Source organism: Cylindrospermum sp. FACHB-282 (genome assembly GCF_014697195.1).
Lineage (GTDB): Bacteria > Cyanobacteriota > Cyanobacteriia > Cyanobacteriales > Nostocaceae > Cylindrospermum.
Genome location: NZ_JACJRJ010000016.1, coordinates 1 through 115,343, shown reverse-complemented (window position 1 = coordinate 115,343; position 115,343 = coordinate 1). Strand labels below are relative to the sequence as shown.

The 115,343-nt window shown below is 42.2% G+C and carries 87 protein-coding genes and 3 pseudogenes (1 of these 90 running past the window's edge); 44 read left to right on the top strand and 46 right to left on the bottom strand.

The features are described from left to right. A protein-coding gene (locus H6G32_RS10885; protein WP_190457995.1) for an nSTAND1 domain-containing NTPase crosses the window boundary here: on the bottom strand, positions 1 to 2,603 show its 5' portion. The gene continues 1,606 nt to the left of window position 1, outside the view; only the first 2,603 of its 4,209 coding nucleotides appear in the window; its start codon is at positions 2,601 to 2,603; its stop codon lies off the left edge, out of view. After that, positions 2,587 to 2,925: a CU044_2847 family protein gene (locus H6G32_RS10880; protein WP_190457993.1), complete on the bottom strand. Its 339-nt coding sequence runs from the start codon at positions 2,923 to 2,925 to the stop codon at positions 2,587 to 2,589. Before H6G32_RS10880 ends, H6G32_RS10885 begins: the two co-directional genes overlap by 17 nt. 284 nt (positions 2,926 to 3,209) lie before the next feature. On the opposite strand from H6G32_RS10880, the gene dacB reads away from it, so the two are divergent. From dacB to H6G32_RS10865, 3 genes are all read left to right on the top strand, one after another. Beyond that, entirely contained in the window at positions 3,210 to 4,673 is a 1,464-nt protein-coding gene (gene dacB / locus H6G32_RS10875) for a D-alanyl-D-alanine carboxypeptidase/D-alanyl-D-alanine endopeptidase (protein ID WP_190457991.1), read from the top strand. Between the two features lie 98 nt (positions 4,674 to 4,771). Next, positions 4,772 to 5,146 (top strand): hypothetical protein, encoded by a 375-nt coding sequence (locus H6G32_RS10870; protein WP_242046555.1) that lies wholly within the window; start codon positions 4,772 to 4,774, stop codon positions 5,144 to 5,146. 2 nt (positions 5,147 to 5,148) lie between these two features. Further along, complete coding sequence (locus H6G32_RS10865) at positions 5,149 to 5,808, top strand: hypothetical protein (RefSeq protein WP_190457989.1); 660 nt, start codon at positions 5,149 to 5,151, stop codon at positions 5,806 to 5,808. Positions 5,809 to 5,818: 10 nt separating this feature from the next. Here the strand turns inward: H6G32_RS10865 and ftsH are convergent, their stop codons facing one another. Beyond that, positions 5,819 to 7,720 (bottom strand): ATP-dependent zinc metalloprotease FtsH, encoded by a 1,902-nt coding sequence (gene ftsH, locus H6G32_RS10860; protein ID WP_190457987.1) that lies wholly within the window; start codon positions 7,718 to 7,720, stop codon positions 5,819 to 5,821. A gap of 403 nt (positions 7,721 to 8,123) precedes the next feature. Between ftsH and H6G32_RS10855 the strand changes: the two genes are divergently transcribed. The 4 genes from H6G32_RS10855 to H6G32_RS10840 all read left to right on the top strand — a co-directional run bounded on the left by H6G32_RS10855 (position 8,124) and on the right by H6G32_RS10840 (position 18,044). Continuing rightward, positions 8,124 to 8,669, top strand: coding sequence for an NADPH-dependent FMN reductase (locus tag H6G32_RS10855; RefSeq protein WP_190457985.1), 546 nt, complete (start codon positions 8,124 to 8,126; stop codon positions 8,667 to 8,669). Between the two features lie 384 nt (positions 8,670 to 9,053). Beyond that, entirely contained in the window at positions 9,054 to 10,016 is a 963-nt protein-coding gene (locus H6G32_RS10850) for a sterol desaturase family protein (RefSeq protein WP_190457983.1), read from the top strand. Positions 10,017 to 10,068: 52 nt separating this feature from the next. Further along, complete coding sequence (locus tag H6G32_RS10845) at positions 10,069 to 16,503, top strand: non-ribosomal peptide synthetase (protein WP_199328069.1); 6,435 nt, start codon at positions 10,069 to 10,071, stop codon at positions 16,501 to 16,503. 119 nt (positions 16,504 to 16,622) lie between these two features. Beyond that, a complete protein-coding gene (locus tag H6G32_RS10840) occupies positions 16,623 to 18,044 on the top strand; it encodes an MFS transporter (RefSeq protein ID WP_190457981.1) in 1,422 nt (473 codons plus the stop codon). A 55-nt stretch (positions 18,045 to 18,099) separates the two neighbouring features. Here the strand turns inward: H6G32_RS10840 and H6G32_RS10835 are convergent, their stop codons facing one another. Next, positions 18,100 to 19,227: a ferrochelatase gene (locus H6G32_RS10835; protein WP_190457979.1), complete on the bottom strand. Its 1,128-nt coding sequence runs from the start codon at positions 19,225 to 19,227 to the stop codon at positions 18,100 to 18,102. A 365-nt stretch (positions 19,228 to 19,592) separates the two neighbouring features. Here H6G32_RS10835 and H6G32_RS10830 point away from each other — a divergent pair, with 365 nt between their 5' ends. Further along, positions 19,593 to 20,186 (top strand): hypothetical protein, encoded by a 594-nt coding sequence (locus H6G32_RS10830; protein WP_190457976.1) that lies wholly within the window; start codon positions 19,593 to 19,595, stop codon positions 20,184 to 20,186. 101 nt (positions 20,187 to 20,287) lie between these two features. Next, the gene (locus tag H6G32_RS10825; protein ID WP_190457974.1) at positions 20,288 to 21,544 is read left to right on the top strand and encodes an MFS transporter; all 1,257 of its coding nucleotides are present in this window, start codon (positions 20,288 to 20,290) and stop codon (positions 21,542 to 21,544) included. 83 nt (positions 21,545 to 21,627) lie between these two features. Here H6G32_RS10825 and H6G32_RS10820 read toward each other — a convergent pair whose 3' ends face one another. Further along, positions 21,628 to 21,945 (bottom strand): hypothetical protein, encoded by a 318-nt coding sequence (locus H6G32_RS10820; RefSeq protein WP_190458004.1) that lies wholly within the window; start codon positions 21,943 to 21,945, stop codon positions 21,628 to 21,630. A gap of 162 nt (positions 21,946 to 22,107) precedes the next feature. Between H6G32_RS10820 and ilvB the strand changes: the two genes are divergently transcribed. Continuing rightward, a complete protein-coding gene (gene ilvB, locus H6G32_RS10815) occupies positions 22,108 to 24,000 on the top strand; it encodes a biosynthetic-type acetolactate synthase large subunit (protein ID WP_190457972.1) in 1,893 nt (630 codons plus the stop codon). Positions 24,001 to 24,109: 109 nt separating this feature from the next. Here ilvB and H6G32_RS10810 read toward each other — a convergent pair whose 3' ends face one another. From H6G32_RS10810 to fldA, 3 genes are all read right to left on the bottom strand, one after another. Beyond that, the gene (locus H6G32_RS10810; RefSeq protein WP_190457970.1) at positions 24,110 to 24,358 is read right to left on the bottom strand and encodes a DUF7219 family protein; all 249 of its coding nucleotides are present in this window, start codon (positions 24,356 to 24,358) and stop codon (positions 24,110 to 24,112) included. A gap of 163 nt (positions 24,359 to 24,521) precedes the next feature. Beyond that, a complete protein-coding gene (locus tag H6G32_RS10805; protein WP_190457969.1) occupies positions 24,522 to 25,274 on the bottom strand; it encodes an alpha/beta fold hydrolase in 753 nt (250 codons plus the stop codon). Between the two features lie 161 nt (positions 25,275 to 25,435). Then, positions 25,436 to 25,945 carry a flavodoxin FldA gene (fldA, locus tag H6G32_RS10800; RefSeq protein ID WP_190457967.1) on the bottom strand — a complete coding sequence of 170 codons (510 nt, stop codon included), beginning with the start codon at positions 25,943 to 25,945 and terminating at the stop codon, positions 25,436 to 25,438. Between the two features lie 516 nt (positions 25,946 to 26,461). Here fldA and H6G32_RS10795 point away from each other — a divergent pair. Both H6G32_RS10795 and H6G32_RS10790 read left to right on the top strand, forming a co-directional pair. Next, on the top strand, positions 26,462 to 27,121 hold the full coding sequence (locus H6G32_RS10795; protein WP_190457965.1) for an HD domain-containing protein: 660 nt from the start codon (positions 26,462 to 26,464) through the stop codon (positions 27,119 to 27,121). A 360-nt stretch (positions 27,122 to 27,481) separates the two neighbouring features. After that, positions 27,482 to 31,438: a DUF4011 domain-containing protein gene (locus tag H6G32_RS10790; RefSeq protein WP_190457963.1), complete on the top strand. Its 3,957-nt coding sequence runs from the start codon at positions 27,482 to 27,484 to the stop codon at positions 31,436 to 31,438. A gap of 218 nt (positions 31,439 to 31,656) precedes the next feature. On the opposite strand, the gene H6G32_RS10785 is transcribed toward H6G32_RS10790, so the two are convergent. The 15 genes from H6G32_RS10785 to H6G32_RS10715 all read right to left on the bottom strand — a co-directional run bounded on the left by H6G32_RS10785 (position 31,657) and on the right by H6G32_RS10715 (position 44,493). Further along, positions 31,657 to 32,424: a phycobilisome rod-core linker polypeptide gene (locus H6G32_RS10785; protein ID WP_190457961.1), complete on the bottom strand. Its 768-nt coding sequence runs from the start codon at positions 32,422 to 32,424 to the stop codon at positions 31,657 to 31,659. A gap of 142 nt (positions 32,425 to 32,566) precedes the next feature. Continuing rightward, positions 32,567 to 33,310: a phycobilisome rod-core linker polypeptide gene (locus H6G32_RS10780; RefSeq protein WP_190457959.1), complete on the bottom strand. Its 744-nt coding sequence runs from the start codon at positions 33,308 to 33,310 to the stop codon at positions 32,567 to 32,569. 86 nt (positions 33,311 to 33,396) lie between these two features. Further along, a complete protein-coding gene (locus tag H6G32_RS10775; protein WP_190457957.1) occupies positions 33,397 to 34,236 on the bottom strand; it encodes a phycobilisome rod-core linker polypeptide in 840 nt (279 codons plus the stop codon). A 37-nt stretch (positions 34,237 to 34,273) separates the two neighbouring features. After that, positions 34,274 to 34,876 carry a HEAT repeat domain-containing protein gene (locus H6G32_RS10770; RefSeq protein ID WP_190457955.1) on the bottom strand — a complete coding sequence of 201 codons (603 nt, stop codon included), beginning with the start codon at positions 34,874 to 34,876 and terminating at the stop codon, positions 34,274 to 34,276. Between the two features lie 231 nt (positions 34,877 to 35,107). Beyond that, positions 35,108 to 35,962: a HEAT repeat domain-containing protein gene (locus H6G32_RS10765; protein ID WP_190457954.1), complete on the bottom strand. Its 855-nt coding sequence runs from the start codon at positions 35,960 to 35,962 to the stop codon at positions 35,108 to 35,110. Positions 35,963 to 35,972: 10 nt separating this feature from the next. Next, positions 35,973 to 36,218 carry a phycobilisome linker polypeptide gene (locus H6G32_RS10760; RefSeq protein WP_015206337.1) on the bottom strand — a complete coding sequence of 82 codons (246 nt, stop codon included), beginning with the start codon at positions 36,216 to 36,218 and terminating at the stop codon, positions 35,973 to 35,975. Between the two features lie 42 nt (positions 36,219 to 36,260). Then, on the bottom strand, positions 36,261 to 37,121 hold the full coding sequence (locus H6G32_RS10755; RefSeq protein ID WP_190457952.1) for a phycobilisome linker polypeptide: 861 nt from the start codon (positions 37,119 to 37,121) through the stop codon (positions 36,261 to 36,263). Positions 37,122 to 37,439: 318 nt separating this feature from the next. After that, positions 37,440 to 37,931, bottom strand: coding sequence for a phycocyanin subunit alpha (gene cpcA / locus H6G32_RS10750; protein WP_190457949.1), 492 nt, complete (start codon positions 37,929 to 37,931; stop codon positions 37,440 to 37,442). Between the two features lie 80 nt (positions 37,932 to 38,011). After that, a complete protein-coding gene (locus tag H6G32_RS10745) occupies positions 38,012 to 38,533 on the bottom strand; it encodes a phycocyanin subunit beta (protein ID WP_190457947.1) in 522 nt (173 codons plus the stop codon). A 585-nt stretch (positions 38,534 to 39,118) separates the two neighbouring features. Continuing rightward, a complete protein-coding gene (locus tag H6G32_RS10740; protein ID WP_190457945.1) occupies positions 39,119 to 39,784 on the bottom strand; it encodes a HEAT repeat domain-containing protein in 666 nt (221 codons plus the stop codon). Positions 39,785 to 39,895: 111 nt separating this feature from the next. Next, complete coding sequence (locus H6G32_RS10735; protein WP_190457943.1) at positions 39,896 to 40,669, bottom strand: HEAT repeat domain-containing protein; 774 nt, start codon at positions 40,667 to 40,669, stop codon at positions 39,896 to 39,898. Positions 40,670 to 40,764: 95 nt separating this feature from the next. Further along, positions 40,765 to 41,601 carry a phycobilisome rod-core linker polypeptide gene (locus H6G32_RS10730; protein WP_190457941.1) on the bottom strand — a complete coding sequence of 279 codons (837 nt, stop codon included), beginning with the start codon at positions 41,599 to 41,601 and terminating at the stop codon, positions 40,765 to 40,767. Positions 41,602 to 41,792: 191 nt separating this feature from the next. Next, a complete protein-coding gene (locus H6G32_RS10725; protein WP_190457939.1) occupies positions 41,793 to 42,281 on the bottom strand; it encodes a phycocyanin alpha subunit in 489 nt (162 codons plus the stop codon). A 75-nt stretch (positions 42,282 to 42,356) separates the two neighbouring features. Further along, positions 42,357 to 42,875, bottom strand: coding sequence for a phycocyanin subunit beta (locus H6G32_RS10720; protein ID WP_190457937.1), 519 nt, complete (start codon positions 42,873 to 42,875; stop codon positions 42,357 to 42,359). A gap of 685 nt (positions 42,876 to 43,560) precedes the next feature. Beyond that, positions 43,561 to 44,493: an RluA family pseudouridine synthase gene (locus H6G32_RS10715; RefSeq protein ID WP_190457934.1), complete on the bottom strand. Its 933-nt coding sequence runs from the start codon at positions 44,491 to 44,493 to the stop codon at positions 43,561 to 43,563. A 167-nt stretch (positions 44,494 to 44,660) separates the two neighbouring features. On the opposite strand from H6G32_RS10715, the gene H6G32_RS10710 reads away from it, so the two are divergent. The 4 genes from H6G32_RS10710 (at position 44,661) to H6G32_RS10695 (ending at position 49,719) form a co-directional block, all read left to right on the top strand. Further along, positions 44,661 to 46,013, top strand: coding sequence for a P-loop NTPase fold protein (locus H6G32_RS10710; protein ID WP_190457932.1), 1,353 nt, complete (start codon positions 44,661 to 44,663; stop codon positions 46,011 to 46,013). Further along, positions 45,964 to 47,796 carry a tetratricopeptide repeat protein gene (locus H6G32_RS10705; RefSeq protein ID WP_190457931.1) on the top strand — a complete coding sequence of 611 codons (1,833 nt, stop codon included), beginning with the start codon at positions 45,964 to 45,966 and terminating at the stop codon, positions 47,794 to 47,796. Before H6G32_RS10710 ends, H6G32_RS10705 begins: the two co-directional genes overlap by 50 nt. A 256-nt stretch (positions 47,797 to 48,052) precedes the next feature. Further along, positions 48,053 to 48,412: a VOC family protein gene (locus H6G32_RS10700; protein ID WP_190457929.1), complete on the top strand. Its 360-nt coding sequence runs from the start codon at positions 48,053 to 48,055 to the stop codon at positions 48,410 to 48,412. A gap of 14 nt (positions 48,413 to 48,426) precedes the next feature. Beyond that, positions 48,427 to 49,719, top strand: coding sequence for a recombinase family protein (locus H6G32_RS10695; protein WP_190457927.1), 1,293 nt, complete (start codon positions 48,427 to 48,429; stop codon positions 49,717 to 49,719). Positions 49,720 to 50,071: 352 nt separating this feature from the next. Here H6G32_RS10695 and H6G32_RS10690 read toward each other — a convergent pair whose 3' ends face one another. Together H6G32_RS10690 and H6G32_RS10685 are read right to left on the bottom strand one after the other, a co-directional pair. Beyond that, complete coding sequence (locus tag H6G32_RS10690; RefSeq protein ID WP_190457925.1) at positions 50,072 to 50,725, bottom strand: PEP-CTERM sorting domain-containing protein; 654 nt, start codon at positions 50,723 to 50,725, stop codon at positions 50,072 to 50,074. A gap of 574 nt (positions 50,726 to 51,299) precedes the next feature. Further along, positions 51,300 to 52,874, bottom strand: coding sequence for a hypothetical protein (locus H6G32_RS10685; RefSeq protein WP_190457923.1), 1,575 nt, complete (start codon positions 52,872 to 52,874; stop codon positions 51,300 to 51,302). Positions 52,875 to 53,139: 265 nt separating this feature from the next. On the opposite strand from H6G32_RS10685, the gene H6G32_RS10680 reads away from it, so the two are divergent. After that, entirely contained in the window at positions 53,140 to 54,762 is a 1,623-nt protein-coding gene (locus H6G32_RS10680) for an ArnT family glycosyltransferase (RefSeq protein WP_190457921.1), read from the top strand. Positions 54,763 to 54,915: 153 nt separating this feature from the next. On the opposite strand, the gene H6G32_RS10675 is transcribed toward H6G32_RS10680, so the two are convergent. Then, positions 54,916 to 55,302 (bottom strand): hypothetical protein, encoded by a 387-nt coding sequence (locus H6G32_RS10675; RefSeq protein WP_190457919.1) that lies wholly within the window; start codon positions 55,300 to 55,302, stop codon positions 54,916 to 54,918. Positions 55,303 to 55,786: 484 nt separating this feature from the next. Here H6G32_RS10675 and H6G32_RS10670 point away from each other — a divergent pair, with 484 nt between their 5' ends. Continuing rightward, positions 55,787 to 57,691, top strand: a complete 1,905-nt coding sequence (locus H6G32_RS10670) for a chloride channel protein (RefSeq protein ID WP_190457917.1) — start codon at positions 55,787 to 55,789, stop codon at positions 57,689 to 57,691. A 111-nt stretch (positions 57,692 to 57,802) separates the two neighbouring features. Here the strand turns inward: H6G32_RS10670 and H6G32_RS10665 are convergent, their stop codons facing one another. After that, entirely contained in the window at positions 57,803 to 58,216 is a 414-nt protein-coding gene (locus H6G32_RS10665) for an AbrB family transcriptional regulator (protein WP_190457915.1), read from the bottom strand. A gap of 399 nt (positions 58,217 to 58,615) precedes the next feature. On the opposite strand from H6G32_RS10665, the gene H6G32_RS10660 reads away from it, so the two are divergent. The 10 genes from H6G32_RS10660 to H6G32_RS10615 all read left to right on the top strand — a co-directional run bounded on the left by H6G32_RS10660 (position 58,616) and on the right by H6G32_RS10615 (position 69,057). Beyond that, positions 58,616 to 59,059, top strand: coding sequence for an Rrf2 family transcriptional regulator (locus H6G32_RS10660; protein WP_190457914.1), 444 nt, complete (start codon positions 58,616 to 58,618; stop codon positions 59,057 to 59,059). Positions 59,060 to 59,136: 77 nt separating this feature from the next. Beyond that, a complete protein-coding gene (gene cbiB, locus H6G32_RS10655) occupies positions 59,137 to 60,102 on the top strand; it encodes an adenosylcobinamide-phosphate synthase CbiB (protein ID WP_190457912.1) in 966 nt (321 codons plus the stop codon). A gap of 50 nt (positions 60,103 to 60,152) precedes the next feature. Further along, positions 60,153 to 60,689 (top strand): bifunctional pyr operon transcriptional regulator/uracil phosphoribosyltransferase PyrR, encoded by a 537-nt coding sequence (pyrR, locus tag H6G32_RS10650; protein ID WP_190457909.1) that lies wholly within the window; start codon positions 60,153 to 60,155, stop codon positions 60,687 to 60,689. Between the two features lie 44 nt (positions 60,690 to 60,733). Then, on the top strand, positions 60,734 to 60,907 hold the full coding sequence (locus H6G32_RS10645) for a hypothetical protein (RefSeq protein WP_190457907.1): 174 nt from the start codon (positions 60,734 to 60,736) through the stop codon (positions 60,905 to 60,907). A 538-nt stretch (positions 60,908 to 61,445) separates the two neighbouring features. Further along, positions 61,446 to 61,694 carry a Nif11-like leader peptide family natural product precursor gene (locus H6G32_RS10640; RefSeq protein ID WP_190457905.1) on the top strand — a complete coding sequence of 83 codons (249 nt, stop codon included), beginning with the start codon at positions 61,446 to 61,448 and terminating at the stop codon, positions 61,692 to 61,694. A 675-nt stretch (positions 61,695 to 62,369) separates the two neighbouring features. Beyond that, the gene (locus H6G32_RS10635) at positions 62,370 to 64,631 is read left to right on the top strand and encodes a TOMM precursor leader peptide-binding protein (RefSeq protein ID WP_190457903.1); all 2,262 of its coding nucleotides are present in this window, start codon (positions 62,370 to 62,372) and stop codon (positions 64,629 to 64,631) included. A 45-nt stretch (positions 64,632 to 64,676) separates the two neighbouring features. Further along, complete coding sequence (locus H6G32_RS10630; protein WP_190457901.1) at positions 64,677 to 65,669, top strand: sulfotransferase family protein; 993 nt, start codon at positions 64,677 to 64,679, stop codon at positions 65,667 to 65,669. 3 nt (positions 65,670 to 65,672) lie between these two features. Beyond that, a complete protein-coding gene (locus H6G32_RS10625) occupies positions 65,673 to 67,100 on the top strand; it encodes a SagB family peptide dehydrogenase (RefSeq protein WP_190457900.1) in 1,428 nt (475 codons plus the stop codon). A gap of 2 nt (positions 67,101 to 67,102) precedes the next feature. Then, positions 67,103 to 68,287: a cupin domain-containing protein gene (locus tag H6G32_RS10620; protein ID WP_190457897.1), complete on the top strand. Its 1,185-nt coding sequence runs from the start codon at positions 67,103 to 67,105 to the stop codon at positions 68,285 to 68,287. Between the two features lie 89 nt (positions 68,288 to 68,376). Beyond that, the gene (locus tag H6G32_RS10615; RefSeq protein WP_190457896.1) at positions 68,377 to 69,057 is read left to right on the top strand and encodes a hypothetical protein; all 681 of its coding nucleotides are present in this window, start codon (positions 68,377 to 68,379) and stop codon (positions 69,055 to 69,057) included. A gap of 10 nt (positions 69,058 to 69,067) precedes the next feature. On the opposite strand, the gene H6G32_RS10610 is transcribed toward H6G32_RS10615, so the two are convergent. Further along, positions 69,068 to 69,886 (bottom strand): phytanoyl-CoA dioxygenase family protein, encoded by an 819-nt coding sequence (locus H6G32_RS10610; RefSeq protein WP_190457894.1) that lies wholly within the window; start codon positions 69,884 to 69,886, stop codon positions 69,068 to 69,070. A 500-nt stretch (positions 69,887 to 70,386) separates the two neighbouring features. Between H6G32_RS10610 and H6G32_RS26530 the strand changes: the two genes are divergently transcribed. Continuing rightward, positions 70,387 to 70,539 (top strand): hypothetical protein, encoded by a 153-nt coding sequence (locus H6G32_RS26530; protein WP_206757962.1) that lies wholly within the window; start codon positions 70,387 to 70,389, stop codon positions 70,537 to 70,539. Positions 70,540 to 70,570: 31 nt separating this feature from the next. Here H6G32_RS26530 and H6G32_RS10605 read toward each other — a convergent pair whose 3' ends face one another. The 5 genes from H6G32_RS10605 to H6G32_RS10585 all read right to left on the bottom strand — a co-directional run bounded on the left by H6G32_RS10605 (position 70,571) and on the right by H6G32_RS10585 (position 76,907). Next, entirely contained in the window at positions 70,571 to 70,981 is a 411-nt protein-coding gene (locus H6G32_RS10605; protein WP_190457892.1) for a putative adhesin, read from the bottom strand. A gap of 230 nt (positions 70,982 to 71,211) precedes the next feature. Further along, entirely contained in the window at positions 71,212 to 71,922 is a 711-nt protein-coding gene (locus H6G32_RS10600) for a glycosyltransferase (protein WP_190457890.1), read from the bottom strand. Positions 71,923 to 71,980: 58 nt separating this feature from the next. Continuing rightward, entirely contained in the window at positions 71,981 to 74,224 is a 2,244-nt protein-coding gene (locus tag H6G32_RS10595) for an NHLP family bacteriocin export ABC transporter peptidase/permease/ATPase subunit (RefSeq protein WP_190457888.1), read from the bottom strand. Positions 74,225 to 74,244: 20 nt separating this feature from the next. Further along, entirely contained in the window at positions 74,245 to 75,687 is a 1,443-nt protein-coding gene (locus tag H6G32_RS10590) for an NHLP bacteriocin system secretion protein (protein ID WP_190457886.1), read from the bottom strand. Between the two features lie 179 nt (positions 75,688 to 75,866). Next, positions 75,867 to 76,907, bottom strand: a complete 1,041-nt coding sequence (locus H6G32_RS10585) for a cyclic nucleotide-binding domain-containing protein (RefSeq protein ID WP_190457884.1) — start codon at positions 76,905 to 76,907, stop codon at positions 75,867 to 75,869. A 354-nt stretch (positions 76,908 to 77,261) separates the two neighbouring features. Between H6G32_RS10585 and H6G32_RS10580 the strand changes: the two genes are divergently transcribed. From H6G32_RS10580 to H6G32_RS10560, 5 genes are all read left to right on the top strand, one after another. Continuing rightward, positions 77,262 to 78,038, top strand: coding sequence for a DUF928 domain-containing protein (locus H6G32_RS10580; RefSeq protein ID WP_190457882.1), 777 nt, complete (start codon positions 77,262 to 77,264; stop codon positions 78,036 to 78,038). A gap of 3 nt (positions 78,039 to 78,041) precedes the next feature. Continuing rightward, positions 78,042 to 80,279: a CHASE2 domain-containing protein gene (locus H6G32_RS10575; protein ID WP_190457881.1), complete on the top strand. Its 2,238-nt coding sequence runs from the start codon at positions 78,042 to 78,044 to the stop codon at positions 80,277 to 80,279. A 312-nt stretch (positions 80,280 to 80,591) separates the two neighbouring features. Continuing rightward, a complete protein-coding gene (locus tag H6G32_RS10570; protein ID WP_190457879.1) occupies positions 80,592 to 83,261 on the top strand; it encodes an NHLP bacteriocin export ABC transporter permease/ATPase subunit in 2,670 nt (889 codons plus the stop codon). A gap of 36 nt (positions 83,262 to 83,297) precedes the next feature. Then, complete coding sequence (locus tag H6G32_RS10565; RefSeq protein ID WP_190457876.1) at positions 83,298 to 85,136, top strand: ABC transporter ATP-binding protein; 1,839 nt, start codon at positions 83,298 to 83,300, stop codon at positions 85,134 to 85,136. A 118-nt stretch (positions 85,137 to 85,254) separates the two neighbouring features. After that, positions 85,255 to 88,419 carry a CHAT domain-containing protein gene (locus H6G32_RS10560; RefSeq protein ID WP_190457874.1) on the top strand — a complete coding sequence of 1,055 codons (3,165 nt, stop codon included), beginning with the start codon at positions 85,255 to 85,257 and terminating at the stop codon, positions 88,417 to 88,419. A 164-nt stretch (positions 88,420 to 88,583) separates the two neighbouring features. Here H6G32_RS10560 and H6G32_RS10555 read toward each other — a convergent pair whose 3' ends face one another. The 4 genes from H6G32_RS10555 to H6G32_RS10540 form a co-directional block, all read right to left on the bottom strand. Beyond that, positions 88,584 to 90,476, bottom strand: a complete 1,893-nt coding sequence (locus tag H6G32_RS10555) for a hybrid sensor histidine kinase/response regulator (RefSeq protein WP_190457873.1) — start codon at positions 90,474 to 90,476, stop codon at positions 88,584 to 88,586. Further along, positions 90,442 to 90,939: a response regulator gene (locus tag H6G32_RS10550; protein ID WP_190457870.1), complete on the bottom strand. Its 498-nt coding sequence runs from the start codon at positions 90,937 to 90,939 to the stop codon at positions 90,442 to 90,444. The genes H6G32_RS10555 and H6G32_RS10550 overlap by 35 nt, the downstream gene beginning before the upstream one ends. A 128-nt stretch (positions 90,940 to 91,067) precedes the next feature. Then, positions 91,068 to 93,128: a PAS domain-containing sensor histidine kinase gene (locus tag H6G32_RS10545; RefSeq protein WP_190457868.1), complete on the bottom strand. Its 2,061-nt coding sequence runs from the start codon at positions 93,126 to 93,128 to the stop codon at positions 91,068 to 91,070. 13 nt (positions 93,129 to 93,141) lie between these two features. Continuing rightward, positions 93,142 to 95,976, bottom strand: a complete 2,835-nt coding sequence (locus H6G32_RS10540; protein ID WP_190457866.1) for a hybrid sensor histidine kinase/response regulator — start codon at positions 95,974 to 95,976, stop codon at positions 93,142 to 93,144. A gap of 489 nt (positions 95,977 to 96,465) precedes the next feature. Between H6G32_RS10540 and H6G32_RS10535 the strand changes: the two genes are divergently transcribed. Both H6G32_RS10535 and H6G32_RS10530 read left to right on the top strand, forming a co-directional pair. Further along, complete coding sequence (locus H6G32_RS10535; protein ID WP_190457864.1) at positions 96,466 to 96,951, top strand: molybdenum cofactor biosynthesis protein MoaE; 486 nt, start codon at positions 96,466 to 96,468, stop codon at positions 96,949 to 96,951. A 269-nt stretch (positions 96,952 to 97,220) separates the two neighbouring features. Continuing rightward, entirely contained in the window at positions 97,221 to 97,541 is a 321-nt protein-coding gene (locus H6G32_RS10530) for a hypothetical protein (RefSeq protein ID WP_190457862.1), read from the top strand. 95 nt (positions 97,542 to 97,636) lie between these two features. Here the strand turns inward: H6G32_RS10530 and H6G32_RS10525 are convergent. From H6G32_RS10525 to H6G32_RS10505, 5 genes and pseudogenes are all read right to left on the bottom strand, one after another. Continuing rightward, positions 97,637 to 97,777 (bottom strand): annotated as a pseudogene (locus H6G32_RS10525) (IS200/IS605 family transposase); the annotation flags it as partial. Beyond that, positions 97,777 to 98,070, bottom strand: coding sequence for a DUF2103 domain-containing protein (locus H6G32_RS10520; protein WP_190457861.1), 294 nt, complete (start codon positions 98,068 to 98,070; stop codon positions 97,777 to 97,779). The pseudogene H6G32_RS10525 and the gene H6G32_RS10520, both read right to left, overlap by 1 nt. A 10-nt stretch (positions 98,071 to 98,080) precedes the next feature. Next, positions 98,081 to 98,407 (bottom strand): ATP-dependent Clp protease adapter ClpS, encoded by a 327-nt coding sequence (clpS, locus tag H6G32_RS10515; RefSeq protein WP_190457859.1) that lies wholly within the window; start codon positions 98,405 to 98,407, stop codon positions 98,081 to 98,083. 227 nt (positions 98,408 to 98,634) lie between these two features. Continuing rightward, positions 98,635 to 100,665, bottom strand: a complete 2,031-nt coding sequence (locus H6G32_RS10510; protein ID WP_190457857.1) for an FAD-dependent oxidoreductase — start codon at positions 100,663 to 100,665, stop codon at positions 98,635 to 98,637. 216 nt (positions 100,666 to 100,881) lie between these two features. Next, a pseudogene (locus H6G32_RS10505) lies at positions 100,882 to 101,214 on the bottom strand (transposase); the annotation flags it as partial. A gap of 169 nt (positions 101,215 to 101,383) precedes the next feature. Between H6G32_RS10505 and H6G32_RS10500 the strand changes: the two are divergent. After that, positions 101,384 to 103,618 (top strand): tetratricopeptide repeat protein, encoded by a 2,235-nt coding sequence (locus tag H6G32_RS10500; protein ID WP_190457854.1) that lies wholly within the window; start codon positions 101,384 to 101,386, stop codon positions 103,616 to 103,618. Positions 103,619 to 103,620: 2 nt separating this feature from the next. Here the strand turns inward: H6G32_RS10500 and H6G32_RS10495 are convergent, their stop codons facing one another. Continuing rightward, on the bottom strand, positions 103,621 to 104,376 hold the full coding sequence (locus tag H6G32_RS10495; protein WP_190457853.1) for a thioesterase II family protein: 756 nt from the start codon (positions 104,374 to 104,376) through the stop codon (positions 103,621 to 103,623). A 137-nt stretch (positions 104,377 to 104,513) separates the two neighbouring features. On the opposite strand from H6G32_RS10495, the gene H6G32_RS10490 reads away from it, so the two are divergent. Continuing rightward, entirely contained in the window at positions 104,514 to 105,956 is a 1,443-nt protein-coding gene (locus H6G32_RS10490; RefSeq protein WP_190457851.1) for a carotenoid oxygenase family protein, read from the top strand. A 118-nt stretch (positions 105,957 to 106,074) separates the two neighbouring features. On the opposite strand, the gene H6G32_RS10485 is transcribed toward H6G32_RS10490, so the two are convergent. Further along, a complete protein-coding gene (locus tag H6G32_RS10485; RefSeq protein ID WP_190457848.1) occupies positions 106,075 to 106,596 on the bottom strand; it encodes a hypothetical protein in 522 nt (173 codons plus the stop codon). A gap of 533 nt (positions 106,597 to 107,129) precedes the next feature. On the opposite strand from H6G32_RS10485, the gene miaB reads away from it, so the two are divergent. From miaB to H6G32_RS10465, 4 genes and pseudogenes are all read left to right on the top strand, one after another. Next, positions 107,130 to 108,494: a tRNA (N6-isopentenyl adenosine(37)-C2)-methylthiotransferase MiaB gene (gene miaB, locus H6G32_RS10480; protein ID WP_190457846.1), complete on the top strand. Its 1,365-nt coding sequence runs from the start codon at positions 107,130 to 107,132 to the stop codon at positions 108,492 to 108,494. A 488-nt stretch (positions 108,495 to 108,982) separates the two neighbouring features. Then, a complete protein-coding gene (locus H6G32_RS10475) occupies positions 108,983 to 109,165 on the top strand; it encodes a CsbD family protein (RefSeq protein WP_190457844.1) in 183 nt (60 codons plus the stop codon). A 256-nt stretch (positions 109,166 to 109,421) separates the two neighbouring features. Continuing rightward, positions 109,422 to 109,589, top strand: a pseudogene (locus tag H6G32_RS27385) (CsbD family protein); the annotation flags it as partial. A gap of 248 nt (positions 109,590 to 109,837) precedes the next feature. Then, positions 109,838 to 110,083 (top strand): GlsB/YeaQ/YmgE family stress response membrane protein, encoded by a 246-nt coding sequence (locus tag H6G32_RS10465; RefSeq protein ID WP_015206488.1) that lies wholly within the window; start codon positions 109,838 to 109,840, stop codon positions 110,081 to 110,083. 240 nt (positions 110,084 to 110,323) lie between these two features. Here the strand turns inward: H6G32_RS10465 and H6G32_RS10460 are convergent, their stop codons facing one another. Continuing rightward, positions 110,324 to 111,163 carry a lysophospholipid acyltransferase family protein gene (locus H6G32_RS10460; protein ID WP_190457840.1) on the bottom strand — a complete coding sequence of 280 codons (840 nt, stop codon included), beginning with the start codon at positions 111,161 to 111,163 and terminating at the stop codon, positions 110,324 to 110,326. A 146-nt stretch (positions 111,164 to 111,309) separates the two neighbouring features. On the opposite strand from H6G32_RS10460, the gene H6G32_RS10455 reads away from it, so the two are divergent. Both H6G32_RS10455 and H6G32_RS10450 read left to right on the top strand, forming a co-directional pair. After that, positions 111,310 to 111,489, top strand: a complete 180-nt coding sequence (locus H6G32_RS10455) for a hypothetical protein (RefSeq protein WP_190457838.1) — start codon at positions 111,310 to 111,312, stop codon at positions 111,487 to 111,489. A 58-nt stretch (positions 111,490 to 111,547) separates the two neighbouring features. Next, positions 111,548 to 111,769, top strand: a complete 222-nt coding sequence (locus H6G32_RS10450; RefSeq protein ID WP_190457836.1) for a hypothetical protein — start codon at positions 111,548 to 111,550, stop codon at positions 111,767 to 111,769. 41 nt (positions 111,770 to 111,810) lie between these two features. On the opposite strand, the gene hetF is transcribed toward H6G32_RS10450, so the two are convergent. Further along, positions 111,811 to 114,306 (bottom strand): cell division protein HetF, encoded by a 2,496-nt coding sequence (gene hetF, locus H6G32_RS10445; RefSeq protein ID WP_190457834.1) that lies wholly within the window; start codon positions 114,304 to 114,306, stop codon positions 111,811 to 111,813. Between the last annotated feature and the right edge of the window lie 1,037 nt (positions 114,307 to 115,343).

The following is a 115,343-nucleotide window of genomic DNA, read 5'->3' as shown; positions in this document are numbered from 1 at the left end:
CTACATTTATCATCCTCATTTGGTATCTGGTATTCTCCTAAGTGCTGACCATTGGCACACTGATGATGCATAGATTTTATAAAAACAGGTGGCTTCTGACTATTTGAGACATCCCACAGCTTTACCCAACCGTTACTTGCACCTGTAGCCAAGATTTTTTTATCTTGACTAAAATCGATACTTTTGATACTGTTATTGTGCAGTGCAATATATTTCAATCTTTTCAATTTTTTGTCCTGGAAATCCCACCAGGTAACCCTGCCATCCTCTCCACCGGCAACAATTAAGTCTTCCTCTTGGTTTTCCTTGGGAAGAAAACGGATACTGTTTATACCTTGTTGGTAAGTATTGATTTGATTTGTTTGATGAATATTATCCAGAATCTTCTGCAAAGCTAGCAGCGGACTTGTAGCCGGACAGTCTTGCAAACATTGGCTATTCCAAAAAGCCATTTTTTTAGCTTCTTGTCCTGCTTCCATTGCTGATACTAAAGCTTCTATCTCTCCAGCGCCAGACTCAAAGTTTTTTAAAGCGGTGACTCCAGCGCCTTCAACTTCAGCTGTCCATCGTAGCCAAAATGCAACTACAGCGAGGATTGAGACTAGTATTAAACCACCTGTCAGCCCAAATAGAGTTAGCTGGCGATCGCGTTCCTGCTGCTGGCGATCGCGTTCTCTGAGTGCCAAACTCCGCTGGATGAAACCTTGCTCTGCTTGGCTCAACTCATCTTGGCGCTGCTTGAGCCAATTTTCCGCCTCCCCTAGAGGGACACTTCGCAGCAATGAACCCTCATCTTGTCCGGCATTTTCCCATTGACGGATTCTCGATCGCAATAATTCTTGCCAAATGCGGAAAGAGCGATCGCTCTCCATCCATCCGTGCAGCCGTCCCCATTTCCGAATCAAGGTTTCATGGACAATCTCTACTGTTTCTTTACTAGCAGTCTTAGCAGTTTCATCACGTCCAGTCACCACCAGCCTTGCATCAGCTAGGCGCGTGACCAAATCCCAGTTATTTTCTCCCACCTCATTTCTGGTAGCCAGTCGCCGGGTGTCTTCTGTACCTTCCCCAGGACGCACCAGTTGGACAAATACTTGCTGTGCCCGTTGTTGTTCCTCTGGTTTGAGTTTGGCAAACTCAGTTTCTGCATGATTCGCCAAGGACTTTTCTACACCGCCAATCGCTTCATAAGCAGCATGAGTCATTTGTCCATTTTGCCGCTGTACCCACAGTTGGGTTAAAGCAAATTCCAGTAATGGCAAATTTCCTGGTGAATCTGCTACCGCTTGGAGAATCCGCTCTGCAAGACCTTCTTCTAAGCTTACCCCTTGCTTGTTTGCAGGTAGAGCGATCGCCCGCTGCAATTCTTCTCGGCTCATCGGAGCAAGTTTTAAATCAGCATTCTGCAAAGCATCGGCAAAGCGACGATCCTCAAGCGCATATCCCAGAAAATCAGCCCGCAGCGTCAGCACAAGGGTAAAATTCTGCACTAACTCTACAGCTTCCAGTAATTGATTTAAAAATAACTGACGCTCTTTAACATCTAAGCGAGACGTATACAGTTCCTCAAATTGATCGACAACAAGCAATAGGCGAGAATTCGCTGCTTGCGCCAAAATTCGGGATAAAACGGTATGTACTGCCATTTTACCCTCTCGTAACTCACCAACTAATTTTCCAGCATCAAAATCTTGTTGTACCTTCCTCTCCTTTGGTTCACGTAGACGCACAAGTATTGCTGCTAGTTCATCCAGAGGATGAGTCTTGGGACGGAAGGACTCAATCAGCCAATTATTTTGTTGGTACAGATGGGGAATCAAACCCGCAAACACTACACTAGACTTACCGCTACCAGAAGCCCCAATTATTGCTACCAGGGACTGTCTTTGGACAGCATCTACCAGGTTCCGGGTGAAAATCTCCCGCCCAAAAAAAAATCGCGCATCTTCTTGCTGGAAAGCAAATAGACCACGATAGGGACAAGAGGCAATAGCTGTCCATGCTGTAATTAGCACCTCCGTGGGAATCATAAAAGCTGCTTTGGTTTCTGGTCGTTTCATTTCAGCCGCCACAGCCATTCCTGCTACACCCTGAAGTTCTTCATCCCAGATGGGCGCACCGCTGAAACCAGGTTCTAATCTATAACCTGGTTGTTTGAAATCCTCTAGTTGCACCCAACCGTTAGCAAGTTTTCCCCGTAACTCTCCCACTGCAAAAACCCCATCGAGTTTTCCATCGGGAAAACCCAATACACGAAAAGAATGTCCCCAAAAATCATCAGATGTAACTAATAGTGCTTTTTGAGATGTTGGGGGAGAATTTTCTAACTCCAATCCAGCAATATCTTCTGCTTCTGCATCGGGATTAAGAGGTCGCCAAAAGACTACTTTGGCTTTTAGGTACTGTTTAGCCGCCACTAGCGGAAAGTCCAAGGTAATTTCTGCATCTGGCATTTCAGCAGTTTTTCTCGGAAGTCCCAAGGCATCAGCTACAACATGGGCGCAGGTGAGGATGTACTTTTGGGAAACTAAGAAGCCAGCACCAATTACTTTGCCACTATTGGAGTAAATTCTGACAATAGATGACTCAAAGGGTGCTGCCATTTTGTGAATCTTTTTTCCACTTCAAGGTGATTTCATAGTTGACTTCACTATTACCAGAAGCTACAACCGCCCCAAGTTGAGCGCTAATTTTGATGCCAAACTTGACTTCCACTTCATCTGCCGGCTGTTTGAGGCTGCCTATTTTGGTAATAATTGCATTCGCTATCGGTTTGACGGTTTCTAGGGCTGACTCAAAAGTCTGTGTAGCCTTATCAACTACTTGGTCTCGCAAACCGATGCGATCATCGGTTTGTGTTGTTTCGTCTACTTCAACAAGAATAAATTCGCCACTTTCAAGAGGAAATTCTACTATGCGTTTCACAATAAACTTACAAGATTGTGTATAAATACGAAAATTTCTAGTCTTACAGATTATAGTAGGTATTGAGCCGAGATATGTGTAATTTCCTGCAATATGGTCTGGAAATTCTAGTATTGTTTGGTTAGGCGATGTTTATACCCTACTATTTTTTTACATCACAAAATGAGCTTGTTATATCGTGGTGATGTGTCTTCCTGATGGCTGCACAATGCTCATAACTCTAACTTGGGTGAAACAGTACTAACCCAAGTTATCATCATCAAATAGTTTTAAGAATTATTCTGATGTCTAAAAAAATTACTATTGGCTTGATGCTGCTGCTTCTTGGTACGCAAATTGGTATAAACCAGCAAATAGCCAGAGCCCAAACTCCAGTAGTATCGGTAACTACCAGCAAATCAATTTGTCCTGCTCAACTGGGTACATCTGTGGATGCGGTGCTCAATCGTCCTCAATTTATGCGATCGCACTGGGGTATTATGGTACAACCCCTGTCATCTGAGCAAACTCTTTACAGTCGCGATGCTCAGAAATACTTTGTTCCTGCTTCTAACCTCAAGCTACTAACAACCGCTGCTGCATTACAGCAACTAGGCGAAAATTTTCGCTTTCGCACCTCCATTTATAGCAATAGCAATGGTGTTTTACGAGTTGTGGGTAGGGGAGACCCTAGTTTAAATGATCTTCAATTACAAGCATTAACACAGCAATTAAAACAGCAAGGCATTACCGAAATTAAGCAGTTAATTGCCGATGATAGTTATATTCAAGGGGACATTGTTAACCCTACTTGGCAATGGGAAGATGTGCAATCAGATTATGGTGCACCAGTCAACAGCTTGATTCTGAATCAAAATGCTTTTAGTTTCAAGCTTCTACCCCAAACTGTGGGTAAAATTTCACAAGTAGCGTGGAATGATACCAACGAAGCAAAACAGTGGGGCATAATTAATCAGTCCGTAACAGTTGCTCAAAATCAACCAACCTACATCAACGTTACCCGCGATTTATCAGGAACAGTCTTACGCATTACAGGACAATTGACAGCAAATGCTGAACCATATTTAGTAAATTTGCCTGTAATTGCTCCTAATCAATATTTCTTACGGCGCTTCCGCACAATTTTGGACTCAGAAAAAATTTCCTTGGGGCAAACATTGGTAGTAAATGGTGGTACTAATCAACAGGAAATAGCATCTGTAGAATCGCCTCCTTTATCTGAATTATTGATAGAGACAAATGTAAATAGTAATAATCTCTATGCTGAGGCATTACTCAGATCATTAGCTGTGAAAAAAACCAGAGGTTTAAATCAGAGTAGTGCTGATGTGGGTTTAGAAGTTGTCAAAGCAAGTTTAACTCAATTGGGTGTTGATTCAGCGAATTATGTTTTGGTGGATGGTTCTGGTTTATCACGTCGTAACTTAGTGACTCCATTTGCTTTAATCCAAACGTTACGGGGAATGGCAAAAACACCAGCAGCATCTGTGTATCGTGCATCTTTACCCGTAGCGGGGAAAAGCGGAACTCTCAAAAATCGCTTTCTTAACACATCAGCTGAGGGTATTGTGCAAGCAAAAACAGGCACAATGAGAGGTACAGTTTCTCTTTCTGGATATGTGAATTTGCCACAGTATGAGCCTTTGGCTTTCAGTATTATGGTGAATCAATCTGAACAGTCTGCTACTGTTATCAGGCAAGGAATTGATGAAATTGTGGTGTTATTAACGCAGTTGCGGCGTTGTTAAATATTGTAAAAATAAAGGGGATAAGTATTAGAAAATTTGTATGTTTTTATGCATCTACTTAAGAAGCAAACAAAATTAACTAAAAGTGAGTACCTCTTTTGTCTGTAACACCGGGAACAGATTTTTTTGGCATTTTAGCTGGTAAGGAGTATATTGTTGAGCCAGAAAAATTAGAGATTGTCAAAAAGCATATTGGTCGATTTCCTGAATATTTACCTAATATAAAGATGATTCAGCGGCTTCAGCAAGCTTTAGATTCAGGACAAACAATTTCTGGATCTGATGCTAGTTTCTACTTTCATGAACTGAAAGAGGCTAAACTAATGGAAGAAGGTGATAAATGGGCTGAAGCTCATCTTAAGGCTATAGCAGATTATGGTGTATCACCATTTAGCTTGTATCATCCTGATGTAATTAAAGCTTATCCAGAAGATTTCAATCGGAATTGGCGAAAACCTTGGGGGATTGAGTAAATATGAAACAACTTGATCTAGGCTTAACGGGAAAAGCTCGTATTTGGAAGGATGAAAATTTTAATTATCCTTGGAATTTCCGACCTATTTATCCTGCTGTAGATGAAAGGAGAGAAACTATAAATAATCATGCCAAAAGTGGTTCATTATCTAAAAAGCAAGTAATGCTTGAGAGATTAGTGCCTCTGGGTGCTAGATTTCTTTATGGCTGCTTAGGTGCTATTTTTGAACCCAATAATTCTGACAAATTGGTATTGAATGTTGTTATTTCAACTGAATTAGAACGCGAAGTCAATTTTTCTCTAGCAACATCATTAGATGTAGTTAGAGTTGGCATACCCGAAGAATATGCTAATAGTGTTTTTATTGGAGCAAAATCTAAGCTCCAAGAACCTGCAATTAGTGATATTTTTGGATCTGGTGAAGTTTATTTTAAGTGGGGAACCTTTGGAGAAATCGGGTCTTCTAGAGCATTCTTCCATGACCTTGCTTGTGCAGTTATTGAAGTCATGGTGAGAGAAAAAGTAAGAGCTAATTATCCCATCACACCACCATTTAAAGAGTTTCCGTTCTATCGTTCTCTTTATGCTACACCATTAAAATTAAGAGAATATGGTGCGTTGCGCTATCGCCAACGCACCATTTCTAAGGCTACCAGGTGATAGCTGTCCCCTAATGAGGTACTGCCAACTTCTGATCAATTACCTGATCAACTACTTCAACGTTGTCAGCTACAATTTGGCGGAATACTTCGCCCTCAATGGTCTCTTGCTCTGTTAACAAATCAACTAATCGCTCCAAAACTATGCGGTGTTCTTCCAATAGTTCCTTTGCTTTGATGTAACAAGTGTTGATAATTTCGCGGACTTGACTATCAATTTTAGCGGCAATTTCTTCAGAATAATCTGATTTATTCATCCAGTCGCGCCCTAAAAATACCTCGCTACTCGGATTTTCTAGGGAGACTGGCCCTAATTCAGACATCCCGAATTTTGTTACCATCTGCCGTGCCATATTTGTCACGTGTTGCAGGTCATTTCCTGCCCCTGTGGTTACTTCTGGTTTACCAAAAACAATTTCCTCAGCGGCGCGACCACCTAAAGTGGCGGTAATCCTAGCTTTGATTTGGGAACGAGAAATTAAACCTTGCTCCTCATTGGGGGTAAACCAAGTCAATCCTAGGGCTTGTCCCCGTGGGATGAGGGTGACTTTTTGCACTGGGTCATGGTCTTTAAGGAATGTACCCACCAAGGCGTGTCCGACTTCATGGTAGGCAATTAAGCGCTTGTTTTTGCTGTCTACTAAGGGGGTACCTTCCATCCCAGCGACTACCCGATCAATAGCAGCGTCAATTTCGAGGATAGTGACAGCCTCTTTGCGTCTTCTGGCGGTGAGAATTGCCGCTTCGTTGAGTAAGTTGGCTAAGTCTGCACCGGTGAACCCTGGGGTGCGGCGTGCGATCGCATCTAAAGATACACTAGGATCAATTTTCTTATTCCGGGCATGAACTTTTAAAATTTCCAGTCGTCCTTTGAGGTCTGGTGCATCCACCATCACTTGTCTGTCAAAGCGTCCGGGACGCAACAATGCTGAATCTAGTACGTCGGGGCGGTTGGTGGCAGCAATAATAATAATGCCTGTATTACCTTCAAAACCATCCATCTCCGTCAGCAGTTGATTGAGGGTTTGTTCCCGCTCATCGTTACCGCCACCAATACCAGCACCCCGCTGCCGCCCCACAGCGTCAATTTCATCGATAAATATTAAACAGGGGGCATTGTCTTTGGCTTTCTTGAACAAGTCGCGGACGCGGGAAGCACCCACACCAACAAACATTTCCACAAATTCTGAACCAGAAATACTGAAGAAAGGTACACCAGCTTCCCCAGCGATCGCTTTTGCTAGTAAAGTTTTACCAGTACCGGGAGGCCCAATTAACAGCACTCCTTTGGGAATGCGTGCGCCAACAGCCGTAAATCTTTCTGGCTGTTTAAGAAAAGTAACGACTTCTTGCAGTTCTTCCTTCGCTTCTTCCACCCCAGCCACATCTTCAAATTTCACACCTGTTTTAGCCTCCATCTGGAAGCGAGCGCGAGATTTGCCAAAATTCATCGCTTGGCTAGAAGCATTGGTAGAGCGACGCAGGAACAACAGCATTAAAGCCACCAGCGGCAAAATCCACATCAGGTTGATCAACAACCCTACAGCCGCTCTACTGTTAGCTGAGGAAACCTCACCAAAGTCAACGTTTTTTTCTTTGAGTTTGTTAATTAACTCCGAGTTTTGCTCTAAAAGTCGCACCTGTATGGGTGGTGTATCTGGCTTTTGCCCCGCTAAATAAACCCTGGCTGTCTGTTCAGTTTCATCCAGTTCTACTTTTTTGATTTCCCCTTTCTCCGTTTTCTGAAGCAACTCCCCATAAGTTAAGGACTCGCGCTCTGTTTTTTGCGCCAAGACGGGAGCACCCCCAAAAATGCTTGGCAGCATGATCAAGCTAGCTACTATGGCCCCAGTCCAAGCAGACCGCTTTGCCAATCCCTGTTTCATCAATGCTTTTTTCCCAAAATTTGTCATATTAATTACCCTTTGTCTGTTGGCATAAGCTGAGAACTGGTTTTATGCCTATTCTTCTAGCAGAAATTGCAATAACTGGAAATTACAGTTGTCTCATCTAGTCTAACTTCCAGACAAAACCATTCCCAAATCTCCACTAGTTACACTATGTAGCTTATTAGTCTGGGTAATCTGGCTCCTAGGAGGAATGGCAAGGCAAACAGCCCAGCATCCAACTCTCGATTAGGCATTCCTTGAGTAATTTTTTTGACGAAATTTTATTTGCTCTCTCCTCCTAACCCAAAACCGCTCAATGGGAATTTGACATCGTACAATATAAATCGCTAAGATAAGCATAATCATAATGACTACGCTTTTCTAGAATTTTGATGATAGTGGTTAAATATTATTTTATGGGTGAATTATGGTAAAAATTGTGGGCATTGGTGGTAGTTTAAGACCCGGCTCCTACACTCAGCTAGGTTTGCAAATAGCAGTGCAACGAGTAGCAGCCCTAGGGGCAGAGGTAGAAATTCTGGATTTGCGACAATTGCAATTACCATTTTGTACTGGTGCCAAGGAGTATCCAGAGTATCCAGACGTGCAACGGTTGCGCGATACCGTTCGCAACGCCGATGGGTTAATTTTGGCAACACCAGAATATCATGGCGGTGTGAGTGGTGTCCTGAAAAATTCCCTAGATTTGATGAGCTTTGACGAACTGTCTGGTAAAGTGACGGGACTGATTAGCATTTTGGGGGGTCAGTCTAATAGTAACGCCCTTAATGAGCTACGGTTAATCGTCCGCTGGGTACATGGTTGGGTGATTCCAGAACAAATTGCGATCGGACAAGCTTACGGTGCTTTCAATCCTGAAGGTAAGCTGCTGGATGAAAAGCTTTCCCAACGCTTTGATCAATTTGCTCAAAGTTTAGTTGATAACACTCGTAAACTGCGCGGAGTTAGTTAGAAATAAAGGATAAGGGGAGGACATTTCTGTGCATAGTTTCTCCCTCTTATCCTCTGTCGCTTCATTTGTAGAATAGCAAAGGCGAAGGTATTGAATTTATCAAGGGGATGTGTAATACTAATTTTTTAAGTAAAAATACTGAATTATTAACCAAGTTATTACCTCTACTGTGGTTACTTGATAAGGGAAATTCCTGTCTTGGCGGTCACCGTCCCAAAAGGGCTGCGATTCGTTTAGCTGGAAAGCTGACCCGAAAGGGCTAAAGCGTAACCTGCAAAGGATGCCAGAACGAGGGAAAACCCACCTCAAATAATAGCCGGCATTTCATAAGTACATACGAGTAGATAAATTGTCTCTAAGCTAAATTTTGGCAATACAGCAAAAATGATGGAAATATTGAACAGTATTTTGTATCCATTTAAAATACCATTTTTGGCATCATCTCAAATTTATTGGTTATATCTGCTTTCAACTATTTTACTGGCGACAATACTATATATAATTGGTCTAGCAAATCGGGACAAAGAGAAAAGTTTACTAGAATACCTTTTACCTAAAGAAGTTTATTTACATCCTTCATCTATTGCTCTATACAAATATTTCTTTTTAATTTCCTTGTTCCAGATATTTTTCGTAGTGCCAACAACACTATCTTTAGCAAAAGTTACCGATATAACTGTCCAAGGTTTGATACAAATTACAGGCATTACCACACCTTTTATAGTCACGAGTCCCCAATTATGGCAGCAGGTTGTATTCAGCATTTTTGTAGCATTATTAGGTGACTTTGCTAATTTTCTATACCATTGTCTGGCTCATAAAATTCCTATTTTGTGGGAATTTCATAAAGTACATCATTCAGCCGAAGTCATCACACCATTGACCGTATATCGCATTCATCCATTTGAGATGTTTTTAGGCACAATAACGATTGTTACAATCACTAATTTTGGAGCAGGCATTTGGATTTACTTGTTTGGAAACGGGATGAAAGAGTTATTAATTTATGGAGTCAGCTTTGAGATTTTTATCTTTTATTTAGCAGGATATAACTTGCGTCATTCTCATATCTGGTTAGCTTATCCTCAGTGGATCAGCCATATATTTATCAGTCCAGCACAACACCAAATTCATCATAGTGTAGACCCCAAACATTATGATAAAAACTTCGGTTATATTTTCGCATTTTGGGACTGGATGTTTGGCTCTTTATACGTGCCAAGCAACTATGAAAAACTGAGCTTTGGTTTATCAGATGGAGAATCAAATTTGTTTAATAGTGTCACCAATATGTTTTTACAGCCTTTGAGAGCAATTGGGCAGAGAATCAGCAAAAACTCAGTCTGATTAATCCTAAATTTGCGCCATAATACCACTTTATTTTAATAAACATTTAGACATGACAGAAGAAATTGAATATTCTCAAAACAACTGCATTCATCAGGTGTTTGCAGAGCAGGTAGAAAAAACATCTGACGCAGTAGCAGTAGTATTTGAAAACCAGCAATTGACCTACAGAGAATTGAATGCAAAAGCTAATCAACTGGCACATCACTTGCAAGGGATGGGGGTAGGCCCAGAGGTATTGGTGGGTCTATGCGTAGAGCGCTCTATTGAAGTAATTATAGGAATTCTTGGTATCCTCAAAGCGGGTGGAGCTTATGTTGCCTTAGACCCTGCTTATCCCCAAGAACGTCTGGCATTTATGTTAGAGGATACTCACTTAAAAGTGCTTTTAACTAAAACAGAGTGGATAGAGATACTACCTGTTACTACCGCTTCAGTGATTTTTCTTGATGCAGACTGGGAGAAAATTGAGCAACAAAGCCAACAAAATCCAGTGTGTGATGTGACACCGGAAAACCTCGCTTACTTAATATATACTTCTGGCTCTACTGGCAAGCCAAAAGGAGTACAGATGCCTCATGCCAGTGTTTGTAGTTATATTGAGGCGATCGCTAAAATAATCCCAGTCAATAGCAACGATATTTATCTCCACACAGCATCTTTCTCATTTACTGCCTCAGTCAGACAATTATTCTTACCTTTATCCCAAGGTGCTACAAGTATCATTGCTACCCGCGAACAAACTAGAACTCCCCTCAGTCTATTTGAATTAATCCAAACACAGGGGGTCACTATCTCTGATGGTGTACCTTCCGTGTGGCGTTATGGACTCATGGCTTTAGAAAGTTTAGATGTGAAATATACTAAAGCACTGAGCAAATCAAAATTAAGATTAATAGTATTTGGTGGCGAATTACTACCTTATCAATTAATTAAAAAGTTACGCAACCTTTTTAAAACACCACCCCGATTTTTTAATATCTTAGGTCAAACAGAAAGTATTGGCAATGGTTTTTATCCCATTCCAGATGACTGCAACCTTGAAGAGGGATATGTGCCAGTTGGTAATCCTCTGGGAAAGATTCAGCAAGTTTATGTACTCAACTCTCAACTTGAGCCAGTAAAAATTGGTGAGTCGGGGGAACTACATATTGCAGGTTCTACCTTAGCTCGTGGCTATCTAAACCGGACTCAAGCGAATGCTGAAAAATTTATTGATAATCCTTTTGAGCCACAAAAACGACTTTTCAAAACTGGCGATGTCGCTCGCTACTCCAGCAACGGTACTTTAGAAATTCTTGGTCGGATCGACTTTCAGGTAAATATCCGAGGGATGCGAGTTGAACTGGAAGAAATCGAATCTGTATTGAAGCTTCATCCCCATGTCCGGGAAGGTATAGTCACCGTTAGAGAAGATATCCCAGGAGACCAGCGCCTAATAGCCTATATTGTAGTTAACAATCAAGCCTTTAATTGGGGAGAAATCCGCAGTTTTTTAGAGCATAAACTACCAGATTATATGGTTCCTAATGCCTTTGTGCTGATGGAGAAACTGCCAGTATTACCCAACGGCAAATTAGACCGCAACAGTTTACCTGCACCAAATATATCTGCTGATATTCGTAACTTTGTTGCACCCCGTACTCCAAAAGAACAAATTATAGCTAACATTTGGGCGGAAGTTTTAGGATTAGAAAAAGTAGGCATTTATGACAACTTTTTAGAATTGGGAGGGCATTCGCTGCTGGCCAGTTTAGTTATATCTAGATTGCGCGAAGCCTTATCTGTGGAATTATCGGTCAGCGTTTTATTTGAATCGCTTACCGTAGCCAGTTTAAGCGAAAAGATTGCAACTTTCCAGCATCAAAATCAGCAAACTAACTCCCTGCCAGCTTTACAGCCAGTTTCCCGGTTTCTGGAATTACCCTTATCTTTGACTCAGCAGCGATTTTGGTTTCTCGACCAAATGGAAGGGGCAAATGCTGCCTACAATATTGCCAGAGCATTGCGTTTAGTTGGTCGGCTGAATTTAACAGTATTCCAACAAGCTATAGATTCAATTATTCAACGTCACGAAACCCTGCGTACTTCCTTTGGCATGGTAGATGAAAAACCAGTGCAATTTATTGCTGCAACTGTACCATTTACTTTACCGTTAGTGGACTTACAAGAATTACCAGAAGTTGAGCGACTGACGGAATTACAAAGATTAATTACCGCAGAATATACACAACGTTTTGATTTAAGCACAGCACCTTTATTAAGAGTCAAACTCATTCGCCTAGAGTCAGATTCCCACGTTCTGCTAGTGACAATGCACCATATTATTTCTGATGCTTGGTCAGTGGGAATCTTTCTCAAAGAATTGTCTAGTTTCTATGCCGCTTCTCCCTTACCAGATTTGCCGATTCAGTATGCAGATTACGCTCACTGGCAACGTCAGTGGCAGCAAAATGATATTATCACTACCCAGCTAAACTACTGGAAACAACAATTAGCAGATGCTCCACCTGTAATAGAATTACCAACAGATCACCCACGTTCTGCTATGCAGAAATTTCGAGGTAGTATCGAGAGGTTTAAGTTGGGTCATGACCTGACTAACAAACTAAAAATCCTCAGTCAGAAGTCAGGTACTTCCCTATTTATGACTCTCCAAGCGGCTTTTGCGACGTTGCTTTATCGCTACACTGGTCAGGAAGATATTGTCATCGGCTCTCCCATTACTAACCGCAACCGTCCAGCCCTTGAGTCATTAATTGGTTTTTTTGTCAACACTCTGGTTTTACGTACCCGCTTAGAGAACAACCCCACATTTAGAGAACTACTAGCTCAGGTAAGACAGGTTGCGCTTGATGCTTACGCTCACCAAGATGTACCTTTTGATCAACTAGTTGAAGTTCTCCAACCACAACGTCACCTCAGCCATAGTCCGCTATTCCAGGTGATGTTTGTATTGCAAAATTCCCCAGTGGAAAAACCAAAACTGCCAGGTTTGAATATAACGCAGATCGAATTAGACAGACCAACCGCAGGTGCGACTTTTGATTTAACCCTGTCAATGCAAGAAATAGACTCAGAACTCAGGGGGGCATTTGAATATAATGCCAACTTGTTTGATGGTGAGACTATTGCCAGGATGGTAGAGCATTTTCAAACGTTGGTAGGGGCTATTGTTACTAATCCAGATGAGCGAGTCGGACAATTACCTTTACTAACAGCAGCAGAACAACATCAGTTACTGGTGGAATGGAATAATACACAAACTGATTACCCACAAAATAAATGTGTTCATGAATTAGTAACAGAACAAGCAGAAAAAACACCTGATGCAGTGGCATTAGTGTTTGAAAATCAGCAATTAACCTACCGACACTTAAATCTACAAGCTAACCAACTAGCCCATTATTTGCAGTCTCTAGGCGTAGAAAAAGAAACTTTAGTGGGTGTTTATTTAGAACGTTCTTTTGAAATGATAGTGGGATTTTTGGGCATTTTGAAAGCTGGTGGTGCTTATGTTCCCCTAGATCCCAATTATCCGCCAGAACGCCTCAATTATATGGTGGCAGATTCGCAAATATCGGTTATCTTGACTCATTCTTCATTACTGCCACATTTATCAGCAACGCTAGAGCAAGGGCAAACCAAAATCATTTGTTGGGATAAAGATTTAGAAATTATTGCGAGTCAGAGTTTAGATAATCCTATTAATAGTGTACAACCTGGAAATTTAGCTTATGTAATCTATACTTCTGGTTCAACAGGGCGACCGAAAGGTGTGCTGATTCAACATTCAGCACTGTTAAATTTACTGTTTTGGCACTTAAATAATTTTGAAGTTAAATCATCAGATCGAACGACACAGTTAGCAGGAACAGCGTTTGATGCTGCTGTCTGGGAATTATGGCCTTATTTAGTAGTCGGGGCAAGTATATATTTAATTAAATCAGAGTTTCTGCTTTCACCAAAAATCCTCCAAGAGCAGTTGATATCACAAAATATTACTATTAGTTTTATTCCTACACCCTTAGCAGAAAAATTATGTCTTTTAGCATGGTCAGAAAATACAGCTTTGCGAATTATATTAACTGGTGGAGATAGACTTAATCATTATCCATCAGATACATTACCATTTAAGTTTTTTAATAACTACGGCCCTACAGAAAATACTGTAGTTACAACTTCTGGGCAAATTTCACCTGGAAAATTAGCAAGTAAATTTCCGCCTATTGGTCGTCCCATTGCCAACACCCAAGTTTACATTCTTGATCGCTATTTTCAACCTGTTCCCATTGGTGTTTCTGGGGAACTATACCTTGGTGGTGCAGGTTTAGCTAGGGGGTATTTGAATCGTCCAGACATAACATCTGAGCGATTTCTTGCTAATCCTTTTGTGGAAGATGAGCGACTTTATAAAACTGGAGATTTGGGGCGCTTTTTACCAGATGGAAATATTGAATTCCTGGGACGCATCGATCACCAAGTTAAAATTCGCGGTTTTCGCATTGAACTAGGCGAAATTGAAACGGTACTGAACCAATATGCCCAAGTTCAACAAGCGGTGGTAATTGTTCGAGAAGACAACCCAGGAAATAAATATTTAACAGCTTATATTGTGAGCGAAACAGAAACATTGACCAGTAGTAAATTGCGTCAGTTTCTGAAAGAACATCTGCCTGAATATATGATACCAGCGGCTTTTGTGATGCTCAAAACCTTGCCTCTAACTCCTAATGGTAAAGTTGATCGTCGGGTTTTGCCAAAGCCAGAGACAACAAATTCAGAACTAGAAGCCGCTTTTGTTGCACCCCGTACTTGGCTAGAAGAACAACTAGCCGAAATCTGGTGTACAGTATTACATCGGGAGCAGGTAGGCATTCATGATAACTTCTTTGAATTGGGGGGACACTCTCTCCTGGTAACATCTGTAATATCTCGCATTCGAGAAAGTTTGGCCATTACTCTTCCTCTCCGTTCTCTATTTACCGCACCGACTATAGCTGAACTTAGTCAAGTAATAACTGCGCTTCAGATGGAGGTACAGAAACAGAGCGCAAGTGGTATGAAATTTGACACCTTACCACCTCTTGTCCCTCAAGTACGAGACAGATATATCCCACTATCTTTTGCACAAGAGTCTATCTGGTGTTTACAGCAATTAACTCCTGAAAGTTCTGCCTACAATAGCTTTTTTGCTTTACGTTTCTCTGGCGCTCTTTCTGTAAGTGTGTTGGAGTCCAGCTTCAATGAAATTATTCGCCGTCATGAAATATTACGTACTACCTTTACTGTAGTAGAAGGTCAACCCGTACAAATCATTACCCCATCCCTGACCATACCGTTGGAGATCATAGACTTACAAAACCTACCTAAGAGAGAGCGAATATCTGAAGCACAAAGACTTGCTGCTCTAGAATATCAGCACCATTTTGATCTAGCTTCAGGCCCTCTGATCAAAACAACTTTGCTGCGATTAGCTCAACAGGAGCATTGGTTGATAATAAATATACACCATCTTATTACGGATGGGTGGTCATTTGGCCTGTTGTTGGAGGAGTTACGAATACTCTATGCAGCTTTTACCAATGGTTTACCTTCACCACTACCCGAATTACCTGTTCAGTATGCAGATTTTACTCTCTGGCAGCGTCAATACTTTAATGAAAAAGTTATAGAAAAGCAGTTGTCTTATTGGCTGCAAAAACTGACTAGTACTACACCAGGATCTGATCTAGTGTCCAGCCATCAGCCGCAGGTGAGTAATAGCATCAGCGCATCTGTTTATTATGTGGTTTTGCCAGCGAGTCTTGTTAGCTCAATCGAAGCCCTCAGCCGTTCTCAAAGAGTTAGTCTGTTTACCATTATCCTTACTGCTCTGAAAATACTTTTGTTCAAGTACACTGGTAAAAACGAAATTTTAGTAATGGTAACAGTTGGTAATCGTAGTCCAGTGGAAACCGAAAAAATGCTCGGTTGCTTCATCAACGACGTAATTTTGCGATCTGCGCTTGGCAGCAGCGCTGAGTGCAAAGCACACGCTCCGCGAACGCTATCGCATCTCTCATCTGAGCAAACAGGGCTTACTCTTTTAGAAGAGATCAAAGAAACCCTCACAGAAGCAATCAACAATAAAGAGATTGCTGTGCAAACAGTCATTGATACTATTACCAGCAAACAACCGCTTAACATCTCGGCATCCCTGACTATGGTACCTACACAAGATTTGCAGCACTGGAGCTTAGATGTAGACTTTGTATCAATTAAGCGCGATCGCAGCTTGTGGTATCAGGAAATGCCTTTAGAAATTTTTGTTTCTTCACCTTCTGTAAATAAGCCAACTATGGAAATTAAAGTCTTGTACAGCACAGAGTTATTTACAAATGAAACCATCGAGTTTCTGTTTAGCTATTATCAGGAAATTCTCCAGAAGCTCGTCCAACATCCAACTAGCCAGATTTGTGAATTTGACAAGGATCTAAGTCTTTAAGGTTGTCCTAATTACCCTGGTAACTGCCATACTTACTGCCGTGTAGCAGGGAAATGAGAAATAAATGCTACATTTAACGATGAAGGTTTGCCACAAATTAACCAATAATCACTGTTGCTATGTTAGAAAACGGCCCACCAGAGTTGGAACAACAGCCCAGATTTGGATCATCTTTATTTAAGTGGACTGAGTATTTCTCCAGTCAGGAAGGAGAGATAACTCAAAGCATGAGTACTTTTATCTTGATCTGGTTTGGTCAAGTTTTATCTCTAGTTGGCTCACGCACAACCAGTTTTGCTCTAAGTATTTGGGTTTACCAACATACTAACTCAACTACTCAATTCACTCTCCTGATTCTATCAACAACCTTACCGGGGATTATTATCTCTCCCATTGCTGGAGTGTTTGTCGATCGCTGGAGTCGTCGCTGGATTATGATTATTAGTGACTTCTGCGCTGGTCTGTGTACCCTAACTATTGCCTGGTTATTTGTTAGTGGTAATTTAGAAGTCTGGAATCTGTGCCTAATTAGTGCTCTTAGTTCTGGTTTCAGTGCTTTTCAAGGGCTTGCCTATTCATCAGCGACTACATTACTCGTACCTAAAGAACAACTTGGTCGCGCTAGTTCGATGACGCAGATTAGGTTGTCTATTGCGGAAATCCTCTCACCTGCGCTGGCAGCTGCACTGCTGGTAACTGTCGAAATTCCGGGAGTTGTTGTCATTGATTTGACAACTTTGTGCTTTGCTCTGGTGTGTTTGCTAGTGGTTAAATTCCCTGAAGTTCAGACCACAGAAGCTAATCGAGAGGAGGTTAGGTTCTTCTCTTCATTCTGGCAAGAGGTGACCTTTGGATGGCATTATTTTATCGAGCGCCCTGGACTCATTGGCTTAGTGGCTTTTGTGGCGATCAGCAATTTTCTCATTGGTAGTGCTGAAGCTCTAACCACACCTCTAGTACTTTCCTTCACCTCAATGCAATCCTTGGGGACAATCTATTCTATTGCTAGTTCTGGAATGTTAGTTGGCAGTTTGATTATGAGCATTTGGGGGGGAATAGAGCGCCTAATCAATATCATATTTACCTCGATGTTTTTTTTCGGTTTATTTTATGTATTAGCAGGCTTGCGCCCGGCGCCGATTCTGTTTACGATCTCTGAGTTCTTTATATTTTTTATAATCCCAATCGTTAATGGTGCAATCCAAGTAATTCACCAAAAGAAAGTTCCTCCAGAAGTACAAGGAAAGGTCTTTGCATTCCGCACTGCGGTTAGTCAGGGTTTTCTGCCGCTTTCTTATCTGATTGCAGGGCCACTAGCTGACCAAGTTTTTGAACCGTTGATGGCTGCTGATGGGTTGGGAGCAGCCAGTATTGGACAAATTATTGGTGTTGGGCATGGTCGCGGTATTGGTTTGATGTTTATCATCATGGGCATATTTAGCATCGTTTTCACCTTCATTGCCTACTTGTATCCCCGTCTGCGTCTGCTGGAAGATGAGTTACCGGATACAATTCCTTTGTTGGATCAACATTCCCATTAACGAGAGGAAAGGAGAGAAGAGAAAATAATTGCCTCATCTCCCTTTCTTTGTCTACCTAATGGTGGTGATGATGGTGATGATGTTCAGCTAACTGGGGATTAATTGCCTTTGCTTGTTCTTGCATCAATTCAGCAATATGAGCATTGGCCCATTCAGCGGCCATCGATAGAAATTGTGGATTGTCGTTAACACAAGGCATTTGCACATAGTCCACACCAGAATACTGTTTCTCTAAAGCATGGATGATGTGGTGGACATCTAACAGGGTTTCGTGGTTTTCTGTTGCAAAGCCAATGGGCATAAAGAGGATGATCTTTGCACCCAATTGAATCAGGTTTTTAGCCGCTTGGGTGGCATCTGGCTGTGTCCATTCAATTAGGGGGGTGTCATGGTTAAGCCAACCCACCGAGATTAAGGGATAACGGTTAATTAACTCTTCCCGCACTAAATCATACAGTGTCTGACTTTCCACAATTCCAGAGGTGAATCCTTTGGCTTTGTGAGGACAACCGTGATTCATTAACACGATGCCGATTTGGGAAGGTAGATAAGCTGCTGCTACGTCAGCGTTGATTTTTTCTTCAACTAAACGAGCCATCAATTTGATGTATTCCGGTTCGTTGTAGAAAGAAGGAATATAGCGTATTCCTTTTACCCAACTTTCATCACCATCAGCTAATTCAGCGAAGGCGTTATTAACTTGCTCGATAGCGATCCCACTGGTAAAGATGGAATCCACAACCAGCAGTGGATAAATTAAGATTTTATCAAAACCTTGATTTTTGATTTCTGCCAGAACTTGATTTGGTAGGAAGGGAGCGCAGAAGTTGAAGGCTTTAAAAACTTGGACACCACCGCCCCACTTGTGTTGTAATTCGTGTTCAATACCAGCCCGTTGCTGTTCAAAAATGGCATTGTGTGGGGAGATAAAATCGTGGTGTGTGTGTCCCCACTCATGGCGATCAAATAACGCCAACAGCTTTGCCAGGGGGGGATAAATCCAGGTTGGCACTGGTGCGAATTTTGCAGTGAGTAGATTTAAAGCTTGTTCGTTATAGTTAGCGAAATCTTCGTAGCTTTCGACTTCGCCGTAGCCCATGAGCAATACGGCGACACGGTCTTGACCTGATAGATGCTCGTGGGTGTGTTGCAGTTGGTCTTTAGTTTGGGGCGTGGCAACCACAATGAATTCCTCAATATGACCTGAATGGAGAGAGAGCGAGGGAATAAATTAATTGTTTCCCGTACTTGTACGATATTATCCCATCCGGGGGGATAGGATAGGGACAAGAGTTAAAACAATCTTTCAAAAGACATACTACGGTTATTACTCGATACTGAAGGCTAAGTATTTAAGCCTCCGTACCTGCTGTGTGCCGCTGCCAAAGGTTAATAGACACCAGTGGCGGGTTTGAGTTATTTATAAAGGATTCAGATTATTTTTTGGGGAACAAATTTTCCTGAAGGTTCTGTAAAAGGTATGTTATATCTAAGACAATTAAGATTCCTAAATAAGAGCTTTGTGAAAGCTGCTAACAAGAAAGCGGAATGAAGATCATTATTTGCCCTGGAATCCATCAACCACAACTAACGGAAAGCTTGCTCAAAGAGTGGTTAAATCCGGTTGCTGATAGGGCAATCAGTCAAGATGCCAAGAATATACTGGTTGTTCCGGGACAGGGTCTTTTGACTTTATCAGCATTTCATATTTTGCACTTTTTAGGCGATCGCTTGGGGAATGAGCTAAAATCGCCAGTTATATTTGTTAGCTTTAGTGCTGGTGTGGTGGGAGCGATCGCCGCTGCTGTGAAGTGGCAACTCTTAGGCGGTCATGTGAAAGCATTTATTGCTATAGATGGATGGGGGATGCCACTATGGGGTAATTTTCCGATTCATCGACTGAGTCATGATTATTTCACCCATTGGAGTTCAGCCTTGCTGGGTGGCGGGCAAAATAATTTTTATGCCGAGCCAGCAGTTGATCATTTATCGATGTGGCGATCGCCCCAAATTGTCAAAGGCTGCTGGGTAGATCAATCTATGGATTTTTCCGCCCCCAAAAGTCCCCTGAGTGCCGCTGAATTTTTGCATCTGCTGGTAAAACACTATGAAGAAAAAGAGTCCGGACAACAGAGTTGGTAATTGTGTTATGGCTAATTGGTAAAAACTATTACCTATTATTCATTACCTATTACTCATGACAAATTACCCATGACCTAGTCAATAAATTCCCAAGTATCTGAATGTTTCCCACTGAACCTGCTGCTGTTAATAACGGCTTTGGCGCACTGCTAAAAAACCGTGGTTTTATGCTTCTGTGGATTGGGCAATTAGTTTCCCAATTAGCAGATAAGGTATTCTTCGTGTTGATGATTGCCTTACTGAAGCTCTACCTACCTGCTAATGAAGTGGGCGACAACGGGCGCTTCTATTTGTATATGGCATTTACCGTGCCAGCAATCTTGTTTGGCTCCGCGGGCGGCGTGATTGTGGATCGCGTGCCGAAAAAACTGATCATGGTTGGCTCCGATGCAGTGCGCGGGGTATTGATGCTGTTGATTCCCTTTTTACCACGGGAATTTCTCATCCTGCTGATCTTCACTTTTGCCATCTCCACCGTGACACAGTTTTTTGCACCAGCAGAACAAGCTGCTATCCCCCTTTTGGTAAAGCGAGAGGGTTTAATGGCTGCCAATGCCTTATTTAGCAGCACGATGATGGGAGCCTTAATTGTTGGTAATGCGGTGGCTAATCCCATGTTGGATTGGTTTGAAAGCTTGAACAAAGGTTTTGGTAAAGAGATGGTGGTAGGTGGCTTATACCTGGTGTCTGCTTTGATCATGATGCCGATTCATTTTAAAGAACACAGACAGGTTGACCCAGAGGCAGGTGCAGCTAATCCCTGGACTGAATTCTTACAGGGCTTGCGCTATCTCAAAAAAAATCGGCTGGTGTGGAATGCCATGTTGCAAATTGTCACTTTATACTGCGTGTTTGCAGCGCTGATAGAATTAGCCATTGGAATGGCGGCGAAGTTACACTTGGCACCGGAGCAGTTTAGCTTTTTCGTGGCCTCTGCTGGGGTTGGTATGGTTATAGGTGCGGCAATACTTGGGCACTTTGGTCATAAATTACATCACTTGCCCTTGCCTTTAATTGGGTTTTTGATCATGGCGCTGGCCTTAGGGTTGTTCATTTTTGTTCAGAACCTATCCCTAGCCCTTGGACTCTGTATCTTTTTGGGCGTGGGTGCTGCCCTAGTTAACGTGCCAATGCAAACTTTAATTCAGCAACAAACACTACCAGAAATGCACGGTAAGGTATTTGGTTTTCAAAATCACGCCATCAATATTGCCCTCACCGCACCCCTGCTGATTACTACCAAGCTAGTTAACGCCTTCGGTTTATCAATTGTGCTTTTGGGAATGAGTGTTGTAGTTGCCGCTGTTGGTGTCTGGGCTTGGCAAAATACCCGGCGGGTCTTGCAAGATGTTATGTAAAAAAGCTACAATCATAGCTTATTCTTATGCTTAAAACCAGAATTCTGTAAGTATTTAATGGATTTTTCCACTAAAATTAAATTTTAGCTAAATCCAAAATTCATCCCCGACCAATAACGACTATCACTATCACTCATTGAGTCCGGGGGGTGGGCGACGAATCGCCAATTTCTGTGTTTTCTGATAGAATTGCAGTGGTTAACTTCACCCCTATTGGTGTCTGATAAGCCTCTGTCCAGCAGCATTGCGACTATTGGTAAGCGACTCCGTTGCACAGCATAGAAGTAAGTAGGCACATCTTGATCAATACGAATCACCTTCGGGTTTGCCCCATAGCGCGAATAAGCCAGCATCTCATCCAGGGCAGTAAAATTCGTAGGGTACAAGGTAAGAAATTGCATAGTCTGCGGAGGGGCATCTCGTGGACTTAAAACAAAGCTCAGTTAATGTCCGACGGGATACCGGGAGTCGCTGAGAAGCCCACACTGTACGCTTGCGTCAGTGTGGGAGTATGTCACACACAGAATCTAAGCATTAACTTTAGCTATAGTCTGAGGTTCATCGTGCGTTCTCTCTCCCCCATCAGTCCCGCGCAATCTGAGAATCAAACCCAGTCCCCTATCTCTAACTCCCAAGTCGTCACGCCCAAACGTGCATCTGGTGGGTTTGCCCTACTGGATAGCCTGGTGCGCCATGGCGTTGAATATATTTTTGGTTATCCCGGTGGAGCGATTCTGCCGATTTATGACGACCTTTATAAAGTAGAAGCTACAGGTGCTATTAAGCACATTTTAGTTAGGCACGAACAAGGCGCATCCCATGCGGCCGATGGCTACGCCCGCGCTACAGGTAAAGTAGGAGTGTGCTTTGGCACTTCAGGACCAGGGGCAACCAACTTGGTAACAGGCATCGCCACTGCCTACATGGACTCAATTCCAATGATTGTGGTGACAGGACAAGTGCCACGGGCCTCAATTGGTACGGATGCGTTTCAGGAAACGGATATTTACGGGATTACCCTACCAATTGTCAAACACTCCTATGTAGTGCGTGACCCCAAAGACATGGCGCGAATTGTCGCCGAAGCATTCCACATCGCCAGCACAGGGCGTCCGGGGCCAGTTTTGATTGATGTTCCCAAAGATGTGGCTTTAGAAGAATTTGACTATCTGCCTGTGGTACCGGGTTCAGTGAAGTTACCTGGGTATCGTCCCACTGTGAAAGGGAATCCACGGCAAATTAATGCAGCGATCCAGTTAATTCGGGAAAGTCGCCGACCGCTATTGTATGTGGGTGGAGGTGCGATCGCCGCCAATGCCCACGAAGAAGTAAAAAAACTGGCGGAGTTATTTAATATCCCCGTCACCACAACCCTAATGGGTATAGGTGCTTTTGACGAACATCATCCCCTGTCTTTGGGAATGTTGGGGATGCACGGCACCGCCTACGCCAACTTTGCTGTTACAGACTGTGATTTACTGATCTGTGTCGGGGCCAGATTTGACGATCGCGTCACAGGTAAGTTAGATGAATTCGCCTCCCACGCCAAAGTCATTCACATCGACATCGATCCGGCAGAAGTTGGTAAAAACCGCGTTCCCGAAGTGCCTATAGTCGGTGATGTCAAAAACGTCTTGACTGACTTGTTACGTCGTTGTCAAAGCGCCAACGCCAAGGCTACACCTAACCAAAACCAAGAGTGGTTGAATTTAATTAACCGTTGGCGGGAAGAATATCCCCTAGTGGTGCCCCACTATCCCGACAGTATGTCACCCCAAGAGGTGATTGTGGAAATCGGTCGCCAAGCGCCCCATGCTTTCTACACCACCGATGTAGGTCAACATCAAATGTGGGCGGCACAATTTCTCAAAAATGGCCCCAGACGCTGGATTTCCAGTGCTGGATTGGGAACAATGGGTTTTGGTGTGCCTGCGGCTATGGGTGCAAAAGTGGCGTTTCCAGATGAAGAAGTCATCTGTATCAGCGGCGACGCCAGTTTCCAAATGTGTTTACAGGAACTGGGAACACTAGCACAGTATGGCATAAATGTCAAGACAGTCATTATGAACAATGGCTGGCAGGGGATGGTGCGCCAATGGCAGCAAGCCTTCTACGGTGAGCGTTACTCATGCTCAAACATGGAAGTAGGGATGCCAGACATTGAATTTTTGGCTAAAGCCTATGGGATTAAGGGCATGGTGATTAGCAATCGGGATGAGTTGCCAGATGCGATCGCCACCATGCTGGCACACAATGGCCCTGTGATTGTCGATGCCCGAATCACCAGAGACGAAAACTGTTATCCAATGGTAGCCCCAGGCAAGAATAACGCGCAGATGATCGGGTTGCCTAAGCAAACGCCAAAAGCCGCAGTCGAACCAGTTTATTGTAGTAACTGCGGCTCGAAAAACCCCCCCAACCACAATTTCTGTGCTGAGTGCGGGACGAAACTGTAAGAATTTGCAACTATTTTTTGACGCAGAGGTGTTTATCCTCTGCATTTTTTTTGTTTGTCAAAAGCTGGATTTTATAATATTCCAGTGGATAGGAAGTCAAATTTGAGAATCAGTTAGCTATTTCTAGGGCTTTTTTGGTACGTTTTAACTGTTTCCAAAGGAGGTGAATTTGTTTGTAAGCTTCTTCTGGGGAGATTTTACCACCAGTTTGCAGGCTACAAATGTAGTTTATTCGTTGAGAAAACTCTTGAAGATGTGCATTAAACGTCGCATATTCTGCCTCGAATTGCCCATGATATGGATGACGAGGATATAGAAAATCACATAATTCACCTAGAAAATCAAAGTTGGTATTCATAGGAATTCAGTAAGGAACAGGTTTTTTTGAAAAACTAACAATTTGATAATTGAGCGGGAGTAAATATCAAAATTAACTTTGATGAATTTTAATCCTACTTTAAGGTTCTCTATAGTTAGATGAAAAATTAATAAAGGTGTATATACACCCTTATTAATACTTGCTAATTTATCAAATTATGGGAAATTACTTGAGATGCAACCATTGGTTGTAGATGATGAAGTTGCCAAAAGCTCAACATTTGTTCGGCGACTTGTTGAGGATAAAAGTAATGAAAAAAATGATGTCCTTTGGAACATTCCCAGAGATTATCTTCAGGCTTAAACCATTTTAACCAGTCCTGTAATGCAGGTGGTTCAGCAATGAGATCGTTCTGGCTCCCACATACCAACATTGGCATAGAAACTCCACCTTTGGGTAAATGAACTAACTTGAAAAGAGAGTGTAGCAAGGGGGTTTGCTCTAAATCTTTTTCTAAAGCTGCTACTAACTTTTTAGTGGTGTGAGGGGGTTGTTGACCAAAAAGATGACGAACACTATTTGCTAAAACCTGCTCACGGCTGATAGTCAATAGTTGTCTTTGAAGATAATAGTGGACGTGCCACGTATTTGCAGGTTTAGAAGGTACAGCCAGTAGGGTGAGCGATCGCACTTTTTGAGGATAGCGACGCGCAAAAGTTAAAGCGATCGCACCACCTGCACCATGACCCGCTAAATGTATTGGATGAGGATACTTTGCTAAAAATTCATCCAGCAAATCTACCGCTTGATCTATAGAACTACCTTCATCTTGGCTTTGGTGGTATTCCCACTGCGCTACACGCACATATTTAGATATGTATTGTAGTAATGGTTTATCAAAACGCTGCAATACAGGACTAGAACTTAACCAAACAACATCGAAAGCATCAGACATAAATACTGTACATCCTTATAATTTAAGAATCATCAATAGGCTACTTAGATAGAACCACAAATACATACAGATAATTTATTTGTGTGCATCTGTGGTTTTTTGGCATCAGATATATACTTAACGAAGAGCCAACGAGTTGTCGAACTACAACACAAAACTCTCTACAAACCAAATTCTGTCTTCAACTGAGCCACCCAAGCCTTAATGCGTTCTTCGGTTAAGTCAGATTGATTATCTTCATCAATGGCAAGTCCTACAAACTTGCCATTTCTTAACGCCTTAGAATCATTAAAATCGTAGCCCTCATTTAGCCAATAACCTACAGTTTTCCCACCGCGGTGGGAAATTTTTTCTTCCAAAATTCCCATTGCATCCTGAAAATTGTCGCCATAGCCAAGCTGGTCACCAGTACCAAAATAGGCAACTACTTTGCCGATAAAATCCATCTCATCGAGTTCAGGGAAAAAGCCTTCCCAATCACTTTGGAGTTCGCCAATATTCCAAGTAGGACAGCCGATAATCAGATATTGATAGTCATCAAAATCAGCGGCTTCGGCTTGGGAAATATCGTGTAATGTCACGTTATCTCCAAACTCATCTCGAATGATTTCAGCCACAAATTCAGTTTTGCCAGTTTGAGTACCGTAGAATAAACCAATCTTTTTCGACATATTGAAACCTAATATTTAGAAATACAAACTGCTATTGGTTAAGAGCAAGAAAGCAAACAAAGCCCCCCATCGCTCTGAAGGGTTAGTTAACTGCCCATTCCCTGACCACCAAGGAATCGGCGTTTACACAGCCATGCTGTGAATTGTTTGAAAAAGTTGTGATATGTAACTACTTTATTGAGGATCTATCTCAATAAGCTCCGAGAATATCCTATCAGATTTATTGAGATGATTTATCATTAATTAATTATAAATTTTTGTAAAAGCTAGGATAAAATAACGCAAATCCACCTAATTAGGGGTTTTCAACCATATTCTTTCTGAAAAATTTTCCAGACTTATCCAGCGACAACGTAATTATGTCATTCTGAGGGCAAAATCTCAAAGCCCTGTATTTTCCTAAGATTTGCCTAAATCCTGATTTTATTTTGCTATCTAGATTGCTGCCACCAAATTTGCAATTCTTTAGCAATAAGTTTATGCTAGGTTAAAAGGTATTTCTCAAGTTGTGCCACTGTGCATCCAAGAACAGATGTCTTATTTTCTCACTGGCAGCAGACACTCCAACCCTTCGGCGTTGACCAAGTAGCAGCAAAGCAAGTGTTTATTCGCCTGGTTGAAGCTTATTCTCAGGGCGAACGGCTACGCCGCGCCAAGGGCGAACGCTACTATCACACAGTAAAACATATTGCTCACGTCCTCAGCACAATTGACGCCTTACAAACCTACGCCCAAAACTTACCTGCTGTACAACTTGCTGCCTGGTTTCACGATGTAGTATATAACACTCACGCTCAAGATAATGAAGAAAGGAGTGCTGAATATGCTAGTGATGCGCTGAGAAGCTTGGGAATTCCATCTAGCAATATTACCACCATCACTCGTCTAATTCTGCACACGAAGCACCAAGCAGCTGCCGATGACCTTGACAGCCAAGTGTTACTCGATGCAGATTTAGCGATTTTGGCTGCCAACCCAGTTCAGTATCAAGAATACGCTAATGCCATTCGCCAGGAATATAGCTGGGTGTCAGAAGCGGACTATATCGCAGGTAGACGGCAGGTTTTAGAACGATTTTTGCAGCGTCCGCGTATCTACTTTACGCCTTTAATGTTTGAGATATCTGAACAATCTGCCAGATCAAATCTTCAAGCAGAAATTCAAATCCTCATATAAACAGGCGATTAAGCCGATGCTGGGAATGTCCAGTGGTTTCAATTAGTCATTCGCGATTACGGAAAATTGTATATTATCCGAAATAAAATCTAGAAAAATTCTTGCAATCTACCCAGAACAGAGTAAATATACGCACAAAAATATGTATAATAGATGGATAAGATTTATATAAAAAATTCTGTTTATTAGAGAAGCAACCACCCACAACCCTGAGTTAGTCTCACTTGGTAAGGTGCATATCCATAAAAATCCCGTCCAATAAGTACTTAGATCGCAATATCTCCAGTAGTAGAAAAAGTAATTCTCCCAAAAAACAATCGCAGGGGAAAAAGCCGAAAATGTTGGAGGATCAGTCTATTTATGGGAAAGAATAATATGCGGCAGCCAGCTTCAGACTCTCAACACAACCTTGCTCAAAAAATTGCCAAGTGGAAAGCTGGACTTGCTGACTTGGGACGAAAAAATCCTCTCATCAAGTTCCGGCAAGATAGTCCTCGAACTTTGGAAATTCTGACAGAAGAAACAGATATTCTCTTCAAAAATCTGACAGAAGGGAAGAAATCGCTTAATTTGAAAATGGTTGATGATAGCGAACATCAAGATATTATTGAATTCAAAAAGACCAAAGCATTACCAGCAAAAGCAAATCCTCTTGAATTAATAACTCGTCAGATAGGCAACGAGCAACTAAAGCGGCTTAAAAAATTGCGTACTGAGGCACGACGATCATTTGAGGAACGAGGGGTCAATAGCCTGTTTTTGGCACTAGGAACCCTTACTTGGTATGACAAAGATAAGCCAGAAGATGCTTTAATTTCACCCCTAATTTTGGTTCCTGTGGAATTAGTTAAAGAACCTAAACGGGATGCATATAAAATATCTGTTTTGGAGGAAGATATTGTACTCAATCCAACATTGGCACAAAAGTTAAAGCAAACGTTTGGGATTGAGCTTCCAGAGGGAGAAGCTATACAAAGTTTAACTTATAGCGAATTAATTGCCCAGATTCACCAACTGTTAGCAGAACAAAAGACATGGCAAATTAAAAATAATGTATTTCTCTCACTGTTCTCTTATGCCAAAGCTGCAATGGTTCGGGACATTATCGAAAATGAAGCTCGAATTTTTGACCACCCAATTTTGCAAGCAATTAGTGGGAATTTAACTACTTATCAGTCTAATTATAGAGAACCCATACCGGCATCTGCACTAGATTCACAAGTTAAACCTGAGCGAATATTTCAAATTCTTGATGCTGATTCTAGCCAGCAAGTCGTGATTGAAGCAGCAAAAGCTGGTTCTAGCTTTGTGGTTCAAGGGCCACCAGGAACCGGCAAAAGTCAAACTATTGTAAATATGATTGCTGAACTGATTGGCGCTGGTAAATCAGTTTTATTAGTTGCAGAAAAAGAGACAGCGCTGAGTGTGGTTTATAAACGCATGGCTGAATCTGGTTTAGATCATGTGTGCCTTAATCTTCACCATAGTGGAACAACAGATAAACGAGCACTTGTAAATAATTTATCGAAAACTATTGAATATGTTAAACAAATTTATGGGGCAGAAGATAATCACCTTTTCTTTGAGCGGCTTGTTTCTAGTCGTCAATCGCTAAATTCCTATCTCACGAGTTTACACGCTAAAGAAAAACCTCTAGATAAATCACCGTTTGAGATATTTGGTGAGCTTTTGAAAAAAGAACGCGAAGCAATTCCCAGCCTCAATGTCATATTTTCCAACTTTAGCCAATGGAATCCTAGTAGATTAGAAGAAGCAAAAGATTTATTAAACAAACTAGCGCAATTCCTACCTTTTTTTAAAGGAGAAAAAACAACTATTTGGGCAAAAAGTTCTCTAGATTCTTATTCCTTTGAGATGGAATTGCAAATTAAAGAACAAATAGAGGAATTTCAGCAAGCAATTTTTTCAGCCCAAAAGATTAATCAAGAATTACAGGGGATTCTCCAAGTTCAACCTTTATTGAATTTAGATTCTCTAGATAAGTGTTATCCAGCCCTGCTGCATATATTAAAAGCTCCATTGAATTTACCAGAAAAATGGGTAAAAGTAGATATAGCAATTGCTCAAGATGCTTTTACTAATCTGAAAAAAGATGTTCGAGAAATTGAAAAAAATAAGCGATCGCAAGAAAGCCAAGACTTACTGAGCCAGCTTTTAAAGCTATTTAACATTTTTGGTGGCAGTAAACCTAATTCTATTGAGTCTTTGCAAAACAAGCTGCGTCAAATCGACTACCCCGCTCGTCAGATTTTTGGTTTTCTATTTAATCCAGATTTTTCTAGTGAAGCAGAGTTAAAAGAAATTGAACAAGCTTTAAATTGGTTGATTGGCTTACAAAAGTATTCGCTTTCTGCTGATTCCGTCCAGAGCGTGATAAATTTTCCTTCTAAACGGCGCGAACTGACTGAATTAGTCAAGAAATATGAGTCAGTCTATAACGATATTAGGAAAGGATTAGATTTTCTATTATCGCACTTTGATGAAAATGACATCACAGATTCTTATCTACCTCGTAATCAAATTACTTTTGTCGAACTAAAAAGCTTCTTAAACTTGGCTCAATCTGAACTGCCTTATTTTCAAGAATGGCTGACCTATAAAGAAACTTACCAGAAACTTGAAAGTCTGGCAAATAATAAGTTTTTGGATGCTTTACGTGATAATAAAATTAAACCAGAGCAATGGTTTCCAGTTTTAGAAAACCGAATTTATCAAATATGCCTTGATGCTATTCTCGCAAGAAAGCCTGAGTTGAAAAACTTTAACGTTGAAGTACATGAACGGCAAATAAAGGAGTTTTCTAAACTCGACTATAACCAACTAGATGCTGCTAAAGAACGTCTAAAACAGGTTCATGTACAACGCTGGCAAAACTGGGAAAAGACATCAGTAGCTCTAGCTGAGTTGCCAAGGCTAAAAAGGGAAGCGACTAAAAAAAGACAACATTTGCCTGTCCGTAAACTTCTCAACGATACACAAAAGGGGATACCAAATTTAGTTAAAGCCTTAAAGCCTTGCTGGATGATGAGTCCGCTTTCGGTGAGCCAATATATCAATCCAGATGTAGTTCATTTTGATGTTCTCATCTTTGATGAAGCATCTCAGCTTCGCACGGAGGATGTTGTTCCTTCGATTATCCGTTCTAATCAAGTTATTGTGATTGGAGACAATAAGCAGCTTCCCCCCACATCATTCTTTTCAACCGGAGATAGTGAAGAAGATGTTGATGATGAGGATGATGCAAGCTATGAGAGTGTTTTGGATGAATGTTCAAATTTTATGTTTGGACGCACGCTGAAATGGCACTACCGCAGTCAAGATGAGCGTTTGATAGCTTTCTCCAACCGTCACTTTTATAACTCTGAACTAGTTACATTTCCAAACCCAGTTCAAAATCCAGATTTGGGAGTATGGTTTAAGCACGTTTCTGACGGTGTTTACGATCGCGGTAGACGCAGAGATAATCGACGCGAGGCAGAAGTAGTTGCTGAGTTGGCCTTGGAGCATTTTCAACGGTTTCCCGAAAAATCCCTTGGTATTATTGCCTTTAGCGAAGCCCAAGCAGATGCCATTCAGGAGCAAATTGAGATTTTGGGAAAAGAATATCCTAATCTGGAGACGTTTTGCAGCGATAACTCACCTCAGTTTTTTCTCAAAGCGCTGGAAAACGTTCAGGGTGATGAACGAGATGTGATTTTACTCAGTGTTGGCTATGCTCGTGATGATCAAGGCAAGCTTTCTCTCAACTTTGGCCCCCTGAATCGGCAAGGTGGAGAACGACGGCTCAACGTAGCTGTGACGCGGGCAAAAAGTAAGATTACACTGGTTTCTTCTATACAAGCTGGAGACATCGACACAACACGCGCCAAAAGCAAAGGCGTAGAAGCACTGCGTGATTACTTAGAGTATGCAGCGAGTGGTGGAGAACGACTACAAGGCAACTCGTACACAGATAAGCTTCACTTTGATTCGCCATTTGAAGAAGATGTTTACCGTAGCTTAATCCAGCAAGGATACACTATCCGCACCCAAGTTGGATGCTCAGGATACCGGATTGACCTAGCTGTAGTTAATAATAATCGCCCTGGTGAGTTTTTGCTGGGAATTGAGTGTGATGGTGCATCTTACCATAGCTCACCTACTGCAAGAGATCGCGATCGCCTCAGACAACAGGTGCTTGAAAGGCTAGGTTGGAAAATTCACCGAATTTGGTCAACAGACTGGTTTCGTAACAAACCTGCTCAAGTTCGTCTCTTGATAGAAAGGATCAAACAATTACAACAAATCAATGGCTAACTCTATAGCAGTCTTAAATCATGGGTGAAAGCGAATAAAGCCTGTCAGCCTTACAAAATAAACTCTTACAAATTTAAATAGGATTGCTATGTAAAAAACAACTAGGTCTAGTCTCCACTTAATATAACGCCCAGCTAACAGAAAACCTGCAAACCTGTCGTCATATCAACGCAAAAACCAGACCCAGTATAAAATTATCGGTAATCAGATTTTAAATCTTAGCGTCTGCTACCACCACGGTAAGGCACTGCACTGAGATAATCGATATCAAATGCAGATAGCTTTTGTGCGTAGTTACCCTTGCCAGAGAGTTCGGCTGCTAGATCCGCATACTTGCCAGGATCGCCTTCTGCCAGTCGCTTTTCCTTAGCTTTACGGCTGTAGAATTTATCCAAGGTGAAGCGCCAATCGGTCTTGACGGTACCTTCTTTTTCTTGGAAGTCTTCGCCATAGCGGGGAGTTACCAAGTTGAAGGGACGACCTTCTAAGCGTTTGCGCTGGTAGGGTACAGTATTGTCACCAAAGCTTTGGGTGTACTCTTCGCTGTCTATGATGGCATCAACAAAGCCGCTAAAACCCTTAGTACCAATCACAATTGACCAGGTAATTTCTTCGTCTTTGTTGTAAGACGAACGACCCAACAAGCGCTTGAGAGTAATGTCTACTAAGCGGTAGTTGTTGTTAACCGAGACAACTAAACGATAGAACGCTTCAGATTTAGCCAAACCTCTGATGAAGTCCCGCACCGACAAAGAGCCATTTTTTAGTTGAGATTCTAGAGTACCTTGGCGGTTGAATTTGAGAATCTCATGTTCGCTGAAAATTTGGCGATAACCAGCCCAAATTATGCTTTGAATGTCAGTGTAAGAACTAACATCTTCTATACGGTAGATATACGGAGTATTTTCATTTTGGTCAGCAACGCCGAAGCTTTTGACCCGGTGATTCTGACTGCTTGGTTTGTATTCAAGTAATGGCAGTGCCATGCTGCGTTGTTCCTCTTATTAACAAATTAAACAAAGAGCTAGCTAGTGAAAACTGAACGAGGCTTGATTCCTCAAACTGCTCATTCATATTGTCCCGCATTAGGTTAGTCGCCAGAACTAGTTTCTAACGAATTCCTCCTATTTAGCGCACAGGGAAATTAGCACTGGTATTGATGGAAACAGGAATACCTTTTGGCTTCGTCTCCCTCGTGGTGTCAGGAATTGTAATGTTTGCAGTGTTAACTGTTGTATAGACAAGTGTCTTGATCTCGATGGAACTAGCTAATTCCAAGAAGTTCTTGATATCTCCTGTCTTATAGCGCTCACTTTCTAGCTTGTCGCGCCAGTAGTTGCCATAGCGGGGTGTCACCAGATTAAAAGGCCGATCTTTATACCGCCGCCGTTGGTAGGGAACTATATTCTCGCCAAAGTTGGTTTGATACTCCTCAGAATCTAGCAAAGCATCAATAAAACCACCCCAACCAAGGGTAGCAATTTTGATTGACCAAGAAATTTCTTCGTCTTTGTTGTAAGGCGCACGACCTAAAAACCGCTTCAGGGCAAGTTCCACAAGGCGGTAGTTGGAGTTTGTCTTAATCACCAAACTTTGGAACGCCTCAGACTTGGCCAAACCCCGAATGAAGTCGCGCACAGTAATGGCTTTATTCTTCAACTGGGATTCTAAGTTTCCCTGGCGGTAGAATTTCAGGATGACGTGTTCGCTAAAAACTTGCCTATAGGCAGCCCAAATTAATTCTTGGACTTCCCCACCAAAAGCATAGTCTTCTATGCGGTAAGGTCTGGGGGTGTCTTCGTTAGGTACTTCGTAACCAGGGACGCGCTGGTTTTGGGAACTGGGTTTGTAATCTAGTAAAGGGATTGACATAGTTCAGGGGTGTTGTGAGTTGTGATTGGTCATTTGTTACTTGTCATTGGTGTTATTGCTAATGACTAATGACTAATGACTATTCCCTAAGTTGTCCGGTTTCCAGGAAGGTAACGATAAGGCAAGGCAACTGGCGTGGGTTTCACTGTTGGTTGCTGGGTGGTAACTTCGCGGGAGGTATCGGGAATCTCTAGAGTTTTGATTTGGGAGGTAACTGAGGCGATGGTTCGCTGGTAGTTACGTTCGCCGGTGATGATATTTCCTGCCATTGCCATGAAATTGGCTGGAATTGCCCGCCGAATATCTTCTGTAGTCAGATCCCCTGAGGTGCGGGCGTTATAGAAGGAACGTCCTCCCAGGTATTGGAGAGTTAGGAGATCGCGCCAGTATGCTGCATAACGGGGGTTAGCTAAGTTAAAGGGGCGGTCTCCAAAGCGGCGGCGTTGAAAAGGTACGATATCATCACCAAAGTTTTCCAGGTACTCGTCAGAGTCTAACAAGGCGTCGATGAAACCGTGTAACCCTTTTGTGCCAATCACAATTGACCAGGTAATTTCCTCGTCTTTGTTGTAGGCAGCGCGTCCCAAAAACCGCTTTAAGGTGATATCAACTAAGCGGTAGTTGGAGTTGGTTTCTGCCACCTGGGTGCGGTAAACTTCTGACTTACCCAATCCCCGGATAAAGTCCCGGACGTTAATCGCCCGATTTCGCAGTTGAGATTCCAGACCGAGTTGGCGATTGCTCTTGATAATCAAGTGTTCGCTGAAAATTTGCCGATATCCTGCCCAGATAATGGCATCAATGTCTGCATCTGAGGTAGCGGCGGACGAGCGATAGATAGTTGGCGTATCTTCGTTAGGGACTTCGTAGCCTTCCACACGCTGATTCTGTGTGGTGGGTGAATATTGTAGCAGTGGTATTGACATCTTTACTTTTACCTTGTTTTATTGTGTATAAAACAATCTATTGGCTTTGAGCCAAATGGACGCGGGCACGGACTGCCTTTTCGGCATCAGTTGCCAGCATTTCTTTGAGTCTATCCCGGATGGGTTGTTGCAAATCGCCTATCTTGGCCAAGCTTTGCAAACCGACAACGGCGGCGTAACGAATCGACCAATCTGAGTCTTGAGAAATGAATAGCAGTGTTTCCAAAGCTTGCTGAGACGCTGTTTGTCTTTCAGCAAAACCCAACTTATGCCAGTGTAACTTTCCTAGTCCTTTAGCCGCGGCGCGGCGGACAGTGGGGGCAAAGTCTGTAGCTGCGGCTGTGATTAAGACATCTATTGCACGGGGGTCAGCGATCGCCGCTAAGGTACGAATCGAATAAGCCCGTGCGCCATAGTTATAATCATCTATTTGGGCGATGAGTTGTGGTACTGCTTTTTCTCCCAACTCGGTTAGTGCCGCTACTGCCACCGCCGCCGCTGCTGGGTTGTTATAACCAAACACGGCTATTAAGGTGGGAATTGCCGCTGTATCTTTGGCTGCTGCCAAGTTTTGCACCGCTGTCACCATTCGCGCTGGTGTATCTGCAAGGGCGACAACACTAATCAGTTCGTCAGTCATTAGTCAACAGTCTTATGGTCATTAGTCAGTAGTCATTAGTCATTAGTCATTGGTTTTTTGCTCATTTAACTAATCACCCAAGTTGCTAGTTAGATGGCTGTAGTCTCTCTTATTGGGAAAAAGGGAAAAAGGGCACTGAGGATTGGTAATTAACTTACCTATTACCTATTACCCATTACCAGCCCTAACTAGATAACTAGCAACTTGCGTTAATAACTAAATGACAACTGACTATAATAGTGAATCCATCAGGTTCATTATCCGGATTGCATGATCACAAACACCAATGGCATCTAACTCATCTGTGAGTTGATGCTCTAGCAATCCTTTGAGGGCAAGAAGTTTGAAGCTATTTTCTGCCTTGGTGTCAGCGATCGCCTCTGCTGCGGCCAGATATCCGATTGCACCTAAGTCCCCTAAAGCAACACGGCGCAATTTCAGATCGTTGTTGTCCAACATTTTCACTAAGCGTTCCCCATAAGCAGGGTCTTGTGTAAGTTGGTACATTGCTCTGGCTGCGGCACACTGCAATCTTGGTACTGGATGCTCTAAGAAAGGCTGAATCAGGGAAATAGCCTCAGTTGCACCAATAGCACCCAAGGCTTCTACGACTGCTTCATAGGGTTGGGTTAGGTGGGGGCGTCCTGGTACTTGCACTGCCTGTGAAACACCGCCATCTAGCAGTTTTATCAGTGCTGATACTGCTGTTTTTTCCCGGAGCATTTCCAGAGATTGGGCTGCTGCTTCGCGCACGTAGAAATCAGGACATTCTAAACACTTAATTAAGCCTGGCACGGCTTTGGTGTTGCCTAATTTCCCCAGTGCTCTAGCTGCATTGCGTCGTAGTGGATAGCCTCCCAATTCAGTTCTGTCGGATTCATCTTCTAAGGCTGCAATCAGTCCATCTATAGCCTCTGGGCAACTAACCCGGAATTTTCCCAGCCACCAAGCAGCATAATAGCGGAGACTTAAATCTGATGATTGCAGATTGGCGAGTGCGTCCCGCACGCCTTCAGCGAACCCTAGCTCTGGTGTGAGATGTAGACCGTTTTCGGCAGAATATTCTGACCCACTGGGTTCTATCATTGCCAGGGCTTTAGTTTGCCTCCGGGGTACTCAACAGTTCAATTTTGACGATTTTGCCGCCTAGACGGGTAATCCGCTGATATTCTTCATTCAAACGACTATAAGGCACTGTGATAAACACGCTGCCACTACGACGAATATTGTATTTATTCTTGTCGGTTTCTGAATTTTGCCGCAAGCCTACAACTTCGTAACGAAAAATTCGGCTAGCGGATGAAGAAACGCTACCCGCACCAAGTGTGGTTTGACCAAACATTATTACTATATCCTCTCTAATTTTTGGGTATTGCTGACTACTTTAGGTTGAGATAATGCTGACAATTTTGCCACCTTGCCGGTGAATTTGCTGGATCTTGTCAGATAGCCGCTCATAGGGTACGATAAATGCTGTGCTGCTACGTCGAACGCTGGGGTAGCCAGGGCCGCGTATGCCAGTGACTTCAATTCGATAAGTGCGATCGCCTGCACCTACAGCATTACCTAAATTTTGCTTGGGAGCGATATCCGCAGACGCGCGGAAGTTCCAATTGTCGTTGCTACCAGATGGGCCAACAATTGAGGAAGATTTGTTACTTGCCAACTCTTGGGCTAAACGAGATTTTTTGCCTTCTACCTGAGCGTTATCGCTATTAGCATAACCCCGGTATAAGCGGAATATCCTGTTAAAGCCAGCAATCGCTTGCCCTGGTTGAGTATCAAAACCACGGTAGTAGGGTACAACATTATCGCCAAAGTTGTTTTGGTACTCCTGAGAATCGATGTAGGAGTCTATTTCCGCATCGTACCCTTGGCTAATGTACAAGTCTAAATGGTAAGCCACCTCAGACTCATTGTATGGTGCGCGACCCAACAAGTGTTTGTAGTTGAGTTCGATCAACCGGGTTTGGAAACTATTGTAGAAAAATTTTGCTTTGTAGAGTTCTGATTTGGCAACGCTGCGGACAAATTCTCGCACTGTCAGGTTGCCATCCCGGAGGAGTGATTCTGCACTAATCAGGCGATCTGATGCCAATATATAGTCATTACCCAAAACGTGCCGATAAACGCTGCGGATTACCAGTTCAACTTCTTCTTTGCTGGCGTTGGGGCGCAGTTCAACTCGACGGGCTTCGCTAAAAGGCTCTGTTCCTAGCCTTGATGCTGCTGTTGTAATGGCCATTTTTTTTCCCCTATTTATTTGCAATTCGGCTAATTTTGCCGACTGCTCGCTCAATAAAGCTTTTTATCTATCTGTTCCAATTTAGCTAACATTTGCTAACCAAATCTTCCTGATTCAACTGGGACTCTCAGCAGTACCCTGTCCACAGGCACGACGGAACTCGCCGCGCATTTGGTAATCATTGATGATCGCGTTCAAATCGCAACCTCATATCTACCGCATTGCCATAAATCCCCAGATAAAACGATGCCCGGAGTGAGATCCAACTGCTAGGTGATTCCATCTAACACTTGCATCCCTCTCCGGGCATAACGCTATCTAGCTGAGGGCGTTGATTGCGTAGTCAATGTAGGTGTTAGCTTCGTTAGCAGCTTGACCACCCAAACCATGATTGGCTTTGATGTACTTCAGAGCTTCTACGTACCAGCTGGGGGACAACTCAAAAGAGCTGTTGATTTCTGCCAAACCAGCAATCAGGTATTCATCCAATGGGCCTGTACCACCAGCAACTAAGCTATAGGTGATGATGCGTAGGTAGTGACCAACGTCACGGGCACACTTGGATTTACCACGGCTGTCAGCAGCGTACTGAGGCCCAGGTGTTTGGGTGGTGTAGGGGAACTTTTGGTATACAGCTTGGGTTGCACCATCAATCAAACGTTGAGCGTTTGAGGTCAAAGCACGAGCTGCTTCTAAGCTAGCGCCAGCACGGACGAAACGACCGTTAACAGCTTGAAGTTCGGTGTTGCCCAAGAAACGTCCTTGGGTGTCTGCTGCTGCAATAGCTTCGGTAATTGGGGTTTTAACCATGATTTCAAATCTCCTTGGTAATTCGTAATTTTTTCACCTAGACACCTAAAAAATTAGGTTCTGGGTTTTCTGTAGCGCTATTAAACAACAGCAGCAGCAGCGCGATCAAAGTAGCCAGCTACTTCAGAAATCAATTGGCTGCAATCGCCCTTGCTGATCCCGTTAGGATCGTTAGCAATAGAGATCGCTGCTTCCTTCATTTTTTGAACGCCCACAGCTACGGAAGAACCAGGAGTACCCAAAGCTTGGTAGGTTTCACGCAGTCCATTGAGAGCGCGATCATCTAGAACACTGGAGTCACCTGCTAAGATAGCGTAGGTAACATAGCGTAAGATGATTTCTAGGTCGCGCAAACAAGCAGCTGCACGACGGTTGGTGTAAGCGTTACCACCAGGAGCGATTAGTTGGGGCTGTTCTTCAAACAAAGCACGAGCTGCGTTGGTAACAATAGCAGAAGCACTGCTGGTGATGCGGTTAACGACATCTAAGCGCTTGTTGCCATCTCTAACCACGTTTGCCAAAGCGTCGATTTGGTCGGTGCTCAGGAATTCGCCTTTAGCGTCGGCTTGGGAAACAACCTTGGTGAATACATCTAATGTCATGGACTCTAATCTCCTAATTACTTAGTTGAAAGATGTCAGAATTTAAACTGTCAATCTTTTATCAATCTGGAATGGCTGACAACAGACTGTCAAACTGCTTCTCAAGTTAGTCTCACATTTCCTTGCCACTACGATGAATGAGAAATATGAGAATCTGGGGTGATTTTATGAGAAACTGGCAAACCTTAACGAATTGATTGCCGCATTTAACTTTCGTCTGTTCTTTTACCCCTCCAGTTTATGTTTATACAATGCTATAGATCCTTTATTTATTACAAATTATGAATAAATAAGATGGGGGAATAAGAAATGCCTCAAATCCTTTACATACAAGGCGTCTACCTGAGAAAAGACCAAAATCTTTGTTACAAAACTTCATAACTGTTGCATTTACCTAGGATATTTAACTGGGTTAATTTTTTTTTAATTTTTGCAAAAACCTTGAAAAAACAATATGTTGCAGATTCTCATTGCATTTACAGTCCCCGCAGATTTTGTTAAGAAAGGTTAAATTTATATTTATAAATATTGCTCTAAGTGTCTACAATTCTTTCTTCTGGGGGGAAGATGGGGAAATTGGGGATCTCAGGAAGCGGGGATTTGGGGCAATGGGGAGAAATGAACTACATTTAAAGCCGCTAGGGCGGTGGCAATCCGAGATAGCACAACTTTATCTACTTCTTGGTCTGTTGCCTGTTGTAAGGCTGCGCCAGCCCCTGGTGTCGCAATTTCTTGTAGAGAAACCGCAGCTGCGTAACGGAGTCCCCAATCCTCAGGGGTGAGCAACGCCCAAGTCAGCTTGTCTTCGATACGACGGATAACCTCTGTGTCGTTAGAAGTACTACCTATCCGTCCGAGTCCCCGCGCGGCAATGCGGCGGACGTTTCCCTGGCAGTGATTGGCTACTGCGACGCCCACAACTTCAGCTAACAAATCAAGCGCTTCTGGGTCGCCAATTTGTGCTAAAGCCTGAATAATATAAGCTTGTAGCCCCTGATCGCTAGAAGCAGCGAAGGCGGCAATTAAGGCTTTTACAGTTGCAGGGGCTAATTGCACCAAAGCTTCGACAGATGCTGCGCCTACAGAGGGATGATGATGGCTTAAAGCTTGAATTAAGGCATTGATAACTGTTGCTTCTTTGATACCGCTGGTAGCCAAAGCAGTAATTGCGGCGATCGCATCTTGAGGGGTTGAGGCGTGGTTTAATTGTGAAATCAATTGCTCGATATGATGAGAGTTGTGTGTGTGCATATTTAAATCGTGTAGGTAGAAAAAAAACTGATTGTAAAAGGGATTGGAGGCTAGATACTAAGATTCCTCCTAATATCCAAGTCCCCAATCCCTAATTTATAATTTCTCATCTCAAAGCTGAATTAGCAAATCATCAATTGTTTGGAAAAGTAACTGAGATATTTCATTTTGGGAAACATCACTATCCAAAACTGCTTCTAACATTCGCTTCAAATTTAATAGTTTCAAACTGTTAGGAACTTTAGCCGCTAAAATTGCCTGTATAGCTTGCTGATGACCAACTGCGCCCAAATCAAATATCGCAGCCCAGCGTAAATACATATTCTCATGATTGAGATTTTTGATAATGCGTTCAATGTATTGGGGCTGCTGAGTCAAAAGATACATATATCGAGCAGCTGCACATTGCACTCGCTCGGAAGAATGATTGAGAAAAGACTCAACTTGAGAACGAGCTGACCAAACTTGTAAAGTGGCTAATGCTTCAATCAGGGCTTCATAGGGTTGTTCATGACTCTCTTGCAAAAGATTTAGCATTGGTGTCACAGCCTGCTGATCTCCAATAGCTGCTAAAGCACTGATCGCTGCTTCCCGCAGACGCAAATCCGCATCACATTCTAAGGCGGCAATTAATGCTGGTACTGCTTGAGGATTTTTCAGTTGTCCTAAAGCCCGTGCAGCTTGACGACGCAGAGGATACCCCCCTGATGGAATGCGATAGCTGGTATCAAACAGGGCATCGCACAAAGCCCCACAGCCTGCTTGCACTTTATGCTTGCCTAGCCACCAAGCGGCATAATAGCGGATTTGGTTATCGTCACAAGACAGCGCTGCGATCGCTGTTTCTGGAGACATTATTGGTTCGACAGAGTTAGCAGCAGTCATTGCCAAGAGTGGAAAAATAGGGATACAAGGGGGGAGACAAAGGAGAGGGGGGAGACAATTCTTCTAGAATTCTTCCCCTCTCCTTTCCTGGTGTTTTAAACGGGGGAAATGTTGATGATTTTGCCGCCGCGCTTGTGAATTTCTTGGTATAAAGAAGAGAGTCGCTCGTAGGGCACAGTGTAAACCTGTTTACTACGACGCACTGCTGCTTTAGTACCAACTTTACCAGCGATCGCTTCAATCACGAACATCCGACTATCTCCCCTGGGAGCAGAACTGATTAATGTCGGTGCTAATGATGCAAAGCCGATACCAGCAGAAGTTGGTGGCGAAATCCAGTTAGCCAAATTCAGTGATATTTTTGTCCGCAGGCGCGAATTTTTGCCGCCTAATTGAGCGTTATCACTGTTGCCATCGCCACGATAAAGCTCGAATATGCGGTTAAATCCTACGGTCTTCATTCCCGGAATTGACTTAAATCCACGGTAATAAGGAACGACAAAATTACCAAAGCCGTTGTTGTATTCTGGGCTGTAGATGTAAGAATTAATCTCGGCATCATAACCGCTAGAAGCGTATAAGTCTACGTGGTAAGCAATTTCTGATTGATCATAGGGTGCGCGTCCCAGTAAGTGCTTATAGTTTAATTCTATAAAACGCACCTGAGAGTTACTGTAAAAAAAGCATTCCTTGTAAAATTCAGATTTTGCTAAAATCTCAATGAATTGGCGGACATCAATTTTGCCGTTACGTAACAAGGATTCGCTACTGGTAAATTTTTGGCTGGCATATACGCCTTGACGCCCAAAAACTTGTTGGTAGGCAGCCCGGAATACCAATTGCAAATCTTCTTCATTGGAATTTGGGCGAAGCTCAACTTTTTCGTTAGCTAAATCTCTAATTCCTAGCCGTTCTGCGACTGAGCTACTCATCTTGAAAAACGCTCCTTTGCAAATTTGTTTTAGAAATAAATTTGGGTCTTTGGAAGTAGAAAAATACTCAGATTTAGTAAATAGACACTAATAAAAAGTAATGTTCGTAGTAGCGCTACGAAAAAAACATTTAATTTTGTCAATCTACTTATCTAGCACTTATCTATTTCTAAAGACCCAAGGGTGTGCGTTTAGCTCAATGCGTTGATCGCGTAGTTGAGGTAAGTGTTGGCTTCACCAGCAACGTCACCGCTCAAACCATGATTGTCGCGGACAAACTCTAGAGCAGCTACATACCAACTGGGAGATAAACCAAGGGCACTGTTGAGTTCGCTCAAGCCAGCAACTACATATTCATCCAAGGGGCCAGTACCGCCAACTACACAGCAGTAGCTGATAGTGCGGAGATAATGGTCAATATCTCGTACACACTTGGATTTGCCTTCTGGGGTAGAGGCATATTGAGGTCCACTCATTTGAGTTGTGTAGGGGAATTTTTTATAGACGTGATTTGCTGCTGCTTCTGACCATTTTTTGCCATTTTCAGAGAAGGCTTTAGCAGCATCTAAACCAGCACGAGCGCGGTTGAAACGACCAAATACCGCTTGTAGTTCGGTGTTGCTCAGGTAAGAACCGCGAACATCGGCGGTGGCGATCGCTTCGGTCAAAGGTGTTTTCATGATTTTCTTAATCTCCTCAATTTTCGAGTAATTACTAACAATCAGCTTTGAAAAAAATCTGGCAAAATCTATTTATTAGACAACAGCAGAAGCTGCGCGATCAAAATAGCCAGCTACTTCAGACATCAGTTGGCTGCAATCGCCTTTGGTAATGCCATTGGAGTCATTAGCAATACTGATTGCTGCTTCTTTCATTTTTTGAATTCCTGAAGCCACAGCATCACCAGGAGTACCGAGGGCTTGGTAGGTTTCGCGCAGACCATTCAAACAACGATCATCCATCGCGCTGGCATCACCTGTTAGTACTGAATAGGTGACATAACGCAAAATAAATCCTAAATCGCGGATACAAGCAGCTTGATTGCGGTTGTGGAAACAAGCACCACCAGCGTTAAATATTTGAGGGCGTTCTGCGACTAAAGCCCGATAAGAATTCGCCACAATGGAGTTAGCATTACTTGTGAGACGGTTGACTACATCTAACCGCTTATTGCTATCAGCAACAATGGCTGATAATCCATTGATTTCGTCAGCGCTTAGGTAAGAACCTTTTTTATCGTTTTGTTCAACAACTCTGGAAAAAGCGTCAAGCATTTTTTATTCCTCTTAAAGGTTATTGTTGCTTATTCAATTGCAATTAATTATTCAAGGCAATAACTGAAGACAAAATCTGGTTATCTTTGCACATCAAAGACATAAATTATTACCTTATTGTGTGCAATTAACTAACCAAAGAAGTTTGAGTTTTGCTTGTTTTTTAATCGCTTTTAAAAGCTGTTTGTATTTTATATATTGCTTGCCTTAATTTTTTATTAAGTTTCATGAAAATGTGTTAATCCATACAACATTCCGCGAAAGCTCTTTCCCTATAAAGCTTTTGGTGATTTTGATTAATTAATTTATTTACAATTAAACATTTGTCTTTACTTAACTTTATAAAAATTCCTAGTATTTCAAAAACTTTGTAGCAGATTAAGCTTATAAGTGCTGTACTACCGAGATTAAGTTGCTTTACATAAGCGTTTCAAAGATTATTTATTTATAATAAATGTCTTTTATATAACATTAACCAATTTTTTGTAGCCAAATAATCATGATTATTATCAAATAGTTTAAGTATTAAGCATATTTTCTTATATCAAAAAAATCATGTACAACAGTATTTACAGCATTTACTGCTGCTATTTACTGCTGCTTTGATGTCTAAGCTATTTGTAACAGTTTGTAAATATTAGTTAAGAAAAATCTGAAAATTTTCTCAGATTTCTCAGATTTCTTTTTAGTTTTCTGAATAAATGCCGATTCGTCGGCGCAGAATTTCTAGCAAAGTTGTCAAAGTTTGGGGAAGGGGGGCTGTGACTTCGATTAAATTTCCAGATATCGGATGCTGCAACTTTAGTCGCCAAGCATGTAGTGCTTGACCAGGTAAATTTACCCCAACAGAATGACAAGAACTATAAATTGGGTCGCCGACAATGGGATGGCCCATTTTGGCGCTGTGGACGCGAATTTGATGGGTGCGTCCTGTTTCTAGTTGGAAGTGAACTAATGTGTAGTTTCCGAGGCGTTCTCGGATTTGCCAATGAGTAATGGCATTTCTTCCACCTTGTTCTATGGAGACGATCGCCATTTTTTTTCTATCTTGGGGATGACGACCAATTGGTAAATCTATGCTACCGCTTTCAGTTTTTGGCGCACCATAAACTACGCCTAAATATTCTCGTCGTGCGGTTTTTGCTTGGAGTTGTGCTTGGAGGTGTTGAAAGGCGATATCTGTTTTGGCGATCGCGATCGCACCAGTTGTATCTTTATCTAATCGATGGACTATTCCTGGTCGTTGGACTCCACCAATTCCGGGGAGGTCAGGACAATGTGCTAATAAGGCGTTAACGAGTGTACCATCTGGATGTCCCGGTGCAGGATGAACGACTAATCCGGCGGGTTTGTTGAGGATAATTAGCTGGTCGTCTTCGTAGAGAATATCTAGGGGGATATCTTCGGCTTGGAGTTTGAGGGGTTGGACTTCTGGGATTTCTAGGGTAATGCGATCGCCTATTTTGAGATTTATTTTTTTAGATGTGCAAACTTTGTCATTGAGTTGGACGTTACCCTGTTCAATTAACTGTTGAATCCGCGAACGAGATATGTCTGATAATTCTTGGGAAAGGTAGCGATCTAGGCGATCTGTTTTTTCTTGGACTTGTAATAACATGGGTTGGGTAGAAATTATTTTTGAATTACGTAGAAGCAGAACGGAATCTGATACTTAGCCTAGGTGAATGAGTAACCCGCGATTTCTAATTGGCTGGTGCAAGATTAACGTTGATGGCTTAAAATCTGAATCAGAGAAAGTTATATTGATCCTATTGCTAAAAAACTATGCCTTTATCTAATTTTCAACGGGCAAATACTCTTAAATCAGCCTTTAAGGTCTGTACCCTGGAACCCCTAGAAGGTGAAGATATCGAAAAATACTATGTTGATTTATCAGCAGTAAGAAAAACCTCAGCCGTTGAGAGTGTTAGTACAATTTTAGACTTTCAAGAACCCGCTGATTTTAGCACAATTTTGTTTACTGGACATCGGGGTTCTGGTAAAAGTACGGAATTAAAGCGAATTCAAAAAATCTGGGAACAAAATTATCATGTTATTTACTTAGAAGTTAATGAAGAAACAGATATTAATGATGCTAGTTATACAGATTTATATTTAATCGTCATCAAGCAAGTAGAATTTGAGTTAAGAAAATTAGGTTTAAGTTTTGATACTCAACTACTCAAAAGCTTTGAATCTTGGTTTAAAGATATTACCCAAGAAACAGAAGAAACTGTAGAAAAATCTGTAAGTATTGAGGGCGAAGCAACTCTCCAGCCAGAAGCGCCATTTATTGCTAAATTGATGGTCAAATTGTTGGCACAAATTAAAGGATCTCATAAGCAAAAAACCACTATTCGCCAAACCTTAGAAAAAGATTTGTCTCGCCTAAAAGCAGATATTAACTTATTATTGGGTGATGCCTACGTTAAATTGAGAAACAAATTTCCCGATTATAAAGGTTTACTGATTATCTTTGACAACTTAGATCGGGTTACACCAACAGTAGCAAATCATTTGTTTTTTGATTATGCGTCTCAGTTGCAAGAGTTACATTGTACAATTATTTATACAGTTCCAATTTCTGTACTTTGTTCACCAAAACACCCGTTAAATTTGTTTGATGGTAATCCGCATATCGTCCCAATGGTGAATATCTATGAATTTAAACGGGATATTTGCGATTTAAATTATCAACAAGCGGGACTGGATGCAGTAGCGAGTTTAATTGAAAAACGAGTAGATATTGATGCTGTCTTTAACTCACGTGAAGAATTGCTAAATTTAGCTAAAGCTAGTGGGGGACATGTGCGCCAATTAATGCAAATGATGAGAACAGCTTGTCAAACTGCAAGTACTCGCAAACATCCCAAAATTACAGCAGAAGATATTATTTATGCTGTCAAACAACAACAATTTAGTTTTGAAAGGTTTATTCCTGAAGAACATTATCCATTATTAGCCCAAATTTGCATTAGCAAAGATGTAAGTAAAGATGAAATTGGACAATTGATGCTATTTAATACTTCAGTTTTAGAATACAACGGCGATAACCGATGGAATTACCCAAATCCGGTGGTAAAGCAAAATGAATTCTTCCAACGAGCAATTACAGCCGCACTCTCAACCACACCTTAGCCCAGAAATTCGGCAATTTATCTCACTTAATCAAGAAATATTTGCTGAATTAATTACGTTTATAGACTTTGCCGAAAATTTCACACTGGGTTTGATAGAAGTTAATTTTCCTCCAGATATAGATTTATTGATCCCGGCATTACAAACAAATGATGAATGTCAAAATATCCAATTTGAAATTCTCAAATTTCCTGATGCTAATTTGCGTTTTCTCCGGGATGAACTTGTTAAACAACTAGTAAATATTAAAAAAGAACCTGAGAAAAAACTAGTTTTGGTTATTCGGGGGTTAGAAAAATCTATAGGCGTTTATGGTGATTATCCGCCAATTTTACAAGACTTAAACTTTGTCCGCGATGCTTATAAAAGAACTGTTCCTCATCCAATATTATTTATTCTGCCAGATTATGCCATTACCCGTTTAGCTAAATTTGCGCCTGATTTTTGGGCTTGGCGTTCGGGAATATTTCGGTTTAAAACTCCAGAAATAACTAGAGAAAATGCTATTGCTCAGATAATTAAATTTGATAAGATTGTCGATAGATTAGAACCACTAGAGAAGCAAGAAGAACGCATCGATTTATTACACCGTCTATTGATGGAATATCAGCCAACTGGAGAGCAGATTACAGAGGTAAATAACCGCAGATGTAGTAATATTTTACATGAGTTAGGGCTTGCCTATATTAGTCAGCGGAAACCTGAAGAAGCGAGGCAGTATTTAGAAAAAGCAGAAAAAATTGCTGATAGTCTTCAGGATGTAAATCTCAAAGCTAGTATTTTGAATTCATTTGGTGATTGTTACTCAGAGCAAAGAAAGTTTGAAACAGCAATTATTTATTATCAAAAATATTTAAGTATTGCCCAAAAATTAAAAAACAGTAGTGTTGAAAGTTGTGCTTTGTTTAATTTAGGTACTGCTTACTTAAATTTGAGGCAGTTTTCACAGGCTAAGACATATTATCAACAGTGTTTAGAAATCTTTGAAAAGTTAGATGATCGCTATTCTCAAGCTAGCACTTACCACCAGTTGGGAATTCTTGCCCAAGAATTGGGAGAATATGAGGAAGCGCGGCGCAATTATCAACTAGCTTTGGCTATCAAAATCGAATTTGGCGATCGCTATTCTCAAGCTAGCACCTACCACAATTTGGGAATGCTTGCCCAAGACCTGCGGAAATATGAGGAAGCGCGGCGCAATTATCAACTAGCTTTGGCTATCTGTATCGAATTTGGTGATCGCTATGAACAAGCTAGCACCTATCACCAGTTGGGAATTCTTGCCCAAGAATTGGGGGAATATGAGGAAGCGCGGCGCAATTATCAACTAGCTTTGGCTATCAAAATCGAATTTGGCGATCGCTATTCTCAAGCTGGAACCTACCACCATTTGGGAATGGTTGCCCAAAAATTGGGGGAATATGAGGAAGCGCGGCGCAATTATCAACTAGCTTTGGCTATCAAAATCGAATTTGGCGATCGCTATTCTCAAGCTAGCACCTACCATCAGTTGGGAATGGTTGCCCAAGAATTGGGGGAATATGAGGAAGCGCGGCGCAATTATCAACTAGCTTTGTCTACCTGCATCGAATTAGGCGATCGCTATTCTCAAGCTAGAATCTATGGACAATTAGGACTGCTTGCAGAAGCACAGACAGATGATGCAGAAGCGAGGGTTAATTTGCAGAAAGCGTTAGAGATATTTGTTGAATATAAAGATGAATATAGGGCAGAAATTACGCAAAAGGCGTTAGAGAGATTACCAAAGCCCGCCTCCGAATGAATTCTGAGTCTAATAACGAAAGTCGTCTTTAGACAACTAAAATAAATTTCTAGTCCGTTAAAACGGACTTTAGTTATTAGCCCTGAACTAAAGTTCTGGGCGGGTGGTGGTAGAGTTCCAGCATTATCGGCTGGGGTTTCTGTATAGGCTTTTAAACTCATCCCCATCTCATTCTCTCTTTCCTCTGTGTTCTCTGCGGTTCAAATAGGTCAAAATCTAAAGAGTAAGCAATAAATGCGATCGCCTTTTATCCACAATGCAAATTACCCAGAGTCTCCACACCGCTATCCTCGTCACCGACTTAGAACGCGCCGAACACTTTTATAGCAAAGTATTGGGATTAGCCAAAATAGATAGAACTCTCAAATACCCCGGTGCATGGTATCAAATTGGCAATTATCAACTTCACCTGATAGTTTCTACCACAGTCCCCACAGAAAACCAAAATGAAAAATGGGGACGTAACCCCCACATCGCCTTTTCTGTTGTTGACTTAGACAGCGCCAAGGAAGAATTACTCAGTCAAAATTATCCCATACAAGCCAGCGCTTCTGGACGCGCCGCCCTTTTCACCCAAGATCCAGATGGGAATATTATTGAATTGAGCCAGCAATAACTTTTTCTTGTGTAATGAAAATCATCGCCTACAGTTACACTGATCCTTTGTTAGAAGTTGCTAGCGATGAAACTAACTGGGGATGGGAGATAGATCAGGTTTATCAAGATTTGGGGAAGCGTACCCAGTTACAACAATTATTTACAGACTGTCAAACCGAAGCAGCAGCTTATCTTCTAATTCGCCGTTTAGAAGAATTAGGGGATAGTGTAGAACAAGTGAGCGATCGCCTCAACCAACTAGAAACAATGGGGGTAATGGTCATTGTCACCGAACAACCATACACCTCAGAAAATGCCCATCTGCGCGTCGAATTGCTAAATTTGCTACACCAAATCCAGCGCCAGCAACGCAGTCGCCGCATTAGCCAAGGACACGCCCGCAATCGTCTAGAAACTGCACCCCCACCAGGTAAAGCACCCTATGGCTACCGCAGAGGTAAAGGCAAATATACCATTGACCGCAGCACTTCACCCGTAGTCAAAGATTTTTTTGACAACTTTTTACTCTATGGTTCCCTGCGGGGAGCAGTTCGTTATTTAGCAAAAAAATATGGTAAAAAAATATCTGTGACAACTGGGAGACGTTGGCTAACTAATCCAGTTTATCGGGGCGATACAGCTTATCAGAATGATGAAATTATCTCTAATACTCATATTCCCATAATTTCTAGAGAAGAAGCCGCTCAAGTTGACCGAATTCTCCGCCGTAACAGTCGCTTACCACCTCGCACCGCCAGTGCTAACCGTTCTCTTGCTGGGTTAGTTGTCTGTGCTGAGTGTCAATCACATCTGAGAGTTACTCGCGTTACCCAGCGTCACCAAGACAAAGAGTATCTTTATTTACGTTCTATTAGCTGTCCTCAAAACCCGAAATGTCGTGCTATTGCTTACCAAGAAGTTTTGGAACAAACCATTGAAACCGTTTGTCGGGACTTACCGCTAGCGGTTGCGGGGATGAATTTTCCCCAATTGGATGCCATTAAAAATAGTTTAGGGGATGCGATCGCCCGTCAACAAGAAATCCTCTCTGCATTACCCGCTTTAACAGAAACTGGAATTTTGGATCTAGAAACCGCCAAATTAAGGGCTTACAAACTCCACACAGAAATTTCTGCCCTCCAAGCAAAGCTGGCGACTCTCCCACCGGTGAACTTGCGTTCCGTCGCCCAAGCTGTTTCAATTCGGCAATTTTGGCTAGACTTATCAGAAACAGAACGACGATTTTATTTTCGCGAATTCATTCGGCAAATTGAGATTATTCGCCAGGGTAAAGAGTGGAAATTGCAAGTTATTTTTATTTTTTAGTAGTTGCGGGAGATGATAAGGGTTTTACTTTTGCCTTTTATATTAGTGCCTTCTGCTATATCTCCGAAAGCCAGTCTCCAAGATAGATTTATCGCCTTGGACTGCACCTTCTTGACAAATGTGCAATTTCCTTAACCTCTTACAGATGACGCCCGCCGTTCGCGTAGCCTCTCGTAGAGAAGGCATCGCAGAACTTTTCGGTCTAGTGAAATTGTATCAAATGAAAAACTCCCTCTGACTTGTGGGAGTCACAGGGGATTTCTGAAAGATAGATGCACTATGTAGCTAGTTTGGTTGAGTGCGTTAGCTTTCAAGCTTTGCACCTATTATGCGAACTCAACTCTCGGTGATACTAAGCGCTGACTGTTGCTTGCTTCTGCTTTTCGGCACGCTTCTTTTTCAAGAACGCTCCAAATCCTAAAGCCGTAGCAGAGCCTAAAATGGTGAAAGGTTCGGGTACAGCTTCTATGGTGGCAGAGTAACTACCTTGGCTGCCGATGGAATTTACAGTAAAAAGTCCATTACCCACAGCTACTCCGGAACTGTTATAAAAGGTTCCCGAAAATGGCTCGGTCGCAGCTAATGTAAAACCGCTTGTGGCTAATCTGAGAACGTTGAACGAATTATTAATATCAAACTTCAGACCATTCGCAAACTGAATCAAGGGATTTGATGCGGTACCTGTATAGGAGGTAGCGGTCCACGAACCCATGGTAGAAGATGATCCGCTCTTAACGAGATTAACATCAGATACAGTAGCGCTTGTTCCAATTAAAGAAGTGAAGCTACCAGTTGTTGTAGTATCAACTACGGATGTTAAAAACTTGATTGTGTCTGTTGCAGGAGCCGCCTCATTTGGGTTGGCAAATGTAGCAGATCCAGAGATATTAACCGTACCATAGATCGAAGCTGCCTGAGCAGGCGCAACAGCTAGAGTACTGCTTAAAATCAAGGCACTACCAGCAAAAGCCGCTCCACCGCTGATATATTTCTTGAAATTCATCATTTGTTTTACCGAATCTAGTTATTGAGATGTTGGTTAAGTAATTATGGCGAGACACCATCTACAAGCTCTGTTAACGAACTGCAGACAGTAGCAAAATCAAGATTTTTCAGCTCTAATCCCACCTTTTAATGTGGCGAGAGAAAAATTAAGGTGATTTTTATTATCAGCGATTTTGCTTACTTCCTCCGTATCATCTCATGCATTTTACTAAGAAATATAAAGTTTAGGTAAAATAACTTGAAATTTGTATAAATTACTTAGCTTGTATTTGCTGTTATATTGCTGAAATCCTTATAAAAAGTGGGTTTTTAATGATTTAATAGCAAAATTAAAATAACGTAGTCACAATACTTACAGACAGTACTGAGTCTTTACAGTTCACGAACTGACAAGCCAGACTCCTACAGTTTTTAACTGTAGGAGTTATGCACTATACAGCCGTTGCAATCTGCGTTGAGTTTGTAGCCGAGGGCTGTTTGATAAGTCCACGTTTTACTCGCTTACCGGATGGTTATCACCATTCGGGTTTTTCACCGAAAGTAGCTAGCACATCACCACCGAGGAACTTATCACCCTAATCTTTAGCAGAAGAAGCCGGTGGTTTACCCGCATTCCGCACATTCACAATTTTATTGAGTAAATCAAACCAAAAAGGCGCACCCATAGCAATAGCGATACCACTCAAAATCCAACCAGGAATTGCCGTTAAAACTCTAAAAATAGCGGAACCCTTCTTTTGATGTGGTTTCCAGTTAAATTGCTGTTCTAAATTAACATCATTCCAACCAATCGGTAGAGCAATTTCCGTCAAAACCTGATCAGTTTCTTTTTTAACCTTTGCTAAATCTACTGATGAGTTATTTTCCACTATTTGCCCGGCATTAGTAACAATTGCACTACGTATTCCTGTATCTTTTGATAATCTGCCAACAATATGAAATGCATCTGCATTGGTAATAACAGCTATGCTCAGGCCAATTAAAATTGCTACTCCTTTAGCATTCCGCTTGTAGACACCAGAGGCTCTTTGCATTGAGTTATCAAAGGTTTCTTCAAGTTCTTTTTTTAAAATATATATTCCTTCTTCTGTGGTTTTAGCTTTCCTCTGGGCACGCTTGGCCAAAATAGACATATTAGCTACTACAGATGGGGGCAATTTTTTACTGAATTCTTCAAGCTTTTTACTGAAGTATTCAAAGGTTTGATAAGCTTCGCTATCTTTATCATTAAATTCATTTTTAAATTCCTCGTGAATATCACTACCTGTATTAATTAATTGAACAACTTCATTAATATTAGGTCGCAAACCCCTGAGTGAGATAGTCTGTTCAACATTGTCAAAAATATCTTTTCTTAAAAATTTCAACCTCTGCAATACTTTGCCAATATTTTCATCTTCTGGCATATCTAATTCAAAAGTATCTATATATTTATCCACAATGAGTGCCATGCGATCAATGCTAGTAATCAAATCAACTTTCTCTTTGCAGAAATCTTCAATAATTTTTCCAAAGCCTAGTTCAACTTTCTCTGTAAATTCTGCATAGATACTATCGGAAAATTTAGTTAAGTTGTCATTTGCTTGATTATTTGCATATTCCCGTAGTTTTAACAGTATTTTTTGTATTTCATGTAACTGTTCATCCTTAAAATTCATTAGTCTTGATTCAGTTAACTTTTGCACAAGTGTGGGAATTCCTAATGTCTCCATAAGAGTGGTAGCAAAAGTTTCAGCAGGGATGTAAGATGGCGCACTATGCTTTTGAGTTTTAGTATCTCCCTCTTGATTTTCTGTATATCCAAAAATAGTTTTAGTTCTTTTTTCTCCAGATAAAGATAATTTGACTGGAAGAGATGATAAGAACCAAATAAATTTGCGAGGTAAGGTTGTTAAAAATCCTTTTGCTTCTTGATTTACACTTTTAATTAGAGGATGTTCGTACAAGTCGTTTACAAGCTTGATTACACTAGGGTCTTCTGACTTTGTTGCATCACCTGCCACCAAGATTTCAATTGACTTTTTGAGGTGGACAGCACGCCATTGCAGTATCGTAGTAATCAGTTCCTGAATTTCTGAGGCTAGCAAACTTAAAATTAAGTAAATAAAAATTAAACCAATGGCTACATCTAAGACAAAAGGTATGCTCATTTACAGACACCTGAAGGAGATAAATTAACTAGTTTGTATTTGTAATATTTGTATCATCTATCCAGCGGAATAGTTGTTAAATTATTTGACAAATAAGTAAGAAAAACTCCCCTGCAAAAAAATCTCACTGTTCAGAGGCAATTGAGTTAATTTGGGATCTAGCAATTGTTCAGAAAATAAGTTGTTCCTGGGTGAGAGCATTGGAGATTTGCTAGTCGTCTCTATGTAATCAAACCAGCAAGTATAATGATGATTATAGTAGAATATGCCAGAAGGAAGCTTTATTTGGAGTCATCTAGAAAAACAGCATCGCGCGGTTGATCAATGGGTTGATTGGGTATGGCTGATAGTACTGCTTTTGGCAGCAGTGTTACTATTTAGCATCAATCTTGGGGGACTGCCGCTACGAGATTGGGATGAAGGTACTGTGGCACAAGTGGCTAGAGAAATTTGGCGTGCCCCATTGGGTTCAATGCATTGGCTTTACCCAACTTTGTCCGGTGTAGCGTACCAAAATCAGCCTCCCCTAATGCATTTGCTAATTGCTTGGGCTTATTCCCTGGGCGGTGTGAATGAGTGGACAACACGTTTACCCGGTGCAATTTTAACAGCAACTTCCGTACCTTTACTGTATGGCATTGGACGAGAGATATTTCGCCAACGTTGGGCAGCTGTTTATAGTGCCTTGATTTACCTGACTATGCTACCCGTAGTACGTCACGGAAGGTTGGCGATGTTGGATGGTGCGGTTGTCAGCTTTTTGATGGTGATGATGTTGTGTGTGTTGCGATCGCGCCGGGATTTGCGTTACTGTCTTGGCGTGGGCATCGGGTTTGGGTTGATTTGCCTCACTAAAGGGATGATTGGCCTTTTACTTGGGGCGATGGCGATAGTCTTTCTCTTTTGGGATACACCACGACTACTCACCAGTTACTATCTTTGGATAGCAGTGATCATCGGCAGTCTGCCTGTAGCTTGTTGGTATGCTGCCCAGCTACTGCACTATCGTTACGACTTCGGCCAAATTAGCTTGGTAACTCAATCCCTCAACAGTATTGGTACAGTTGTCACCGAGAAGTCAGAGCCACCTTGGTTCTATTTCATAGAAATTATCAAGTGGACATGGCCTTGGCTATTATTTTTACCGCAAAGTGCCCGCTTAACCTGGGAAAATCGCAATCTTAGCTGGGCAAAACTGATCATCGTCTGGAGTGGCGTTTATCTAGTGCTAATTTCCCTGATGAGTACCAAATTTTCCTGGTACTTATTTCCGATTTACCCTAGTTTGGCCTTAGCTTTCGGTGTCCAACTAGCAGAGACAGAAAATTTGCCTATACTCTCATCATCCTATCCCCGCGCCTGGGTAGCTGGTTTGGCAATACTGGCTGTAGTCGCTTCAGGTGGTAGCATTTATTTCAGTTGGGATAGTCCACCAAAAACCGACTTACAGATGATTTTTGCCGCAGTAGCTTTGACTATGACTTTATCAGCTATTTTGGCAGAGCGAGGCGACGGGCAGTTTCTGAAGATTTTATTTTGGGGAAGTTATATTTCCCTGCTGCTGTTGATGAAATCTAACTACTGGGTTTGGGAATTAGGTGAAGCTTATCCAGTTAAACCAGTTGCGGCAATGATCAAGCGGGCTAATCCAGCAGACAGGGAAATATACACATCTTTTGCCTACCATCGTCCGTCATTAGATTTTTATAGCGATCGCACCATTATTCCCGCTTCTCTTGGTGAATTGCAATATTATTGGCAGTACAATGGGCAACCCTACTTCCTGCTAAATACATCTGCTTTAGATAATCTCCAACTAGAGTCAATCAAGCTAGTTGATCAAGCCGAAGGTTGGAAGCTGATTACCAAAGATACCAGCCGACTGTAGAGTGCTTCTGGCAGTAATTGGTAATGGGTAATTGGTAATTACCCATTACCCGCTCATCTCAAAGATGGGACACAGTGTCTTAGGAGTATTTTTTGATATAATATTGCCAAATACTGCGAAAGAGGCGATTTATACCAAAGTTTAGGCTTACACTTATAGAAATTCTGTTCCTGCTTCTTTAACTTTCTCGGTTCCTGGAACCATTTGATAATCGTAACCAGTGTTTTCTTGGGTGATAGCAATCAGACTAAAAAAAATTGCACTGCCCACAGCCAAAGCTACCACAGGACGTTTGAGCAGGGCAAAATCCCTGATAATCCTGGCTAAAGGTCGGCTTTGACGACGTAGTACCGAAGAGATCATTATCTGTTTCCAGGTAAACGGATCGCGGACGTAATGACCACTTTTACAGACTACCAGGCGTTCCTGGCAATAAGGACAACTAAACAAGCCGATGCAAGTCCTGACTGGCTTTGTCCTGGTATTTCTTTGGCAAATTGGGCAAGTAACATAATGATTATCAAAGGTGTGTATATTCATCTACCTCGTCCGCCTAGTCCATTTACTCGCTCTATAACAATAGCTATATTGAATTTTGCTCAACACTTAGTATACTGCTCAGTATGGTCAGTCATTAGTCATGAATTACACATACATTTTTATGGCTACTAAGAAGAGCTACATGGTCGTAACAGGATTATAGCTAGATTTCAGTGAGGATAAATCCTCGTTACTGCTTGCCACTACCGTATCAAATAAGACTACAGCCCAACTATTTTCTTTACAGAAAATACTGTCTGCGCTCACCCGGATCTACTAATGATCCTTGACCATTGACTATTAATTCTCTCCCATTTAACCATTCTCCCCACAAAAACTGTGAGTAGTTGCATTTTTTTACCAACCCTTTGTAAATCAAGCCAATCAAGCATACTTGTCTGGTTGCTAAATAATGGCTCACAATGAGAAGTAACAGATAAAGATTTAAATTTTTTCTTACATTTACCCTGCACACCGCCTGTTAATGACTCTCTTGCCTCCCACTCAATTGAGGAAGGTAACGGAACTACCTGCTTTTCCCACACCTTCCGCTCGTTTAACCCACCTAATTAACCGTATTCAACCATCCCCAGAAACAGTTGTGCTATTTTTAGCCATTTTAATTGGCGGTAGTACTGGTATGGGCGTGGTCACCTTTCACTATTTGATCCAGCTAACTCATGACCTAATGCTGGAAAATTTAATGGGTGAGATTGGCGTCTGGGGTGCTTGGTCTTTAGCCTGCGTTCCCACCCTAGGTGGACTTATCGTTGGCTTAATGCGCTGGCGCACTCAAGACTTTGGCCCTGGACTTTCATCTCTGATCGCCGTCTCTCAAGGAACAGAGGTCAAGCGACAACTGCGACCAGTGACAAAAATGCTGGCCGCCGCTGTTTCCTTAGGTAGTGGTGCTTCTTTAGGACCAGAGGGGCCAAGTGTAGAAATTGGCACAAATTTTGGGGTGTTGTTGTCTGACGTACTACAGGTTTCTCAAGAGCGACAGCGTTTGCTTTTGGGAGCTGGTGCTGCGGCTGGGTTAGCTGCTGGATTTAATGCTCCCATCGCTGGAGTATTTTTTGCTTTAGAGGTAGTGATGGGAGCTACATCTTTTGCTACTTCTGCTGTGAGTGTGGTGCTTCTAGCCGCGGTGGTGGCGGCGTTAATTGCACAAATTGGTTTGGGGGCACAGCCTGCTTTTGCTTTACCTGTTTACCAAGTCCGCAGTCCCCTAGAATTACCCCTTTATCTTGGGTTGGGTTTAGGCGCAAGTCTAGTTTCCCTAACTTATACCGAATCAATTCGGTTAGCAAAAGCCTGCTTTGCTGGGCGGCTTCCGGGGTTTGGTTTTTTGGGACCAATTCCTCAGCCAATTCATCCGATTATTGGCGGTGTGATTGTTGGTGTAGTAGCTTTGCAATACCCGCAAATTTTGGGCATCGGTTATGGTACTGTGCAAGCCATGCTTCAAGATCAGGAGTTTTCCCTGAATTTGTTAGTTGCCCTGCTGGTGGTAAAGCTACTGATGACGGCAATCAGTGCTGGTAGTGGTTTCGTTGGTGGGTTATTTGCACCAGCCATGTTTTTGGGTGCGTCTTTTGGATCAGCTTATGCCAAGATTTTGGCTCTAGTAGTCCCGACTATTAGCGAGCAGATGGCTGCTCCCCCAGCTTACGCAATGGTGGGAATGGCTGCCGTTTTGGCTGGTAGTGTCAGAGCACCGTTAACATCAATTTTAATGCTGTTTGAATTAACCCGCGACTACCGCATTGTTTTACCTTTGATGGCGGCGGTAGGTTTGAGTGTGTGGCTAGTGGAACGAATTAAGCCAACCTTTAACTCCAACTCAAATCTACAACAAATTGGTCTTTCTGGTTTGAAAGACGAACAGGCGGAAATTGTGCAGCAAATTTTGGTAGAAGATGCTATGCAGTCTTGCCCGAAAAAACTGCCTGCAACTCTAGGGGTGTTAGAAGCAGCTGTGGAAATGACACGCGATCGCACACGAAGTGCTTTAGTAATTGATGATGCCGAGCAATTAGTTGGTATCCTTTCTCTGGAAGATATTAACCGCACCCTTTCCCTTTGGCAAACTTACCCTAATTCGCCTCCGGATATTCATGATAATTTATCCAGTCAAACTCTGATAGATATTTGTACCACGGAAATCCTTTATGCTTGGCATGATGAACCCTTATCTGAGGCTTTAGACCGCATGGCCGTGCGTGGTTTACATCAATTACCAGTGGTAGAGCGAGACAACCCTGATCGCATTTTGGGTTTACTAGAAAGAGAGCAAATTGCCTTAACCTGTAATTTGGCATTCACTCGTAAAGCACTACGCCGCTATTTACCAGTTTTACCAACAACAGATATAGTTATTAGTCCGTAGGGGTGGGTTTAACCTATGAATATTATGGGAATAAACTATATCTCATTCCATCCGCCCGTAAATGGTCAGCGGTCAGTGCCCAAGATAAACAACTGACAACTGACTATATTATTAAGCTGTAGCTTCTACGGTTTCAGCATCTTCCCTGCCTTCTGGGTCTACCTGCCGCAGACGAATGTGCTTTTTCCCTAAAGTGATCAGAAACTCATCACCAGGTTTGAGATTCATCTGTTTCGTATAAGCTGAACCTATCAGTAAATTTCCATTCGATTGCACACTAATTCTATAGCTAGCACTACGTCCGCCACGACCATTGGCACTAGGCGTACTGTCCAACTGAATGCCCTCAGCATCAATTAGGGCATTTAAGAATTTCATCATATTGACGCGCTCTATCCCGTTTTTGGTAACGGTATAGTAGCCACACTGTTTGGCTTTATCTTCTTTGCTCTCGCTCTCTAGCTCCTTGACTTTTTTGAGTAGTTCTTCACCGACTAGGGGGTCTATTTTTTTCTGTTTAGGCATCAACTTAGGTCGAAAATGAATGTTTGAAGTGGTTGAATCGATTTTATTTTAGCTGAGGTCGAGCTAATAGGAACAAAATCCTTTAGTTTTGATCTCAGCCTGAACAAGTATATTACACTCATAGGCGAAATTGTTGCGCGATTACCAATATTGTCGAGACATTTTATAAAATAGAATCAAAGCAATGCTGATAGCTATATATAGTTGGTGAATTACTGCTAGACTGTATTTGTTTAAGTTTTTTAACGTAACGGGAAAAAGTTGTCAACTTGCTGAGGATGATCATTGGGACACAGAACTATAAGCAAAGCTGATCCCTAGTTATTAGTTATTAGTCATTGGTCATTGGTCAGTGACAAAACAACTGACAACTGACAAATAACCAATGATAACTGACAAATGAAACTAACGACCAGAGGACACTACAGTGTGAAGGCGTTGCTAGATTTGAGTTTACAGCCAGGATATGATCCTGTATCTGTAAGAGCGATCGCCAATCGTCAAGATATCCCTGCGCCTTATCTAGAAAAGCTGCTAATAGAAATGCGTCGTGCTGGATTAGTAAAATCAATTCGCGGCAGCGTCGGTGGATACCAATTAGCACGAGAGCCTGCACAAATCTCTATAGGACAAATTTTAGAGGCAGTCGGGGAAACCGTCGCTCACTTACCCCATAATGCAACTACACCTGCACAAGCTGAAGATTGGGTAACATTTACCCTTTGGCACAGACTCAACCAAAAGCTCAAAGAAGCTTTGTTCAGTATTACTCTGGCAGATCTCTATTACGATGCTCGTAGCTGGCAAGCATCCCTGGGTGAAGGAGCTAGTTTTGTTGTTTGACATTGGTCAAGAGTCAGTGGTCAGTAGTCAATGGCAAAACAACTAACAGCTGACAATTGACAACTAACTCATAACTCATGACTAATAACATCTATATCTTAATTATTGCGGCAATTTTAGATTACTTAGTTGGTGATCCTTGGGGTTGGCCTCATCCAGTGCGAGTTATGGGGTGGTTAATTTCTCGCTTGAGCAAATTTTCTCAGCAATATTGTCAGAGTTCTCTAACACAGCGCCTAGCTGGAATTCTGCTAGGCTTGTTTTTAATAATTGGTAGTGGTTTCTTCGGCTCTTTTATCATTCAAAGTGCCAGACGCCTGCATCCCTGGTTGGGAATTGCTTTAGAAAGCATTCTCCTAGCTAGTTGTTTTGCTCTTTCGAGTTTGCAAGCAGCAGCTACAGATGTTTTACAACCTTTAATAGCAGGACATCTGGAGGAGGCGCGTCATATTTTAAGCAATTATGTTGGTCGAGATACAGAAAACCTTTCAGAACCAGAGATTTTGCGAGCCGTGCTGGAAACTGTTACAGAAAATGCCACTGATGGGGTAATGGCTCCGCTTTTTTATGCAATTGTGGGTGCGTTTATACCTGCTGTGGGAGCCGCTCCCCTAGCTCTAGCATATAAAGCTAGCAGTACCCTGGATTCAATGGTGGGCTATCGGGAAGCACCCTATACTTATTTGGGGTGGTTCAGTGCGCGGTTAGAAGATTGCTTAACTTGGCTCCCTTGTAGATTAACAGTTATAAGTCTGGCACTGCTATCAGCTAAACCCCTCCATGTTTGGCAAATTTGTCGGCGGGATGCACTTACCGATCCTAGTCCCAATTCTGGCTGGAGTGAGTGCGCCTATGCTGCTGTTTTGGGTGTGCAGATGGGAGGTACAAATTGGTATCGCGGGGTAGCGAAACCTAAACCACTGTTAGGAGATGCGATTAATCCCATCACGCCAACTGTCATACAGAATGCTTTACAACTGACTCGATATTCCTTTTTCCTGTGGTTGGGGGTAACGGCTATTTTATTAGTCATTAGTCATTAGTCATTACCCATTACCCATTACCCATTACCCATTACCCATTACCAGTATTTATGTCTGCCAAAGTAATTGAAATTCTCTCATCAGAAGAAATTCGTCGTACCTTGACTCGTCTGGCCTCTCAGATAGTGGAAAGGACACGCGATTTGTCCCAATTGGTACTCCTCGGTATTTTTACTAGAGGTGTGCTGTTAGCTGAATTATTGGCGCGTCAGATTGAGAATCTTGAAGGTATCAACGTGTCTGTAGGAGCCTTAGATATTACATTTTATCGTGATGACCTTGATAAAATTGGATTACGGACTCCAGCGAAAACCGATATCCCTTTTGACCTCACAGGAAAAACGGTTGTGCTTGTAGATGATGTGATTTTCAAAGGACGAACAATTCGCGCTGCTTTAAATGCGGTTAACGAATACGGTAGACCAGAGGTGATTCGTTTAGCCGTGTTGGTAGACAGGGGCCATCGTGAGGTACCAATTCACCCAGATTTTGTTGGCAAGCAGCTGCCTACCGCTAAAGAAGAGATTGTTAAGGTTTATTTACAAGATTTAGATGGACGAGATGCGGTGGAGTTGATTGGGGATTAATCCCATTTCACCTGATAACGATCTTTGGATTTCAAACTGGTGATATGGTTCGGGCTATTTTACCTAGTGGAAAGTTTGCCGCCAGTCATGTTGGTAGATTGGTTGTCCGTGCAACTGGTGTTTTTGAGATGATGACTTCAATTGGTAAAGTGAGTCCTGTGAGACATAAGTATTGTCGGCTAGTTCATCGGATTGATGGTTATAGTTATGTCGCATAGTCTAGTTTTGTCCACTGATTTAAGGACTAGAGGTGTGGCGATGGCGCGTATGTTGCCGAGGCTTGCTGGATACAGCAAGCCTCCGCCGTGCCAAAGGTACGGTGCAACCATCCTTTTAGAATAGTTGGGCAACAGCACCCGCATAGCGATCGCTAATTTAAGAAATAAAATGTTTGACTTCTCTTCTCTTCAGAAATATTCTTTCTAGCTAGCAACTTGGTATTAGGTGTCTATGAAGTTGTGATCGGTAAATAAGAAAAGCAGCCAAAACGAACCAGCGCTGGTAATATAGATAAAATATTTTCTTTTGTAACAAAAAAATATATTGCTGCCTAAGCTAGTGTAGCCTATGACTCTGTTGATATATCATGACTAAAAATTTCAGACAGGTTCGATACTATTCATTTAAGTCAAAAAATTGGCTGGCATAAAGCTAATTACCCAGGTAGTCTTGGATCTTAAAGCGTTCAGATTCAGAAGCTATACTCAACCGGGTTAATAAGATTCATTTTGTTGTACAAGGAATAAGAAAGTCATCATGTCTAAAGAAACCGTTCAGGAATTTTTCAAGGCTGTTGAAAACGACAAAGCCTTAGCAGATAAGCTGAAAATCGCAGACAGTCCCGAAGTTGTAGTCCAACTTGCTGAAAAATCTGGCTACAGCTTCACAATTGAGGAGCTAAAGGCTATTTATGCAGAAGAGGGGCTGACTCAAGAGCAGTTAGATGCCGTGTCAGGAGGTAGGCCGCCGAACTGCACTAGCAAGGGTTGCTACGATAGAGGATGAAGCCCCTGACCGCTTTGACCCATAGCGACCATACTAAATTTCCAAAAACTTACGGCTCATAACTTAACCCTCTTTTGTTACTTTTCGGAGAAAATATTTACCAACCTTGATTTTGGAAGAGCAAAGCTTAATGGCAAAAAAACTTCCTCCACGGTTATAAAAGCTATCTGCACCAAAGATTAGCTTTTAGCTTTTCACCAGAGTAACGAAAGAGGGATTTAAGTTGAGATATTTTTGGGGCAAACACTTTACTCCCACGGGTAATATTTTGTGACTTTCATAGGACTAAGTAGATAAGCGTAAATATTTGTCGTTGGGATAGGCAAGAGGGTTTTAGACTATTTCAAATTTCTTTACAAAGTTATTTTTATTTATGTCTTTCTACTTAACTACCCATGTTCAAGGGAAAGCCGTGCAGTTGTAGATCCAAAGTTGTTCCTTGAAAAAAAACATTGCTATTCTCTTACTTTGAGCATTAGTCAATAATATTTAGCATAAATGTATCAAAAAGTCCAAATTTCTTCCCTATCTCTTCAGTAAAGACATCTGAGAATGACCGTATTAGCGATGCATATACCCTCATCAAGACGTCCTAGTTTAAATTTGGTTGATAGCCCATTTTTTATGCTGATTCAACAGATTAAAACCAATTAAAAATACTGAAGTTCTAATTTTATGTTTAATAAACCGACCTTTAAAGAGCATTTTCATGTCGAAATTATCGAACCAGACACAGTTTATCTGCTAACCGAGTCAACCCATTTCGCTCTCAGCGGCCGTCTCCATTGCCAGTTAGCTCCTTTATTAAACGGTCACTATACTACGGATGAAATAGTCAACAAGCTAAAAGGACAGTTCTCCACCGCCACAATTTACTGTGCTTTGATGCTCTTGCAAGAGGGTGGTTACATCACGGAAGCTGATCACACACTAACCCCAGAAGTTGCTGCTTTTTGGCATTCACTAAATATTGATAGCAGTGTTGCTACAACCCGCTTACATGAAACCAGAGTTTCTGTGACATCCTTCGGTGGGATACCTATAGAACCTTTTGTTGCTGCCTTACAATCTTTGAACATCAGCATCAACAACAAGGCAGACTTAGCCGTGGTACTTACGGATGACTACCTGCAAGTGGGGCTGAGTGCTTTTAACCGAGAAGCATTGAGTAAGCAGCAGCCCTGGATGCTGATCAAACCTGTGGGTAATATACTTTGGATCGGGCCAATTTTTCGTCCTGGTAAAACAGGTTGTTGGGAGTGTCTGGCTGAACGTCTGGGAAGCAACCGTGAAGTTGAAGCTTTCGTTCAGAAAAAGAAAGGTATTTCAGCACCGTTTCCTACTTCTCTTTCTATCCTTCCTTCCACCTTGCACACAGGGTTGAATCTGGCAGCAACGGAAATTGCTAAATGGATTATCTGTGGAGAAAACGAAAATCTGGATGGCCAAGTAGTCACCTTTGATATGGCGTCGCTAAACCTGCAACACCACACCCTAGTGCGACGTCCCCAATGTCCCTGTTGCGGAGATCCAGAGTATTTCCGCCGGCAGGAACTTAAACCCCTGATTCTTAACAGCTGCAAGAAGCAGTTCACCACAGATGGTGGACACCGGAGTGTCTCTCCTGAGCAAACCCTGAAAAAATATGAATATCACATCAGCCCAATTACTGGGATAGTCAATCAACTGGCGCGGACTTCGGAGGACGGAGATAGCCTAGTTCACGTCTATTTTGCTGCCCATTTTTTCAACGAACCAGCCAACAACTTGCAACAATTACGCAGGGTTTTATGTAACAAAAGTGGTGGGAAAGGTAAGACCGACCTACAGTCCAAGGTTAGTGGCCTTTGCGAAGCCCTAGAACGGTATTCTGGTCTCTACACAGGTAATGAACGCCGGGTAACAGCAACCTATGCCCAAATGGGAGATAAGGCCATTCATCCCTATAGCTGTATCCACTTCAGTGCTGCCCAGTACGAAAAACGCCATGAATGGAACCAGCAAAATTCAGACCTAATAGAGGTGCCGGAACCATTTGACGAAAAGCGGGAAATTGAATGGACACCTGTTTGGTCACTGACTCATCAAACATTCAAGTATCTACCCCTAGCTTACTCCTATTACGGTTCTGAGCTTCCTAAAGGCCATCGCTTCTGCCATACAGATTCCAACGGCTGTGCCTCTGGCAATAATATAGAGGAGGCGATTCTTCAGGGATTTTTGGAGTTGGTAGAGCGTGATAGCATCGCCTTGTGGTGGTACAACCGGATAAAAAGAACCAGTGTAGATTTAGCCAGTTTTGATGAGCCATATTTGTTAGCGCTGCAAGCCTATTACCAAAATCAGCAACGAGACCTCTGGGTGTTAGATATCACCAGCGACATGAATATTCCTGTCTTTGCAGCTATTTCTAGACGCAACGATCAAGCTGAAGAGGAAATAATGCTTGGTTATGGTGCCCACTTTGACCCAAAGATTGCCGTTCTCCGGGCAGTGACCGAAATGAACCAGATGACGCCCTTAAAGAATATTCTTTATGATGTCATTGATAGTGGCAAAGGAAAAAACGATCGCCATCTACTAGACCTGGAAAGGTGGTTCAAGACAGCCACCTGTGAGAATCAGCCTTACCTAGCCCCAGATCCAAACATTGCCCCGAAAGTATATGGCGATTACCCCCGTCTCTGGAGCGACGATTTGAAGCAGGATGTGCTCAAATGTGTAGAGATTGCAGCAGAACACGGTCTGGAAACTCTCATTCTCGACCAAACTCGTCCCGAAGTTGGTTTGAGGGTAGTTAAGGTAATTGTCCCTGGGCTGCGCCATCATTGGCCTAGATTTGGCCCTGGTCGGCTTTATGATGTGCCTGTTCAATTAGGTTGGTTGCCAGCATCGCTCACAGAAGAGCAGCTCAACCCGATACCTATATTGTCATAATCATGCAAAATTGCTGTTGAACCAATTAGAACTGGAAAGTAATCGATGACAATTAGCCAGTTATTTGGGTGGACTCCTACTAAGATTTGGTTTAGCCAGAATCAGCCTGTTTTGGAATGGTGTCATCTGGGCCGTGCTTCTTTTACTGAGCCGTTCTTTGACCAAACGGTAGAGCGGTGTTTTCGGGAACGACCCGACATTTTGCGTCAGCGGACATCAATTGAGGCTTTAGAAAAGTTACAGACTATTAGCCCAGGTCTAGCACCAACAGGTTTTATTTTCCATCTGTCCCGGTGTGGCTCGACACTGATCTCACAAATGCTGGCTGCTTTGCCCCAAAATCTGATGATTGCTGAGGCTGGCCCGATTAATGCTATTCTCAGTACTCAGTTCTTAAACCCTAGTATTACTGATATCCAGCGCCTCAGTTGGCTCCGAGGGATTGTTAGTGCTTTAGGTCAGCAACAGCAAGGTGAGCAACAGCATTACTTGATCAAATTCACTAGCTGGAATGTCCTCAATCTACCCCTAATTCAACAAGCCTTTCCTACCGTTCCTTGGATTTTTGTTTACCGTGAGCCGGTTGAGGTGATGGTTTCATTATTCAAGAATCCACCAGGATGGATGGAGAATTTGACTAATTTACAGTTTGTGGCTGGTTTCCTTGGTTTGGAGACTGGGGAAGTCTCGCTGATGCCAGCTGAAGAATACTGTGCCAGAGTCTTAGCACGTTTTTGTGGCACTGCCCTAGAGTATCGAGATACTAATACCTTAATGTTAAATTATCGGCAATTGCCGGATGCAGTCTGGTCTAAACTCTTAAACTTTTTTCAGGTTGCCTACTCATCAGCTGATCTCAATTGTATGCAGGGAGTGTTGCTTTATGATGCCAAAAATCGCACTAAGCAGTTTACAGGAGACAGTATCGGCAAGCAACAAGTAGCCTCAGAACTAATGCGTCAGATGGTCAAACAATGGGTAGGTGATCTATATGAGCAATTGGAAGTTATCAGTTTGTCCCAAAGGATGGCATCTTGATTTATGGAGCAGTTCGTCCTGTCTTTCAGAAAAGATATTTCCCTAATCGAAGAGCCGGAAGGTGAGCAGGTTATACTCCAGAGTCCTGACTGCAAGTTGACTTTTAAGCAGGTGACATCGGGATTGCGAACAGCGCTGAATATTCTCGTCACCAAGGGAGCTACAGCACAGCAACTCATGGACTTGGTGCAACAGAGCGATCGCATTGTGGGAAAGCTAAAGTGGTTTTACCACCTACAGAAGTTCTCTGAACTAGGTTGGCTTTGCCATTCAGTGTTTATAGATGATATCCCACTGGCGATCGCAATTCCCATAGCTTCTGATAATCAATTTCCTGCTAGGGATGTAGATATCCAGTGTCAATATACCCTGTCTCGCTTTGCCTACTGTCACCAAGTTGAGCAGCAGATGGTGCTGGAGTCTCCCCTGTCCCAAGCAAAGGTGATCTTGCCCAATTGGAGAAGTGCAGCCTTAGTTGCCAAACTCGCTAAACCTCAAAATTGTCACAACCTTGCCACTGAAATTTCTGGGATTACAGAAGAAATAGCGCAGCAGTTTGTTGCCCTGCTTTTGAACACACAGATGTTATCTCAAGTGCAGCAAAATGGTACTCTTGAAGAGGCAGAAAACATTACCCTCGCACAATGGGAATTTCACGATCTGCTGTTTCATACCAGAAGTAGAAAAGGGAGACACAATAATCCCGCTGGTGGAACTTACCGTTTTCTAGGCAAGATTGAAACCTTACCTGCTGTCAAACCCAAGATGTCTGCTGACAGTATCGATCTCTATAAACCTGATCTCGAAACCCTCAAAGCAGTAGATCCCCCCTTCACTTCTGTTTTGGAACAGAGAACATCAATTCGTAACTATGGACAAACCTCCCTTAATGCCCAACAGTTAGGGGAATTCCTCTATCGTTCAGCCAGAGTTAGAACTCTGATCAAAATGGAGCCAGCACAAATCAGTAGTCGTCCATATCCTTGTGGAGGTGCTATCTATGAACTAGAAATTTATCTAGTCGTTAATATCTGCGAGGATATCCCCTCTGGTCTGTACCACTATGCTCCTGAAGCCCATCAACTTTGCTGGCTTTCTGGCAAAACTGACCATGTAGAAGAACTTTTAAAAGGAGCCAGCCAAAGTACTGGTAGCCCCGATCCACCACAGGTGCTGATGATCATTGCATCTCGATTTCAAAGGCTAGCTTGGAAGTATGAATCTATTGCCTATGCCACCATGCTGAAGCATGTAGGAGTGTTGTATCAAACCATGTATTTAGTAGCGACAGCGATGGATCTTGCCCCTTGCGCTCTTGGCTATGGTGACTCCGATTTGTTTGCTAAAGCAGTGGGAACCAACTACTATGCTGAAACCTCAATAGGAGAATTCATTCTCGGCAGCAAAGATCCCAATTATCAGGAAAGTTAGTTATGCACTCACTTGCAAGTTTATTGAGTCCTTATGATATAAATAGCTTTCTCAGCGAATACTGGACTCAAAAAGCTATATTTATTTCTGGTGGGGGAATTAAAAAGTTTGAAAACCTTTTTTCATGGGATAAGCTAACGTATATATTAAACTTCCATGAACTTAATGATTCTTCCCTGACGCTAATAAAAGAAGGAAAAATTTTAAGAACTTTTAGCAATCAACTAAATGAAAAAAACAGTATTATCAAAGCTTTACAGAATGGGGCAACTCTTAAGCTTGACAATATACATCAAAAAACTCCTGAACTTGATGAATTTGTTTCCCATCTGAAGCAAGATATGCCAAACTGTGAAATGCATATAAATACCTACTGTTCATGGCCTGATAAACAAGGTTTTGATTATCACTATGATACTTATGAAGTATTTGTGTTGCAAATAGAGGGTAAAAAGGAGTGGTACGTTTTTCCAGATACATACATTAAGTATCCTGTTCAATATACTATATCAGCTTCATCAATTTTTACCCTTGGAGAACCTTACTTAACCCGTGTTTTGAATCCAGGAGACCTTCTCTATATACCACGAGGACACTTACATTATGCTGTAGCTTGTGAGGAGCCATCTTTACATCTAACACTGGGAATTCGCTGCCCTACAGGTATTGACTTTCTCCAATGGCTAACTCAGAAATTACGTCAAAAAGAAGAGTGGCGTCAGAGTCTACCATTAGTGAGAGAAAATGTTTCTACAACTTATGGCGAGCATTTGGAAAGCTTGTTCCAAAACCTAATTCCTTATATTTCTAATCAGGATATTCAAGCAGAATATCTAGACTCTATTAAGAAGTTAGAACAACCAACTAATGCATACTCTCTCCCCTATCAAGCAGGATTTAACATTTTTCCTCAGGGAATTAATACTATATTTAAAAGACCTGGCTGGCAGCGAGCAATAACTTCGATAATTAATGAAAATGAGTACAAAGTAAGAGTTGGCAATAAAGAAGTTATTTTGAAGCCAGTAAATGAGGGCTTTGTGCAAAACTTATTCAGCCATGAAAGTTTTACTGGTAGTGATGTGGTAAGTTGGTTGCCAGGACTTGACTGGGAATCGGACGTTGTTCCTATACTTGCTTACTTAGTTATGGAAGGAATAATTTTTGTTGACGCAATCAATAATTGAGGTGCAAAGTGTTTGGGCTGTAGATAGCTGATCTGATATGGTTAGGTTAAGTAAGACAAGCCACCTGATTAAACAATTAACAATTAAAGATGGTTAATTTACTGGCAGTAGACTTCGATTTTTTCTTTCCCAATTATGCCGATAATCCTCAACATTCCCACTGGCATTTGTATGACTGGACATATGAAGAAAATATTTCCGAATTTCGGAAAAATGAGCTTTGGAAAGCTAGAGCAAGTGATTTTTTGAATAACGATTTACCTTTGCCTAAAATAGTAGATAATTACCTAAATTTTTGGGACAGGTTTAAGTTTGCTGCTGACTGCGTTTTATATTATTCAGACTCCAACGTATTTAGTGCTCATGTAGATGTGGTTGAGGATGTAAATTGCGTCTATTTGTTTGATGCTCATCATGACTGCGGATACAACAAATCTTTTGGGGAATTTATTCAGCAAAAATCTGTTGCTTGCGGAAGCTGGATGCTTGTTTACTGGCGAAGAGGTGCAAAGCTGAAGATGCGATATCCTCGTTGGCGAGTCAAGGCTTTTGAATCAGAACCAGAACCAGCTTTACCTGTAGACAGACGATTTGATCGGGGAAGAAAAATGGATACGGTTTTTCATAAAGTGACGCTTTGTCGTTCTGGCCCCTGGGTTCCTCCTTGGTGTGAGACTGAATTCTGGAACTTTCTGGATAAAGCGCCAATAGCCAATAAGATTTGTCTAGAAAAGTCTATGGAAATCAGAAAGTTTGAGTTAGATATGTGACCCCCCTTGCTCAAAATATGCCATCATTCAGCAACGCCAATTCTCTATAGGCGCGAAGAGACTCTTCTATACTTCTGTCTACGGGCGGTTCGACGAGATCGAAATTATTGTAACTATCATAACCGCGAGCAAGAATAGCTTTGGGGCGCCGACCGATATCTTTTACTGAGGGTACTGTATAGCGAACTCCAAAACCAACGCGCTTTTCATCAGAATTGTTTGGTTTTGAACCGTGAATAGTGCGGACATTATGCAGCGACATTTCCCCAGGATTGAGAATTACAGGATTTATAATTAAGTTAGTTGCTTCTTGACTCTTAACATCGAGAGGAATTGCTTGCTCATGAGTTAATAAATTATCCTTGGCAAATGTCTCAATGTTGGGCAATATTCCATTTAGATGCGAACCCACAACAACATATATACAGCCATTGGCAATTGAACTATTACTTAAAGCAATCCATGCAGTAACTACTTGCGCTGGGTCTAGCCACCAGTATTTTGCGTCCCGATGCCATTCAACATAAGCAGGATCATGAGGATGTTTTGAGAATATGGTTGTATACCAGATGAGTATATTATGACCAAGGATATCTTCAACTGCGTTTAACACTTTTGGATGTGTTGCTAAGTCGTATGCCCAACGGAAGCAAAGATGCATTTGCATACTGATCTCTACTGGTTTTAGCTGATCTCCCAGAGAAGATTCTAATTGATTACTTAAGGCAAGATATCGTGCTGCTTCATCAGAAGACAATATAGGAATTGGGGAAAAAACACCATCTTGTTTGTAGTTATTTAGTTGATTTTCTGTGAAGGTTTTAGGCATAGAAAATATTTTGTGGCAGCATTAAGTTAATGATTTGTAGTTAATACAATGTTCTTTTGGTTAGTCAGCCAACTAGACAATAAATTTTTGTTTGAGGCGAAAGTATACAACTCAGCTTTCACTGATGGACTCAGAATAACTGGCACTCTCTGCAAAATGAGAACTTGAGCAATCCTCTAGTTTAATCAATTGAGCGATCGCCTTGCTGCCATCAAAGTTTTTACAAATCGTAACGGCTTCAATCACTGCTCTGGTTATCGTCAACTGGGGAACGACGCTTACGAAAAATACCCGTCATGCTGATGCGTGTAAATAGCATAGAGTTAGTCTAGATTGTGCTTTGCTGGAGGGAGATTGCTGGCTGGAGAGTATCATCAGGCTAAAAATCCTTATATACTTCATGCCGAAAATTATATCTGTTTGTTGACCTAGTTGAAATTGGCTATTTTGGTAGCAGATAGATATGAATCGACGTGAATTTTTCGGCTGGGTTAGTTTGGGTGCGATGGCGCGGAGCGCCCGTTGGAAGCGATCGCTACTTCAGCCCCTACTCATCAAAAGTCTGGCAGTGCTTCGATAATTCTCTGATCGCAGCACTCTCCTTTCTCCCGACAAAAAAGGCGATCGCTTCTTCCCAAGCCGATCCAGAATAATAAACCTCATGATTCTGACATTTTTGGCAGTTTAACTAACCACTTGGCAGGCTACCCAGTATATTACTCCAGGTTCGGGTAGCATATTAAACATAGCTCCAAGGGAAAGAGGATTGCCTTCATCATACTTCGACAAATCAATTATGGGGTTCTTTGTTGAGATTGCACCCACCTTAAAGATGCCAGAATTCCATTTGAGTTCTGGGTAATACCAACATGAATAGTTGTAGGCAGCTTGTCCTTGTGAAACCGACTTAACAATCTTACTTTTAACCGATTTCTCGTCTCCAGCAAGTAAGTGATTATAAATAGGCCAAGCCGCTTCGTTAGTAAGAATATCTCCGTCATTAACAAAGAAATTTACGGTGAAACCCTTTGGAGGGAAAACTGTGTGCGTAGGCGAAGCCCACCGACCACCATGTCCTGATACGATGTAGTTCATTGTTGTTTCTTCTGGTCAAGAATGAGTGGAATTTAATTGTGATTTTTTCTTCATTAGTTTAGACGTTTCCCCACCCAATTTGTGAATTTTTCGAGTTACGGGCAAATTTTCTCCCAAAAAATCCAACCTCAACCCCCAGAACGCTTCTGCCCTCTACCTTTGAGTCTCTGAAAAATCTTCTCAATTTCCCCACGAGCCGGATACAACAACTGCTGACTCAAATTTGATTTTTAATAATCAAGCTTGTTTAAGCTGCGACGTTTGCGAGCGGATGCGATCGCTCTAGAAGACAAGTATCTTATTTCTAGCTTGTGGCTAGTTATGTTTCCTGAATGCTTACGGTAGTAGTACAGGGGCTTTTGAAGATGGTGCACGGCTGTGACTTCTGAAAGTCTCAAACAGAGGTCATAGTCTACAACTGCCCTGAATGTCTCATCGATGCCGCCGATTTGCTCGTAGACACAGCGGCGGATCAGGCGAAAGTGAAAGGTGATAAACTCGATCAGTAGGTGCTCTGGAGAATAGGGAATTTTGCAACGGTGTCCTAGCCCTCTGTCTTGTCCATTCTCGTCAATCTCTCGATAGTCAGTGTAGACCATACCGACTTCTGGATGTGCGTTGAGGATTGCAGCCGTCTCTTCAAGGGCTGTAGGTGCGAGTAAGTCGTCACTGTCTACTGAACCAATGAAAGTCCCGGTTGTGGTAGCAAACGCTGCTTTGATTGCAGGTGCAAAGCCTTGATGCTCCGCTGCAATCACCCGCACCCGGTTGTCAGATTCCGCATAACCATGGGCGATATCTAGGGAACTATCATTGGAGCCGTCATCCCAAATCAGTAGCTCAAAGTCACGCCATGTCTGGGACAGAACACTTTCAATGGCCGCAGCTAGATATTGCTCCCGGTTGTAGACGGTCATGACGATGGAGATTAATGGTCTCATACAATAGTTGTTAAAGCGATCGCACCTGGGGAATTTCAATGATGATGTTGCCTGTATTTTACCAAACCCCTGCCTTTTCTGATTGAATCAACCGCCGATATGGCCCATCCACCAGGGACATTTCTTTATGAGTGCCCCGCTGCACGACTTCGCCTTGTTCCAGAACAATAATTTCATCACAGTCGCGGATAGTACTCAAGCGATGGGCCACAATAATGCAAGAACAGCCCCGACGCCGCAGATTATGGTCAATAATTTTTTCTGTCTCTGCATCTAAAGCGCTGGTGGCTTCATCCATGACGAGGATGGCCGGATCATTGACTAAAGCACGAGCAATTTCTAGGCGTTGGCGCTGTCCCCCACTCAAATTGGTAGCACCTTCAAGTAAGTTCCCTTCATATCCTCCCGGTAAAGCCAGAATAGCTTCATGAATTGCTGCCTCAGTGCAAGCTCGCATTAGCTGAGAATTGGGCACTGTCTCATCCCACAATGTCAAATTATCTCGCACGCTGCCGCCATACAAAAAGATTTCCTGCTCTACCATCGAAAGTGAATTAGACAGTACTGCCCTAGAAATTTGGTTTCTGGGAATACCATCAAAAAGAATTTCTCCAGACCAAGGTTGGTAGAGTCCCGCTACCAGTTTGGCAACTGTTGATTTACCAGATCCGCTACCTCCTACAAGGGCTACCCGCTGTCCCGGTTTCAGCTGAAAACTCAGGTCTTTGATTAGAGGAGCATCCACCCGCGAGTAGCCAAATGTGACATTTCGGAATTCCACATATCCCTTGAGTTGAAAAGATGAGAGATGGGCATTCTGACGTGCTAATTCTGGATCCGTTGGGTTCCCCAAAACATCATCAAGGCGATTGATATCTCCTTCTAGTTCCTGTAGGATGCTGCCAGCCTTTACTAGGGAGTTGACTGGACTCTGAAAGCTGGCCATTAAACTTTGGAAAGCAACTAACATCCCGATGCTGAGGTGTCCATCCATTACCCGTAGCCCCCCAATCACTAAAATTGATAGGGAGGTTAAACCAGTGAGGAATGCAGGTAAAATTCCTAGTAATTGACTGGTGATTCCTAACTCTTGCTGACCGTTAATAGATTTTGCATAGTAACCAGACCAACGGGCGAAAAAATCTGACTCCAGGGCTGATGCTTTTAGGGTTTCCATGCTCTGGAGTGCTGCAATTTCTATACCAGCAACTTTGCCCCGATCTTGTAGCATTCGCATATACATATCTGTGCGCCGCCGTGAAACCCACTGTAATGTCAAGATATTAATTGCAGCAAAGCAGATACCAAGTGCGGTGAGGACACTATCATAAGCCAACATAACTAGGGCATAAAATATCACCATGACGATATCAATTACAGTTCTGGCCAATTGCCCCGATAAGACTTCAGCGACTTTGGTATTGATACTGACGCGATTGCTGACTTCTCCGGCAAACCTTTGGGCATAAAATCCTACTGGCAAGCGGAGAATATGGTAAAGAAATTGACCGGACATTTCTACGGATAACTTGATATTTAGCTTTCTGAGAAAACGCCTTTGTAGTAATGTCAATAACCCCTGGATGACCAAGGTGATTGTCATACCTAAAATGAGTGGGCGTAACCAGTCTGTGCGGTTTTCCACGAGAATGTGATCAACAAATACCTGGTTGAAGACTGGTAAGGCTAACCCCGGAATTACCAGAAAAAATCCCGCTAGTACACAATAGAGGATGGCGTCCACAGAACCCCGCAAGCGATCGCCTAATGACAGAATCAAGCTGGGTTTGCGCCCCCCTTTTTGAAATTCTGCTCCTGGTTCCATCACCAGAACAATCCCTGTATAGGCTTCATCAAATTCTTGAATTGACACTCTCCGTGGCCCTGTGGCTGGGTCGTTGAGATAAACCCAATCGGAATTGAATCCCTCCACCACTAGGAAATGATTAAAATTCCAAAATACAATGTATGGAGGACGCATTTCTCGCAATTGCGCCAACTGCTTTTTAAAACCTTTTCCTTGCATGCCGTAGTTTCTGGCGGCTTTGAGAACATTAGAAGCTTTGCTACCGTCACGGGAAACGCCACAATTTTCACGCAGTTCTGCTAGGGGCACAATTCGCCGATAGTAAGCCAAAATAATTCCCAAAGCTGCTGCTCCACATTCCACAGCCTCCATTTGTAGCAGGGTGGGAGTTTTTACACGAGAGGGAATTTTGCCTTGGTTTACCGTGGGGGCTTTTTTGATCAAGGCATTGAGGTTTTCAATTGCGGATACTAACTTCTGAATCAATTGCACCATACTACAGCCCTGAATCAGTTTTAATTAATTCCAGTAAAATCTCTGAGAATTGGCAAGAGATATGTAATAGGTGCTTGTTCTTCGACTTTGACCCGCACACTAGTAGTTGTCCCAGCAGAGATATTTAATTTTGGGCCCTTGGAAGAAGACCACCGATAACCGCTAAAGGTGGATGAATCTATTGCCATTTCTGCCCGCACTTCGATTTCTCCTCCTCCGCTAGGCATGAGTTTTGCAACTAAGTCAGGATTGCCAATTACAGAAGCTGCTCCTTCTTTAGTCACAGGTAGGGGGGAAACTGAAGTAATTTTGCCGACAATGCCTCCAAAGCGTTCTCGTTTGGTAGTATCGGGGGTAATTTGTATTGTCATACCTGGTTGAATCTGTTTACCATCCTTGAGGTCAAAGTAGGAGACAGCAACTATTGAGGTGTTTTTTCCCCCGGTGTTGAGTGTTCCTATGGGTGTACCTGGGGTAGCGAATTGCCCCTGTGTTGCTGTAATTTCTAGTATGCACCCACTACTAGGGCTAACAATCTGGCTATTCTCTGATACTTGTGTTTGCAGTTGAGCGATCGCCCGATTCAGTTCTTGAATTTGATTGATTCTGACATTGAACTCTGTCAAATCCTCTTGTTTTAGACGCTTGCTCCTCGTATCCAGTTCTTGTAATTGAGCTTGCAAATCGCCCACAGAACTCAGATTCCCTAGGTATCGCTGTTGCGCTTCCGTTTCGCTCACGTCTAACTGCTTTAGTTGCGCTTTAATTTCATATCCGGTTTGCAGTCCCTGTTTATATTCTTGCTCTGCTTGTAAAACGGTGTCTTTAGCTATTGCTCCAGCATTTAAGAGTGCTTGGCGCTTCTGCAATCTATCTTTCAGTATAGGTGCAAGAGCTAAGGTATCCTTTAGGCGCTGCTGCAAACTAATGCGCTGTTGTCCAATGGCATTTAAGCCTTTTTCATAAAATGCAGGTGTCAGGGACTGAGTATCCCGCAAACGTTGATTTAAGCTAGCTTTAGAAGATGCGATCGCTACTTTTTCAGTTTCGGTGCGTTGTTGCTGAATCAACCTCATATACTGCTCTTGTGTCTGCAATTGCGCCAGTTTTGAACGCTGCAACTGCAATTGCAGCTTGAGTTCCTTAGGATCAATTGTCGCTAGTACGTATCCTTTTTCGATGCATTCACCAGTCTTAACATTTACACTCTGCAACTGTCCTGATATCGGCGACTCAAAAGAGACAATTCGATCCGGCCGAATTAGCACCCCTCGTCCTGTCACCGTGATGGGAATACGTCCAAAAATACTCCAAATTAACCCAATCACCACTAAACCCCCCAGTGCAGCCAAGGGTATCCAATCCTTGGGGCTGACCACCTGCATTAGCTGATCCAGTCTTTCTGGAGACGATAACCGCTCTAGTGATTCCTTACGAAATATACTGTCTTTATTTTCAGCCATGAACGATTTATTTACCTTAAATCTATATATACCCTGATAAATATTAGAGACTATTTGTCAAGTTTCTAGCGCCTAAAATCAGTTCCCTGAGAAATTTATTATTTCACCACATCAGACTTTTATTTTTGTTCGCCCAGGGTGCCCTAGGCTCTATGAGAAAATTTTGAATTTTGAATTGTTTAAAGTTGTCGTTGAAGACGTTTAATCATCCAATCGAATCTGGCTCCTGCCAATGCTGTATTATCCAAAATATCTAAATTGAGTTCATCTTCAACTTCGATATCTTCTGCTAAAAGTTGGTCTAATTTATAAGCCAGTTTGCCAAAGCCACGCCGGAATAGTCTGTCTCGCAGACGATCCACCAAAACTACAGCGATTGCTCGATAAAACCGCGCCATAAATCCTGTATCTTGCTTCAATTTGTCAGCTAATATTGACTGTGGTAATGCCAGCAATACAGAAAATTCTGATGCCTTAACTGTAGCAGAAGCAATTCCAGTTTCCACGAAAGACATTTCTCCTAAAATTTCACCCTTTACGGATTTAGCAATTTCTTTTTGGGCAGTTTCACCCTGTTGGGAAGAAACAAATATTCCCAATGTTCCATCCAATAAAATATACACTGCCTCAACAGGTTTTCCTTGCTCAATCAACACTGTACCCGCACTTACTTTCTGACTTTTTCCCTGAGCAATCATCCAATCAATGTCCCCATCATTCAAAATAGCAAATACAAACAAAACTTTTCGCAGTGGCTCTCCCGGAAGCACATTGTTTTTGGCTAAGAAATTAGAAATACTCCGTAACTGCTCTGATAGCGAGACAGAAAGCATTTGATAAAAATGAGCAGCAAAATCTGTATCTTGCTCTTGCTTTTTGAGTAACAGATGTTTTGGTAGTGCTAACATCCGTGATTTTTCTAAAGCTATAACAGTGCTAGAAGAGGGACGATTATCTACAAAAGATAAAGTTCCTACAATCTTCCCAGGAGATATGCGGTCAATTTCTTGCCCATCGTCTACACCCCCTGCTTGGGAAACTAAAACAGTTAAGGCTCCCTCTAGTAAAATGTACAGTTTATCAATAGTCAATTGACCCTCTTGAATGAGGATTTCACCAGTATGGCACTCTGTTAATCTGCCTACACTCAGCATCCAATCAATGTCGCTTTCCTTAAAGCCAGAAAAATTAGGAAAATTAGCCAAAATTTGTCTGAGCATAGTATTCAGGATTTTTATGAGGTTAAATCAAATTCATAAAATAACTTCGGATTATATAGTGACATCTTTTGCACCCGATCCGGCCAAGATATCGGCAGTGCGTTGAAAGGAATAATCAACTCTCTCGACTATCCCACTATTTTTTTACACAAATATTTTTATAGTGCAAATACTGAAAACTTAAGTTATACTTACAACTATCATTACTTGACTTCCACAAGCATTAGTATCAATTGATAACAGCAAATATTCTTATCCAAGAGTAAGTTCGCCTATGATATCATGTCAACATGAATACTAACTATTACCGTATAAAATTAAATATAGAGTGATAGCCAATTAACAGAACTTAATATGATTTGGATAAAAAAACTTCTACATTTGAGAACACTTCCTCTCTCACTAGGATTATCTATTATTTCTGCTATGCCTGGACTGGCTCTGACTGAATTGCAGAGGAGTTTAACAGTTTCCAGGGGAGTTCAGAACTGGAAGATTAGTCAGAATTTTATCCCACCGAATCGGGGAACACCCAACACGACTGCTGGAGGAGGAACCCGTAGCTCCTGCGGTCAACTGAGTACAAAGGTGTTAACTCCCTTAATTCCTCAAGAAAAATTAGGTTTGACCTTTACTGATCATCCAACATTTTATTGGTTTGTACCGCAAATTAATGCACAGACTGCGGAATTTTCACTACTAGATAACCACGAGAATATAGTCTACGAAACGACTTTTGCACTTCCTGACAAACCAGGAATTATCGGGTTTACTCTCAGAGCAAAAACGCCAATTCTGGAAGTTGGTAAACAGTATCACTGGTATTTAGCGATCGCTTGCCGTCCTGGAGAAACAGAAGACAAGCAAATTGTGCAAGGATGGGTAGAACGAACCCAACCAACTCCTGAATTATTGAAAAAGTTAGCAACTACAGATCCAAAGAAACTTTCAAGAGTTTACGCCACATCTGGTATTTGGCACGAAGCTCTTAATACTTTAGTGCAGCAACGTTGTACCTCTCCCAAAGAGCCAACAATATTGACTAATTGGCAAGCATTATTAACCTCTGCAGGGTTAAAAAATATAGTTTCAGAACCCCTGGTGAATAGCTGCACCCTCAAAACTAGGTAATTTATGTGGAGCCAAATCAAACGAAAACTTTGGCAATGGCGAGGTATCTGCGTCGCTGCTCCGACCATAGGAGTATTTGTGTTGATACTTCGCTTTACCGGACTATTGCAAATGTTGGAATTGGCAGCGCTGGATCAAATGTTTTTGCTGAGGTCTCAGGAACCTGTTGACTCACGCATTGTGATTGTAGAAATTAACGAATCTGATGTCCAAACACTAGGCAAACGCCGTCAGTGGCCCCTTCCTGATGGGATGTTGGCACAAATATTAGAGAATTTGAAACAACAAAAACCTAGTGCTATTGGTCTTGACCTTTATCGAGATTTACCAGTAGATCCTGGTCATCAATCGTTAGTTAAGGTGTTTGAGTCTACACCAAATTTAATTGGTGTGCAGAAAGTAGCCGAGAGTATCGATAGTTCGGCTGTTGCTCCCCCACCAGTGTTAAAAAAACTTGGACAAGTTGGAGCAAATGATTTTCCCCTAGATGGGGATGGCAAAGTTCGGCGCAGCTTGATTTATTTAGCCGATAAAAACGGCGATAATGTGTTTAGTTTCGCTTTTAAACTTGCTTATCTTTACCTCAATGATCGAAAAATTCCTGTCGGACAAACAGATGATTTTTTAGTTAAAACAGGTGATGTACTTTTCCCCATATTTAAGACGAATGATGGTGGCTATATCCGGGCTGAAGACCAGGGTTATCAGGTACTGTTAAATTATCGTAGTTCCATTCAGCGCTTTCAACGCATATCCGTTATGGATGTGTTAGATAACCGCTTCCCCAAAAACTTAGTACCTGGGCAGATTGTTTTAATTGGCCCCACATCTGAAAGTCTAAAAGACCTATTCTATACACCTTACAGCAGCACTATCTTAACAGCGCCCAAACGGATGGCTGGAGTAACTATTCATGCCAATGCCATCAGCCAAATTTTAAGCGCTACCTTAGATAATCGTCCTTTAATTAAGACTTGGAATAAGCCACAGGAATGGTTGTGGATTTTTGGTTGGTCATTGATTGGTGCAACGTTGATTTGGCAACAAAGATATAGTGGTAGTTCCAAGAAGCGAGCATTATTACCTCTTGTTAGTATTTTACTGTCGGGATGTTGTCTAGTCGGTGTTAGTTATCTGGCTTTTATGATAGGTTGGTGGATTCCAGTAGTCCCACCATTAATGACTTTGATTGGATCTGCACTCGGCGTCACTGCTTATGTTGCTCGTACAGCAGGGGAAATCCGCAAAACTTTTGGTCGTTACCTTACTAATGAAGTAGTTGCCAATTTGCTAGAAAATCCTGAAGGTCTTAAACTTGGTGGGGAACGGAAAAAAATTACTATGCTAACTTCCGATTTGCGAGGTTTCACAGCTACTGCTGAAAGATTACTTGCAGAAGAAGCGATTAAAATTATTAACCTTTATCTGGGATATATGGCAGATGTGATTACCCAGTATCAAGGAACTATTGATGAGTTTATGGGTGATGGTATTTTAGTTTTGTTCGGTGCTCCGATGAAGAGAGAAGACGATGCTACTAGAGCCATTGCTTGTGCTGTGGCTATGCAGTTAGCAATGGAGCCTGTAAATAAAAAAATCCAGCAACTGGGATTCCCTCCCTTGGAAATGGGTATTGGCATTAATACGGCTGAAGTGATAGTAGGTAATATTGGCTCTGAGAAACGTACTAAATATGGAATTATTGGTCATCAAGTCAATTTGACTTATCGCATTGAATCCTATACAGTTGGCGGACAAGTTTTTGTTTCGGAATCAACTATTAACGAGGCTGGTTCAATAGTTAAAATAATGGGAAAAAAGGAGGTACAAGCAAAAGGGGTGAAGTTACCCATGATAATATATGATGTTGGTGGCATTGCTGGGGAGTACAACCTTTATCTTGCACAAGAAGAAGAAGTATTTTTTAATTTGCCGACAGCGATTATGCTAGAATATGCGGTTTTAGATGGTAAAGATGTGGATAGTACTGCCATTAAGGGGAAGTTAGTAAAGCTTTCAGCAAAGGAAGCACAAATATACTCTGATTCAACTTTAGTTTTACAACCTCTAACTAATATTAAGCTGAATTTCTTTATGCCTGATAATGCAGCAGCTAGTGAAGATACTTATGCTAAGATATTAGACAAAAGTGCAGATAAAGATAGTTTTTATATTCGCTTTACTAGCATTCCGCCAGAAGTGGCAGCTAAATTTACTATCATACGCAGCTTGCAAACATAAGTCAGATTTCCACCTATTTTCTTGGCGAATAAGTAGGTTGGCGTAAATAATTCGAGGTTGATAGTGAGGGCTAAGAGCCACTTATTACGAGCAAATTTTATAGCGTTTCCTAGTCTGCTGAGGTACAAATCTCTGCGTACCTCTGCGCTTTACTTTGCGTCCCTTTGCGTTTCAAAATATTATCTGTACCTCACGTAACTCTTAATCGCTATAATATTTTTTACTCTACTTAGTTAACGCAGATATTTTTTTGAAGTTTTTCAGTTAGTTAATGAATTTTTTGCCAGACAACCGTTGCAAATATAACCCCAGATGAGTGATTTTCAGATACTGCTCGAAGGTAATGCGTTATTAATATTGGACGAGCCACAAACAGTTTGGCGCATCGAGTCAGGTGCGATCGCACTTTTTGCTGTTCCGATTATAGAAGGGATGCAGGGGCCGCGCCGTTATCTATTCAGTGTAAATCCGGGTGAGGCATTGTTCGGCATAGACCAGGAGGGTACGGACTATAAGATCCTAGCGGTATCTATGGAAGAAACCGTGTTGTTGCCGCTAACAGCAGAGGACTGTGTGCAATGGATAACCCTTGAGAAAGACGAGGCTCAAAAGCTCCTGGACCTGGTGCAGATTTGGGTGAAGCAGATATCTTCTGTATGCGATCGCCAGTTAATCCCTCCAGTAATTGACAATGTGCAAACTTGGGAAATTATCCAAACCATTCTTGGCCAACTGCACAGCGATTTTCTGGCAATTCTAGCGCGGCTGGAACAGGAAAAGTTAACTGCAAAACAGACTCAATTTCAAGAACGGGAAAAACTAAACCATCAGGTAACAGTCCGCGCCTTAGGAGAGTTGGCATCAGTCCTCAAACCAAAGCAAGCTGAACTCATGCAGTCCGGTACACCCCTGCTGATAGCCGCAGGTGCTGTGGGAAGGGCTTTAGGAATTACCATTTGCCCCCCTGCCCGTTCAGAAGACCTGAAACGGATTAAAGAACCACTAGAAGCGATCGCCCGTGCATCCCGAATTCGCACCCGAAGGGTATTACTCAACGACCAATGGTGGCAGCAAGATAGCGGGCCCCTACTGGCATACACTAATTCTGATAACCGTCCTGTAGCAGTCTTACCAGCAGGGGTAGGAAAGTACGAAATATTTGACCCAGAAAATCATACTCGCACACCAATAAGCAATGGTACTGCTAGGCTCTTAGCTCCCTTCGCCTATATGTTTTATCGACCCCTACCCGATAAAAACTTAAAGGCCTTCGACTTGTTTCAGTTTGCCTTTAAAGGACAGATTAGAGAACTAAATGTCATCCTGCTCACAGGTCTGGCCGCTTCCTTTCTAGGAATGTTAGTACCCCAAGCAACCTCCATCCTCATCGATTCAGCCATTCCTGATGCTGACCGAAGCTTGTTAGTGCAGATTGGCTTGGGTCTACTAGCTGCCAGCTTTGGCACAATGATCTTTCAAATAGCACAAGGATTTGCCAGCCTCAGATTAGAAAGCAAAGCCAGTTCCAATACCCAAGCAGCAGTCTGGGATAGATTATTAAACCTGCGAGTATCCTTCTTTCGCGAATATTCCATTGGGGACTTACAATCTCGCGTCTCTGCTATCACTCAGATTCACAAGAAACTTAGCGATACAGTGTTGCGGACAATTTTCACGAGCTTTTTCTCCTTACTAAACCTGGGACTATTATTTTTCTACAGTTCTGGGTTAGCTTTAGTTGTAGTCGCCGTAGCACTGGTGACAATCATCATCACCACCATCTCCGGTATGCTTACGAGCCGAAAAATGCGTCCTCTAGAAGAAATAGAGGGAGATATTTTAGGACTCACTGTGCAGATGATTGGTGGAGTGTCTAAACTCCGAGTTACCAACGCCGAAGACCGCGCCTTTGCCCACTGGGCAAAAAAGTATAGTCAGCAGCTAAAACTCAAGTTAAGTACCGAACTAATTGAAGATTTATTAGCCATATTTAATACAATATTGCCAACCGTCAGCTCGATAATTATCTTTTGGCTAGCAGTGATATTGATTAGCCAAGCTCAGTCACAAGGAACCACAGGATTATCCCCAGGTAAATTCCTAGCGTTTAATTCCGCCTTTGGCACTTTTATCAGCGGTGCAACTGACCTGAGCAACACCATAGTCAGCATATTGGACATCAGCATTTTCTGGGAACGGGCAAAACCCATCCTTAACGCTAAACCAGAAATCGACCTGAGCAAAACTGATCCAGGTCGGTTAATGGGTCAAGTCAAAGTCGATCATGTGACATTTCGCTATCGGGTAGCTGGCCCACTGAATTTAGATAATATGACAATTCAAGCAGAACCAGGGGAGTTTATTGCCTTGGTAGGCCCTTCTGGAAGCGGAAAATCAACGATCATTCGGCTCTTGTTGGGGTTTGAAACAGCCGAAAATGGGACTATATACTACGATGGCCAGGACTTATCAGGGTTAGATATCTCGGCAGTCCGCCGGCAAATTGGTGCCGTGCTGCAAAATGGTCGAATTAATAGCGCCTCGATTTTTGACAATATTTCTAGCGGCGCCTTGGTGACCATGGATGAAGCTTGGGAAGCTGCACTGATGGCTGGGTTTGCCGATGACATTCAATCAATGCCTATGGGGATGCATACAGTGATTTCTGAGGGAGGTTCAAACCTCTCTGGTGGGCAACGACAGCGAATGTTAATTGCTCGGGCTTTGGTGTTAAAGCCAAGAATCCTGATTTTTGATGAAGCTACCAGCGCTTTAGATAATCGTACTCAGGCTATAGTCAGTGAAAGCTTAGATAAATTACGGGTAACACGGATAGTTATTGCCCATCGCCTCAGCACCATCCGTAATGCAGACCGAATTTATGTGATTGAAGCCGGTCGAGTTGTACAGTTCGGCAAGTTTGAGGAGTTAGTCAATCGCCAAGGGTTATTTGCCACACTCATGGCCAGGCAAATGGCTTAATTTTAACTTTATACTTTCAGGTCTCAAGACACCGAGTTGCCTTATGAAGATAAAAAAAAACGAAATGTTCTATACCAATCATTAGCGATTTTCTACTACAGTGGACGGGCTATAAACTTGGTATGGACTACTAGCCGCTCCCTGACTATTCTTCTGGCGGCTTTAACCTTAGTGGCTGGTCTTGTACCTGGGGCTATATCCTACATTGGTAAGTTAATTGTTGATGCGGTAGTCATTGCCTCTCAAGTTAATCTACAGAGCAATGGTTTTGTCAATATTAGTCAACCTTTATTGTATGTAGGATTAGAAGCGATCGCAGTAGTTGTATTAGCAGGCTGTCAGAGGGGACTGATCATTTGTCAGTCGTTATTGCGGGCACAACTTGGTCATCGAGTGAATGTACTGATTTTAGAAAAGGCTCTGACACTGGAACTCAGCCATTTTGAAGACTCAGAATTTTATGACAAATTGACCAATGCAAGACGAGAAGCATCAGTTCGTCCCCTTTCCCTAGTAAACCGCACCTTTGGGTTAGTGCAAAGTGCCATTTCCCTGATCACCTACAGTATTTTGCTAGTGAAGTTTTCAGTTTGGGCAGTGGTGGTGCTGATTTTGGCAGCTATACCCGTATTTATTGCAGAAACGAAGTTTGCAGGAGAAGCCTTTCGCCTGTTTAGTCGGCGTGCGCCAGAAACCCGCCAACAGCAATATTTAGAAAGTCTGCTAGCCAGAGAAGACTTTGTCACAGAAGTCAAACTCTACCAACTTGGGGAAATGCTATTAGGACGTTACCACAACCTGTTTGATCAACTCTACGGCAAAGACCGCGATTTGACTGTGCAGCGGGGACTGTGGGGATATCTGCTGAGTTTAGTGAGTACCCTTGCCTTTTACATAGCTTATGCTTGGATTGTGCTAGAAACCGCGGCAGGTAGGATTTCTTTAGGAGATATGACCATGTATCTCACCGTGTTTCGCCAAGGACAGTCTACTTTCTCCAGTGCCCTCACTTCTATTGGCGGGATGTATGAAGATAACCTATATCTATCAAATCTCTACGATTTTCTCGAAGAAAAAGTACTAAAGCCTTGGGGTCAGGCCACCATTGGTTTAAATCCCCAAGATGGTATCCGTTTTGAAAATGTCTCATTTACTTATCCCCAAAGTTCCCAGCCTGCGTTAAAAAACATTTCCCTGCATTTGAAACCTGGAGAGAAACTGGCAATTGTCGGTGAAAACGGTTCCGGTAAGACTACCTTAATCAAGCTACTTACCCGACTTTACACTCCAGACTCTGGGCGGATTTTATTAGATGGTTTGGACTTGCAGGAATGGGATGTAGATGTGCTGCGGCGTCGCATTGGTGTGATTTTTCAGAACTTTGTCCGCTATCAATTCACCGTGGGAGAGAATATTGGCGTGGGTGATGTAGAACATCTAGAAAACAAAACCCGCTGGCAAACTGCTGCCAAAAAAGGCATGGCCCAACCTTTTATTGACAAATTACCCCAAAGTTTCCAAACACAGCTTGGTCGTTGGTTTAAGGGAGGACAGGAACTTTCTGGGGGAGAGTGGCAGAAAATTGCCCTGTCTCGTGCTTTTATGCGAACTCAGGCAGATATCTTGGTGTTGGATGAACCAACATCGGCAATGGATGCTCAAGCTGAGTTTGAGATTTTCAATCATTTTCGCGCTCTTACACAAAATCAAATTGTATTATTGATTTCTCACCGTTTCTCAACCGTACGGATGGCTGACCAAATCGCAGTTATAGAAGGTGGCGTTGTGGCAGAACTGGGAACTCACGAAGAATTGTTACAGAATGGAGGACGTTATGCGAAGTTGTTTTTGTTGCAAGCCGCAGGTTATCAGTAGTCGGGGTTTCATTCAAGTTATCGAAAATTGGTGGACTTTTGTGCGATTACATACGGTGGGCCGAGTGCCCAGAGATATTTTCACAAATGATTTCGGTCTGTTATATAGAGTGTCAATTATGAAGCTTCCTTTGATAGCGACAATTATTTTTATCGGTTTATGTTCTCCATTGTTCATTTTTGATCCTTTAGAAAAAGTTCTAGCACAAGCACCAAAGCCTACACCAGAAGAAGCCATCACAGAGGGAGTGATTCTGAATAATCAGGGTGAATCTCTGGTTTATACAGATTTGGTTGGTTTAGATGAATTGCAAGCAGGTTTAGAGTTATTTCAACAGTCGTTAGCTATTTTCAAAAAATATGGTGCTAAGGCTGGTGAAGGTAACAGCCTTGTGAATATTGGATACGTCTATTTGCGGAAACAAGAATATCAAAAAGCGTTAGATTTGTTTCAACAGGCTTTAGCTATTCACAGAGCAACACGGGATGGCTCTCAAGAATGGATATCTCTTTCCTACATGGGTGAAGTTTATGTCAATTTAGCTGACTATCCTCAGGCGCTAGAGTATTATCAACCAGCTTTAAATATTCTCAGAAAGCTGAAAGCCTCTAACCCCAAAGACTCCAGCTATTCTACCAGCGAAAGAGTTATGCTGGCTGATATTGGGGCGCTTTATTTTCGGATGGGACAGTATCAAAAGTCCCTGGATTTTTATCAACAAAATTTGGTAATAGAGAAAGCTAATAGTGATTACATCGGCGGTGCACAAACACTGAATAATCTAGGTGTAGTTGCCGTCAATTTGGGTAACTATGGTCAGGCGCTGGATTTTTATCAACAAGCATTAACTACTGTTCAAGACTACTGCTATAAACAAAAATTAACTTGTTTTTATGGGACAGAAGCAGCGATTTTAAATAATCTTGCAGGGGCTTATTTTAGCTTAGGTCAATATCCAAAATCCTTAGAATTTGCCGAAAAATCTTCAACTATTTACAAAAAATTTCGCACTGGCGAATTTAAAGGAACAACCAAAACAGAAATTGATTTACTTTACAATGCCCTAGGTGCAAATTCCCAAGTTTTGCAACAAGTTGCTAGTCGTGCTAATGTTGGCGATGCATTTGGTAAAGACTCTTTTCAGTTTCAAGGTGAAGCGCTGAACCTGAATAATATCGGGCAAATTTACTTTGCTCTGGGTAAGTATGAATCGGCGTTGAACTTGTATCAACAAGCTTTAAGTATATACAAAGAAAACAAATACAAACCAGGTTTAGCGGTAACCCTGAATAATATAGCGCGTGTTGACAACAATCTTGGCAAGTATGATCAAGCGATAGAGTTGAATCAACAAGCTTTAGCTAATTATAGAGAAATAGGCGATCGCACTGGTGAAGGCGTAACAATTAGCAGCCTAGGACAAACCTACCACAAACAAAGTCAGTATGACAAAGCATTGGAGTTTTATCAGCAAGCTTTAGCAATGCATCGAGAAGTTAGCGATCAAGTCAGTGAAGCCGCAACACTTAAATTTTTAGGAGATGTACTATCTGCACAAAATCAGCCACAATTAGCGGTCACTTTTTACAAACAATCAGTAAATGTGACGGAGAATATTCGCCAAAATTTGCGCGTTGTACCTCTTGATATTCAACAATCCTACACTGATACTGTTGCCGAAAGATATCGCCGACTTGCTGACTTAATGCTCCAGCGAAATCGTGCAGCAGAAGCGCAACAAGTACTGGATTTGCTAAAAATTCAAGAAATGAGCGATTTTTTCGGTAATAAGCGCCCAAACCCGCAGAAATCAACGGTCAATACCCAAGAGAATAATTTTCTCAGCAATCGAGGTGCAAATTCTCAGAAAACAACAGTCAATTCCCAGCCACAGCAACTACAAACATTGCCTCTACTACCCCAAGAGCAACAGATTTCTCAAAAATATAGCGCCATTCAAGATAAAGTAATTACCCTGGGTAAAGAACTCACAAACCTACGAAAAACCCCTCCAAATACACGCACATCTATTCAAGAAAAACGGATTGCCGAATTAGTGAAACTTGAGCAAGAAAGTAGCGCTGAGTTTAACAGATTTATCAAAAGTCCCTCTGTGGTAGCGCTGGTGCAGCAAATATCAGCAACATCAGGACAAGAAAATTTGATTTTACGACAGCTAAATTCTCTCCGGGATAATTTGCGGCAGTTAAACCAAAAAGCAGTGTTACTTTACCCCTTAGTTTTAGATGATAGGTTAGAGTTATTAATAGTTACTGCGGATGCCCCACCAATTCATCGTACAGTGCCAGTTAAAAAAGAAGAATTAGAGCGGGTAATTCTTGAGTTTCGGCAAGGGATACAAGTCCCATATAAAGATAGTAAAATCCCAGGTAATCAACTGTATAATTGGCTAATTAAGCCAATAGAAAATGACCTAAAGCAAGCTGATGCTAAAACAATTATCTACGCTCCAGATGGCAAATTAAGATACATTCCCTTAGCAGCATTATATGATGGTAAAAATTGGTTAGTGCAGCGTTTTACCATCAATAATATCACTGCTGCCAGCCTGACAAAATTAGACCACCAGCCCCAAAAATCTCTGCAAACTTTAGCTGCGGCTTTTACCAAAGGAGAGTACACAGTAAAAATAGCCGAACGTCAAGAAAGTTTTAGTGGTTTGGCCTTCGCTAAAGTTGAAGTAGAAAACTTGGCAAAGACGATTTCTGGAACAAAGATACTTTTAGATCAAGATTTTAATACCCAAGTCACAATTCCCCAAATGAATGATTACAAAATTGTCCATTTGGCAACTCACGGAATGCTTGTTAGTGGAGATCCAGAAGATTCGTTTATTATGTTTGGTGATGGGGAACGGGTTACTCTGCGAAATATAGAAAATTGGTCTTTACCAAATGTAGATTTAGTAGTACTGAGTGCTTGCCAAACTGCTTTAGGTAATAAATTAGGTAATGGGCAAGAAATTCTTGGTTTAGCATATCAGATACAACTAACAGGAGCGAAGGCATCTATGGCTTCATTGTGGTCTGTTTCTGATGGCGGAACCCAAGCTTTAATGAATGGATTTTATACAGCATTAAAAGCAGGCAACATCACAAAAGCGGAGGCTTTACAAAAAGCGCAAATTGCCTTAATAACAGGTGATAATTCAGTACTAGTTAAAGAGCAAGGTACACCAGTAGGGGAACGCAATCATCATAGCAGTCAATTTACCCATCCCTACTATTGGGCCTCCTTCATTTTGATTGGTAATGGGTTGTAGTTCAGTTGTGGGGTGGGACGAAAAGCCCGCCCTTGTGTACCTTACTATGATGAAATGTACTGTAAGTAGGTGGGCTTAAATAAATATAATGACATCTTACATTTAATTACGCCTGTCTACTTAACAGGGTTTTAGCTTTAATAAATATTGCTAATTTGCAATATTTAAATCTTACTTTTGACTGTATTAATGGTTTCCAATAATTGATTTGCTGTGAAAGGTTTAGATAAAAAGGCTTTGATACCCATATCATAAGCTGCATTCACTTTATCACTTGGAGCAAGTCCGCTAACGGCGATAATTCTCACCTCTGGGTTAATTTTTTGCAACGTGCGGATGGTGGTAAATCCGTCCATATTGGGCATAACCATATCGGTCAAAACTAAACATATTTCATCCCGATGTTCTACGTACAAAGCTATTGCTTCAATGCCATCGCAGGCGGTTATGGCTCGATAATTATGGCTTTCTAAAGATGTTTTTGTAATGTCTCGTATGGCAGATTCATCATCCACAACTAAAATCAGTTCACTGTTGCCTTGAGGCAATTCTACTTCTTGTTCTTCGGTAATTTCCGTTGCATCTTGTGCTGGTAAATATATTTTAAATTGGCTGCCTCTTCCCTCTTCACTGTAGACGTTGATAAAACCGCCATGACTTTTAATAATTCCCAGTACTGTAGAAAGACCAAGACCAGTGCCTTGCCCTAGTTCTTTGGTAGTAAAAAATGGCTCAAATATCCGATCTAATATTTCTGGAGGAATACCAATTCCAGTATCATGAACAGTAATGACAACATAAGCACCGACTTTAGCATCAATATGCATTCGGGCATAATTTTCATCAACTAAGAAATTTGCAGCAGAGATTGTCAAAGTTCCGCCGTTGGGCATGGCATCACGAGCATTTACACACAAATTCATCAGCACTTGATGCAATTGGGTGGCATCGCCAGATATAGTCCAAAAGTCTGGTGAAATTTGAGTGAAAACATCTATTGATTTGGGAAATGTCTCTTTAATAATTTGCTGAATTTCAATGATCAAATGCTTTAATTGCAAAAGGGTACGCTCACCCTCCAGTCCACGAGTAAAAGACAGTACTTGCTTAACTAAATTTGCCCCACGTTTAGCGTTGGTAATCAATATTGGTAAAAGTCGCCGCGATCGCTCATCATAGACTTGGGACTCCAAAAGTTGAGCCGTCATCAAAATCGGTGCCAGGACATTATTCAAATCATGGGCGATCCCACTAGCTAGAGTGCCAATACTCTCCAATCGTTGAGCGCGGAGAAATTGGGCTTCTAGTTGTTTCTTGTGTGTAATATCACTACTCACTACCAATATGGATTGTGATTTTTGTCCGAACTCGCGCACCAATGTCCAACGGCTTTCAACTATGATTTCTTTGCCACATTTTGTTCTCTGATATAGCTCTCCCTGCCAAGAACCATTTTTCATCAGCATCTTCACTGCTTCTGGCAATTGAGACAAGTTTTTTTCTTGCCAAAGTTCTCGTATATTTTTAGTAAGGGCTTCTTCTTTTTTCCAACCGTATAGACACTCAGCAGCTTTATTCCAAAATAAAATTTGGTCATCTAAGTCACGCACAAAAATGGCATCGGTGGCAACATCAAGTAAAGCAGCTTGTTCACGGATTTTCTGTTCTGTTTGTTTGCGCTCAAGGGCATAGCGGATGGAACGTTCTAGCAAAGGCGCTGTCAACTGGCTTTTTTCGAGATAATCTGCTGCTCCTGCTTTCATCGCTTCCAAGTCTATTTCCCGGTCTCCCTGGCCAGTTAGTAAAATGATGGGAGAAGCACAGCCATTGCTAACTGCCTCGTATAACAGTTCCAGTCCATTATGCTGGCCCAAACGGTAATCTACAAGATAGATATCATACTTGTTACCAGCGATGGCATTTTTGGCTGCTGCGTAACTATTGACCCATTCCAACTCACAACTGGCTACTTGAAATTCACCAAACCAATCACGAGTTAAAATATAGTCATCTTCATCATCATCAACTAAAAGAACTTTGATTGGTCTGTTGTCCATAATTACCTCCCACAGCTTCTAGGGGCAGTTCTACTATTTCAAACCAGTATTTTCCTATAGTCTTCATCACCTCAACTAAGGAATCAAAAGTTACTGGCTTAATGATGAAGGAATTTGCGCCTAATTTGTAGGTGTTATATATATCTTCCTCTGCCCTTGAGGTTGTTAAGACTACAACGGGAATCTGCCGCAGTTCTGGGTGACTTTTAATCTCTTTGAGGGCTTCAACACCATCTTTTTTGGGCATATTCAAATCTAGCAAAATTAAACCCGGACGTGGTTTACTACTCATGTCGGCATATAACCCTCGGTGACACAGATAATCGATCAACTCTTCACCATTCCTGACGATATGTAGTTCAATTGACAATTGACTTTCTGCCAATGCCTCACGAACCAACAGGCTGTCGTCTTCGTCATCATCAGCCATCAAGATTGTGACGGTTGTTTGCCGACCCTTCACTATGCATTATCTCCCTTGCAATAGTTATTACTATGAATTAAGTATTAAATAGCAAAAAATTACTGGGCACAGTTTTCTAATTAACCTCATTTTGGGGTCTAGTAGTAATCCCCCTCCAGGAATAAAAATTAGAAATGGGAATTAATTGGTAGTGTAATCATAAATGTTGCTCCTTGTCCGGGTTTACTTTGTGCTGTAATAGTACCGTGATGACGTTCAGTAATTTTTCGGCAAATTGCTAAACCGATGCCAGTGCCTTCGTATTCACTGCGGCTATGTAGACGTTGGAAAATATTGAAGATCCGATCAAGATATTTTTCGGCAAACCCAATACCGTTATCTTCGATAATTATTTTACAAAATTGTTCACCAACGGCAACTTTATCTAATTGATTGTTTAAAAATTGACTGTATATTTTGACAACAGGTGGCTCTTCTTGGCGGTGAAATTTGAGGGCATTACAGATCAGGTTTTGCAGCAACTGGCGCATTTGTAGGGGATCGCCTTGAATAATGGGCAGGTTCCCGACCTCCACACGTGCCCCAGTTTGTTGGATACGTACTTCTAAATCTGATAATACTTCTTGGGTAATTTTTGCCAAATTCACGGATACAAAAGGCTGTGCTCTAGTAGTGACTCGCGAAAGTGCTAATAAGTCTTCAATTAAGGTCTGCATTCTCAGGGTGGCATTCTGCATCCTTTCTAGGTAGTCACAGCCTTGTGGGTTTAAGGCTTCACCATTGGTAGCTTGGAGTCGCTCACCAAAAGTTTTAATTTTACGCAGTGGTTCTTGTAAATCGTGGGAGGCAATAAAGGCAAATTGTTGCAGTTCTTCGTTGGAACGGGTGAGTTCTTGCCGCTGATTAGTTTCTTGTTCTAGAATTAGGCTCTGAGCTAAGGCGATGCCGATTTGATCTGCCAGTTGTCGCAAAAGATCAATTTCCCAGTTAGTCCACTGACGGGGATGCAGACATTGGTGGGCAATCAACAGCCCCCAAACTTGATGTTTGAGGAAAATCGGGACGACAAGGTTAGCTTTGACACCAAATTGTTGCATAAATTTGGCGTGGCAAGATTCGATTTGTGCTTGCTTGATGTCGCTAACGGCACTTATTTCACTTTGGCGGTATTTCTGGATGCAATCTTCCCCAAAGCAATGGTCGGTAATTTGCTGCCCTAGGACAACGGGGAAACCGGGAACGACTGCTTCTTTAACTGCCAGGAAAGAACCATTGGACTGTAGCCGCAAGATTAATACTCGGTCTGCTTGTAGTAGTTTTTGTACCTCGGTGACGCTGGTTTGGAGAATTTCATCGATTTGTAAAGATTGACGAATATTCAGGGTGATATCAGCGAATAATTGCGATCGCAAATTTTGCCGTAATAATTCTGCCTGGGCGCGTTTGCGTTCGCTTATATCCATCATCGCGCCAATCATCCGCACTGGTTTACCTCCATGGTCATGGACGACATAACCACGATCAAAGATGTGGGCATAACCGCCATCACTACGTAAAAACCGGTATTCATTCGACCAAAATTGTTGACCGCTATCAATCACAGCACGCAGATCAGCAACAATTCTTTGTCGATCTTCTGGGTGCATATGTTCACGCCACCAAGTCACATGAAAATGTACTTCCTCTGGGCTGTAACCAAAAACTGTCTGTATAGTTTGATTCCACCACACCTGATTATTTAGCAAATCCCAATCCCATAAAACATCATTAGTCGCACGAGCAACTATCTGAAAACGCGCTTCGCTCTGACGCAGTTTTTCCTCTGCCACTTTACGTTCTGTGATGTCCGTATCTACCCCACACATCTGCACCGGCATCCCTGAGTCGCGCAAGACTACGCCTTTGCTGGCAAACCAGCGTATGCTACCGTCGGACAAAACAACTCGAAATTCAATGTCATATTCTATCCCGTCCCCAATAGCTTGTTGATGGGAGCGCTTGACAAAATCGCAGTCTTGAGGATGAAGACACTTGAGGAAAGCTTCGTAGGTGTCGTTCAAAGTACCCTCCTCTAAGCCAAAAAGGGCTTCGATGTTACCTGACCTAGTAATTTTGTTAGTCTGGAGATCCCAGTTCCAAATGCCCATACGAGCAGCGTCTAATGCCATCCTGAGTTGTGCTTCCCATAGTTGCGCTGGCTCAGTTTTTTCCCGTAATTCCTTAGTCATTGGTTTTTTAACCTTAACCCTTGACTGCCTGTAGAGCTTTCAATAATTCTTGTGCTGTGAATGGTTTGGGTAAAAAAGCTATGCTTCGAGATGTTTGATTAAAGGGTATTTGTTCGCTTGTAGCCAGTCCACTAACAGCAATAATTGGCAATAGTGGATTCATATTTTGCAATGTGCGAATGGTAGTTACTCCATCCATATTGGGCATCATCAAATCGATAATAGCTGCCCTAATTTTATCTTTATTTTGAGAGTATAATGCTATTCCTTTTATGCCATCGCTAGCAGTAATTACTTTATAATTATAGCTTTCTAAGGAAGTTGTGGTTATTTCTCTAATAGCCGCTTCGTCATCTACCAGCAAAATCCATTCTCCATTACCAGTTGGCATTTCTATATCTTCTAAGAACTGGGTGGCAGGTGTATTAACTGTTGGCAAATATACCAGAAAATTTGTGCCTTTGCCTAAAGCACTTGACACGGTGATAAAACCACCATGTCCCTTAATAATTCCCACGACTGTTGATAACCCCAGTCCTGTACCTTTACCAAACTCTTTGGTTGTAAAAAATGGTTCAAAAATTCTATCTAAGATACCACCTTCGATCCCAACTCCTGTATCAGTCACCTGGATGACAATATAAGAGCCAACTTGGGCATCTAGATGCATTTTGGCATAATTTTGATCAATTAAAATATTCTCAGCACATATTGACAATGTTCCGCCTTTAGGCATGGCATCACGAGCATTAAGGCACAAATTCATCAGTACCTGATGTAGTTGAGTACTGTCACCACAAACAGGTAACAAGTCTGGCTGAATTTTTGTATGTATGGTGATCGATTTGGGAAAGGTTTGTTCGACAATTTGCTGCATTTCCAAAATCAGGTGCTTGATTTGAACTATTGTGCGATCGCCTTCAATTCCCCTAGCAAAGGACAGCACCTGCTTAACCAAATTAGCACCACGTTTGGCGTTGCCTTCAACTATTGACAGTACCTGGTGAATCTGGGGTTCATGTAATTTATTTCTTAGCAGATGTACAGACATCAATATTGGCGACAATACATTATTTAAATCATGGGCAATGCCACTGGCAAGAGTGCCGATACTCTCCATGCGTTGAGCGCGTAAAAATTGCTTTTCTAGTTGTTTTTTCTGGGTAATATCTGTGTCAACTATCAGGATAGATTTAGGTAGTAAACGCTCATCACGTACCAGTGTCCAGCAACTTTCAACGATGATTTCTGCTCCTGATTTTCTGGTTCTCTGTAACTCACCTTGCCAGGAGCCATGCTGCAAAACGGTTTGATAAATTTCCCGGTGTTGCGGCAAAGGTTCGTTGTCCAAAAGTTCAGTGACATTCTTGCCGATAGCTTCTTCTGCCTGCCAACCATAAAGTTTTTCGGCGCTTTTGTTCCATAATAAAATTTTGTTATCCAAATCTTGGACGACAATTGCATCTGTAGTAATATCCAGCAATGCTGCTTGCTCGCGGATTTGTTGTTCTACCTGTTTGCGGGCGGTGATATCCTCAAAAATATACAAACGCCCGAAATATTGAGCCTCATAATCCCGAATTTGTGTGGAAAAACGCCGGATGATGCGCCCATCATTAAAATAAATTTCGTCTTCCACAATGCAGCAATTTTCTTCACTTTGTAAAGGTTGGTACGATGCGGCAAAGGCAGGAATATCGGCTATAAATTTGAGACAGTCGGAAATGATTTCTTGATTTTTCAATTCCTGGCTTTCCATAAGCTCTTTCAAATGTTCTAGTCCCCAAATCTCACAAAAGCGCTCGTTGAAATAAAGGATGTCATCACTGCGATTATCAACAACATAAAATGCTAGTGGAGAGACGCTATTCATGGAGCTTAAAAGTGCTTCTTTCCAGCGTAATTTTTCTTCTGCTCGTCGGCGTTCGCGCCGCGCGGCAAGGCGATCAGTAATATCCTCTATCACATAGGCGAATTGCTGACGATTACCATTATTTTTGGCAATTGCTGAGACTGTTACTGATAGCCACTTTTGTCCTTGGGGGGTTTCGTGAGAATATTCAAATTTGATAGGTGATTGGCTATGCTCTGCTTGACGATAGTAATGAATCCACTGGCTTAACTGCTTTTGTGCGACACCCAGTTCTCGCGCTAGGCGATTTTGCATTGCATCTGGGGTGAGTCCCAAAAATTTAGTTGTGGCGGGGTTATTAGTAATATGCAGAATGTCATTTTCTACCAATTCCACAATTCCCATCATCATCGGCGCACTCTCGAAGAAACTATGGAGGGTAGATTCACTTTGGTACAAGGCTTCTTGTGCCTGCTTATACTCCCTTTTGATGCTGGCTAGTTCTGCTAAATTCCGCCGGATTTCTAGTTGTCTGATTACCAAACGGCTGATAGATTGCATTGCTGACAACTGTTTTGCCATGATTTGACGTGGTACGCGATCTATTACACATAGAGTGCCGATTGTTTCTCCGCTTGGTAATATTAAAGGTACGCCAGCGTAAAATCTTACATAAGGTTCGGAAGTGACTACTGCTTCTCTGGCAAATTTCTCATCGGCTAAGGTGTCAGGAATAATTAAAACATCAGCTTCAGCCATGCAAAGTGGGCAGAACCCCATAGATATAGGCATTTCCTGGACATCCAATCCCACCTTGGCTTTGAACCACTGACGGTTGCCATCTATCAGATTAATTAAGGCAATTGGTGTGTCACAAATCTGCGCGGTTAATAACACCAAATCGTCGAATACTTGTTCTGGTGCAGTGTCGAGAATCTGGTACTGATGTAAAGCTTCAAGCCTCGCTGCTTCTTTGTTACACCCAAATGATTTCATTAAATTTTTCCTAATATTGTTAAATTACTACTTGCCTTGGTGTTGCTAGCAGTCTCCTAAATTCAGACATCAATGAAGTTACTATCAGGTTACTCAATCATAGTGAGCAAGCCGATAACTTTATCATTCAATTATAGTAATAAGCCTTAAGGAGGATGACGGCAGGATTTATGCTGTTACGTGGATTAACTGTTATTATACAATAGTAAGGTAGTTATTAACACTTGTTGTTACAGATGAAAATTTCTCCACCACAAAAAAAATCAGGCTATACTTTGATTATAGTATTAAACGGTTTTGTATCAATTTCATGATGGGTAAGGAAGAATGCTGAATGGGATATCTGTCTTTATTACATAGAAAGACGTAGATATATGAGCGATGTTCCTGACTTCTTTACACAAACTTAATGAAAGACTGATAGCTGCGGATAAGCGCGGCTAACTGCACAATATAAACACTCAATATCAATTCATTTAGAAATCGGTTATGACAATCACTCTTGCTTCTCCCACAAAACCAAGGTCTGAAGATAGCTTTGCTATTACTTTGGCGCCATTGTCTCTGGAGGAAATTTACGCTAAAGCAGAAGATCCCGCTAATGGTGCCGTGGTGGTGATGAGTGGAATGGTTCGCAATCAAACCGATGGTAAACCTGTGGTTGCCTTGGAGTATCAAGCTTACGAACCGATGGCATTACGGGTATTTTATCAAATTGCGGCTGATATTCGCGATCGCTGGTCTGATGTGAATCGGGTAGTAATTTATCACCGTATTGGGCGTTTGCAAATTGGGGAAATCAGCGTTTTAGTGGCTGTGGGTTGTCCTCATCGCCGTGAGGCCTTTGATGCGTGTCAATATGCAATTGATACCCTCAAACACAATGCACCGGTTTGGAAAAAAGAACATTGGTTAGATGGTTCTAGTAGCTGGGTGAGTATTGGCGCTTGCGAAGCCCAAGGGAATAATTGTTAAGTTTTGAAACGTTGTAGATCAGTCTAGATGACTACAGTTGTTGACGACGATTGAGTATTTTTCTTCCCAGTCTCGCCAAGGACTTTGCTTAACAGAAACAGTTAATTTTAATTAAAAAAATTTAACTTCGTGAAACAACAAGTTTTGTTGCAATTGTTTACATAGATAGTGGTTAACTATTGCAGTTTGTGAATGTTTTGTATATTCATCAGGAATATGCCTTTAGACTGAATTTCAAAGTAGAAAAATAGATATCAGGACAAACGCAAATGAATTCGGTTAACTTATTGTGCCACGAATTTGTAGTTGCTGTTTCCTTTGTAGCTTGTATTGTTGGGCTAGTATTACTGCGGGACTGTAAGCAACAGCAAACTGATGGGGAAGAAACAGAGCAAATTCTGTTGAGAATGAGCTTTAGTTACTGGCTCGTTTACTGTGTTGCTTTTGGGGTTGAGAAGATGCTTTTACCCGACTGGCAAGGTTTGACAGTGTCTTTAAAAATAACCACTGCCTTGTCATACTTTTTAACTTTTTCTTGCATCCTCAGTTTACCACTGCACAAATTTGCAGTTCACCAAATCGAGGAATAGTCAACAGTCAGCAGTTAATAGTTGAGGGGTTTCATTAAAGTTATCCTTTCATTGGCGGTTGCTTATCCAAAATCTACTCGTTAGATGGGTAAACGGGGTTTTTTATATCCTGCTTGCCCATAACGACGACTAGAAACACCTTTTAACGCATTAACCATTTGAGAAACAGATAACTTAGGTGGATACTTAATCAGTGCGTGAACGTGATTCCCTTCACCATTAAACTCAAGCACCTTTAAAGTTTCATGGCGATCGCGATCGCCATCTCCAGATCATCCTGGGGCAAATTGGTGACAACAAATACCTCTTGCACTGTTTTCCCCAGCCGTGCAATTACCTTAAAGCCTCCCCGAATGGGTACAGAAACACGCAGTTGCATTTTCGGACAATGACCTCTTACCCGTCCAATCACTCCTGGGGTCACAGTTTGAATATCATCCTGCTGACACAGACGTTCTAAAATGGGTATGAGACCAGGAATGTGGGTTGAGTGATTCCAAACTAGTCTGCCATCCGTGGTTCTGCCCATGATTCTTAATTTAAGCTGCTTCTAGAGGTGCCATTGTCAAACCTGCTCGACGCAGCTGTTGGTGGTACAGTTCCGCAGTTTCTTGCGGCCCGACCCAAACGATCGCTTGACCTTCATAGTGTACCTGGTTAGTGAGATCCCATGCGCGATCGCCACTCATTCCCGGAATATACTTAAGCAAACACTCAGCGACGTGTTGAAATGTATTGAAATCGTCATTCAATACAATCACTTTGTAATTTGGGTAAGGTTTACGGGTAACTTGGCTAGACCGTTCAGGAGCTTTAGTTGGTGCTGTAGCCATCTCGTAAACATCTACTGAAAGTCTTATAACCATAGAACAATAAGTCAAGAGGGTTTTACAAAACTACATTATAAATAACTAGTACCCCTGGGCAGAATTCAAAATTCTCTGATTCAAAATTCCCAAAGCTGATGATATGAGCTTTTCGGTTATTTTGAGTGGTTGGTGTATTTACCCCGTACTGCACTAGTTTAGCCGATTGTCAGTGGTCAAGGGTGGGTAGCAACTGACCACTGTTGTGGGAGGGGGGAAACCGGCTCCTAGCGCCAATCATCCCAATTTTGGTTAAAGATGGAAGTATCGGGGAAAGCAGTCGGGTTGCCATTTTGCTCTAACAGCCGTTTGAGAGCTTCCAGTTGTGGTTCTGGCTTAGGTAAATTATCTACCAATTCGTAGGGTGCGACCGCATTTTTGATAGCAAAAGCTGCCACAGTTCCCGCCGCAGCACCAGCAGACCATTCAAAAGAATGAACCCGATAGGCAGCAGAGGCAATGTGACTAGTCGCAATGCTTTTACCCCCCACAATTAAATTATCTATTTTTTGGGGAATCATTGCCCTTAAAGCAATTTGAAAAGGATAAGCAAGTCCTGCACCACGCCTTTCACCCGCCCGTTCCGTATTACCAGGGGCTTCTGCTGGGCTGTTGGTCATACAAGGATGAAAATCTATGGCGTAGTGACCAATACCCACAGCATCAGGGAAAATAGTAGAACGAGTCCGCCGCAGAGCTCTATCTGGGGATGTTTCACCCGAAATTACCGATGTCGCCGTAAAACCTGCCAGTGATGCTTTTAAACTGCGATACATATCTGCTGGTAGAGTTTTGCGGTAAAACTCATCGTTATAGTTACGGCGAGAAATATCAATTTCCCAGATACTAAAACCCTCTGGTTGTCCCCAACTAGGACGGCCAATAATGCGGCGTCCTTCCCGCATATAGGGATATTTCGATAAACCATGGGCCGTCCCCATTGGAGACTTTAGCCCAGATAAGTAGCGGTTATTTGTTTGGGGCTGCTTCACACCATTCCCCAGTTGAGAATCTGTAGTCCCAGCGAACAGCCAATAAAAATAGGAAAGAGCATTTTCCTCACCTTTGCGGAGGGTATCAGTGCGTAGTCCCCCCATCCAACCCCCAGGCTGTAACTGTCCAGAGGCTTGCAACTGTTGGCGGCTGTAAATTAGATTATCCTGGGCGGTTCCTGGACGGTAGTCGTTACCCCAAGTCCAGTTTTGCATGGAGATATCCCCAGGTGTCGGGGTACTAAACTTAACGCCACCAAAGGCTGCTGGTTTCCCCTGCTGAGGACTCCATATCCGACGGTAGGTGAAAACTAAATCAAAATTTGCCAGTCGCTTTAATTCATAACTAAAATATGGCGCGTATTTTAAATAAAATGGGGGCATTACCTGCTGTTGTGGTTCCTTTGTTGCCTCCATTGCAAAGGTGTAGGTAAAGCCTTGGGTGCAATAGGGGTCATTTGTGGTGCTGGAAGCCGAAGGTTCTAGGTAAGAACGGGCATCAATGCCTAGTCGATAAGGAACATCAGCTAGGGCGATAATTTCTCCGGTTTCGCTGGCGTCTACAACGTACCAATTAGCGGTTTTGTTTTTAACTGGTTTAGGAACAAAGCGGATAATATTTTTGCTAAACCGAGACGAGTTTTCGTAGCGATATGCGTCTTCGATGGTTTGAGATAAAGGAGAAGTGTTCAGGGGTGGTGCGCCTTTAACTGGTTGATGTTGAATTGCGATCGCGCTATTAATTATTTTACCATTTGCACTAATTGCTAAGTCTTTAATTACGGTGTTTGGGAACCACTGCAATTTACCATTGCCCTTTTTTTCGGCATCTTTGAGCATTTCGCTGAGAATGGTGTGAGCATCGCGGGGGAGAAAGCAGGAGTCGCTTACCCAACAATCACCGGGGTTAAATTTCCCATATTTGCGCTGAATCCGGTTTCGCAATTCTAAATATCCACGAGAATAGAATTTGAGTTCACGTTGGGTTGGGCGTTCGTCTAACGCAGATGTGCCTTGAGAAGAAATTTGACCCCCTAACCAGTCGGTAATTTCCGTTAAGCAAACTGTGCGCCCTGCGAGTAAACCTTCATAAGCTGTAGCGACACCAGATAATCCCGCACCGACAACAAGAATTTCACAGTTGACAGTTTTACCTGGGGGTATGAGTGGGGCTGCTGTAGTGGCTAATGGTGCTATGAAGGTAGCGATTAAGCCAAGGCTGATAATTGATTTTGGGTGACAAGCCTTTGTGTGTCTGCGCTGCATGGTTTGAGTACTCTTGCTACTATGTCAACTTTGTAGACGGTAGCATCTGGGAAATGTTCTTTACAAACTTTACTGCGTTACAGGATGCGATCGCTTGCTTGACCCCAACCCAACATCAGCTCACGCCTTAACACTAGCAATTACTTCACCAATATCCTGGGGAGTTGCACCTTAGATAGATCAGATCAGATCCCCGACTTCTTGAAGAAGTCGGGGATCTATTTGTGGAATATGGATACTTTGAAACCGCCCCTGGAATAACACCCCAGAACGATTAAAACGCCTATTAATCGCCTTTGTGTAGGAGAGTGACAGGGATTTCATGGCATCAGACAGGGTTTCATCTCTCAAGTATACTAAAAAATGATAATGATTCGGCATTAAACAGTAAGCAACGATATCTACTGCATTAGTGATTAGATGTTCCTTTACCAACCGGAGAAAATAAATATAGTTCTCACGCTCAAAGAAAATCGTTTGGCGATTGTTCCCCCGATTGTAGACATGGTAAAAGTTTCCCATTTTCAGGGGAATTCGTCTTTGGGGCATAGTCTCATAATCTCAGATGTTGTCTTTAGTGTTCCCTTTTTCAATCGATCCAATCAATCAATCAGATCCCCGACTTCTTCAAGAAGTCAGGGATCTAAGAGAATTCTGTTATAGATTGGAGAGAGGCAAGCCGCTGCAAAAACTGACCAACGGATTAGGGAAGGTTGTTATGAAGAGCAGGAATCCAATAATCTTCGCTTTAGCGTTAAAAAGTGCCATCGTCTTTTCACCCATGCTGCTATCTGCTGGTATTGTCAGTGGACAACCCACAGCCACCCCATCTCAGGTAATATCGAATCAAGAGCGGGAAGAATTGGCGCAACTGCGAACCGAAAAGCAAACTCAACAGCAAGTCGAATCTGATTTTCACCGTGCTTTTACTCACACAACTGCCCTGTTCAACGTCTGGTTAACTATATTAAGTCTGTTTACCCTGGCGGTGATTGCTTCACTTTGGCTACTACGACGGGTGATAATTCGCGAAATTGTTGAGCGAGCCATGAAACAGTTACAGGGAATGGAAAACTTACAAAGTCAGCTAGCTGTTGTTAAGCAAGAAGCAGAAAATCTTATTCAAGAAGGTAAAAATATAAATCATGAATTGGAACAGGAAGCTAATGTTCTGAGACAGAATATAACAAGGGAACAACAAAATTTATCTATACTTACATCTGAGTTAAATCAAGCAAAAAGCCAATTTTCAGCAACATCAGAAAGTGCCATCAAAACCTCTCAGCAAAAAATCAGTAATTGGGAATCTGAGTTATCTTCTCAATTATCTGAATTACGGTTTTCTGCTCAACGAAAAAAAGATTTAACTCTAGAAGTTATCAGTAGTTTAGAATCTGAGTTATCCTCTCAACTATCTCAATTACATTCGTCTGCTCAAAGCAAAAGAGATTTAACTCTAGAAAATCTCAGTAATTTAGAATCTGAGTTATCTTCTCAACTATCTGAATTACATTCCTGTGCTCAACAGCAACGGGATCTATCTCTGGATAATTTCCGAAAATTAGAATCGGAATTAGCATTTGAATTAGCCGAATTGCAAATTGGTGCTGAAAAACAAAAGGATATGGCTATTGCAAATATAGAAAAATCCCAGTCTGAGTTCACATTTCAATTTACTGGCTTGCTTGCTGACACGCAGCAGCAAAAACATGATATTCTGGAAAATTTAAGAAAATTGCAGTCAGAATTTGCTGCTCAGTTATCTGCATTAAAAGTTGATGCTCAAAATCAAAAGAATGTCACTTTGGAGAATCTAGAACAATTAAATCATCTCTTTAAATCGCAAATTTCTGAATTACAGGGTGATGCTTTCAATCAAAAAGATAAAATGATTGATAATTTAGTAAATCTCCAGTTAGAATTTTTGGCTCAACTCTCAGAATTACAGTTAGATGCTCAACAACAAAAACAGCTAATTATTGAGAATTTAGAAAAAGCTGGCTGGGAATTTACCTCTCAATTTTCAGAGTTGCAAGGAAATGCTCAACAACAAAAAATTATCATTTTGGAGAAGTTAGAAAAATTAGAAACTGAGTTTGTTGCTCAACTTTCAGAGTTACAGATAGATGCTCAACAACGGAAGGATTCAATCTTGCAAGAATTAGCTGAGATTACATCTGTATCTATTCTAGAAGATGCAACCCCAGAAGTTGAAGAAAAAATTCACTCACTAGAATCAGAACCAGAAATTGCTGCGGAGGAATATGTGAAAGAGGGAGATATCCTATTTTCGGAAAAGCGTTATGCTGATGCATTCGCCACTTATGAAAAAGCGGTGAAAATCAAGTCTGATGATGCGGTGATTTGGTTGAAACGTGGTATAGTTCTAGGGAGATTGAAACGCTACAAAGAAGCGATCGCATCTTATGATCAAGCTATTCAAATCCAGCCGGATTATCATCAAGCTTGGTGCGATCGCGGTGTGGCTTTCGGCTATTTACGACGAGATCAAGAGGCTTTTGCTTGCTTTGACAAAGCAACCCAGGTTAAACCTGATGATGCAGTTGCCTGGTTAAATCGCGGTCTTTCTCTGGTAGAGTTGGAAAAATACGAAGATGCGATCGCCAGTTTTGACAAAGCACTGCAATTTTCACCTAATTCCCCCAAAGCCTGGGATAAGCGGGGTTATACCTTGGTAAGACTAGGACTTGATGACGATGCGATCGCCAGTTTTGACAAAGCACTAGAAATTAAGCCAGACTACGCCAGTGCATATTACAACAAAGCCGCCTGTTATGCACTGCAAAAACAAGTTGATTTAGCTGTAGAAAATCTCCAAAAAGCAATTCAACTCAATCCCCGATATCAAGAAGAAGCTGCAACTGACATAGATTTTGATGAAATTACCCAAGATCAACGCTTCAGAGAATTAACTCAAAGCGTCACCTCTTGATGCTATGGGATTTGCAACTGTTTCTCTAGACTCTGAAGTAAAACAGATTTGGCTGAGTGAATAAAAAAGTGATCACCTTCAATCATTTGTAAAGAGAAAGAAGCGATCGCCTGTTCTTTCCATGCTAGCAACTCATCATAACTCACTTCTTGGTCTTGCAAACCGCCAAAAACAGTCATAGGACAATCAAGAGTCCCTTGGTGAGAGTAAACATAAGTGTCCAGAACTGCAAAATCTGCCCGCAACAGCGGGAGGAAAAGCTGCATTAGTTCCTTATTTTCTAGCACTGCTTTGGGAGTCCCATTGAGAAGTCGCAGTTCCTCCAGAAATTCAGCCTCTGGTAGGTTGTAAATAGGTGGTTTTCTAGAGGGGATTTGTGGAGCGCGACGTGCAGAGATAAATAGGTGCAATGGACTTAAACCATATTTAGAACCCAGGAGACGGGTTAACTCAAAGCTGATTAATGCACCCATGCTATGACCAAAAATAGCAAATGGTTTATCTAAGAATGGTATGAGATTTGCGGCTATTTCACTTACCAGAGTCTCTAACCGCGTCATGGGAGGTAATTGTATCTGTTTTCCCCTTCCCGCAAGTTCTACAGCACAAACTTCCACCGTCTCAGGTAAACCATTAGCCCATGTGCGATAAATCATGGCGTTACCACCTGCGTAGGGTAAGCAGAATAAACGCAATTTTGCCTGGGGATGAGGTTGGAAGCAGGTAATCCAAGAATTCGATGGTGATTTATTGGTCATAATGAGACTTGGAAGCCGATAACACAGTCCGGTTTTAATTTTTCCATATATTCGCTGTTAATTCTATGACAGGAATGGAACCTTTGTTGCTCAGTTTCTTTAGCAGCTATCCTTGATTTATCAGGCAAAATTTGGTTATGCAAACAATAGATAAAAAGTCAACTAAAAAAGCTTGGGCTAATGCTGTTGCTCAAACAGCAACAGAATTCCCCCCCACTCAACTACCAATTCTCGCTGGCAAAATCCCCGATGGCTTACGCGGCACACTTTACCGCAACGGGCCAGCACGGCTAGAACGTGGCGGCGTCAATATAGGACACTGGTTTGATGGCGATGGGGCAATTCTCGCCGTTCATTTTACCGATACTGGGGCTACAGGAGTTTATCGCTATGTGCAAACTGCTGGCTATCAAGAAGAAGTCGCAGCAGGTAAACTGCTTTACGGTAACTATGGCATGACTGCACCAGGAGCAATTTGGAATCAATGGTTAAAACCAATCAAAAACGTCGCCAACACCTCAGTACTAGCCTTACCAAATAAACTGTTAGCACTGTGGGAAGGAGGTAAACCCCATGCCTTGGATTTGCAAAATTTGCAAACCTTGGGTGAAGATGATTTAGGGGGGTTAACCCAAGGCTTAAGTTATTCTGCCCATTACAAATGCGATCGCCAGACAGGAGAGATTTTTAATTTTGGGATCAGCCCTGAAATATCTCGATTAAATGCCACACTCAATGTTTACAAAAGCGATTCCACTGGCAAAATCATCCAAAAAGCAGCATATCAATTAGATGGAGTACCACTGATACATGATTTTGTCTTAGCTGGCCCATATTTAGTATTTTGTATTCCTCCAGTGCGGTTAAATATTCTCGAATTAATATTGGGAAGAAATAACTATAGTGATTCCCTACAATGGGAACCGACAAGAGGAACTCAGATTTTGGTGATTGATCGCGACACACTATCTTTCGTTAGTCGTAGTGAAACCGAACCTTGGTTTCAGTGGCATTTCGCCAACGGTTATATAGATGCAAGCGGTGCAGTGATTGTAGATATTGTGCGCTATGCAGATTTTCAGACTAACCAATATCTTAAGGAAGTATCAACAGGTGAGATTCACACCAAGGCTCAAAGTAGACTTTCGCGGCTTACTCTTCAGCCTCAAACGGGCAAAGTTAGGGCAATTGAGCAACTTTTAGACCAACATAGTGAGTTTCCCAGTGTCCCACAGCAAAATGTCGGGAAAGCCTCGCCGTACACATATTTGACCGTATTCCGCCCAGGAACAGATATTAGCCAAGAAATATTAAATACAATCGCTCGTTTTGACCACAAAACTCAAACCCTCACCACCGCAAATGTAGAAGAAAATTGTTATCTTTCAGAACCCATCCATATTCAAGATCCCCACAATCCTCATCAGAGTTGGGTAATCACAGTTGTCTACGATGGCAACTCCCATAGTAGTCAAGTTTGGATATTAGATAGCGATCGCCTCAACGAAGAACCCGTTTGCAAACTCGGACTACCCAAGGTGATACCCCACAGCTTCCACGGCACCTGGAAACCTGCTTAACCAAATGGGGAAATATTTCTTTTATGCTTAAACCAAGCAATAAAGAAGTTTCCCCTTGGTAATGAATTATGATTAATTTGCTAGTCAAATCCTTGTGGGTTTCAATCTATATGATGTCCTACAAATCTCGCGTTCTTGAGGTTGCAAGCGCGGCATCTCTTAAAGCCGTAAAAGTCGAATGCATTAAGCCCTTTGTCGCCGCGTACCAAACATCGAATTCCCTTTGGCGTAGCGCTGACAATTGTTCCCGCCCCGATTTATGAGCTACTTGGTCGATGGTGTAATAATCCAGATTATCTAGCATCCGGTTAAGGCTTGTGTATCCCGCAGTGTGTTCTGACGGAGATCCGGTCATGACTTTTTTGACGTTTAGTTCGGTGTCCTTCTTAAAGTTCCCGTACCTTTGTGCATTCGCGGGATCTCCTTTCGGAGCAGTGCGAAAATCCGGGTGATCTCTCTCTTTTTTCAGTTGATTTGCTAGAGTTTCGAGATGATTGACGGCCTTTATAGCGGCTTCCTTTTCCTTTATTCGACTCGGCTTTGCTTGGTTAATCTGCTTGTTCATCTCTGGTATTTGTTCTAATGCCAGGGAGTCTAATGCGTTGAAGATGTGTTCGCCTTGATTACTGCTAGGTACCATTTTATTACCTCGAAATATTAGAATATATTGTTGATAAAACCACCATTTCTACCTGGGTTTGCTTCATTGACAAATGAGATGTGCAAATAATTTTGCATTACTACTTACCAGATGCGCCTTACAAACCCCTCAAGCGCCGAACAGCCAATGTTCTATTTATTCAACGCTTTAGTCCTATTATGCTTGCCTCTTCAATTCAATAGTTGAGTTAAAATCAGGACTCTTAAAAATCAGTTAAATTCAGTTAAATTCAGGTATACAATAAAATATGAATCATGCTCAAATGCTTGTTTAGACTATAGAGTTAGCGCGTCTCAAACCCTATTGACAGGTGGAAACAAGGCAGAGTCTTGAGTTTGGGAGAGCCGCCGCCAACACAGAAACCATATAATACTGGCTTATGATTGTTCCCTATTAGACTTGTATGCCTTACCGTATTCTCTCTTAGTCTTTTTGAGAAATCAAATAGGAATCCTATATATACAATGGTAAATATAGCTGATATACATTGCACTGATTAAGCGTAATTCCTAATGACCACTTCACCCCGTCGCTATCACATCACCACCTTTGGTTGCCAAATGAATAAAGCCGACTCAGAGCGCATGGCTGGCATCCTAGAAGAAATGGGCTTTGAGTGGTCAGAAGACCCAAATCTGGCAAATGTGATTCTCTACAATACCTGCACCATTCGGGATAATGCCGAACAAAAAGTTTATTCATACCTGGGTAGACAGGCAAAACGCAAGCACGAACAGCCAGATTTAACTCTGATTGTTGCCGGTTGTGTTGCCCAACAAGAAGGAGAAAGCCTTTTGCGGCGCGTGCCAGAATTAGATTTAGTCATGGGGCCACAACACGCCAACCGTCTGAAAGACTTGCTGGAGTCGGTATTTGACGGCAATCAAGTTGTGGCAACTGAGACAGTTCACATTATCGAAGATATCACCAAGCCGCGCCGGGATAGCAGCGTTACCGCTTGGGTAAATGTGATTTATGGCTGTAATGAACGCTGCACCTATTGTGTAGTCCCCAATGTCCGCGGTGTGGAACAGTCCCGCACACCAGAAGCTATCCGCGCGGAAATCGTGGAATTAGGAAATCTTGGTTACAAAGAAGTTACTCTTCTGGGTCAAAATATTGACGCTTACGGCCGAGATTTGCCAGGAGCAACACCAGAAGGACGCCACCTGCACACTTTGACAGATTTGCTATATTACGTCCATGATGTACCAGGAATTGAGCGGCTAAGATTTGCTACCAGTCATCCCCGTTATTTCACAGAAAGACTGATTAAAGCTTGTGCAGAGTTGCCGAAAGTGTGCGAGCATTTCCACATTCCCTTTCAATCTGGGGATAATGAACTTTTAAAGGCAATGGCGCGGGGTTATACTCACGAGAAATATCGCCGGATTATTGACACTATTCGCCGATATATGCCCGATGCGTCCATTAGTGGGGATGCTATTGTCGGTTTTCCTGGGGAGACAGAAGCACAGTTTGAAAATACTCTGAAATTGGTAGAGGATATTGGCTTTGATTTGTTGAATACTGCGGCTTATTCACCCCGTCCAGGTACACCAGCGGCTTTGTGGGACAATCAGTTGAGTGAAGAGGTGAAAAGCGATCGCCTGCAACGGCTCAATCATCTGGTAAATGTCAAAGCAGCGGAGCGATCGCAACGTTACTTTGGACGCATCGAAGAAGTGCTAGTAGAAGACCAAAACCTCAAAGACCAAACCCAGGTGATGGGACGCACTAGAGGTAATCGTCTGACTTTCTTCACTGGCGATATCAACCAACTCAAAGGGCAATCGGTAAAGGTGAAAATTACCGAAGTTCGTCCCTTTAGTTTAACTGGTATACCAGTAGAAGTAAGGCAAGCAACCCTGGTCTAAATAGTTCTATTACTAACCAATTTAGAGACGTTGTTTGCAACATCTCTAAATTATGGGTGATTTATCGGTGATCATATAGCAGTCCTAAATCATTTGTGTTCACAAATCAAATAGGATTGCTATATAATTGTTTTTTGAATTTTGAATTGGAGCGTACTGAGAGACATAATCTCAGGTTTTTTCAATCGATGCTGAGGAAAAAAACATAAAGCTGCACGATAGTCTATCTATCTAAGGGAGAGAATATTTTTCTCATTTTCTCTTAAAAGGACGATATTTATCTCAAATAATCATTATAGGCATAAAGACACAATGTTTTTATTTGTTATTGATAATAATTAAACCTTTAGATGGATGCAGAAAATAATTAGCTGATGGTACATTCTAGATCAGAGGGATGGCAAACAAAGAAGAAGTGACTTAACTTTAATATTTCTCTTCATCTTTTTTCGACTCCACCACTTTTTTAATTTAATCAGGAGAGGATTATGAGTATAGAAAATCGGATTAAGGCCACTGCTAAAAATATTGAAGGTAAAGTTCAAGAAGCAGTGGGAGACATTACAGGAGATCCCGAAGCTAAAGAACAAGGGCAAGTGAAACAAGCGGAAGCACAGATACTTCACACTGTTGAGAATGTGAAAGATAAAGTCAAAGAAATTATTGACTAAGTTTCATTATTAAAGAAAGTTTAGATAGTCATTCAGCTATCTAGACCTTCTAATTTCAACCAAATAGATAATACATAAATCAAATAGTGTTTGATGCATAAATTTTACTTTGGACATGAAAATGCTTCAGCCTCAACAAGTTCATAAACTTCTGTTAAGTGTTAGCCTAGTTTTATTGATTTCAACTGGCCTAGCCTTTGGTTTTGCTTCGGAAGATAGTTGGGCTGCAACTTCATTTACACAAGCGCATACTCAAATAGCAACGATAAATAGAGCAGAGGCGATCGCTAAGAACATTGAAGGCAAAACTCAAGAGGCGATAGGCAACATTACAGGTGATCCTAAAAACCAATTTATGGGAAGAGCCAAGCAAGCCGAAAGCCAAATTCGTAATGCAGCAGAAGATGTAAAAGACAATCTGCGATTAACACCAAGAGCCAAAGCAGTGACGACAAACGTTGAAGGTAAAACCCAAAACGCTATTGGCAACATTACAGGTAACTTAAAAGACCAAGCCGTGGGAACAGCAAAACAAGTGGGTGCAGGGATTCTCCACACTGTTGAAGACGTGAAAGATAAAGTTAAAGAGATTATTAACTAAGTTTCATTTTTCCAAAAAGTTTAGCTAGCTTGATTACTATCCACTTCCGCTAGATAAGGGATGAAACGCAAATGGAATTACTTTGGTTTATCTTAATTGGCCTAGTTGCCGGATGGCTAGCGGGACAATTAGTTAAAGGTGGTGGATTTGGCCCTGTTGGAGACATCATAGTTGGTGTGATTGGCTCGTTGCTGGGCGGTTATCTCTTCCGTACTCTAGGAGTTTCTGCTGGTGGTGGCTTGCTTGGTAGCTTGATCATCGCAACTATTGGTGCAGTCGTATTCTTATTTGTGTTGCGCTTGATCAAAAGAGCTTAGTCAATTGTACTAGACAGAGATGGCGAAAAGCGCGATCGCGCTTTTCGTGGAAACTTGCGAAGTCTCTTTAGAATCCTTTGTTTTTTCAAAATTACTAAAGCCGGGGTATTTCCGGCTGGATTCAGCACTCATACCAATTCATGAAAACCCTGATACATATAGATTTCTCCTAGGGACACGGCATTGCCGTGTCCCTACTAAAGTATTTGTATCAAAATTAAAGTGAAATGGTATCAGGACTCAGCGCTCCTGCTTGATTAAATTATCTAATTCTTGCTGCATCTGACTTTTCACGAGTTGATAACAGGCATTAACATAAGTGCGATCGCTCGCTGCTTTTGAGCCGTAGCGTTCAAAGACAATGGGAGGGCATACCCGCGTGTAGATAGGCATCGGCAAGGGGATATTGGGCAGGGGGCCAAATGCTAATCCCCAAGGTAGCCCTAAATAAATAGGAAAGACTACGGGATCAACCCCAAACAGCCAAGGCATCCCCCATTTGTGGAGTTGCTGCATAATTTTGTAGGCGTCAGCTAGGACAAACAGGGTATCGTGAGCACCCCAAGAAAGCACAGGCACAATCGGCACATTTTCCCGCAGCGCTAGCTTGATAAACCCCCGCCGTTCAGCAAAGTAAATTTTGTCACGCATTTGATGGGGTCGAAATACGTCTTCTGCGCCACCGGGATAAACTAAGACGCTAGCCCCAGAACGCAAAGCAGCATAGGCTACTTTTGGATGAGCCATGATGGCTCCAGCCTTACCAGCCACTTCTGCCATTGGGGGAGATACCTCCCAAACTTTGGGATGCATCAAGCCATAAATTGGTCGTTCTGTACCATAGCGGCGTAACCAGTCGTACATCATCATTGATGTGTCAGGAGAAGCTAGCCCCCCATTGTGGGAACCGACAAAGAGGACTTTTTCCTCTGGGATATTCTCCCAGCCACTGGTTTGGACTCGAAAATAATAGTGATATAAAAAACCCAATATAGGCATCAGAGATTTGATGAACTTTGGATCTCGCTCATCCAAAGACCAACCGGGTTTTGTGTTCTGGTAATGTTGCAGTTTTAACATCGAGGCATTTTATCAGGCTTGGGAAAAGTCATACAATCCTTTCTGTTGGCGTTTCAGGACAAACCTAATATTAATTCTGCAATATTTTGAACACTAGGGTAATTGAGTCTCTTTCAAAAAATTAGCCTAGATTGAATTTGGAATCAATGTCAAATGATATTCTTCAAGAAGCCGACCAGCATTTACGGCGGCTGTATTCGGAAAAGCTGTGGGTAGTGAGTAATTTTATGGTTTATCTGGAGGAAAAAGAAGAAGAGGACTCAACCGCACTACTTTTGAAGATCCCTGGCTTTGAACAAAAACCTAGAGAAGGTGTTGGGGGTTAGGTCTATGTGGCAATGTGGATATAGCACAGCACAATAAATTGAATTACAGGAAATATTCATGAACCGCTCAAAAATAGTTGCCTATATTACTGGTGCGATTTCTATACTTTTAGCGATCGCATATTTGATTATTGTCCAAATCCTCGACTACCGGGACATGAAACCCGCACCCATCAGCCAACTTAACCCAGCAAATTACATATCTTTGGTAAGCTTCTCTAGGACAGGCGCTGCCAACCCTAACCCATTTGTTAGCTATCCTAGTCAGAAATTATCTTGACAAAACCACTAAAATCTGTATCTGCTCAGATTGCCGATTCATTATTTACTCTTTTCCTGAAGAAGCGATCGCCAATCAGTAATCGCCTTCTCCGTCCACAGCCAATTGTGAGCCAATTTATCTACTTGGAAATCTACCGGATTATCCTGAATTACCAATTGCCGCAGCTTAATTGCTTCAGTAATATATTGTGCCCGCTTGGCACCAGGTTGATTATTTGCAGATTTATATAAACCCAAGGCTAACCCAGCATAAGAAGTTAAAGCATCTTTTGGCACTATCTTCTTTAGAGCTACTGGGGCGCTAGAAGCCATATTTTGCGGTTTGAGAGCTAAATTCAAAGCCTTGAACCAAGAATCATTAGCCCGATTCAGATTGCCTTCTGCGTAGTAGGCAAATCCCAAAGCGTTGATATATTCCAGGGAATCTGGCTGATCTCTCACCGCAATTTCCCAATAACGCCGGGCGTCATCGATACTGTATTTTTTGTCCCCAATTTGCACTAACTGCCACGCTAATCGCCCCCGCATAAAGTTGACCGCAGGATCATCAGCTTGCCTCTCCACAACGAGATCCAAGGCAGTTTGAGCAGATGCCAGGGCCCCCCGGCTGAGTAATTCTTTCACAGCTTCCAGCCCAGGTTGCAAGTCCCCCTGGCTCATTTTTTCTGTAGCGGTGGCGGTGACAATTCCTGTCGGGGCTGTTTTCAGGTCAATGGGTGGCCTTTGAGGATTAACTAGCGACTCCGTGGGAATTTGGGGAATGTCAGACAGTGGCGACCAAGATCGACTTTGCCACCACCAATTTACACCGAGGAGAATGGCGATCGCACTCACTCCCACAACACCCAAAATCTGCAACTTTTGGCGATCGCTCCCATGTCCTACTGGTGCTGGTGGTGAAGTTGGCAGACGGGGGCTTTGCCAATCTGTGCTGAAATTCTCAGGGGCTTGACTTGACCTAGTCGGAACTTCTCGCCGCAACCCCAATTCCTCCTCCAAGACAGCCATCTCCTCAGAAACCTGCCTTTCCTGGAGACCATTTTCCCTCACCTGTTGCACCAGTTCCCCCATTAGCGGAGGTTCTTCAGTAATCGCTATTTGCTGATCTAACTGGCGAAACAAATCTGAAACTATGGCACAATCTTCATCATAGCTGGGATCATCATACTCAATTTCATCTACCAGATCGCCCCAAGTCTCTTCCCCTAGCCAGTCTACCTCAGCCGAATCCCGCGCCAAATTAGAGGAAATCATTGCCTCCATATCTAAAGGCAACTCCGAATCATCTGACACAGCAGAGTACATCGCCGCCGGGTTTGGTTGTAAAGTAGACTGATAGCTATTTAGTAACTCCACACTGGCGACTAAGGTATTTTCCGGGCTGAGAAAACCCTCAAATTCCCGCTGGAGATACAAAATCGGTAAAGCCCAGTACATCTGGTGAGAACCATAGGCAGAAATTAAACCCTGACGTACCCGACTCACACACAAATCTAGGGGATATCCCTGGCTCAAGTTGCGGTAAAACAATTGTGTCAACGTCAGCGCCACTTCATCAGGAATCCGTTCTGACATAGCCAAAACACCCCTGAGTCCCCGTTTTACCAGGCTTTCCGTGAGGTTGCGTTCCCCTGAGTCCCCAGATGCATCAGAATTTGCCCTGTAAGCCCCCAAGCAGGAGTTAAACACAGCCATTTGGATATTATTGTTTACCAGCAAACCAGCCAAATCATCCCCACTCAGGGTTTCCGTTAAGCCAGTTCTGTTACTGACCAGATAAATTTCACCGCCATTTGGCCCTAAATTACTATGCCCAGAGTAGTGCAAAACGTGGAATCTGCCTTGTTCTAAGGCTTGGGTCAATTCTTCTCTTCCTGGCTGGTCTAGGATGGTGAGTTCAATTTCTGGCAGATGATGTTTGCCTTCACCAGCACGTGATATTGGTCGGTGCAATTCTGCTTGGAGTTTGATAGCTTCCTGTTTTTGCTCCAGACGGACTTGATCTGTGGGTGAAGCAATCACCATCAAAACTTTTACCCCACCGGATTCCTGTGGTGTGGGGAAGTTCCTTGATTGCAAACGCGATGCTGTCAGAATTCCACTTTGGTAGCGAGAAAAAGTGATATAAGGGCCAGTAGCTAAAGGGCGATCGCCTGCGTGCATCACTTCCCAAGGCAGACGAGCTAACCTAGTGTCTTTGAGTCCCAAACGCAAGCGCAGTACCTGCTGTTGATTCTGGGCAATGCCTTGGGCAGTAATCCAACTATCTCTGAGAGTACCTTGAAACAGTGCGTTATAAAATTGCTGACCCAACTCCACCAAGTTAACCGAATTCCTGGCGATCGCATCACCCTGCAAAACCGACTTTAACGGGTCATTCATCAAATGTCCAGCAGCCGTTAACCACTCAGCTACAGGCCAAGTAACCAGTTCTTCTGCCAATGGCACCCCAGGCGCGACTTGTTCCGTCCGCACCAAGTAGTCATTTTGCCCTACTGGGGTTACGGAAATGTGAAATTCCTCTGAAGATACCATAAATCAATACTTTCAGCTATTCAAACCAGATAAATGCTTAGTAAATGCTCAAATATTGTGGTTTTGTCGGTTTAAGCATTTGTGTGAGTACAAAAGTACCAATTATACGCTCCCTTGATGCTCAAACTAGATGCTCAGTTGAGTCATTATGTTCCCTTGCCACTGCTGAAAGTTTTTACTCAGGTAATATATCAAGTGTATATCTAATTCCATCTATCCTTACTGGCTCACACGACCATAGAGCTAGTCCTAAGCTGACAATTTTCTAGACAAAACTATACATATATTGACTTTTGTCAATATATGTATTTTAGTTGAAAAAATCAAATACTCGATATATAATTCCCATGTCCCAAATATTGAATAAGACTGTTGCTGACGCGAAAGCCAAGCAATGATAGTGATAGTCTTTTTGAGAATTTTAAAAAAAAAGAAAGATGGCGTTGGGCTACAGCGTGTAAGTCTACTGAGGGATAACCGCTCCCATGCTCCCGTTGAAGTAGAAAGTAAAGTCTAGCTTTGTCTAGGTTTTATATAGCAGGAAAAGTTAAATTCCTGGGTCACACTTGTCAACTAATTTGAAACGCGAAAGTTTCAAGTCGATTTTTGACTCCTTATCCGGATCAGACTGCTGGTCTCTAGAACAAATTATTGGTAGATGCACCTTGATCTTCAACTCCCCCCTTTGGCTAACACCCACTGGGGGGTTTTTTATTTGGTTAACCAGCAGCAACAACTGTGACACACCCAGATTTGTCCGGAACCTGCTACTTAAACCCAGAACAATTAATTAGTAGATGCACCCTGATAACTTAACTCCCTCCTTTGGCTAACACCCACTGGGGGGTTTTTTGTCTGGTTAACCAGCAGCAACAACTGCGACACACACAGATTTGTCCGGAACCTGCTATTTAAACCCAGAACAATTAATTAGTAGATGCACCCTGATAACTTAACTCCCTCCTTTGGCTAACACCCACTGGGGGGTTTTTTATTTGGTTAACCAGCAGCAACAACTGTGACACACACAGATTTGT

Excerpts from the sequence above, each read along its gene's own strand:
- H6G32_RS10475 (WP_190457844.1), top strand. The coding sequence starts at position 108,983 with ATGAGTATAGAAAATCGGATTAAGGCCACTGCTAAAAATATTGAAGGT.
- hetF (WP_190457834.1), bottom strand. The coding sequence starts at position 114,306 with ATGGTATCTTCAGAGGAATTTCACATTTCCGTAACCCCAGTAGGGCAA.
- H6G32_RS10450 (WP_190457836.1), top strand. The coding sequence starts at position 111,548 with ATGAACCGCTCAAAAATAGTTGCCTATATTACTGGTGCGATTTCTATA.
- H6G32_RS10840 (WP_190457981.1), top strand. The coding sequence starts at position 16,623 with ATGTTAGAAAACGGCCCACCAGAGTTGGAACAACAGCCCAGATTTGGA.
- H6G32_RS10785 (WP_190457961.1), bottom strand. The coding sequence starts at position 32,424 with ATGGCACTGCCATTACTTGAATACAAACCAAGCAGTCAGAATCACCGG.
- H6G32_RS10755 (WP_190457952.1), bottom strand. The coding sequence starts at position 37,121 with ATGGCCATTACAACAGCAGCATCAAGGCTAGGAACAGAGCCTTTTAGC.
- H6G32_RS10570 (WP_190457879.1), top strand. The coding sequence starts at position 80,592 with ATGAGTGATTTTCAGATACTGCTCGAAGGTAATGCGTTATTAATATTG.
- H6G32_RS10595 (WP_190457888.1), bottom strand. The coding sequence starts at position 74,224 with ATGGTGCAATTGATTCAGAAGTTAGTATCCGCAATTGAAAACCTCAAT.
- H6G32_RS10635 (WP_190457903.1), top strand. The coding sequence starts at position 62,370 with ATGTTTAATAAACCGACCTTTAAAGAGCATTTTCATGTCGAAATTATC.
- H6G32_RS10665 (WP_190457915.1), bottom strand. The coding sequence starts at position 58,216 with ATGCCTAAACAGAAAAAAATAGACCCCCTAGTCGGTGAAGAACTACTC.
- H6G32_RS10710 (WP_190457932.1), top strand. The coding sequence starts at position 44,661 with ATGCCTTTATCTAATTTTCAACGGGCAAATACTCTTAAATCAGCCTTT.
- H6G32_RS10465 (WP_015206488.1), top strand. The coding sequence starts at position 109,838 with ATGGAATTACTTTGGTTTATCTTAATTGGCCTAGTTGCCGGATGGCTA.
- H6G32_RS10625 (WP_190457900.1), top strand. The coding sequence starts at position 65,673 with ATGGAGCAGTTCGTCCTGTCTTTCAGAAAAGATATTTCCCTAATCGAA.
- H6G32_RS10825 (WP_190457974.1), top strand. The coding sequence starts at position 20,288 with ATGTTTCCCACTGAACCTGCTGCTGTTAATAACGGCTTTGGCGCACTG.
- H6G32_RS10590 (WP_190457886.1), bottom strand. The coding sequence starts at position 75,687 with ATGGCTGAAAATAAAGACAGTATATTTCGTAAGGAATCACTAGAGCGG.
- H6G32_RS10575 (WP_190457881.1), top strand. The coding sequence starts at position 78,042 with ATGTGGAGCCAAATCAAACGAAAACTTTGGCAATGGCGAGGTATCTGC.
- H6G32_RS10510 (WP_190457857.1), bottom strand. The coding sequence starts at position 100,665 with ATGCAGCGCAGACACACAAAGGCTTGTCACCCAAAATCAATTATCAGC.
- H6G32_RS10850 (WP_190457983.1), top strand. The coding sequence starts at position 9,054 with ATGATGGAAATATTGAACAGTATTTTGTATCCATTTAAAATACCATTT.
- H6G32_RS10560 (WP_190457874.1), top strand. The coding sequence starts at position 85,255 with ATGAAGCTTCCTTTGATAGCGACAATTATTTTTATCGGTTTATGTTCT.
- H6G32_RS10520 (WP_190457861.1), bottom strand. The coding sequence starts at position 98,070 with ATGGGCAGAACCACGGATGGCAGACTAGTTTGGAATCACTCAACCCAC.
- H6G32_RS10700 (WP_190457929.1), top strand. The coding sequence starts at position 48,053 with ATGCAAATTACCCAGAGTCTCCACACCGCTATCCTCGTCACCGACTTA.
- H6G32_RS10790 (WP_190457963.1), top strand. The coding sequence starts at position 27,482 with ATGGGAAAGAATAATATGCGGCAGCCAGCTTCAGACTCTCAACACAAC.
- H6G32_RS10530 (WP_190457862.1), top strand. The coding sequence starts at position 97,221 with ATGAATTCGGTTAACTTATTGTGCCACGAATTTGTAGTTGCTGTTTCC.
- H6G32_RS10675 (WP_190457919.1), bottom strand. The coding sequence starts at position 55,302 with ATGAATATACACACCTTTGATAATCATTATGTTACTTGCCCAATTTGC.
- H6G32_RS10640 (WP_190457905.1), top strand. The coding sequence starts at position 61,446 with ATGTCTAAAGAAACCGTTCAGGAATTTTTCAAGGCTGTTGAAAACGAC.
- H6G32_RS10725 (WP_190457939.1), bottom strand. The coding sequence starts at position 42,281 with ATGAAAACACCTTTGACCGAAGCGATCGCCACCGCCGATGTTCGCGGT.
- H6G32_RS10585 (WP_190457884.1), bottom strand. The coding sequence starts at position 76,907 with ATGCTCAGACAAATTTTGGCTAATTTTCCTAATTTTTCTGGCTTTAAG.
- H6G32_RS10845 (WP_199328069.1), top strand. The coding sequence starts at position 10,069 with ATGACAGAAGAAATTGAATATTCTCAAAACAACTGCATTCATCAGGTG.
- H6G32_RS10760 (WP_015206337.1), bottom strand. The coding sequence starts at position 36,218 with ATGTTTGGTCAAACCACACTTGGTGCGGGTAGCGTTTCTTCATCCGCT.
- H6G32_RS10810 (WP_190457970.1), bottom strand. The coding sequence starts at position 24,358 with ATGAATACCAACTTTGATTTTCTAGGTGAATTATGTGATTTTCTATAT.
- H6G32_RS10615 (WP_190457896.1), top strand. The coding sequence starts at position 68,377 with ATGGTTAATTTACTGGCAGTAGACTTCGATTTTTTCTTTCCCAATTAT.
- H6G32_RS10830 (WP_190457976.1), top strand. The coding sequence starts at position 19,593 with ATGAAGATCATTATTTGCCCTGGAATCCATCAACCACAACTAACGGAA.
- H6G32_RS10775 (WP_190457957.1), bottom strand. The coding sequence starts at position 34,236 with ATGTCAATACCACTGCTACAATATTCACCCACCACACAGAATCAGCGT.
- fldA (WP_190457967.1), bottom strand. The coding sequence starts at position 25,945 with ATGTCGAAAAAGATTGGTTTATTCTACGGTACTCAAACTGGCAAAACT.
- H6G32_RS10645 (WP_190457907.1), top strand. The coding sequence starts at position 60,734 with ATGGTTCGGGCTATTTTACCTAGTGGAAAGTTTGCCGCCAGTCATGTT.
- H6G32_RS10805 (WP_190457969.1), bottom strand. The coding sequence starts at position 25,274 with ATGTCTGATGCTTTCGATGTTGTTTGGTTAAGTTCTAGTCCTGTATTG.
- H6G32_RS10865 (WP_190457989.1), top strand. The coding sequence starts at position 5,149 with ATGAAACAACTTGATCTAGGCTTAACGGGAAAAGCTCGTATTTGGAAG.
- H6G32_RS10630 (WP_190457901.1), top strand. The coding sequence starts at position 64,677 with ATGACAATTAGCCAGTTATTTGGGTGGACTCCTACTAAGATTTGGTTT.
- H6G32_RS10780 (WP_190457959.1), bottom strand. The coding sequence starts at position 33,310 with ATGTCAATCCCTTTACTAGATTACAAACCCAGTTCCCAAAACCAGCGC.
- H6G32_RS10695 (WP_190457927.1), top strand. The coding sequence starts at position 48,427 with ATGAAAATCATCGCCTACAGTTACACTGATCCTTTGTTAGAAGTTGCT.
- H6G32_RS10715 (WP_190457934.1), bottom strand. The coding sequence starts at position 44,493 with ATGTTATTACAAGTCCAAGAAAAAACAGATCGCCTAGATCGCTACCTT.
- miaB (WP_190457846.1), top strand. The coding sequence starts at position 107,130 with ATGACCACTTCACCCCGTCGCTATCACATCACCACCTTTGGTTGCCAA.
- pyrR (WP_190457909.1), top strand. The coding sequence starts at position 60,153 with ATGTCTGCCAAAGTAATTGAAATTCTCTCATCAGAAGAAATTCGTCGT.
- H6G32_RS10705 (WP_190457931.1), top strand. The coding sequence starts at position 45,964 with ATGAATTCTTCCAACGAGCAATTACAGCCGCACTCTCAACCACACCTT.
- H6G32_RS10740 (WP_190457945.1), bottom strand. The coding sequence starts at position 39,784 with ATGCACACACACAACTCTCATCATATCGAGCAATTGATTTCACAATTA.
- H6G32_RS10620 (WP_190457897.1), top strand. The coding sequence starts at position 67,103 with ATGCACTCACTTGCAAGTTTATTGAGTCCTTATGATATAAATAGCTTT.
- H6G32_RS10600 (WP_190457890.1), bottom strand. The coding sequence starts at position 71,922 with ATGAGACCATTAATCTCCATCGTCATGACCGTCTACAACCGGGAGCAA.
- cbiB (WP_190457912.1), top strand. The coding sequence starts at position 59,137 with ATGACTAATAACATCTATATCTTAATTATTGCGGCAATTTTAGATTAC.
- H6G32_RS10460 (WP_190457840.1), bottom strand. The coding sequence starts at position 111,163 with ATGTTAAAACTGCAACATTACCAGAACACAAAACCCGGTTGGTCTTTG.
- H6G32_RS10745 (WP_190457947.1), bottom strand. The coding sequence starts at position 38,533 with ATGACATTAGATGTATTCACCAAGGTTGTTTCCCAAGCCGACGCTAAA.
- H6G32_RS10720 (WP_190457937.1), bottom strand. The coding sequence starts at position 42,875 with ATGCTTGACGCTTTTTCCAGAGTTGTTGAACAAAACGATAAAAAAGGT.
- H6G32_RS10580 (WP_190457882.1), top strand. The coding sequence starts at position 77,262 with ATGATTTGGATAAAAAAACTTCTACATTTGAGAACACTTCCTCTCTCA.
- H6G32_RS10540 (WP_190457866.1), bottom strand. The coding sequence starts at position 95,976 with ATGAAATCATTTGGGTGTAACAAAGAAGCAGCGAGGCTTGAAGCTTTA.
- H6G32_RS10485 (WP_190457848.1), bottom strand. The coding sequence starts at position 106,596 with ATGGTACCTAGCAGTAATCAAGGCGAACACATCTTCAACGCATTAGAC.
- H6G32_RS10490 (WP_190457851.1), top strand. The coding sequence starts at position 104,514 with ATGCAAACAATAGATAAAAAGTCAACTAAAAAAGCTTGGGCTAATGCT.
- H6G32_RS10820 (WP_190458004.1), bottom strand. The coding sequence starts at position 21,945 with ATGCAATTTCTTACCTTGTACCCTACGAATTTTACTGCCCTGGATGAG.
- ftsH (WP_190457987.1), bottom strand. The coding sequence starts at position 7,720 with ATGACAAATTTTGGGAAAAAAGCATTGATGAAACAGGGATTGGCAAAG.
- H6G32_RS10495 (WP_190457853.1), bottom strand. The coding sequence starts at position 104,376 with ATGACCAATAAATCACCATCGAATTCTTGGATTACCTGCTTCCAACCT.
- H6G32_RS10545 (WP_190457868.1), bottom strand. The coding sequence starts at position 93,128 with ATGACTAAGGAATTACGGGAAAAAACTGAGCCAGCGCAACTATGGGAA.
- H6G32_RS10765 (WP_190457954.1), bottom strand. The coding sequence starts at position 35,962 with ATGATAGAACCCAGTGGGTCAGAATATTCTGCCGAAAACGGTCTACAT.
- H6G32_RS10685 (WP_190457923.1), bottom strand. The coding sequence starts at position 52,874 with ATGAGCATACCTTTTGTCTTAGATGTAGCCATTGGTTTAATTTTTATT.
- H6G32_RS10610 (WP_190457894.1), bottom strand. The coding sequence starts at position 69,886 with ATGCCTAAAACCTTCACAGAAAATCAACTAAATAACTACAAACAAGAT.
- H6G32_RS10680 (WP_190457921.1), top strand. The coding sequence starts at position 53,140 with ATGCCAGAAGGAAGCTTTATTTGGAGTCATCTAGAAAAACAGCATCGC.
- H6G32_RS10855 (WP_190457985.1), top strand. The coding sequence starts at position 8,124 with ATGGTAAAAATTGTGGGCATTGGTGGTAGTTTAAGACCCGGCTCCTAC.
- H6G32_RS10555 (WP_190457873.1), bottom strand. The coding sequence starts at position 90,476 with ATGGACAACAGACCAATCAAAGTTCTTTTAGTTGATGATGATGAAGAT.
- H6G32_RS10770 (WP_190457955.1), bottom strand. The coding sequence starts at position 34,876 with ATGACTGACGAACTGATTAGTGTTGTCGCCCTTGCAGATACACCAGCG.
- H6G32_RS10660 (WP_190457914.1), top strand. The coding sequence starts at position 58,616 with ATGAAACTAACGACCAGAGGACACTACAGTGTGAAGGCGTTGCTAGAT.
- H6G32_RS10455 (WP_190457838.1), top strand. The coding sequence starts at position 111,310 with ATGTCAAATGATATTCTTCAAGAAGCCGACCAGCATTTACGGCGGCTG.
- H6G32_RS10605 (WP_190457892.1), bottom strand. The coding sequence starts at position 70,981 with ATGAACTACATCGTATCAGGACATGGTGGTCGGTGGGCTTCGCCTACG.
- H6G32_RS10670 (WP_190457917.1), top strand. The coding sequence starts at position 55,787 with ATGACTCTCTTGCCTCCCACTCAATTGAGGAAGGTAACGGAACTACCT.
- H6G32_RS10500 (WP_190457854.1), top strand. The coding sequence starts at position 101,384 with ATGAAGAGCAGGAATCCAATAATCTTCGCTTTAGCGTTAAAAAGTGCC.
- H6G32_RS10535 (WP_190457864.1), top strand. The coding sequence starts at position 96,466 with ATGACAATCACTCTTGCTTCTCCCACAAAACCAAGGTCTGAAGATAGC.
- H6G32_RS10730 (WP_190457941.1), bottom strand. The coding sequence starts at position 41,601 with ATGAGTAGCTCAGTCGCAGAACGGCTAGGAATTAGAGATTTAGCTAAC.
- H6G32_RS10690 (WP_190457925.1), bottom strand. The coding sequence starts at position 50,725 with ATGATGAATTTCAAGAAATATATCAGCGGTGGAGCGGCTTTTGCTGGT.
- dacB (WP_190457991.1), top strand. The coding sequence starts at position 3,210 with ATGTCTAAAAAAATTACTATTGGCTTGATGCTGCTGCTTCTTGGTACG.
- cpcA (WP_190457949.1), bottom strand. The coding sequence starts at position 37,931 with ATGGTTAAAACCCCAATTACCGAAGCTATTGCAGCAGCAGACACCCAA.
- H6G32_RS10735 (WP_190457943.1), bottom strand. The coding sequence starts at position 40,669 with ATGACTGCTGCTAACTCTGTCGAACCAATAATGTCTCCAGAAACAGCG.
- clpS (WP_190457859.1), bottom strand. The coding sequence starts at position 98,407 with ATGGTTATAAGACTTTCAGTAGATGTTTACGAGATGGCTACAGCACCA.